This window comes from Helicobacter pylori, assembly GCF_030062585.1.
In the GTDB taxonomy this organism is placed as follows: Bacteria; Campylobacterota; Campylobacteria; order Campylobacterales; family Helicobacteraceae; genus Helicobacter; species Helicobacter pylori_CN.
In genome coordinates, this window is sequence record NZ_CP071935.1 from 1,091,442 (window position 1) to 1,190,434 (window position 98,993).

Annotated in this window: 89 protein-coding genes, 7 tRNA genes and 4 pseudogenes (1 of these 100 only partly in view); 59 read left to right on the plus strand and 41 right to left on the minus strand. The window is 40.3% G+C overall.

All coding sequences use genetic code 11. From position 1 onward, the window contains the following. A protein-coding gene (locus J5F42_RS05215; RefSeq protein ID WP_033588096.1) for a YceI family protein crosses the window boundary here: on the minus strand, positions 1–434 show its 5' portion. 115 nt of this gene lie to the left of the window's left edge; only the first 434 of its 549 coding nucleotides appear in the window; it begins with the start codon at positions 432–434; its stop codon lies beyond the left edge, outside the window. Between the two features lie 123 nt (positions 435–557). Between J5F42_RS05215 and J5F42_RS05220 the strand changes: the two genes are divergently transcribed. The 8 genes from J5F42_RS05220 to trpA all read left to right on the plus strand — a co-directional run bounded on the left by J5F42_RS05220 (position 558) and on the right by trpA (position 9,056). Beyond that, positions 558–1,295 (plus strand): 5'-nucleotidase, lipoprotein e(P4) family, encoded by a 738-nt coding sequence (locus tag J5F42_RS05220; RefSeq protein ID WP_097699706.1) that lies wholly within the window; start codon positions 558–560, stop codon positions 1,293–1,295. 67 nt (positions 1,296–1,362) lie between these two features. Next, the gene (locus J5F42_RS05225; RefSeq protein ID WP_283491189.1) at positions 1,363–2,418 is read left to right on the plus strand and encodes a glycosyltransferase family 9 protein; all 1,056 of its coding nucleotides are present in this window, start codon (positions 1,363–1,365) and stop codon (positions 2,416–2,418) included. Between the two features lie 232 nt (positions 2,419–2,650). Then, positions 2,651–4,153, plus strand: coding sequence for an anthranilate synthase component I (gene trpE, locus J5F42_RS05230; protein WP_283491613.1), 1,503 nt, complete (start codon positions 2,651–2,653; stop codon positions 4,151–4,153). Beyond that, positions 4,150–4,734 carry an aminodeoxychorismate/anthranilate synthase component II gene (locus J5F42_RS05235; protein ID WP_097699709.1) on the plus strand — a complete coding sequence of 195 codons (585 nt, stop codon included), beginning with the start codon at positions 4,150–4,152 and terminating at the stop codon, positions 4,732–4,734. The genes trpE and J5F42_RS05235 overlap by 4 nt, the downstream gene beginning before the upstream one ends. Further along, complete coding sequence (trpD, locus tag J5F42_RS05240; protein ID WP_283491190.1) at positions 4,731–5,738, plus strand: anthranilate phosphoribosyltransferase; 1,008 nt, start codon at positions 4,731–4,733, stop codon at positions 5,736–5,738. The genes J5F42_RS05235 and trpD overlap by 4 nt, the downstream gene beginning before the upstream one ends. Then, complete coding sequence (gene trpCF, locus J5F42_RS05245) at positions 5,731–7,089, plus strand: bifunctional indole-3-glycerol-phosphate synthase TrpC/phosphoribosylanthranilate isomerase TrpF (RefSeq protein ID WP_097699711.1); 1,359 nt, start codon at positions 5,731–5,733, stop codon at positions 7,087–7,089. The genes trpD and trpCF overlap by 8 nt, the downstream gene beginning before the upstream one ends. A gap of 1 nt (position 7,090) precedes the next feature. Further along, complete coding sequence (gene trpB / locus J5F42_RS05250) at positions 7,091–8,266, plus strand: tryptophan synthase subunit beta (protein ID WP_097699712.1); 1,176 nt, start codon at positions 7,091–7,093, stop codon at positions 8,264–8,266. Position 8,267: 1 nt separating this feature from the next. Further along, complete coding sequence (gene trpA / locus J5F42_RS05255) at positions 8,268–9,056, plus strand: tryptophan synthase subunit alpha (protein ID WP_078241092.1); 789 nt, start codon at positions 8,268–8,270, stop codon at positions 9,054–9,056. A 79-nt stretch (positions 9,057–9,135) separates the two neighbouring features. Here trpA and J5F42_RS05260 read toward each other — a convergent pair whose 3' ends face one another. The 23 genes from J5F42_RS05260 to secG form a co-directional block, all read right to left on the minus strand. After that, entirely contained in the window at positions 9,136–9,261 is a 126-nt protein-coding gene (locus J5F42_RS05260; protein WP_260233061.1) for a hypothetical protein, read from the minus strand. Positions 9,262–9,401: 140 nt separating this feature from the next. Beyond that, a complete protein-coding gene (locus tag J5F42_RS05265) occupies positions 9,402–9,686 on the minus strand; it encodes a hypothetical protein (RefSeq protein WP_078241093.1) in 285 nt (94 codons plus the stop codon). 176 nt (positions 9,687–9,862) lie between these two features. After that, positions 9,863–11,242, minus strand: coding sequence for a phosphomannomutase/phosphoglucomutase (locus J5F42_RS05270; RefSeq protein ID WP_078287032.1), 1,380 nt, complete (start codon positions 11,240–11,242; stop codon positions 9,863–9,865). A 1-nt stretch (position 11,243) separates the two neighbouring features. Beyond that, positions 11,244–13,649 carry a DUF7494 domain-containing protein gene (locus J5F42_RS05275; protein WP_097699713.1) on the minus strand — a complete coding sequence of 802 codons (2,406 nt, stop codon included), beginning with the start codon at positions 13,647–13,649 and terminating at the stop codon, positions 11,244–11,246. Beyond that, entirely contained in the window at positions 13,639–15,111 is a 1,473-nt protein-coding gene (gene nuoN / locus J5F42_RS05280; RefSeq protein WP_283491191.1) for an NADH-quinone oxidoreductase subunit NuoN, read from the minus strand. The genes J5F42_RS05275 and nuoN overlap by 11 nt, the downstream gene beginning before the upstream one ends. After that, complete coding sequence (locus J5F42_RS05285; protein ID WP_283491192.1) at positions 15,098–16,636, minus strand: NADH-quinone oxidoreductase subunit M; 1,539 nt, start codon at positions 16,634–16,636, stop codon at positions 15,098–15,100. The genes nuoN and J5F42_RS05285 overlap by 14 nt, the downstream gene beginning before the upstream one ends. A 3-nt stretch (positions 16,637–16,639) precedes the next feature. Then, positions 16,640–18,478: an NADH-quinone oxidoreductase subunit L gene (gene nuoL, locus J5F42_RS05290; protein ID WP_283491193.1), complete on the minus strand. Its 1,839-nt coding sequence runs from the start codon at positions 18,476–18,478 to the stop codon at positions 16,640–16,642. A 2-nt stretch (positions 18,479–18,480) separates the two neighbouring features. Continuing rightward, positions 18,481–18,783, minus strand: a complete 303-nt coding sequence (gene nuoK / locus J5F42_RS05295) for an NADH-quinone oxidoreductase subunit NuoK (RefSeq protein WP_000579759.1) — start codon at positions 18,781–18,783, stop codon at positions 18,481–18,483. Then, the gene (locus tag J5F42_RS05300) at positions 18,780–19,328 is read right to left on the minus strand and encodes an NADH-quinone oxidoreductase subunit J (RefSeq protein WP_000464226.1); all 549 of its coding nucleotides are present in this window, start codon (positions 19,326–19,328) and stop codon (positions 18,780–18,782) included. The genes nuoK and J5F42_RS05300 overlap by 4 nt, the downstream gene beginning before the upstream one ends. Continuing rightward, positions 19,321–19,980 (minus strand): NADH-quinone oxidoreductase subunit NuoI, encoded by a 660-nt coding sequence (nuoI, locus tag J5F42_RS05305; protein ID WP_283491194.1) that lies wholly within the window; start codon positions 19,978–19,980, stop codon positions 19,321–19,323. The genes J5F42_RS05300 and nuoI overlap by 8 nt, the downstream gene beginning before the upstream one ends. Before the next feature lie 10 nt (positions 19,981–19,990). Then, positions 19,991–20,980 (minus strand): NADH-quinone oxidoreductase subunit NuoH, encoded by a 990-nt coding sequence (nuoH, locus tag J5F42_RS05310; protein ID WP_001277309.1) that lies wholly within the window; start codon positions 20,978–20,980, stop codon positions 19,991–19,993. Beyond that, the gene (locus tag J5F42_RS05315) at positions 20,977–23,541 is read right to left on the minus strand and encodes an NADH-quinone oxidoreductase subunit G (RefSeq protein WP_283491195.1); all 2,565 of its coding nucleotides are present in this window, start codon (positions 23,539–23,541) and stop codon (positions 20,977–20,979) included. Before J5F42_RS05315 ends, nuoH begins: the two co-directional genes overlap by 4 nt. Further along, complete coding sequence (locus J5F42_RS05320) at positions 23,538–24,524, minus strand: hypothetical protein (RefSeq protein ID WP_283491614.1); 987 nt, start codon at positions 24,522–24,524, stop codon at positions 23,538–23,540. The genes J5F42_RS05315 and J5F42_RS05320 overlap by 4 nt, the downstream gene beginning before the upstream one ends. A 2-nt stretch (positions 24,525–24,526) precedes the next feature. Then, complete coding sequence (locus J5F42_RS05325) at positions 24,527–24,757, minus strand: NADH-ubiquinone oxidoreductase subunit E family protein (RefSeq protein WP_000819164.1); 231 nt, start codon at positions 24,755–24,757, stop codon at positions 24,527–24,529. Then, positions 24,754–25,983: an NADH dehydrogenase (quinone) subunit D gene (gene nuoD / locus J5F42_RS05330; protein WP_000068229.1), complete on the minus strand. Its 1,230-nt coding sequence runs from the start codon at positions 25,981–25,983 to the stop codon at positions 24,754–24,756. Before nuoD ends, J5F42_RS05325 begins: the two co-directional genes overlap by 4 nt. Before the next feature lies 1 nt (position 25,984). Beyond that, positions 25,985–26,782 carry an NADH-quinone oxidoreductase subunit C gene (locus J5F42_RS05335; RefSeq protein ID WP_029650154.1) on the minus strand — a complete coding sequence of 266 codons (798 nt, stop codon included), beginning with the start codon at positions 26,780–26,782 and terminating at the stop codon, positions 25,985–25,987. Then, on the minus strand, positions 26,782–27,261 hold the full coding sequence (locus J5F42_RS05340; protein WP_001183511.1) for a NuoB/complex I 20 kDa subunit family protein: 480 nt from the start codon (positions 27,259–27,261) through the stop codon (positions 26,782–26,784). The genes J5F42_RS05335 and J5F42_RS05340 overlap by 1 nt, the downstream gene beginning before the upstream one ends. Continuing rightward, positions 27,261–27,662 (minus strand): NAD(P)H-quinone oxidoreductase subunit 3, encoded by a 402-nt coding sequence (locus J5F42_RS05345; RefSeq protein WP_001183537.1) that lies wholly within the window; start codon positions 27,660–27,662, stop codon positions 27,261–27,263. Before J5F42_RS05345 ends, J5F42_RS05340 begins: the two co-directional genes overlap by 1 nt. Before the next feature lie 101 nt (positions 27,663–27,763). Continuing rightward, on the minus strand, positions 27,764–28,453 hold the full coding sequence (locus tag J5F42_RS05350; protein WP_097699719.1) for an SIR2 family NAD-dependent protein deacylase: 690 nt from the start codon (positions 28,451–28,453) through the stop codon (positions 27,764–27,766). Next, on the minus strand, positions 28,450–28,914 hold the full coding sequence (locus J5F42_RS05355) for an RDD family protein (protein WP_097693471.1): 465 nt from the start codon (positions 28,912–28,914) through the stop codon (positions 28,450–28,452). The genes J5F42_RS05350 and J5F42_RS05355 overlap by 4 nt, the downstream gene beginning before the upstream one ends. Then, entirely contained in the window at positions 28,904–29,509 is a 606-nt protein-coding gene (gene pyrE / locus J5F42_RS05360; RefSeq protein ID WP_097699720.1) for an orotate phosphoribosyltransferase, read from the minus strand. The genes J5F42_RS05355 and pyrE overlap by 11 nt, the downstream gene beginning before the upstream one ends. Positions 29,510–29,512: 3 nt before the next feature. Continuing rightward, positions 29,513–30,070: a ribosome recycling factor gene (frr, locus tag J5F42_RS05365; protein ID WP_053576829.1), complete on the minus strand. Its 558-nt coding sequence runs from the start codon at positions 30,068–30,070 to the stop codon at positions 29,513–29,515. Beyond that, positions 30,070–30,663: a preprotein translocase subunit SecG gene (gene secG, locus J5F42_RS05370; protein ID WP_198973088.1), complete on the minus strand. Its 594-nt coding sequence runs from the start codon at positions 30,661–30,663 to the stop codon at positions 30,070–30,072. The genes frr and secG overlap by 1 nt, the downstream gene beginning before the upstream one ends. 122 nt (positions 30,664–30,785) lie before the next feature. On the opposite strand from secG, the gene J5F42_RS05375 reads away from it, so the two are divergent. From J5F42_RS05375 to babA, 12 genes and pseudogenes are all read left to right on the plus strand, one after another. Beyond that, positions 30,786–31,523: a methyltransferase gene (locus J5F42_RS05375; protein ID WP_097699722.1), complete on the plus strand. Its 738-nt coding sequence runs from the start codon at positions 30,786–30,788 to the stop codon at positions 31,521–31,523. Between the two features lie 70 nt (positions 31,524–31,593). Then, entirely contained in the window at positions 31,594–32,574 is a 981-nt protein-coding gene (trpS, locus tag J5F42_RS05380) for a tryptophan--tRNA ligase (protein ID WP_283491196.1), read from the plus strand. Beyond that, a complete protein-coding gene (locus J5F42_RS05385) occupies positions 32,575–34,356 on the plus strand; it encodes an extracellular solute-binding protein (RefSeq protein ID WP_283491197.1) in 1,782 nt (593 codons plus the stop codon). It abuts the gene before it with no gap. Next, the gene (locus tag J5F42_RS05390; RefSeq protein WP_000562613.1) at positions 34,353–35,399 is read left to right on the plus strand and encodes a microcin C ABC transporter permease YejB; all 1,047 of its coding nucleotides are present in this window, start codon (positions 34,353–34,355) and stop codon (positions 35,397–35,399) included. The genes J5F42_RS05385 and J5F42_RS05390 overlap by 4 nt, the downstream gene beginning before the upstream one ends. Positions 35,400–35,407: 8 nt before the next feature. After that, a complete protein-coding gene (locus J5F42_RS05395) occupies positions 35,408–35,998 on the plus strand; it encodes an SH3 domain-containing protein (protein WP_097699725.1) in 591 nt (196 codons plus the stop codon). Positions 35,999–36,005: 7 nt separating this feature from the next. Beyond that, positions 36,006–36,797: a shikimate dehydrogenase gene (locus tag J5F42_RS05400; RefSeq protein WP_097699726.1), complete on the plus strand. Its 792-nt coding sequence runs from the start codon at positions 36,006–36,008 to the stop codon at positions 36,795–36,797. Next, positions 36,797–38,732: pseudogene (locus J5F42_RS05405) on the plus strand (RNB domain-containing ribonuclease). The gene J5F42_RS05400 and the pseudogene J5F42_RS05405 overlap by 1 nt, the downstream one beginning before the upstream one ends. Continuing rightward, positions 38,722–39,744, plus strand: a complete 1,023-nt coding sequence (gene holA / locus J5F42_RS05410) for a DNA polymerase III subunit delta (protein WP_283491198.1) — start codon at positions 38,722–38,724, stop codon at positions 39,742–39,744. Before J5F42_RS05405 ends, holA begins: the two are co-directional and overlap by 11 nt. 154 nt (positions 39,745–39,898) lie before the next feature. Further along, positions 39,899–40,327 carry a 30S ribosomal protein S6 gene (gene rpsF / locus J5F42_RS05415; protein WP_001216749.1) on the plus strand — a complete coding sequence of 143 codons (429 nt, stop codon included), beginning with the start codon at positions 39,899–39,901 and terminating at the stop codon, positions 40,325–40,327. Positions 40,328–40,336: 9 nt separating this feature from the next. Then, positions 40,337–40,882: a single-stranded DNA-binding protein gene (locus tag J5F42_RS05420; protein WP_077808642.1), complete on the plus strand. Its 546-nt coding sequence runs from the start codon at positions 40,337–40,339 to the stop codon at positions 40,880–40,882. A 22-nt stretch (positions 40,883–40,904) separates the two neighbouring features. Continuing rightward, on the plus strand, positions 40,905–41,162 hold the full coding sequence (gene rpsR, locus J5F42_RS05425; protein ID WP_000440196.1) for a 30S ribosomal protein S18: 258 nt from the start codon (positions 40,905–40,907) through the stop codon (positions 41,160–41,162). A 556-nt stretch (positions 41,163–41,718) separates the two neighbouring features. After that, a complete protein-coding gene (babA, locus tag J5F42_RS05430) occupies positions 41,719–43,944 on the plus strand; it encodes a Hop family adhesin BabA (RefSeq protein WP_283491199.1) in 2,226 nt (741 codons plus the stop codon). 764 nt (positions 43,945–44,708) lie between these two features. Here the strand turns inward: babA and J5F42_RS05435 are convergent. Beyond that, positions 44,709–44,939, minus strand: coding sequence for an HP1242/YdcH family protein (locus J5F42_RS05435; RefSeq protein WP_000468328.1), 231 nt, complete (start codon positions 44,937–44,939; stop codon positions 44,709–44,711). A 118-nt stretch (positions 44,940–45,057) separates the two neighbouring features. On the opposite strand from J5F42_RS05435, the gene alaS reads away from it, so the two are divergent. The 4 genes and pseudogenes from alaS to J5F42_RS07910 all read left to right on the plus strand — a co-directional run bounded on the left by alaS (position 45,058) and on the right by J5F42_RS07910 (position 49,166). Continuing rightward, the gene (gene alaS, locus J5F42_RS05440; RefSeq protein ID WP_283491200.1) at positions 45,058–47,601 is read left to right on the plus strand and encodes an alanine--tRNA ligase; all 2,544 of its coding nucleotides are present in this window, start codon (positions 45,058–45,060) and stop codon (positions 47,599–47,601) included. Between the two features lies 1 nt (position 47,602). Next, positions 47,603–48,166, plus strand: a complete 564-nt coding sequence (gene maf / locus J5F42_RS05445; RefSeq protein ID WP_283491201.1) for a septum formation inhibitor Maf — start codon at positions 47,603–47,605, stop codon at positions 48,164–48,166. 125 nt (positions 48,167–48,291) lie between these two features. Then, positions 48,292–48,767: pseudogene (locus tag J5F42_RS05450) on the plus strand (hypothetical protein). Positions 48,768–48,912: 145 nt separating this feature from the next. Further along, positions 48,913–49,166, plus strand: a pseudogene (locus tag J5F42_RS07910) (hypothetical protein). Positions 49,167–49,245: 79 nt separating this feature from the next. Here the strand turns inward: J5F42_RS07910 and J5F42_RS05455 are convergent. The 5 genes and pseudogenes from J5F42_RS05455 to J5F42_RS05475 form a co-directional block, all read right to left on the minus strand. Next, positions 49,246–50,249 (minus strand): annotated as a pseudogene (locus J5F42_RS05455) (formamidase). A 164-nt stretch (positions 50,250–50,413) separates the two neighbouring features. Continuing rightward, on the minus strand, positions 50,414–51,541 hold the full coding sequence (gene carA / locus J5F42_RS05460) for a glutamine-hydrolyzing carbamoyl-phosphate synthase small subunit (RefSeq protein ID WP_283491202.1): 1,128 nt from the start codon (positions 51,539–51,541) through the stop codon (positions 50,414–50,416). Next, complete coding sequence (locus J5F42_RS05465) at positions 51,541–52,092, minus strand: DUF507 family protein (protein ID WP_001237418.1); 552 nt, start codon at positions 52,090–52,092, stop codon at positions 51,541–51,543. The genes carA and J5F42_RS05465 overlap by 1 nt, the downstream gene beginning before the upstream one ends. Positions 52,093–52,170: 78 nt before the next feature. Beyond that, entirely contained in the window at positions 52,171–53,418 is a 1,248-nt protein-coding gene (locus tag J5F42_RS05470; RefSeq protein ID WP_283491203.1) for a glycosyltransferase family protein, read from the minus strand. A gap of 3 nt (positions 53,419–53,421) precedes the next feature. Continuing rightward, positions 53,422–54,318, minus strand: a complete 897-nt coding sequence (locus J5F42_RS05475) for a DMT family transporter (protein WP_078271207.1) — start codon at positions 54,316–54,318, stop codon at positions 53,422–53,424. A 374-nt stretch (positions 54,319–54,692) separates the two neighbouring features. Between J5F42_RS05475 and J5F42_RS05480 the strand changes: the two genes are divergently transcribed. After that, entirely contained in the window at positions 54,693–55,154 is a 462-nt protein-coding gene (locus J5F42_RS05480) for an HP1233 family protein (RefSeq protein WP_000301293.1), read from the plus strand. 94 nt (positions 55,155–55,248) lie between these two features. Here J5F42_RS05480 and folP read toward each other — a convergent pair whose 3' ends face one another. The 6 genes from folP to J5F42_RS05510 all read right to left on the minus strand — a co-directional run bounded on the left by folP (position 55,249) and on the right by J5F42_RS05510 (position 59,717). Beyond that, positions 55,249–56,391, minus strand: a complete 1,143-nt coding sequence (folP, locus tag J5F42_RS05485; protein ID WP_283491204.1) for a dihydropteroate synthase — start codon at positions 56,389–56,391, stop codon at positions 55,249–55,251. Further along, complete coding sequence (locus J5F42_RS05490; RefSeq protein ID WP_283491205.1) at positions 56,388–57,044, minus strand: DNA polymerase III subunit delta'; 657 nt, start codon at positions 57,042–57,044, stop codon at positions 56,388–56,390. The genes folP and J5F42_RS05490 overlap by 4 nt, the downstream gene beginning before the upstream one ends. After that, positions 57,041–57,583, minus strand: a complete 543-nt coding sequence (gene hobA / locus J5F42_RS05495) for a DNA replication regulator HobA (protein WP_079363359.1) — start codon at positions 57,581–57,583, stop codon at positions 57,041–57,043. Before hobA ends, J5F42_RS05490 begins: the two co-directional genes overlap by 4 nt. Continuing rightward, a complete protein-coding gene (locus J5F42_RS05500) occupies positions 57,580–58,797 on the minus strand; it encodes an aspartate kinase (RefSeq protein ID WP_283491206.1) in 1,218 nt (405 codons plus the stop codon). The genes hobA and J5F42_RS05500 overlap by 4 nt, the downstream gene beginning before the upstream one ends. 1 nt (position 58,798) lies before the next feature. Next, a complete protein-coding gene (locus tag J5F42_RS05505) occupies positions 58,799–59,266 on the minus strand; it encodes an RNA pyrophosphohydrolase (RefSeq protein ID WP_000902591.1) in 468 nt (155 codons plus the stop codon). A gap of 160 nt (positions 59,267–59,426) precedes the next feature. Continuing rightward, entirely contained in the window at positions 59,427–59,717 is a 291-nt protein-coding gene (locus tag J5F42_RS05510; RefSeq protein WP_000755904.1) for a c-type cytochrome, read from the minus strand. Positions 59,718–59,812: 95 nt separating this feature from the next. On the opposite strand from J5F42_RS05510, the gene hemW reads away from it, so the two are divergent. Next, positions 59,813–60,850: a radical SAM family heme chaperone HemW gene (gene hemW, locus J5F42_RS05515; protein WP_283491207.1), complete on the plus strand. Its 1,038-nt coding sequence runs from the start codon at positions 59,813–59,815 to the stop codon at positions 60,848–60,850. 58 nt (positions 60,851–60,908) lie between these two features. Here hemW and crcB read toward each other — a convergent pair whose 3' ends face one another. The 3 genes from crcB to J5F42_RS05530 are packed head-to-tail and all read right to left on the minus strand — an operon-like array spanning position 60,909 to position 62,369. Next, positions 60,909–61,301 (minus strand): fluoride efflux transporter CrcB, encoded by a 393-nt coding sequence (gene crcB / locus J5F42_RS05520; RefSeq protein ID WP_097699805.1) that lies wholly within the window; start codon positions 61,299–61,301, stop codon positions 60,909–60,911. Positions 61,302–61,347: 46 nt separating this feature from the next. Beyond that, positions 61,348–62,028 (minus strand): uroporphyrinogen-III synthase, encoded by a 681-nt coding sequence (locus tag J5F42_RS05525; protein ID WP_283491208.1) that lies wholly within the window; start codon positions 62,026–62,028, stop codon positions 61,348–61,350. Between the two features lie 2 nt (positions 62,029–62,030). Then, complete coding sequence (locus J5F42_RS05530; protein WP_000888817.1) at positions 62,031–62,369, minus strand: rhodanese-like domain-containing protein; 339 nt, start codon at positions 62,367–62,369, stop codon at positions 62,031–62,033. A gap of 71 nt (positions 62,370–62,440) precedes the next feature. Here J5F42_RS05530 and J5F42_RS05535 point away from each other — a divergent pair, with 71 nt between their 5' ends. The 15 genes from J5F42_RS05535 (at position 62,441) to J5F42_RS05605 (ending at position 78,034) form a co-directional block, all read left to right on the plus strand. Continuing rightward, positions 62,441–65,281, plus strand: a complete 2,841-nt coding sequence (locus J5F42_RS05535) for an FAD-binding and (Fe-S)-binding domain-containing protein (RefSeq protein WP_283491209.1) — start codon at positions 62,441–62,443, stop codon at positions 65,279–65,281. Between the two features lie 39 nt (positions 65,282–65,320). Further along, positions 65,321–66,025, plus strand: a complete 705-nt coding sequence (locus tag J5F42_RS05540) for a di-trans,poly-cis-decaprenylcistransferase (protein ID WP_097568499.1) — start codon at positions 65,321–65,323, stop codon at positions 66,023–66,025. Continuing rightward, complete coding sequence (locus J5F42_RS05545) at positions 66,019–66,705, plus strand: ABC transporter ATP-binding protein (RefSeq protein WP_097699808.1); 687 nt, start codon at positions 66,019–66,021, stop codon at positions 66,703–66,705. Before J5F42_RS05540 ends, J5F42_RS05545 begins: the two co-directional genes overlap by 7 nt. Before the next feature lie 314 nt (positions 66,706–67,019). Further along, positions 67,020–68,294, plus strand: coding sequence for a phosphoribosylamine--glycine ligase (gene purD / locus J5F42_RS05550; protein WP_283491210.1), 1,275 nt, complete (start codon positions 67,020–67,022; stop codon positions 68,292–68,294). A 48-nt stretch (positions 68,295–68,342) separates the two neighbouring features. Next, complete coding sequence (locus J5F42_RS05555) at positions 68,343–68,822, plus strand: RDD family protein (protein WP_097699195.1); 480 nt, start codon at positions 68,343–68,345, stop codon at positions 68,820–68,822. Between the two features lie 2 nt (positions 68,823–68,824). Then, the gene (locus J5F42_RS05560; protein ID WP_097699194.1) at positions 68,825–71,086 is read left to right on the plus strand and encodes an LPS-assembly protein LptD; all 2,262 of its coding nucleotides are present in this window, start codon (positions 68,825–68,827) and stop codon (positions 71,084–71,086) included. 14 nt (positions 71,087–71,100) lie between these two features. Continuing rightward, complete coding sequence (locus J5F42_RS05565; protein WP_033762741.1) at positions 71,101–71,805, plus strand: phosphoribosyltransferase; 705 nt, start codon at positions 71,101–71,103, stop codon at positions 71,803–71,805. A gap of 2 nt (positions 71,806–71,807) precedes the next feature. After that, entirely contained in the window at positions 71,808–73,874 is a 2,067-nt protein-coding gene (locus J5F42_RS05570) for a polyribonucleotide nucleotidyltransferase (RefSeq protein ID WP_283491211.1), read from the plus strand. A 132-nt stretch (positions 73,875–74,006) separates the two neighbouring features. Then, positions 74,007–74,324, plus strand: coding sequence for a F0F1 ATP synthase subunit C (locus J5F42_RS05575; protein ID WP_000669961.1), 318 nt, complete (start codon positions 74,007–74,009; stop codon positions 74,322–74,324). A gap of 68 nt (positions 74,325–74,392) precedes the next feature. Beyond that, positions 74,393–74,479: transfer RNA gene (locus J5F42_RS05580), tRNA-Leu, on the plus strand. Between the two features lie 54 nt (positions 74,480–74,533). After that, positions 74,534–74,620, plus strand: a tRNA-Leu gene (locus J5F42_RS05585). Positions 74,621–74,934: 314 nt separating this feature from the next. Further along, positions 74,935–75,450, plus strand: a complete 516-nt coding sequence (cysE, locus tag J5F42_RS05590; RefSeq protein WP_078291974.1) for a serine O-acetyltransferase — start codon at positions 74,935–74,937, stop codon at positions 75,448–75,450. Between the two features lie 219 nt (positions 75,451–75,669). After that, entirely contained in the window at positions 75,670–75,849 is a 180-nt protein-coding gene (locus J5F42_RS05595) for an IceA2 protein (RefSeq protein WP_000301839.1), read from the plus strand. 326 nt (positions 75,850–76,175) lie between these two features. Beyond that, entirely contained in the window at positions 76,176–77,165 is a 990-nt protein-coding gene (locus tag J5F42_RS05600) for a DNA adenine methylase (RefSeq protein ID WP_079362200.1), read from the plus strand. A gap of 200 nt (positions 77,166–77,365) precedes the next feature. Then, positions 77,366–78,034, plus strand: a complete 669-nt coding sequence (locus J5F42_RS05605; RefSeq protein ID WP_078265970.1) for an HAD family hydrolase — start codon at positions 77,366–77,368, stop codon at positions 78,032–78,034. Positions 78,035–78,042: 8 nt separating this feature from the next. Here J5F42_RS05605 and J5F42_RS05610 read toward each other — a convergent pair whose 3' ends face one another. Beyond that, positions 78,043–79,779, minus strand: a complete 1,737-nt coding sequence (locus tag J5F42_RS05610; protein ID WP_097699192.1) for an ABC transporter ATP-binding protein/permease — start codon at positions 79,777–79,779, stop codon at positions 78,043–78,045. 190 nt (positions 79,780–79,969) lie between these two features. On the opposite strand from J5F42_RS05610, the gene J5F42_RS05615 reads away from it, so the two are divergent. The 17 genes from J5F42_RS05615 to fusA all read left to right on the plus strand — a co-directional run bounded on the left by J5F42_RS05615 (position 79,970) and on the right by fusA (position 97,070). Further along, positions 79,970–80,045 (plus strand) — tRNA-Thr (locus tag J5F42_RS05615). A 27-nt stretch (positions 80,046–80,072) separates the two neighbouring features. Next, a tRNA-Tyr gene (locus J5F42_RS05620) sits at positions 80,073–80,157 on the plus strand. A gap of 16 nt (positions 80,158–80,173) precedes the next feature. Beyond that, positions 80,174–80,250 (plus strand) — tRNA-Gly (locus J5F42_RS05625). A 30-nt stretch (positions 80,251–80,280) separates the two neighbouring features. Further along, positions 80,281–80,355 (plus strand) — tRNA-Thr (locus J5F42_RS05630). Positions 80,356–80,481: 126 nt separating this feature from the next. After that, positions 80,482–81,681: an elongation factor Tu gene (gene tuf, locus J5F42_RS05635; protein WP_001040574.1), complete on the plus strand. Its 1,200-nt coding sequence runs from the start codon at positions 80,482–80,484 to the stop codon at positions 81,679–81,681. A 56-nt stretch (positions 81,682–81,737) separates the two neighbouring features. After that, complete coding sequence (gene rpmG / locus J5F42_RS05640; protein ID WP_000865159.1) at positions 81,738–81,896, plus strand: 50S ribosomal protein L33; 159 nt, start codon at positions 81,738–81,740, stop codon at positions 81,894–81,896. Between the two features lie 39 nt (positions 81,897–81,935). Further along, a tRNA-Trp gene (locus tag J5F42_RS05645) sits at positions 81,936–82,011 on the plus strand. 140 nt (positions 82,012–82,151) lie between these two features. Then, positions 82,152–82,331 (plus strand): preprotein translocase subunit SecE, encoded by a 180-nt coding sequence (gene secE / locus J5F42_RS05650; RefSeq protein WP_024369106.1) that lies wholly within the window; start codon positions 82,152–82,154, stop codon positions 82,329–82,331. Between the two features lie 29 nt (positions 82,332–82,360). Continuing rightward, positions 82,361–82,888, plus strand: a complete 528-nt coding sequence (nusG, locus tag J5F42_RS05655; protein WP_001846772.1) for a transcription termination/antitermination protein NusG — start codon at positions 82,361–82,363, stop codon at positions 82,886–82,888. A 17-nt stretch (positions 82,889–82,905) separates the two neighbouring features. Continuing rightward, complete coding sequence (gene rplK, locus J5F42_RS05660) at positions 82,906–83,331, plus strand: 50S ribosomal protein L11 (RefSeq protein WP_001085997.1); 426 nt, start codon at positions 82,906–82,908, stop codon at positions 83,329–83,331. Between the two features lie 44 nt (positions 83,332–83,375). Beyond that, positions 83,376–84,080 carry a 50S ribosomal protein L1 gene (gene rplA / locus J5F42_RS05665; protein WP_021176581.1) on the plus strand — a complete coding sequence of 235 codons (705 nt, stop codon included), beginning with the start codon at positions 83,376–83,378 and terminating at the stop codon, positions 84,078–84,080. Positions 84,081–84,188: 108 nt separating this feature from the next. After that, a complete protein-coding gene (rplJ, locus tag J5F42_RS05670) occupies positions 84,189–84,683 on the plus strand; it encodes a 50S ribosomal protein L10 (RefSeq protein ID WP_021175696.1) in 495 nt (164 codons plus the stop codon). A 44-nt stretch (positions 84,684–84,727) separates the two neighbouring features. After that, a complete protein-coding gene (gene rplL, locus J5F42_RS05675; protein WP_001018219.1) occupies positions 84,728–85,105 on the plus strand; it encodes a 50S ribosomal protein L7/L12 in 378 nt (125 codons plus the stop codon). 223 nt (positions 85,106–85,328) lie between these two features. Next, positions 85,329–94,001 carry a DNA-directed RNA polymerase subunit beta/beta' gene (locus J5F42_RS05680; RefSeq protein ID WP_283491212.1) on the plus strand — a complete coding sequence of 2,891 codons (8,673 nt, stop codon included), beginning with the start codon at positions 85,329–85,331 and terminating at the stop codon, positions 93,999–94,001. Positions 94,002–94,089: 88 nt separating this feature from the next. Beyond that, positions 94,090–94,497: a 30S ribosomal protein S12 gene (gene rpsL / locus J5F42_RS05685; protein ID WP_001142321.1), complete on the plus strand. Its 408-nt coding sequence runs from the start codon at positions 94,090–94,092 to the stop codon at positions 94,495–94,497. A gap of 15 nt (positions 94,498–94,512) precedes the next feature. Further along, positions 94,513–94,980, plus strand: coding sequence for a 30S ribosomal protein S7 (gene rpsG, locus J5F42_RS05690; protein WP_001254364.1), 468 nt, complete (start codon positions 94,513–94,515; stop codon positions 94,978–94,980). A gap of 11 nt (positions 94,981–94,991) precedes the next feature. Beyond that, positions 94,992–97,070: an elongation factor G gene (gene fusA, locus J5F42_RS05695; protein WP_000101816.1), complete on the plus strand. Its 2,079-nt coding sequence runs from the start codon at positions 94,992–94,994 to the stop codon at positions 97,068–97,070. 510 nt (positions 97,071–97,580) lie between these two features. Here the strand turns inward: fusA and J5F42_RS05700 are convergent. Beyond that, on the minus strand, positions 97,581–98,570 hold the full coding sequence (locus J5F42_RS05700; RefSeq protein WP_097699841.1) for an aldo/keto reductase: 990 nt from the start codon (positions 98,568–98,570) through the stop codon (positions 97,581–97,583). Positions 98,571–98,786: 216 nt separating this feature from the next. On the opposite strand from J5F42_RS05700, the gene J5F42_RS05705 reads away from it, so the two are divergent. Then, positions 98,787–98,993 (plus strand): hypothetical protein (locus tag J5F42_RS05705; RefSeq protein ID WP_283491213.1); only part of this gene is annotated, 207 nt, incomplete at its 3' end.

The window sequence follows — 98,993 nt, forward strand, 5'->3', positions numbered from 1 at the left end:
AGCACCATGAATTCTTTTTTATTCATGGGGTTTTGTAAGGGGGCTTGGATTTTGGCTTCTAACACGACAGGCTTGGTTACGCCATGAAGGGTCAAATCCCCATGGATTTTACCATCTTCGTATTTTGTCATTTTAAAGCTCCCTTTGGGGTATTTCATGACATCAAAAAACTCTGCTGTTTTTAGGTGGTCATCTCTTTTTTTGTTCCTAGTGTTAATGCTTTTAATATCAATTTTGCCTTCAAAAACATTGAGAGCCTTGGTATTAGGATCGGCATCAATTTTGCCATCAAAACTATCAAACACGCCTCTTGTTTCATTGAATTTGAAGTGCTTGACCTCAAACCACACACTAGAGTTTGCCTTATCAATCGTATAAGGTTTTGCAAACGCCAAACTAACGCCCAAAAGGGTGAACATTAACGCTTTTTTCATTGTTTCCTCACTTCATTTTGAATTAAAAACGCCAACTATACAACAAATTGGTTAATGGTAAAATACTCCTAATCATCTGTTTTAAGGTATAATACAAAAAATCCCCATTAGGTAGGTGTTGTTATGATAAAAAAGACCCTTGCATCAGTTTTATTAGGATTGAGTTTGATGAGTGTTTTAAATGCCAAAGAATGCGTTTCGCCCCTAACAAGAAGCGTTAAGTATCATCAGCAAAGCGCTGAGATCAGAGCCTTGCAATTGCAAAGTTACAAAATGGCGAAAATGGCACTAGACAATAATCTCAAACTCGTTAAAGACAAAAAGCCAGCCGTCATCTTGGATTTAGATGAAACCGTTTTAAACACTTTTGATTATGCGGGCTATTTAGTCAAAAATTGCATTAAATACACCCCAGAAACTTGGGATAAATTTGAAAAAGAAGGCTCTCTTACGCTCATTCCTGGAGCGCTAGACTTTTTAGAATACGCTAATTCTAAGGGCGTTAAGATTTTTTACATTTCTAACCGCACGCAAAAAAATAAGGCATTCACTTTAAAAACGCTCAAAAGTTTTAAACTCCCCCAAGTGAGTGAAGAATCCGTTTTATTGAAAGAAAAAGGCAAGCCTAAAGCCGTTAGGCGAGAATTAGTCGATAAGGATTATGCGATTGTTTTACAGGTGGGCGACACTTTGCATGATTTTGATGCACTTTTTGCTAAAGACGCTAAAAACAGCCAAGAACAACAAGCCAAAGTCTTGCAAAACGCTCAAAAATTCGGCACAGAATGGATCATTTTACCTAATTCTCTCTATGGCACATGGGAAGATGAGCCTATAAAAGCATGGCAGAATAAAAAATAAAATTTATCCATCGCATAAGAACGATTTTTGCTAACATGACAAAAAATTTGATCTCTTAGGCGGAGTCATGGATTTTGTAGGGTTTGAAGATTTAAAATGCAAAGATAAAGAAAACTCTCAAAAAGTTTTTGTGATCCGTAACGACAAGTTAGGCGATTTTATTTTAGCCATACCCGCTTTAATCGCTCTAAAGCAAGCTTTTTTAGAAAAAGGCAAGGAAGTGTATTTGGGCGTGGTTGTGCCTAGCTATACCACCCCAATCGCTTTAGAATTCCCTTTCATTGATGAAGTCATTATAGAAGACAACCATTTGAGCGCCACTCTCAAACGCAAATCCATTGACGCTCTTATCTTTTTATTTTCTAATTTTAAAAACGCCAGACTCGCTTTTAGTTTGAGAAAATTTATTCCTTATATCCTAGCCCCAAAGACCAAAATCTATTCTTGGTTTTATCAAAAGAGCGTGCGTCAAAGCCGATCGCTGTGTTTAAAAACCGAATACGAATACAATTTGGACTTAATCCATGCGTTTTGTAAAGATCACAATCTCCCTAACGCTTCAATTAAAAAAATCGCATGGAAGCTTAAAGACAAATCCAAAGAGCGATCCATCATCGCTTCAAAACTCAACGCTAATGTTGATCTATTGTGGATTGGCGTGCATATGCATAGCGGAGGCAGTTCGCCCGTATTGCCTGCTTCGCATTTCATTGAGCTGATTGATTTTTTACACAAGAATTTGAGTTGTGAGATCATTCTTATTTGCGGGCCAGGCGAGAGGAAAGCCACAGAAGAACTCCTTAAAAAAGTCCCCTTCGCTCGCCTCTATGATACGAGCCATAGTTTAGTGGATTTAGCCAAATTGTGCGCGAATTTAAGCGTCTATATCGGGAACGCTTCAGGCCCTTTGCATGTGAACGCTTTGTTTGACAACCAATCTATCGGGTTTTATCCTAACGAACTCAGCGCTTCTATTGTCAGATGGCGGCCTTTTAATGAGCGTTTTTTAGGCATCACCCCGCCTAATGGCTCAAACGATATGGGTTTGATTGACATCAAAAAAGAAAGCGAGAATATTATTGAATTTATCGCACCCAATCTTTCTTGCACACAAGAAAGATAACGGCAACAAGCACCACACAAGCAACCTTAACAACGCTCAAAAGTTGAATCTGATTAAAGTGGTTTTTCGCATTCCTAATTAAAATTTCTAATTTCCTCATAAATTGAACCTTGAAAAATCCAATTTGAGTTTAAGTTAGATTAGCCCTTGCAGACTCTATAAGGCTATTAATTTATTGCCCATTTATCTATTTCTTGTAGAATACGAGTTTATTTTTAATATAAAGAAATTAATGATCAGTCTCATAGAAAAAGCCCCTTACATTCCCTATCCCCTAGCTCTTTATGAAAAATTAGAGCGCGAGCACACCTTGCTTTTTGAAAGCGCTGAGATTGAGAGCAAAGCGCACACCAAATCCCTATTAATGGCTAAAGCCTGTTTGAAGCTAATTTGCAACCACAATATCGTAACCATCACTAGCCTGACACCTAATGGTGGGGCGTTTTTGCAAAAATTGAGCGCGTTTTTTAAAACGCCTATACAAGACAATGCCCTAACCTTAACCTACACCAAAAATAAAAAAACGCAAGATGAGTTTTTAAAACTCTTTGAGCCTAGCCCCTTTGACGCTTTAAGGGGGCTTTTTAAAAGCGTTAAAACAAAACCCAAGCATCCCTTTACGCTTTTAAGCGCGGGTGTTTTTTCTTTTGAAATGCTCAATTTTTTTGAAGATTTACCCCACTTAAAAGCGCAAGACAACACCGTGCATGACTTTATCTTTTATGTCGCGCAAAATTTGATCATCATAGACCATAAAGAAAAAAGCGCTGAAATTTTGGGGGCGTGTTTTGATGAACGCTTTAAAACAGAGATAGCCCAAGAATTACAGGATTTAAAAGAGTTGGCTAAAAACATCAAAAGCGACTTTGTCCCTAAAAAATCCAAGCAAAGCACGGAAGTTAGCGTTAATTGCGATGATAGCGAGTTTGAAAAAAAGGTGCTATCCTTACAAGAAGAAATCAAAAAGGGCGAGATCTTTCAAGCGGTGTTGTCGCGCAGCTTTTATATGGAGTGCTTGGAGGGTTTGAGCGCGTATTATCATTTAAAACTCTCTAATCCTAGCCCCTATATGTTTTATATCAAAGACAGCGATTTTATCCTTTTTGGGGCAAGCCCTGAGAGCGCTTTAAAATACAACGCCTTAACGAATACGGCTGAGATTTATCCCATTGCTGGCACTCGTTTAAGGGGCAAAGACAAGCAAGGGAATATTGATTACGATTTAGATAGTAAAATGGAATTTGATTTGCAACACGACTATAAAGAAAGGGCTGAACACATCATGCTAGTGGATTTAGCCAGAAACGACATGGCCAGGGTTTCAAAAAAACGCTATTGCGACAAGCTTTTAAAGGTGGATAAATATTCCAATGTCATGCATTTAGTCTCAAGGGTTGTGGGGGAATTGAAAAAAGGGTGCGATAGTTTGCATGCTTACAGGAGCTTTATGAACGCCGGCACGCTTAGCGGTGCGCCTAAAATCTCTGCGATCAGGCTCATTTACCAATTAGAAAAGCAAAGGAGAGGCTCTTATGGGGGGAGCGTGGGGTATTTAAACAGCGAGGGTTCTATGGATTCTTGCATCACTATCCGTTCATGTTTTGTTAAAAACAATAGGGCGCTGATCCAAGCAGGAGCCGGTATCGTGTTAGACAGCGTGCCGCAAAACGAAGCGAATGAAACAAGAGCCAAAGCGCAAGCCCTTATTGATGCGATCAGGAAAACAAGCTTATGAAAATCTTTTTTATAGATAATTTTGATTCTTTCTCTTATAATTTGGTGTATGAATTAGAGTGTTTGGGTTATGAAGTGGCTGTCTATCAAAACGATATTGATCCGAGTTATCTTATGGGTTTAATGAATGAAGAATCAAAAACGCCTTTATTGTTCATTTCACCCGGGCCAGGTAATCCTAGCAGTTCAGGCAATCTTTTAGAAATCATTGCAATGGCTAAAAAGAAATTCCCTATTTTAGGGGTTTGTTTAGGCTTACAGGCTTTAGCGCAAAGCTATGGGGCTAAAATCATAAGGAGCAAAGAAATCGTGCATGGCAAAGCGACCACTATCGCGCTCAAAAAGCATGCCGTTTTTAAAGGTTTAGGGGAAAGCATGGTGGTGGGGCGTTACCATTCTTTAATGGCGAGCGGGTTGCCTAAAAATTTAGAAGTGATCGCCGAACATGACAATATCCCTATGGCTATTGTCAATGAAGAAGATAAAATCTTAGCCTATCAATTCCACCCTGAAAGCATCATGACTTTACAGGGGAGGGCGTTGTTAGAGCAAAGCGTGGGGTTTTTAGAAGGGTTATTATGAAAGAGATTTTAAACGCTCTTTATCATCAAAAAGACTTGAACGATGAAGAAGTCAAAAAGTTATTCACCCTTATTATCCACGAAAAAGTAAGCCCAGCGCAACTTGGGGCCATTTTATGCGCTTTAAAAATCAAGGGCGAGAGCTTTAAGGAGATTAGCGTCGCTGCAACCACGCTTTTAGAGCATGCCCCTAAGCCTTTTAACAGCGGCTTGGATTTAATAGACAATTGCGGCACAGGGGGCGATGGGCTAAAAACGATTAACATCAGCACGATTGCTGCACTCATTGCCAGCTCTATGGGATTATCTATGGCCAAACACGGATCAAGGAGCGTTTCCAGTCATAGCGGGAGCGCGGATTTGTTGGAAAATTTAGGCGTGAATATTGAAATGAATCCCACGCAGTTAGAGAATTGCTTCAAACAAACGCATTTTGGGTTTTTATTCGCGCCCTTATACCATCAAAGTTTTAAAAAATCCGCCCCTTTAAGAAAAGAGCTTTTCACTAAAACGATTTTTAATTGCTTAGGGCCTTTAATCAACCCCTTAAGGCCCAAAATCCAGCTTTTAGGCGTGTATGACAAATCCTTGTGTAAGACCATGGCGCTAGCGTTAAAGGCTTTAGGCGTTAAAAGGGCGATGGTGGTTAATGGAGGGGGGACAGATGAAATCGTGTTGCATGACATTACGCATGCATGTGAATTGAAAAATAATGAAATTTTAGAGTATGACTTGAGCGCTAAAGATTTTGATTTACCCCCCTATGATTTGAAAGAATTACAGATTGAAAACGCAAAAGAAAGCGTTCAAGCGTGTTTAGATATTTTAGAAAATAAAGGCAAAGATTCGCATACGATGGTGGTTGTGGCGAATGTGACGAGTTTGTTGTATTTGAGCCATAGGGCTAAAGATTTAAAAGAGGGCGTGGGCATGACTTTAGAGCATTTAAAAACCAAAGCGCCTTATGCGCATTTGCAAAAAATCATAAGGCTAAGCCATGCCTAGCGTGTTAGAAAACATCCTTAAAGACAAGCTCTTAGAAGTCTCTGATCTCAAAAAAAATCACGCTTTACCGGTAAACATAACCCCAAGCGATAGGGATTTTAAAAAAGCGTTACTAGAAAAAAAGACAAGCTTTATTTTAGAATGTAAAAAAGCATCGCCCTCTAAAGGTTTAATAAGAAAAGATTTTGATCTGTTGGAAATAACCAAGACTTATGAAAAATTTGCCTCTTGTATTTCAGTTTTAGCTGATTCTAAATATTTTTTAGGCTCTTATGAAAACATTAAGATCGTTTCGCAGCATTCCACTAAGCCCATTTTGTGTAAAGATTTTATCATTGATGCTTTTCAGATCAAACTCGCTAGAATGATGGGGGCTAATGCGGTGCTTTTAATGTTAAGCGTATTAGATGATAAAAATTATTTAGAGCTTTTCAATCTCGCCAAATCCTTAAACATGAGCGTGTTAACTGAAGTTTCCAATAAGCAAGAAATCAAACGCTTGCTCAAACTCCAATACGACATTATAGGCATCAATAACAGGGATTTGCACACCCTGACAACCGACATTAACAACACGCTCAAATTGCACTCTCTCTTGCCTAAAGACGCGCTCGTGGTGAGTGAGTCCGGTATTTATTCGCATGCGCAAATCAAAGCCCTAGCCCCTTATGTGAATGGCTTTTTAGTGGGCAGCTCTTTAATGAAAGAAAAGGATTTGAAAAAAGCATGCATTAAATTGATTTTAGGCGAAAATAAAGTGTGCGGGCTTACAAGGATTAAAGACGCTAAAGCCGTTTATAAAAACCATTTTATTTATGGGGGTTTGATTTTTGAAAAATCTTCGCCCAGATACATCAAGCCTAAAAAAGCCCTAAAAATCACAAAAGCGGTTAAAAAATTGGATTTTGTGGGCGTGTTTGTGAAAGACGGGATTAAAAAAATTCAAAAAATCGCTAAAAAGCTTGATTTAAAAGCGGTGCAGCTTTATGGCTATTCGCCTAAAAAAATCGCTCAATTAAAAAAAGTGCTCCCTAAAACTTGCGCGATCTGGCAAGTAGTGAGTGTGGCGGATTCTAAAGATTTAGTGCCTAAAGCTAAAGAGGCCTCTCTAATCTTATACGACACTAAGGGGGATAAAATGGGAGGCAATGGCGTGAGTTTTGATTGGGGTATTTTAGAAAATGTCAAAACGCCTTTCATGTTAGCTGGTGGGCTTAATTTGGATAATATTCAAAACGCCTTGAAAATTAAAGCGTTGGGTTTGGATTTCAATTCCGGTTTAGAAATAAGCCCTGGGATTAAAAATAAGGATAAAATCAAGCGATTAGCCCGAATTTTAAGAGAGTATTAAAATGAATCAAAAAGCGTATTTTGGGGAGTTTGGAGGGAGTTTTGTTTCAGAATTGTTAGTGCCTGCATTAAGAGAGTTAGAACAGGCGTTTGATGCGTGTTTGAAAGATGAAAAATTCCAAAAAGAATATTTCCATCTTTTAAAAGATTTTGTGGGCCGTCCTAGCCCTTTAACCTTGTGTCAAAATATCGTTTCTAATCCTAAAGTCAAGCTTTATCTAAAACGAGAAGATTTAATCCATGGCGGGGCGCACAAGACTAATCAAGCCTTAGGGCAAGCTCTTTTAGCGAAAAAAATGGGGAAGACAAGGATCATTGCTGAAACAGGCGCCGGTCAGCATGGCGTGGCGACGGCTATCGCTTGTGCGTTATTGGACTTAAAATGCGTGATTTTTATGGGAGAAAAAGACATCAAGCGCCAGGAAATGAATGTTTTTAGAATGCGCTTATTAGGGGCTGAAGTGAGAGAAGTCAATTCAGGGAGCGCGACGCTTAAAGACGCCGTGAATGAGGCCTTAAGAGATTGGGCGAGCAGCTATAAGGACACGCATTATTTGCTAGGCACAGCCGCGGGGCCGCACCCTTACCCCACAATGGTTAAAACCTTTCAAAAAATGATAGGCGATGAGGTTAAAAGCCAGATTTTAGAAAAAGAAAACCGCTTGCCTGATTACGTGATCGCATGCGTTGGAGGGGGGTCTAACGCTATAGGGATATTCAGCGCGTTTTTAAACGACAAAGAAGTGAAACTCATAGGCGTAGAGCCGGCGGGTTTAGGGCTAGAAACCAATAAACATGGGGCGACTTTGAATAAGGGGCGTGTGGGGATTTTGCATGGGAATAAAACCTATCTTTTACAAGATGATGAAGGTCAGATTACAGAAAGCCATAGCATTAGCGCCGGGCTTGATTATCCAGGGGTGGGGCCAGAACACAGCTATTTAAAAGAGAGTAAGCGTGCAGTTTATGAAAGCGCAAGCGATGCTGAAGCGCTAGAAGCCTTCAGGTTGTTGTGCCAAAAAGAAGGCATTATCCCGGCGCTAGAAAGCTCACACGCTTTAGCGTATGCCTTAAAACTCGCTCAAAAATGCGAAGAAGAAAGCATTATTGTAGTGAATTTAAGCGGTCGAGGGGATAAGGATTTAAGCACCGTTTATAACGCTTTAAAGGAGGTTTAAAATGAGGTATCAAAACATGTTTGAAACCTTAAAAAAACAAGACAAAATGGCGTTTATCCCGTTTGTAACCTTGGGCGATCCTAACTATGAATTGAGTTTTGAAATCGTTAAAACCCTAATGACTAGCGGGGTGAGCGCTTTAGAATTGGGGTTTGCTTTTTCAGATCCTGTAGCGGATGGCGTTACCATACAAGCGAGCCATTTAAGAGCGTTAAAACACGCTAGCATGGCTAAAAATTTCCAGCTTTTAAAAAAGATTAGAGGCTATAACGATGATATTCCCATAGGGCTTTTAGCGTATGCGAATCTCATTTTTTCTTACGGCGTTGATGGTTTTTACGCTCAAATCAAAGAATGCGGCGTGGATAGCGTTTTAATAGCGGACATGCCCCTAATAGAAAAAGAATTAGTCCTAAAATCCGCTCAAAAGCACCACATTAAACAAATCTTTATCGCCAGCCCTAATGCGAGCGTTAAAGATTTAGAACAAGCCGCTACGCATTCGCAAGGCTATATCTACACTTTAGCCAGGAGTGGGGTTACAGGGGCGAGCCATACTTTAGAAAATGACGCGAGTGCTATTATTAAAACCTTAAAAACCTTTAGCCCTACCCCCACATTACTAGGCTTTGGCATTTCTCAAAAAGAACACATCACAAACGCTAAAGGCATGGGCGCTGATGGCGTGATTTGCGGATCAGCGTTAGTCAAAATCATAGAAGAAAATTTAAACAATGAAGACGCCATGCTAGAAAAAATTAAAGGGTTTATAGGAGAAATGATCTTTTAAGGCTTTTAGGCTTTGTTACGTCAAAAAATTAAAGATTATAGATTAACAATCATCATCAGGTTTTATTGCATGCGCGTTATTATTGGGTGTATTTTTCTAAATCTATGAAAGGCACTGTTCTTGTTGTATTGGGCTTTCCGATTCTAGGCATACCATTCACCAAATGTGTAGCGTAGTCAGGCGTTAGCGTAGGAAATACTGCCATAAGCCTAACAATAATATAAAAGTAACCTTATAGTGTGGTTGATAGCGGCTAAAATCGCAGGTATTTTGATAATAAAAAAGGTTTCATACATACCAAGCCATAAGCTTTTTATAATGCTTTTAAAAAGAACTATTGATTACTCAGTCCTTTTCGTCTTCGGGTTCTATGTCTATTATGTTATTGTCATGGCTGATTGCTTTCAAAGTATTTAAGATTTTATCTGCCTTTTCTTTTGCTTCAAGCACCTGTTTATATCCTTCAGCTGCTTTTTTATATCCTTCAGATTCTTCTTTAGCCACATAGCATAGTGCTTCCAAGATTGGTTGCATTTCAGCTTTTTCACTTGCTTTTGCAAGATCTCCATGTTTGTTTTTCATTTCGTGAGTGAGATGAGAAGCGTTTTTATTTTTGCTATTTGTACCCATAAAAATCCTTTACAATTAATTTAAAACTTTTCATTATAATAAGCTTAGGATTAGCTTAAATAGTGCAAAAAATTTGAGATCTTATGATTTTATGTGTAGTTTTAAAGCGACTTGTTTAATTGATCTAATATTTTTAAGAGTAAGGGATAAGAAATGAGATTATCCCAAGCTCTATTTTAAAGTTTTTCTAATAAATTGAGCAACGCCCTTTTATACTCTAACGCCGTTGTTTCATCCTTGCCCTCAAAGCGGCTGACTAAATAGGGGGTGGTGTTGCTTGCGCGAATAAGCCCAAAACCATGTTCAAAAACCACCCTCACGCCATCAATGCTGATGATTTCTTTGATTGTAGGGAAATGACTTGGCGGGTTTTTAAGCGCTTCTTGTAAGTTATGAATGATTTCAAATTTTTCTTCTTCGCTCACGGCGATTTTTTCTTCAGGCGTGGTGTAGGAATAGGGGAGGTTTTTAATGGTGTTTTCCAAGTCGCTTGGACTTTGTTCAAGCAATAACTCCAAAGCCCTTAAACATGCATAAAGGGCGTCATCATAGCCAAAATAGCGTTCTTTAAAAAAGATATGACCGCTCATTTCAGCCGCAAAATGCGCATGGGTTTCTTTGAGCTTGATTTTTAAATTGCTATGCCCGGTTTTATACATGAGCGTCTTACCAAAAGTATTGATCGTGTTATACATCACTTGAGAGCATTTGACTTCGCCTATCACAAAGGGGGTGATGCCTTGAGCATGCAAGCGTTTAGCGAATAAAATCGCTAATTCATCGCCCGCATAAATATGATGAGAGCTTAGCATCGCAATCCTATCCGCATCGCCATCAAAAGCAAAGCCTATTAAAATAGCGTTTTCTCGCATGTGTTTTTCTAAATCTTTTAAGTTTTTCGCTTCGCTAGGGTCTGGGTGGTGGTTAGGGAAATTCCCATCAGGATCGCTATAAAGGCTGCTAAAATCAATGTTTAAAGCCTTTAAAATCGGCTCTAATCCTAACGCTCCCACGCCATTGCCAAAATCTAGGGCGATTTTGTATTTAAGGTTTTTCAAATGCTTAAAATCCTTGATCAAATAGCGCTGATACGCTTCTAGGGCATTGACTTTCTCTGGTGTTTCTTTTAGGGGTTTTATTTCATGCTTTGCGCTTAAAAGCGTGTCTTTTAAAGCCTGAATGTCCTTGCCATAAAACGGGTTTTGGTTGAGCGTGATTTTAAAGCCGTTGTATTCTTTGGGGTTGTGAGAGCCAGTGATCATGATGGAATTAGGGCATTGAATACCATTGATTTCATTAAAGGCCGCAAAATACGCTACCGGTGTGGGGATTAGCCCTAAATCATACACTTTCAAGCCGCTTGATTGCAGCCCCGCGCTCAAAGCTTCAAACAAAAAACGCCCATGCACCCTTGCGTCATGCCCTACAAACACGCTTTTATCGCATTCTCGCATGATTTTCCCTAACTCCACGCCGATACTAAACGCACTCTTCTCATCTAAAGTGGTGGGGTAAATGCCTCTAATATCGTATTCTCTAAAAATGCTAATGTCCATGTCATGACTCCTTGTTTTTGAATAAATTTAAACCCTGTTCGCATAAATTTTGCCATGCGTTTGTTTGATCTTTTTGTTTTAACTGAACGCATTTTTCTAAACTGGCTTTGGATTTTGCTTTTTGATGGGTTAAATCCAGTAGGCTTGATTGTAAATACAAGGCTTTTTGGTGATCTTCTAAAGAAAGCCTGCGGTTTAAAAGCTTGTCTAGCGTTTCTAACGCTTTTGAATAATCTTTGGTGGTTCTGTAAGCGTTAATTAGGGCAAATTCGCTAAAGGGCGTGTAAGAATAGTCCTTGTAAGCGTCTTGGAGTTTGAGTAAGCTTGTGGCATAAATTTTGACGCTTTTAGGGTCTTTTTCATTCTCTAGCAATTTAAAATAAACCAACGCCATGCGTTTATCGTCTTTGAAATGCTTTTCTAAAAACGCATACAAATTGAGAGCCAATTCTCTTTCATTGTTTTGCATGTAATCTGAAAATAAAACAAAAGCAATGTCATAAAATTCTTTTTTGTTCAAGCTTTGAGCGAGAATCAAAGCGTCTTTAGAGGCCAGAGTGGAATTTTTAAAATCCCCTAAGCGGTAGTAATTGCGCCCCAAACGATAAAGCCATATTAATTTCTCGCTAGGGGTTTTAGCCGCTTTTAAAGCGTTTAGGGCAATAATTTGCGCTTTTTCTTTGAGCGATGCGAAATACAAGCAATCAAAGGCTTGGATTTCTTCTTTGGGGTTAAATTCAAAGGCTGTGATTTGGGATAAGTATTTTAAAGCTTCTTTGCAACGATGATCCTCTAATGGGGTTTTAGCAAGGATATTGAGCGTTTTTTGGATCAAGAGAGAATCTTTAGGCAAATCTTTTTGCATGCCTAAAACTTCAGCATAGCGCTTATTGTCAAACAAGAGTTGGGCTTTCAACTCTAAAGCTTTTTGGGCTTCATTAGAATTAGGGAAATTTTGAATGATTTTATCGTAGTGGGCGATTTTTTCTTGCGTGTTCCCTTCCATGGAAAAAAGGGCTTTTTCATCGCGCGCTCTAACGACAGAAGCCCGCTCCAATTCCGCATGGTCTTGCAAATATTGCAGATTGTAAAGGTGGGCGTTTTTAAAATCCTTGATCCTTGCATACAACGCCCCTAAATCATAGAGCGCTTGCTCTTTAGCTTTCAAGTCATCGTCTTGATTAAGGAGCAAGTGAGCGATCTCAATCGCACTTGCATTCATCTGGTTTTTTTTCAATAACTTGAGCAAGTCTAGGGCTGATTCGCTGTGTTGAGAAATATAATCAGGGTTGGATTGAACCACCTTATCAATGAGGTATTTAGCGTTATTAAAGTTTTGATAGTTTATCTCTGCTTCAGCCCAATTAAGCGCGATTTCACTCGCGCTCTCTTTGTCTTTAGCGTTAGAAAAAGCTTCTTTAAAAAGCATGTTAGCGTTGCTCAAATCAGAGCCTTCAGCCGCTTCAATGGCTAAACGCATTTGGGCTAAAGGAGCGTAGCGGGAATTTTTGTATTCTAAAAGAATGCGTTTGTAATAGCGCATGGCCTGTTTGTAATTGTTGTTTTCATCTAAAGCTTTGGCGACATAGTATAGCGCTTCAGGGATATTAGGATCAGTCGGGTAATTTTTAATCCACTTGGTGCCAATATCTATGAGTAAGGATTTTTTAATGCCTAATTGGCCTAATGCGATAATTTCTAATAAATACAAATCTTTTTTAAAAATCGTTTGAGGGTAATTTTTAAACGCGCGGCTGATCGTGCGTAAGGCGTCAAAATAGGCTTGCGAATCCATTTGTTTTTTAGCCTCTAAATAAGCGTTTAAGTCATAGCCCTTTGTGGTGAGTAGGGGTTTGTTATTCACATCTAATTCTTGAATGATAGGGGTTTGAGCGTCTTTAATGACAATGGGGAAATTCAAGCCTTTTCGAGCGTTGTCTTTTTCGCTCAAAAAAGGGATATTTTGATCATAGCCTATGATTTGCCACATTTTGGCTTTAGGATCGTTTTCCACAAAAAGGGGGATCGCTTTTTTATAATCCCTATCAAAAGAAAAAAGGGTGAGTCTTCGCATCACTTTGGGTTTGATGTGTAAAATGAATTGTTGTTGGCGCATAGAATAGGTGATATTGAAAAAAGCGTTTTCTAAAGGGGTAAAGCCCTCCTTAGGGATAGAGTCTATCACGCATTCTATGGGGCGTTTAGCGTGTATAATGGATAAAGACGCTTCAATCCCGCTTGGCGGTTTTTCATTGGTATAAAAACAAGAAAACGCCTTATTGTGTCGTAAGGTTAAAACCGAAAAATCTTCCCCCCCTTCTTTGCCTTGCGTGAGAGTGAGGCTTAAGGCGTTGAGCGAATGGGAGAGCAAGCCCATTAAAAGAAAGATTTTTGACTTAAGCCACAAACTCTAAAAGCCCTCGCATCATAAACACAGAGAACAAGCACGCTAACGCCATAGCAATAATGACCGCATAAATGGGCATGGTGGCGTTTTGGGTGTAAATATCGTTTTGAGCGTAGCTTTGTAAGGGCTTATTGAAAAACATCGCCACGAGCCAACGGAAATAATAAAACGCAGCCACCGCGCTATTAACTAACATCACCACCGCTAAAAGAATGTGATTGCTCTCTAAAGCGCTTTCAACGGCTAAAAATTTCCCCCAAAACACGCTAAAAGGCGGGATCCCTGCAAGCCCAAAAACAAAAATAGCACCCAAGATCGCCACTAAAGGGTGGGTTTTGATAAGGCCGTTGAATTTGGAATAAGGGTGATCGTAGCGTTCATCCCATGTTTTTTCCCGGCTTTTTAAGAGCCATAAAAGGCCAAAAGCCCCAATGTAAGTGAAGGCGAACATGAACCAATAAACAAACATCGCTTGTTGGCTATCTTCAGTGTGGATAAACACGCATGCTAAAGCGAACCCAGAATGCGAAATGGAGCTGTAAGCGAGCATTCTTTTGACATCTTCTTGCCATAAAGCAATGAAATTAGGGATGGTGATAGTCATAAGGATCAAAACATAAAAAATGTCTTCTACCCAAGCGATGCGAGTGTCTATAAACGCCCCAAAAAGGCGAGTCGCTACCACAAAGCCAGCGATTTTAGGCACAATGGAAATATAGCTCGCAAAGACCGGGTTATTGCCCTCATACACATCAGGCATCCAGGTATGGAAAGGCACTAAAGAAACCTTAAAGCCAATCGCTCCAATCAAAAAAATAGCGCCCATCGCAAAGAGCATGGGGTTTGTGATACCCTCAGTGTGCAAGTATAGGGTAATGACTTCAAGATTCAAGCTCCCTGTAAGCAAGTAAAAAGCCATAGCCCCAATAGCAAAAAACGCACTCGCCATCGCCCCCATAGTGAAATACTTGATCCCTGCTTCCAAGCCGTAGCGTTTATCGCTCAACGCCATTAACACGCAAAGGGGTAAGGACGCTGTCTCTAACCCAATAAGGATTAGCAACAAATGGTTGCTTGAAACCATGAACTGAAAGCCGGCGACAATAAACAAGTATAGGGAATAAAATTCAGCGGTCTGAAATTCGTTGAAGCGTTCTTTTGAAAGGGCTAAGAAGATGAGAAAAAAGGCCGAAATCAAGACAATGCTTTGAGAAACTAATGAGAGAGTATCCAAGCTCAAAAACCCAAAAAAGGCGTTTTCTTGCTGTTCTAACCCTAAAACCACCAAAAAATCCAAAACCAAAAAGAGCATGCATAAAAACACATTCAAATTGCGTGAAAACCTGGAAGTGAAAGCGTTGATTAAGAGCGTGAAAATCCCCCCACACACCAACACCAGCATGGGTAAAACGCTCTCAAAATTAAAGCTATCAAAAGAGATATGGAGACTATCTATTAACATAAGAGACCTCTTTTATCTTAGTATCCAATGAACCTAAAAAAGGGAGCGAGCGGATTTCTATCATCTCTAAAAGCTGTTTAGAGCCTTGCTCAATCGGTTTTAAAAGGATTTTAGGATAAATCCCTAAAATTAAGATCAAAGCTAAAATCACGCTCAAAACCCCTACCTCACGAGCGTTCAAATCTTCAAACACGCTGATTTGATTGTTCCCGGCTTTCAAATTACCAAAGAAGACATCTTTATATGAAGTGAGCATGTAAATTGCTGATAGAATGATGCTTGTCCCGGCAATGATAGCCAAAAGAGGGTAAGTGGCAAAAAAGCCTAACAAGCTTAAAAACTCTCCCACAAAACCAATGCTTAAAGGCATGCCCACATTCGCCATTAAAACGATCATAAAAAAGGCTGCAAAAACAGGAGCGCTTTTAGCGATCGATCCAAAGCGAGCGATTTCTAAACTGCTGGTGCGTTCTTCCAAGATACCAGCGAGCAAAAATAATCCCATGACGATAACACCATGTGCAAACATCATAAACACCGCCCCTGAAACCCCCTCAACATTGAAAGAAAAAACCCCAAGCACCACGACTCCCATGTGCGAGAACGAGCTATAAGCGATGAGGGTTTTTAAATCTTTTTGAGCGTAGGCTAGAAAACCTCCATAAATGATCATGCATAGCGCCACAATGGCTATAGGGGTTAAATAGATTTCTGAAAGCTCAGGAAAAAGCGGGAGCAAGAAGCGTAATAAGGCGTAAGTCCCCATTTTAGAAAGCAAGGCCGAAAGCATGACAGAGCCTAAAGTAGGGGCGTTAGAATACGCATAAGGCAACCATGTGTGTAAGGGAAAGAGCGGGATTTTAACCGCAATCCCTATTAAAAAAGCCACAAAGAGCCAGGTTTTAATCTCGCTAGAAAAGTTCAATTGATACCAATCTAAAATATCAAAACTCATCATGCCGTAATTGCTAGCGTAGTAATACCCAATGTATAAAATGCCTAAGAGCATGCATAATGACGCTAAAAAGGTGTAGAGGAAAAACTTCATGCCAGAATAGATTTTGTTATTACGGCCAAAACGACCGATGAGGTATAAAACCGGCAAGAGCGAGATTTCCCAAAAAGCGTAGAAAAAGATCACATTAAGAGAAGAAAACACGCCCATTAAGATCCCTTCTAGCAATAAAAGACAAATCGCAAAGTCTTTACGACGCTCTTTGACATAAATCACGGACAATAACACCACAATAGCGTTTAAAAGCAACAAAAAGAGCGCGATGCCATCAACGCCCACATGGTAATTCACGCCAATTTGATAAGCTAATTCTTTCATTTCTTCAAACTGCATGCCTGCTGTTTGAATATCAAACCCATGCCATAACAACAAGATTAATAACAACTCAATCAAAGCGATGACGATCGCATACGCCCTGCTCGCTTGATCGCTCATAAAGAACGCTAATAGCGCGCTCAGCATGGGGAAAAAGATCACCACGCTTAAAAGATGCGCATGTAAAAACTGCATTTCTTATCTCCCAAAAAAAGCTACAAACGCTAATAAGATTAAAACCCCGGCCACCATGAAGCGCAGCATGGAGGTTAAATTCCCATCTTGACTGATTCTAAACACGCGTCCTATAACAAAAACGCTTCTTCCTATGGTATCCACTATCGCATCAATGATCCTTAATTCCACGACCTGGTGCAAGAATGAAGCGATGGCGCTAAAAACTTTTGCAATCCCTTGATAAAGTTGCGGGATATAGTATTGGTTGAGCAAGAGCTTGTATAAAAAGCCCCCCTCTTTTTTGGAAGTGATACCATTTTTATATTTAAATATGGCATAGGCGATGCTCAATAATACCACTATGGTGGTGATACTGATTAAAAGAGCGAGCGGGACTAGATACTCTCCAACGCTAGGGATCACTTGAGAAACAAAATGAAAAAACGGCTCTTCAAAAAACCCGGCAATGACCGCTAAAACCCCTAAGGGTAGCATGCTTAAAAGCATGAAATTTTTGGCTTCATGGGGGTGGTTGATTTCGTGCTGTTTGGGTGCAAAAAACACCAGCATGATGAGCCTGAAGCTATAAAAAGCGGTAAAGATCGCCCCAATTAGAAGAACAAACCATAAAATGTGGTGGTGCATCCCAAAAGCCACTTCTAAAATTTTGTCTTTAGAAAAGTATCCTGCGAAAGGGTAGATCCCACACAAAGCCACTGATCCTATAATCATAAAGATAGCTGTAACCCTCATGGGTTTGTATAAAGCGCCCATTTTGGTAATATCCAAATTGTCTTCCATCGCATGCATGACATTCCCTGATCCTAAGAAAAGGAGGGATTTGAAAAACGCATGCGTGAAGAGGTGGAAAAGCGCGATCGCATAAGCCCCAAGACCGGCCGCTACAAACATATAACCCAATTGAGAAAGCGTGGAATAAGCCACGATGCGTTTTAAATCCTTATTGACTAAGGCCATGCTCGCCCCAAAAAGGGCCACAAACGCCCCTAAGCATGCGATGAAATAGCCCACTTCAAACACCGCGCTATACAAAGGGTTGGCTCTAATGACCAAATATACCCCAGCGGTTACCATTGTCGCTGCATGGATGAGAGCGGATACAGGGGTAGGACCTTCCATAGCGTTGGCTAACCATGTGTGCATAGGGAATTGCGCGCTCTTGCCCATAGCGCCAATGAAAAGAAACACGCTGATGTAAAAGAGCATGGAATAATCGGCGTTATTGAGCATGCTAAAGACTTCTTTATACTGGAGGGTGCCAAAATTCCAAAAGATCAAAATAATCCCCATGAGCATGCCTAAATCCGTGATCCGATTCATCACAAAGGCTTCAATGGAAGCGTCATTCGCGCTTGTTTTATGATACCAAAAGCCAATGAGCAAGTAAGAGCATAGCCCCACCCCTTCCCAGCCAATGAAAAGCCCTAAAAAATTATCGCTCAATACCAAAATCAGCATGGAAAACACAAAGCCGCTAAGGTAGGAAAAATAGCGGTTAAACCCTGTATCATGCTCCATATAGCCTATAGAATATACATGCACTAAGAAAGAAACTAAAGTGACCACGACAATCATGACCGCATTGATATTATCCAGCATGAGAGAAAAGCCCACTTTAAAATTCCCCACCACGATCCAGTCAAATAAATATTTTTCATAGCTTTGATGATGCCATGCTTGAACGAAAAGAACCACCGCACCAATGAAAGAAACCAGCACGCACAAAGAATTGAAAACGCCCACATGCAACGCTTTAGCTTTAGCCCCAAACAGCCCCGCATAAAGTGCACCGATTAAAGGCAAAAACAACACCACTGACAGCAAAGAAGAATATTGCATGCTCAACCTTTCATAGCGTTTAAAGAATCAATATCTAAGCTCTTGTATTTTTTAAACCACAAAATCACCAAGCCCAAACCAATAGCCACCTCACTAGCGGCAATAGCGATAATAAAGAGTGCGAACATCTGTCCGTCTAAATTGTGTGTGTATTTAGAGATCGCTACAAAACCGATATTGATCGCATTGAGCATGATTTCTGTAGAAAAAAAGAGTAACAGAATGTTTTTGCGTTTCAGCATGCCCGCTAAACCAATGCAAAAGAGCAACCCTGAAACAATCAAATAGTGGTTTAACCCTATCATAGAGATTCCTTTATAAATTGCGTGTGATTTTTCCCATGGATTTTTTGAATCCCTGTAGCGATGCCTCCAACCATAGCGACTAAAAGCATTAAAGCCGCCGCTTCAAAGGGAATGAGGTAATTGGTGAAAAGCACATAACCAATCGCTTTAATGTTAGGGATTTGTGCATCAATAGCGTTGGAATTGACTTGCTTAGAAAGGTTTTCGCCAATGCTAGGAGCGCTTAAAATCAAGGTGAGCAATAGCGCCACGCCAAATGAAAGAACGCACAAGATTTTAGGGCTTTGCTTGCGTTCAACCACTTCTGCAGCGGAGTTGAAAAACATCATGCCAAACGCATACATCACAATGACCGCGCCCACATACACCGTGATTTGCACCACGCCCAAAAACTCAGCGTCTAGTAAAAAGAAAAAAGCAGAGATAAAAACCATGCTGCTAGCGAGAGCGGTAATAGCATAAAGGATATTCGTGGTGGTGATCACCACTAACGCCATGCTTAAAGTAAGGATCGCAAAGAAATAAAAGGCAATGGTTTCAAACATTTTCATCTCCCTTATTACTTTCTGGGCTTGGAGACTCTTCTTTGGATTCTTCTTTTGAAGGCTCTTGGACATAATCTAAAGGGGTGGCTTGCATGCGTTCGTTATAATTAGGGCTTACCGCACCAAAACCTAAAAATTCGGCATGCGAGCAGTTTTTAGCGTCTTGTTCGCTCGTTAGAAACTCGCTTTTAGAACCGTATTGGGAGCGTTGGGTGCTGGCGTTTTCAAACCGATTCCCCATAACAATCGCCAATTCTGGGCAAACTTCCGCGCACAACCCGCAATAAATGCAACGCCCCAAATTGATCGTGTAAGAATCGATCTTTTTGCGGTTGTCTTCGCCCTTATGCGTGATGATCCTTATGCAATTGCTCGTGCAAATCTTTTCGCACAGCCCACAACCTATACACCTTTCAGAGCCTGAGTCTAAAAGCCGTTGCAAATGATGCACCGCGCGATAGCGTGGGCTTAAAGGGAGTTGCTCCATAGGGTAATGGATGGTTACGCTTGGGCTAAAAAATTCCTTGATCGTAAGCCCTAACCCTTTGAATAGATCCAAACCCAAGCTCGTTTTAATGGTGTCTTTAAATTGCTCGGTCGCGCTATGGACTTCGGATCGTTTAGGAAGTTGCTTGTATTCTTGTTTGGCCATAAAACCTCCTTTAAATTAAAATGATAATGCCCGTTAGCACAATATTCAATAACGCTAAAGGCAGCATGATTTTCCAGCACATGTTCATCAATTGATCGGGCCTTACATGCGGATAAGTCGCTCTAACCCACATGGATAAAAAGACAAAAAAGCCCGCTTTAATCAAAATCGCTATGCCCCCAGGGATAAAGCCCCATGCGTTAAACCCGCCAAAAAACACAATAGAAATCACAAAAGAAAAAGCGAACAAATGCGCGTATTCCGCTAAAAAGAACATGCCCCATTTCAAGCCGCTGTATTCGGTGCAATACCCCGCCACGATCTCGGCTTCATGCTCTAACAAGTCAAAGGGGGTTCGATTCAATTCAGCGTAGCTTGCGATCAAAAACAAAACAAACGCTAGAGGCTGCTTAAACACAAGCCAGTCTAAAAACCCACCGCTTTGGTAATGATTGATTTCCACTAAAGAGAGCGATCCTACCACCATTAGGGGGGCTAGAATGGTTAAGGTGCTGACCACTTCAAAGCTGAGCAGTTGGATTGTCGCTCTTGCGGAGCCAATTAAAGAGTATTTGTTATTGGAGGCAAGCCCGGCTAAAATAGGCGCATAAATCCCTGCCGAACCCACAGCTAAGAAAAACAAAAAGCCAATGTTGATGTCAGAAATAAGGGGCTTGATCTCATAGCCAAACAGAGTGAAATTAGGGAAAAAGGGGATAGGTGCCATGGATACAAACGCGCTCACCATCGCAATAATGGGCGCTAGCGTGAAAATGAATTTGTTCGCGCCTTGGGGGATAATGTCTTCTTTAGTGAAAAGCTTAATGCCGTCTGCTGCGACTTGCAAAAGCCCAAAAGGCCCCACATAACAAGGCCCTAAACGGCGTTGGAAATAGGCTAACACTTTCCTTTCAATATAAGTGGCAAAGCCTCCTAAAGCCGAAAAAACAGCGACTAAAATCAAAATTTTAATCAAGGTTTCAATGATATAAGCGCTCATGCTTGCTCCTTTAAATCCACGCTATCAAACACGCCCTCTCTAAAAAAGCCAGAATGGTTTTTCAAAAGAGAAGGCGAGATGACAAACACTTCCTGATCCAAGCTTTCATCAAGATACAAAACGCCTGTTAATTCCTCTTCTTCTTTAAATAAAGTGATGTTTTGCCCCACTTCTTTATCCAATTTTTTTAAGAAAGCTTTAGACACGTAGACACCGGCCTTTAATTGCAAATTCTCGCTTTTATTAGTAGCGTTATTGAATTGCGTTTCTGGGTATTTTAAATACGCGTTGAAAGCGATTTTTTCTTTTAAAGGCTTGATGGGCTCGCATTCTATGGTTTCGCATTCTTTAGCGCTGTTTTCAAAATGGCTTGTTCCTAGCAGATAGCCTCTGTGATTGACTCTGTCGTTAGTGAAATAGTTGGTTAAATGATCAAATTCTATGGCTTTAAAGCCCGCTTCTGTAGGGAGTTTGTGGGTGCATTCTGTGAGATTTTCTTCCACAAAGCCAAAGCCTTGCACAATATCGCTCAAATCATAGCCTTCAAATCTCAAAGCCGGTTTTAAGGGCAACACACGCCCTTCAACATTAGTGATCGTGCCTTCTAGTTGGTTGAGACTGGGCAAAATGAAATCCACTTTGCTGAGAGCGTCTTTCCCAAAAACCCTATCGTCGCTATTGATAGTGAAATCCCCTTGAGCGCGAATGCCTACGATTTTTTCATGTTCAAAAATTTCTTCGCTCAATTGACAAATAGAAGCGATGCCTAAAGCGTTCGCGCTTGGAGGGATAAGAATGAGTTTAATAGCGCTTTTTTGGGCTAACAAACGCAGCATTTTAGCGATGTTATGGGCTTGTTTATGGCTATAAATTTCTTCGCCAACCACCAGCAAGGTGTTATTTGATTTTTGTAAAAGAGCGAGAATTTTTTCATAAGTTTCTAAATTGATGCCCGCTTCTTCAAGCAACAAATAAGTGGTTTTGGTAGGGACTTCAATTTTTTCTTCTTTAACCTCTGTCTTGTTTTCTGTTTGATTTTCTTCTTTTGGGGCAGTCGCTTCTGTTTTACTCTCTTCTTTGTTTTCTTTTGGAGCAACTGCCTCTTCTTTGTTTTCTTCTTTGTTTTCTCCAATACTGCACCCTTGTTCGGCTTGTTCTAAAGCTTTTTTTCGCTCTTCTTCTAAGGCTTTAAGAGCCGCTTCATCTACAATGCTTTGTTTGGAATCTTCTAAGCTTTTTAGAGCCGCGCTTTCAATGTTAAGCATTTTTAAAAGCATGCCTAAAAGGATTTCTTCAGCCCCCACTTCATGGGTGATGCAAAAAGAGCTTCGGCACAAATTCGCTAACGCGTTATCCTTAATAGGGTGCATAGCGATCAAAGAAGCTTTATTGAGTTTGAGGGCGTTATTAATAGCATAGCGCACCAAAGGGTTTTCTGTTTTGATAGAAGAGCCAATCGTAATGACCAAATTGGAAGTTTTAATCTCTTCAACGCTAGGGCGTTTAATTTCGCCCAATACCTTTAAGAATTGCTGGAAATGGTACGCATCTTGATTGTAGATTTTAAAATCAAGCTCTTTCCTCAAACGCTCTATTAAAAACGCCTCTTCATTCGTAATATCCCCACCTATTCGCACCGCTTCGCATTCTTTGAGGGCGTTTTGCGCTTCTTTAAGATTGGTGCTGCCTTTAGGGCTAGAGCTCACGTCAAAAGCAAACCGGCCTGCCCCACAAATAGGGTTATGGTAAAAATCATTAAGTACCCTAAAAATCTTAGATTCTTCGCCTAGAGTATCAAAATGGCGCACATCATAAGAAATCAAACACCCGGCTGAGCAATGCGAACAAGTGGAATGGATCTTTTTTAATTCCCATGCGTTAGCCGTGTAAGCGAAATCTTTATAGCTCAAAGCGCCCACAGGGCATACCGCAATGCATTCCCCGCAATCATAGCAAGGCACGCTGCCCACAAAAGAAATAATGCCTTTTTGCTTACGACTCCACACACTAAAAGCGTCTTTGGACATGCTGTCTTTAAATTTATCCGGAGCATGCAAGTCGGCTTTAGTGGCTTTAAGGTTATTTTCGCCCACATTGTCCTTACAAGTGGTTACGCACCTTTCGCACATGATGCACAAATTAGGATCATACAAGGCTTTTGCCCATGAATCTAGCGCTTTAAAATCATCAGCCACCGCATAAGGTTGGTGCTCCACGCCGGTTAAATGCGTCATGTCTTGCAATTCGCACTCCCCGCTCTTATCGCACACGCCACATTCTAGGGGATGGTTGACATCATAAGTTTGCATGATGCTTTTTCTTTCGTCCATGAGCGTGGGGGTGTTAGTGAGAATGGTGGCGTTATTTTTGGCTTTCGTGTTGCAACTATAAACCCGTTTGCCATCCATTTCAACCATGCACATTTTGCATGCGACTGTGGGCGAGCAACCGCTTAAATAGCAAATGGTAGGGATGTAGATCCCAGCACTCCTAGCAGCCTCTAAAACGCTTTGTCCCTCTTGGCATTCAATCGTTTTGCCATTGATATTCATTGTGATCATGAAATTCCTTGAGAGTGGGATAAAATAGGGATATAAGGGTAGGTGTTAAAAAACGCCCCTTCTAAAATCGCAATCAAGCCCTTCAAATGGGGGCTTTCTTCTAACTCGCATTCTAGCGTTTGATTGGAGATTTGAAACTTTGCTTTAGAATGCTTAATCTTGTTAGCGATCTTAAATTGTTTGGAAAAAGATAATTTGGGGGTTTCAAGGCTCTTGTAAGAAACATAGACAAACGAGCCGTTAGCCTCACCCATTCGCTCTAAAAGCTCTAAATCTTTTAATTGAAGCTCTGATTCAAAAGGCAAAATACTCTCTTCTAGGGCTGTTTCTAGCAGCCATTCTTGATCTTTAAAATCATAAAAAGCGGTCGTTGCGCTTGAATCGTTGCAAGGGATATGCAAAATTTCTAGGTAGTTTTGCAACCCGCTTAAAAGGGTGTATAAAAAAGCGTTGTCAGCATGCTTAGCGATTTCTCTGTTTAAAACAAGCGCCCTTTTTTTTGTTTTAACAATAAGCGTGATAAGTTCTTGTAATTCTTCTTCACTCATGTTCGCTTCAGAGCTTAAATACCCCACATCAACCTTTTCTAAAACATGCCCTTTTAATTGGGAAGTTTTTTCCAAAATGCCCCTTAAAATCAAGGCTAAAATCGCCGCTTCCGTGTGGATTTCATACGATGCAAAAAGGCAATTTTCTTGCAAGTCTCTTGTATCTTGTAAGGGTCTTAACAGGGCGTAGGGGCGTTTTGATTGGTTAATGCTTTCTAAAATCCATCGTTCATTTTCATTCAAACAAGCGTTTGAAAACCCCCCAAACAAAACGCACAAATCGCTTTTTTTTAAAAGGTTTAAGCTATCTTTGGTCATCTTGTAATTGATTTCAAATCCTTTTTGAAGAGATAATTTTTCTAAATAATAGGCTTCTTTCAAACTAATTGAAGAGCTTGCGATTAAGGGAGAATTTAAGGGGTTAAAGCCGCTCAAAATCAAGCCTTTTTTCTCACGACAATCGTCCAATCCGCTTGATTGAAACGCAAAGAATTGAGAAGCTCATGCCCTTTAGATTGGATAAATTCAGCGCTCTTAGGGATATTAGAAAAATCCCCCACTTCAAACATGAAAATAGCGACTTCATTAGGTTGCATTTCTTTTTCAATCAATTCCTCTAAGCGTTCAAAAATATCTGCTTTTAAGGGGCGTAAATCAAAGCGTTTCATCTATCCACCTCGCCAAACACCGCATTGGTTGATCCAATCACGGTTACTGCATCCGCTAAATATTGCCCCACTAAAATATCGCTTAAAGCCCCAATGTGATAAAAGCTAGGGGCTCTGATTTTTAATCTATGGGGATATGGCTCGCCCTCTGAATGGATAAAAAACCCTAATTCCCCTTTAGGGCTTTCTGTGGGGGCATACACTTCCCCAACAGGCGGGCGCATGCCTTGAGCCACTAAAACAAAATGCTGCATCAAGGCGTAGTTTTGCGTCATTATATCTTCTTTAGGGGCGGAAATGTAATGCGGGTTTTGGGCCATGATGGGTGTATCGGTTTTAGCATACATGGGGATGAGTTGCTCAATGATGCGAATGCTTTCATCAATTTCTAGCATATACAAGCAATACCGATCATAGCTATCGCCATAATTGCCCACCGGCACATCAAAATCAAGCTCTTTATAAAGCTCATAAGGCTCTTCTTTTCTAATATCATAAGCGATCCCAGTCCCTCTTAGCATGATACCGCTCATGCCCCAGCTTTGCGCCATTTTGGGCGTTACAACGCCCACATTTTCCAAACGCATCCGCCAAATGCGATTCTTGTCCAATAAGCCTTGAATGAGTTTTTTGCATTCCCTCATTTCGCCTAAAAACTTTTTTAAGCCCTCTAACCAATTCGGGGGTAAATCTAAAGGCACGCCCCCAATCCTTATAGCGTTATGCGTGAGCCTAGCCCCACAATAATCCTCCATCAAATCCAAGCCGTATTCCCTCGTTTTAAACGCATACAAAAACACGCTCATCGCCCCCACATCTAAAGCATGCACGCTGATAAAAAAGATGTGTGAAATCATGCGGTTAAGCTCTAGTAAAATCGTGCGGATCACTTGCGCTCGGCGCGGGATTTCTAAATTGAGCAAAGTCTCTACCGCATAAGCGTAAGCGTAATTATTGCTGGTAGAAGAAGTGTAGTCCAATCTGTCGGTAGTGGGCATGTATTCGTTATAGGTCATGTTTTCGCCTAATTTTTCACAGCCTCTATGCAAGTAGCCAATTTCAGGGGTAGCCTTAATGATTTTTTCGCCCTCTAATTCCAAAATCAAGCGCAATTGCCCATGACTACTGGGGTGTTGAGGGCCAAAGTTTAAAATCATTTGGTTGTCGTCATGTTCAAAAATGATGTTTTCAAACTGAGGGTTGAGTTTCGTGAAATTTTGAGCCATTTTATAGCCTCTTTTTTAAGATAGTGGGGGCGATTTTGTGCAAATCTTTGACAAAAGGGATTTTCTTAAACGCATGCTTTTCTTCTGTTTCTTTTAATTCCTCGCCCTTGCCCTGCTCATAGCCGATTTTGGCGAAATTAAAAGTGTCTTTTTCATCCACCCTCGCGCTGTCTCGTTGCTCTTTACCCACCACTTCTCGGTATTCTTTGCCAAAAATTTTATCCACTTCATACCATTGAGCGAATTCATCGCCTTTGAGCGGGTAAGAGCGCAATAAGGGGTGGCCTACCCAATCATGCGGCATGATAAGGCGCTTCAAATAGGGGTGTTTGTCAAACACAATGCCAAGCATGTCATACGCTTCCCTTTCGCTCCAATTAGCCGATCGATATAAAAAACTCAAAGAATCCACGCTCTCATTAGGCAATAAAACGCATTTCACGCGTACCCTACGGCGGTTCTTACAACTATCGCTAAAACCCACAAATTGATAAAACAATTCAAAATGCCCTTTTTTAGCGCACAAATCTATCGCGCTCATTTCGCTCAAACACTCATAACCCAAATGCCTTAAAGTCGTAGCGACAGAAAAAATATCGTCTTTTTTGATCCAAAACACCGCCGTGTTAGTTTCTATATATTTGTCTAAAACCTCATGCTTGTAAGAAAGGTGGTTATAAATGACCTCATAAGCGCTGCCCTCTAAATATTTTTTAGGGGTGGGTTCTATGATTTTATAGGGGTCATGCTGGCGCGATTGTTTTTGCACATCTTCATAGGGGGATTGTTTTCTTACCATCACACTAACCTTTTAGGAGCATCTTGTTTGATCGCTTTAGAGCGTCTGATTTTATCTTGTAAAACCATAAGAGCGTATTGTAAAGTCTCTGGGCGCGGCGCGCAACCGGGCAAATAAATATCCACAGGAACAACCCTGTCCGCTCCTTGAACGGTCGCATAAGTGTTGAACATCCCGCCCGTGTTAGCGCAACTCCCCATAGAAATCACCCATTTAGGTTCAGGCATTTGATCATAGAGCCTACGCATAAACTCGGCATGTTTTTTAGTGAGCGTGCCGGCGATGATCATCACATCCGATTGCCTAGGGCTCGCTCTAAAAATCGTGCCAAACCGGTCAAAATCAAACCTTGAACCCCCTGTCGCCATCATCTCAATCGCGCAACACGCCAAGCCATAAGTTAAGGGCCAGAGCGAATTAGAACGCCCCCAATTCAATAATTTATCCAAAGTGCTTAGAACAACCGGTGCTTGTTGCATTATTTCACCTCTAATTTCTGCCAGCTCAAAGCATTTCGCTTTAAAGCGTAAATAAAACCAATGGTTAAAAAGAAGACAAAGCCTAGCATTTCAATGAGCCCAAACAAGCCTAATTTTTTAAAATCAATCGCCCAAGGGAACATGAAAACGATTTCTACATCAAATAAGATAAAAAGCATGGCCATGATATAGAAATGGTGCGACACCCTATTAGGCTGTTTGAGAGCCACAGGCCCGCATTCATAAGGAGCGAGCTTGAGCTTTTCGCCCTTTTTTTGAGCCATTTTACGGCTTAAAAACCTTTGAATCCTTAAGGTTAAGTTAAACACCCAAAAGGTGAATACCAACAAAACAAAAACGCCAAAATAGGGGTGATTCAATGCTTCTGTGGCTTGTTGCATCAGACTCTCAAACTCCTTTAATTACTAGCAAATGATGAAGCCAATTAAACCATGTTTTTGCTAATCGTTAGCTGAAAAAATAAAAATTATTTCAACATCTCTTAAGAGGCCATTTCTATGAGTTTGGGCATTAAATCTTGCATGGCATGCACCGCACTATCACTAATGCATTGGACATTCTGGGGTAAATGGGCGTTTTTAGCCTTAGGGTCAATGTAATAAATGAGGGCGTCTTTATGCGCATGCGTGTAGAGGCTAGCGGCCGGATAGACTTGCAAAGAAGTGCCAATGATGATTAAAAGATGCGCTTGTTTGACTAAAGAAATCGCTTCTTTAAGCAAAGGCACCTCTTCGCCAAACCACACAATATTGGGGCGTAATTGTGCTTTATCTTGGGCCAAGTCGCCTAAATTCAAGTCCTTTTCCCACCTATAAACCAAATTAGGATCTTTTTCGCTGCGAACGCTCAATAATTCCCCATGCAAGTGCAAAATGCGAGAAGAACCCGCCCTTTCATGCAAATCATCTACATTTTGGGTGATGATATTAACTTGATAGTGTTTTTCCAATTCCGCTAAAGCCTTATGGGCCTTGTTAGGATAGACTTCAAAAAGCTGTCGGCGTCTTTGGTTGTAAAAATCCAACACCTTTTGCGGGTTCTTTTTCCAACCATAAGGCGAGGCAACTTCCATGATGTCATGCCCTTCCCACAAGCCATCAGCGTCTCTAAAGGTTTTAATCCCGCTTTCTGCTGAAATGCCAGCCCCGCTTAAAATCACTAAATTTTTCATGTTTCCTCCTTGATGAGTTCAATATGAGTGCCGCTGAGTTTGTCATGCAAAAAAAACTTAAAAATAAAAGGCGCAACAAACCCTATGAGTAACCCCATGCTCAACACCCACAAAACAAAGCGCCACAACGCTAAAAAAAAGCCCACTTCTTCACCATTATTTTTGACTAATTTAAACTGAGCGTAACGCATGCCAGGGCTTTGGGATTTAAAAGCGATAAAAAAGCTGTGCGTTAGGGCGTAAAAAAGCAGGCATAAAAAAATCGCGCTCTGGTTTTCCCTAAAATCCTTCGCGCTCCCTAAAATCACATAAGTCATTATATAAAGCATGGGGGTATAAATCATAAAAATATCGGTGATAAAGGCTTTTAAGCGTAAAGAGAGATACAGCCCTTTCAAAGGGCTTTCTAACGCTTGCTTTTTTTCTGGGGTTTTATTTTTTTTGGTTTTTTTAGTTGCCACGACTTCCTGGCTTTATAGCAGTGCTAGTAGCGCATAGAGGGCAAGAGCTAGGCTTGTGCATGTCAAAAACAAAATCTTCTAAAGCAAAAAGGGGCAAATGGCCAGGCAAACACGCACCCTCTTGGGCTTTTAAATGAGAATGAATGCGCTTGCAAATGCCCCGATTAGCTAAAGCACCAAAAGCCACGATTTGAGCGCCCTTTTCTTCTAAAACTTTAGCGCATTCCATGGCGGATTTTCCCGTAGTGATGATGTCCTCACACACTAAAATTTTTTCGTTTTTTTTGACTTCAAAACCACGCCTTAATGTCATGATATTATCCACCCTTTCAGTGAAGATAAAACGCACGCCCAAAGCCCTTGCAAGCTCATACCCAGCCAAGATCCCCCCAATCGCAGGCGAGCAAACGCATTCAATATTCAAATGGGCTTCTTGGATTTGTTTGGCTAATTCTAGTGCTAATTGTTCGGCCAGTTTGGGATCTTCTAAGACTTTAGCGGATTGCAAATAATAATTGGAATGAAACCCGCTGCTGAGCAAGAAATGCCCCTCTAATAGCGCTTGAGCGTTTTGATAACATGCCTTAATATCCATGGTTTAGACCTTTAAGATCGCGTCTTCTTTGTTTTTCACGCTTTCATCAATTTTTTTAATGGCTTCATCGGTGATTTTTTGGATCTGTTCTTGGGCTTTTTTGCTTTCATCTTCGCTGATTTCTTTGTCTTTTTCTAATTTTTTCACCTGGTTGTTGGCGTCTTGGCGGATATTCCTCACAGCCACTTTAGCCTTTTCGCCCATCGCTTTGGCGTCTTTTGCGATGAGTTTTCTTTGCTCACTTGTCATGGGCGGGAAAAAAAGCTTGATCGTTTCGCCGTCGTTATTAGGATTGACGCCGATATTGGCTTCTTGAATGGATCTTTCAATTTCTTTGAGCAGGTTTTTTTCCCATGGGTTGATTTGAAGGGTGGTCGCATCCAAGCTCATCACGGAGCCGACTTGGTTTAAAGCCGTGGGCGTGCCGTAATAATCCACTTTGATGTGATCTAAAATATTGACTGAAACTTTCGCACTCCTTAGAGTGGAAAAATCCCTGCTTAAAGCTTGAACGCTTTTTTGCATCAAATCTTTGGTTTCATTATAAATGGCTTGTAGCATTATTTTTCATCCTTTTTTTGGTTTGTATGGGCGTTGGTTTGTGTCGCATGCGTTTTAGGCTTTTGGTGGGTGGTTGGGGGCGTTTTGGCGTTCTCTTTGGTTTTTTCAACACCCTTTATGCCATTTTCTTTGGCGTCATTTTTTTCGTTCTCTTCATTCTTTTTGGGGCTTTCAACAAAAGGCGTTTTGGCTGGCTCTTTAGGAAGCTCTTTAGGCGTTTGTTGTGGCATTAAAGGATTAGTTGGGGCTTGCTCTAAAGGGTTGAGCGTTGGGTTTAATGTGGGATTAAGCGTAGGGTTGAGCGTGCCGGTGGCAGGGACTAAGGGCGAAAGCTTAGTTTTAGTTTCATCTAAAACGCTCTTGCCGTATTCTTTGTTGTAAAAATAGCCCAAAGCGATGGTGTTGATGACAAACAATAAGCCTAAAAACATGGTCATTTTCGCCATAAAGCTTGCGGGTCCTTTAGCGCCAAATAAAGAATCGTTGCTCCCGCTATAAGCCCCTAAGCCGATGCTAGAACTTTTTTGCAACAAAACCACCACCACAATCAATACCGCTAAAACAATTTGTAAGCCTAACAGAGCACTTGTCATAAACACTGATTCCTTAAATCCCTAAAATTTAGAAAAAATTACGCTTAATCTTATCTAAAATTTGCTAAGAATACACTAAAATTTAGTTTTAATTTTAAGAATGGCGCATTAAGGCGGTGGTGTTGGACTCTTTTCATTCATTTAATCAGCATGCATTCAATCAGCATGCATTCAATCGGCATGCCAAAACTTACCACCTCTTTGCCCATATCCAGCAGCAAATCGCTATTTGTCTTGTCCAATTTTTAAAACAAAAACATTACGATAAAGTTTTGGATCTCGGATCAGGGAGTGGGGCTGTTTTTAACGCTTTAGAGCAACAAAATATTGTGATTGAAAATTTTATCGCTTTGGATAATTCCATGAACATGCTCAAATTACACCCCACGCATTCTCTTAACATTCAAAAAATCTCTTTAGAACATGCGGATTTTGAAGAACATGTTTTTCACGCTTACGATCTGATTGTGTCTTCTTCTTCTTTACAATGGGCAAGGGATTTAAAAAGCGTTTTAGAAAAAATCGCTCTTTCTAGTAAGGAGGTGGCTTTAGCTATCCATACGGATTTTAGTTTGCATGAAGTGCATGAGTTTTTAGGCACGCCTTCGCCTTTAAGGGATCTCAAAACGCTCAAATCCTTGATTAAAAACGCCTTTAAACATTTTCAAATAGAATTAGAAAACAAGCGCTTCGCCCTTTATTTCAACCGCAAACAAGATTGCTTGAATTACCTTAAAAAATGCGGTCTTTTAGGGGGTTCAACGCTGAATTTCAAGCAAAAAAAACATTTTTTCCAAAACATGGCGTTTGAAAAATTGAGCTATGAAGTGTTACTCTTTTCTGGGATCAGGCGCTCTTAAAAACCAAGATAAATTAAAATATTAAAATTAGGTGGTTACAATAACACTAACTAAACCAACGAGAAACAACATGCACAAAAAACGAGTCTTTTCAGGCATCCAACCTACCGGGCAAATCCACTTGGGCAACTATTTAGGAGCGATCAAGCATTGGGTAGAATTGCAAGATGAGTATGAAAACCTTTTTTGTATCGTCAATTCGCATGCGATCACTCTACCCATAGAGCCTGCATTTTTAAAATCCCAAACCTATGAGTTAGTCAAATTGCTTTTAGCTTGCGGGATTAGCCCTAAGCAATCGGGGTTATTCATTCAAAGTGAAGTGGATGAGCACCCGGCTTTAGCATGGCTATTAAATTGCCAGGTGTCTATGGGAGAAATGCAAAGAATGACGCAATTCAAAGACAAGTCTTTAAAAAACCCTAAAAGCGTGAATGTGGGGCTTTTCAATTACCCTATTTTGATGGCGTCAGATATTTTGTTATACCAAAGCGATTTAGTGCCAGTGGGCGAAGATCAAAAACAGCATTTAGAGCTCACGCGAAACATCGCAGAAAAATTTAACAGGGATTTTGGGAACTGCTTTAAAGTGCCAGAGCCTTTGATCGCTAAAGTGGGGGCAAGGGTTATGGGGCTAGACGATCCAAAAGTGAAGATGAGTAAATCGCATCAAGGGGCTAATCATGCGATTTTTCTTTTAGATGAGCCGGACATTATTGTAAGGAAAATCAAAAAAGCGGCCACTGATTCTATGGGCGTTATTGCATTTGATGAAAAAAGAGAGGGCGTTTTTAACCTTTTAAATATTTACATGCTTTTAAGCGATGAAAACCCAGAAAAGATAGAGGAGCGTTTCAAAAATAAGGGCTATGGGGATTTTAAGAAGGAATTGGCTGAAGTAATGATCCAGGCTTTAAAACCCATCCAAGAAAAATACAAAGAAATCAGCGACGATGAAGTGAAAGCCGTTTTAAATGGCGGCGTAGAAAAAGCCAGGCCTTTAGCGCAAATGACTTACCAAAAGGCTAAAGAATTGATGGGGTTGGTTTAGATGAAAATTTTAAGTTTATGGTTAGGGGTGTTTTGTTTCCTTAAAGCTACGCCTTATTTATACTTGGGCGAAGAGCCTAAATATAAGGAGAATTTCACACATTTTGAATACGCTAACCCTAACGCCAGAAAAGGCGGTGTCTTAAGAAATGACGCCATAGGGACTTTTGATAGCCTTAACCCTTTTGTGCTCAAAGGCACTAAAGCCGAAGGTTTGGATCTGATTTATGACACTTTAATGGTGCAAAGTTTAGACGAACCTTTTGCCGAATACCCTTTGATCGCTAAAGACGCAGAAGTGGCTAAAGACAATAGCTATGTGATTTTTACGATAGATAAAAGAGCGAGATTTAGCAATAACGCTCCCATTTTAGCGAGCGATGTGAAGTTTAGTTTTGATACGATCATGAAATCAGGATCGCCTATTTATAGGCAGTATTACCAAGATGTTAAAAAGGCGGTTATCTTAGACAAACACCATGTTAAATTCATTTTCAAAACCACTGAAAATAAAGAGTTGCCTCTCATTTTAGGGCAGTTGCAGATCTTTTCCAAAAAAGCGTTTCAAAAGGATTATTTTGAAAAAAACCCTTTACTCATTCCTGTTTCTAGCGGCCCTTATGTGATCGCTTCCTTTGATGTGGGCAAGAAAATCACCTACCAAAAAAACCCTAATTATTGGGCGAGGAATTTGCCTAGCAGGAAGGGGCAATTCAATTTTGATGAGATCAAATTTGAGTATTACAAAGATGAAACCGTCGCCTTACAGGCTTTTTTGAGCGGGGCGTATGATTGGCGCCTTGAAAGCACGGCTAAGGTTTGGGCTAGGGGCTATGTGGGGAAAGCTATGGATAATAAAAAAATCACTAAATACCTCATAGCCCACAAAATGCCAAGCGGCATGCAAGGGTTTTTCTTCAACACGCGCCGAGAAATTTTCAAGGATAAAAGGGTGCGTGAAGCCTTATTTTATGCGTTTGATTTTGAATGGGCGAATAAAAATTTGTTTTTTTCGCAATACAAGCGCACCACCAGTTTTTTCAGTAACTCTATCTATGCGTCCCCTCCACTCCCAAGCCCTGAAGAAAAAGCCCTGCTAGCCCCTTATGAAAAGAGTTTAGATGAAAGGGTTTTTAAAGAGCCTTATATCGTGCCTAGAACCGATGGACCTGATGTTTTGGGCTATAGTTTGAGGGAAAATTTAAAATACGCTCAAAAGCTTTTAGAGAGCGCGGGCTTTTCTTACAAAAACATGCGTTTAGTGGATAAGAATAACAAGCCTTTCAGTTTCACTTTGCTTTTAAACAGCCCGGCATTTGAAAGACTGGCCCTAGCTTTTGCTAAAAACTTAAGGGTGTTAGGGATTGAAATGAAAATCCAAAGAGTGGATTTAAGCCAGTATGTCAATCGGGTCAAAAGCTATGATTTTGACATGATTGTAGGAGTGATTGGCCAATCGTCTTTCCCGGGTAATGAGCAACGCTTTTATTTTGGTTCTTTGAGCGCGAAAGAAAAAGGCACAAGGAATTATGCGGGAATCTCTAGTAAAGCGGTAGATGATTTGATTGAAAAAATCATTAACGCTAAAGATTACAAGGAGCAATTAGCCGCCATTCAAGCGATGGATAGGGTGTTGTTGTGGGGGTTTTATGTGATACCGCATTTTTATTTGCCTAATTACAGGATCGCAGCGTATAATTACATTGGCATGCCTGAAGTCAGCCCTAGCTATGGATTTTCGCCGTATTTGTGGTGGATAAAAAAAGAAAGGGGTCCTAAATGATTGCTTACATCCTTAAACGCTTGCTTTTAATTATCCCTACTTTATTAGCTATCATGACTATCAATTTCTTTTTGATCCAATCGGCTCCTGGAGGCCCTATAGAGCAGATGATGGCTAAAATCAATAACACGCAGTCCAAAGAGATTCAAGGCGTTGTTAAAGAGCGTTCGTATAGGGCGTCTCAAGGGTTGGAGAGCGATTTGTTAGAAAATTTAAAAAAACTCTATGGTTTTGACAAGCCCATAGGGGAGCGCTACCTTCTTATGCTCAAAAAATATCTGCAATTTGATTTTGGGGAGAGTTTTTATCGCCAGATTAAAGTGATAGATTTGATTAAGGAAAAATTGCCGGTATCCATTTCGTTAGGGTTTTTTAGCACGCTTTTGATTTATCTTATTTCCATCCCTTTGGGGATTTTCAAGGCCAAACGCAATAACGAGCCTTTAGATGTGCTAAGCAGCGTGGTGATCATTGTCGCTAACGCTATCCCGGCCTTTTTGTTTGCGGTGGTGTTGATCGTGTTTTTTGCTGGAGGGAATTATTGGCATTGGTTCCCTTTAAAAGGGCTAGTGAGCGATAATTTTGAAAGTTTGAGCGCGTTAGGTAAAATCAAAGATTATTTATGGCATATCACCTTACCCGTTCTTTGCATTTCTTTAGGGGGTTTTGCAAGCCTTACGCTTTTAGTGAAAAACTCTTTTTTAGATGAAATGGGCAAACTTTATGTGGTGAGCGCTAAGGCTAAGGGCTGTTCAGTGGGGCGTATTTTTTATGCGCATGTGTTCCGCAATGCGATTTTATTAGTGGTAGCGGGTTTCCCGCAAGCTTTTTTGGGCATGTTTTTTAGCTCAAGCTTACTCATAGAGATTGTTTTCAGTTTAGACGGGTTAGGGCTTTTAGGGTATGAAAGCATTGTGAGTAGGGATTATCCTGTCGTGTTTGGTTCGCTTTATATTTTCACGCTTTTAGGTTTGGTAGCGAGTTTGATAAGCGATTTGCTCTGCGTGGTGATTGACCCTAGGATTGATTTTGAAAAGCGTTGAGAGTAGGAATGAAAACTGAGATGAAATCTTCTTTAAAACTTTTTATGCGGCCTTTTTTGGTGGTTTTAGCGTTCATGTTGTTGTATGCTTTAGCGCATGCTGTGCTTGGTTTTTATGCGAAAAAAGACAGCGCTCCAATAAGCCCAAATGCAGAAAAAACCGAGATGGAGCGTCAAAACCGCGCGCTTTCGCCCAAACAAGAAGAAGCCAACGCAACCACAACCGCCACAGAACAAAACCCCACCAAAGACCCTCCTTTGTCTTTAGACACAGCCACGCAAAAACAAGAGATTAAACAAGAAACTAAACAAGAGCAAGAAAAAGAAAATGAGCCTAAACAAAACAGCGTCTCACCCACTCAAAACAATCAAAAAGCCCCCACAGCCCCTATAATTGGAAAAAAACCTTTAGAGTATAAAGTCGCAGTCAGTGGCGTGAATGTGCGCGCTTTTCCCAGCACAAAAGGCAAAATCTTGGGATTGCTTTTAAAAAATAAAAGCGTGAAGGTTTTAGAAATCCAAAACGATTGGGCTGAAATTGAATTTTCTAACAAAACAAAGGGCTATGTGTTTTTAAAACTTTTAAAAAAGGCCGAATGAAAGAATAATGAAATTAAAAACTTTTGGGGTTTTTGGAAATCCCATTAAGCATTCCAAATCGCCCTTAATCCATAACGCTTGTTTTTTAACTTTTCAAAAAGAATTAGGGTTTTTAGGGCATTACCACCCCATATTACTCCCTTTAGAAAGCCACATCAAAAACGAGTTTTTAACTTTGGGATTGAGTGGGGCTAATGTAACCTTACCCTTTAAAGAAAAAGCGTTTCAGGTTTGCGACAAAATCAAAGGTATCGTGCTTGAATGCGGAGCAGTCAATACGCTTGTTTTAGAAAATGATGAGCTTGTGGGTTACAATACCGACGCTTTAGGGTTTTATCTTTCTTTAAAACACCAAAACTATCAAAACGCTTTGATTTTAGGCTCTGGGGGGAGCGCTAAGGCTTTAGCGTGCGAATTGAAAAAACAAGGCTTGAAAGTGAGCGTGTTAAACCGCTCTTCTAGGGGATTGGATTTTTTCCAACGCTTGGGCTGTGATTGTTTCATGGAGCCTCCTAAAAGCGCTTTTGATTTGATCATTAACGCCACTTCAGCGAGTTTGAATCACGAATTGCCTTTGAATAAAGAGGTTTTGAAGGGGTATTTTAAAGAGAGCAAACTCGCTTATGATTTAGCGTATGGGTTTTTAACGCCCTTTTTATCTCTGGCTAAAGAGTTAGAAACCCCTTTTCAAGACGGGAAAGACATGCTCATCTATCAAGCTGCTTTAAGTTTTGAAAGATTCAGCAATTCTCAAATCCCTTATTCAAAGGCGTTTGAAGTCATGCGAAGCGTTTTTTGATGCAAGGGTTTTTAAGAAGCCTGTTTTTTGGGGTTAAAAAGATCCCTAAGCGATTCGCTCCCCTAGTAGAAAAGGGCGTTTTAAAAGAAGCGCTTCAATCAAATAAGGATCGCTATTTTTTAAAAGAAGGCTTTGATATAGGCAAAATTGAGCGGGCAGAAAATAAGGCGTTTTTCATTTCTTTAGCGAAAAATTACCCTAAAGACCCTTTAATCAAAAACTTACCCTCATCTTTTAAAACAGACGCTTTGATTTTATGCCAAATAGAATATTCTAAAAAACGCCCCATAGCCTTTTTTAAAGCCGCTCTTTTAAATGCAGATCACACGATGATAGCTTACCTGGCTAAAGAAAAAAACCAGATTGTGGCTATCCCTTTTAAAGAGCCTTTTAAAAAACCTATTTCTTTAAAGCACAGCCAAAGATCCTTATTAGCATTGCCCAGGCATTGCGTGGTGAAGATCGATCTTAAAAAGCGTGAAATCAGCAAAATTTTAGGGGCTTTAGAAGACCCTTTAATAGATGAAAACCTTTCTTTAAGCCTTTTTGACAGGGTGAAGGATTTTTCAAAAGATTGTTTGAATTTAGCCCAACATTACGCGCAACTTAAAGCGAGCGATTTTAAAGACAGGATCGATTATTCTCACATCCCTTTCATCACCATTGACCCCAAAGACGCTAAAGATTTTGACGATGCGATTTTTTATGACCAAGAAAAAAGGGTTTTGTTTGTGGCGGTTGCTGATGTGAGCGAATTTGTGCCGAAACATTCCAGTTTGGATAAAGAAGCTAGGATTAGGGGCTTTAGCGTGTATTTCCCTAACAGCGTCTATCCCATGCTGCCTTTGAGTTTGTCTCAAGGGGCATGCTCATTAAAAGCGTTTGAAAAACGCCTGGCTTTAGTGTATGAAATCCCTTTAGATAATTTGAAAAACGCCCGATTATCTCAAGGCGTTATTGAAGTTAAGGCTAATTGCGTTTATGAAGAAATCAATCATTTTTTAAATACCCAACAAAGCTCGTTGGATAAAGATTTGCAACAAAGCCTTTTGGGGTTTTTAGAGGTGGCTTTAAAGTTAAAAAAGGAGCGTTTAAAAAAAGGGTTTAATTTCAATTCGTTTGAAAACAAGCTGTATTTGAATAAAGAAGGGCGTATAGAAAAAATTGAAACGCAAAAAGAAAGCGATGCGCACACCCTTATAGAAGAAGCCATGCTCTTAGCCAACCAATCTAGCGCGAGGTTATTGGATGAGCATTTTCACAATAAGGGGATATACCGCACCCATAAAGAGCCAAGTTTGGAGCAGCAAAAACGCCTTTACGCTAAGCTTTTTGATTATGAGATTGTGCGTCCTAAAAACATGGGCTTTTTTCCTTTTTTAGAGCATGCTTTAAAGATAGCCAAAGAAAAGAGTATAGAAAGAGAAGTTTCACGCTTGATTATTAAGTCTCAAAATTTAGCCCTTTATAGCCCCATGCAAGAAAGCCATTTTGGTTTGGGGTTTGCCAGCTATACGCATTTCACTTCGCCCATTAGACGATACAGCGATCTAGCCTTACACAGGCTTTTAAAAGAATTATTATTCCATCAAGCTAAAGGCTGCTCGTATTTGTTAGAAGAAACGCCTGAATTATGCGCTGAGTTGAACGCTTTACAAAAAAAGACCGCTTTGATTGAAAGGGATTTTGTCAAACGCAAATTCGCTCGCTTGGCTTTAGAATTTTTAGAAAAAGAATTTTTGGGCGTGGTTTTAGAGGTTAAAGATTGGGTAGTGGTGGGGTTAAAAGAATTTATAGGGCTTAAAGTTTTAGTCAAAACGAACAAGGTTTTTAAACCCTTAGAAAAGGTGCGCGTTACAATCACGCATGCGGATTTGATTTTAGGGCAAGTTAGAGGCGAAATCATAGACAAGGATTAAAGAGTATGTATCGTAAAGATTTGGACCATTATTTAAAACAGCGCCTCCCTAAAGCGGTGTTTTTGTATGGGGAGTTTGATTTTTTCATCCATTATTATATTCAAACGATTAGCACGCTTTTTAAGCTCAGTAACCCTGACACAGAAACTTCGCTTTTTTATGCGAGCGATTATGAAAAAAATCAGATTGCGACCCTTTTAGAGCAGGATTCTTTATTTGGAGGGAGCAGTTTAGTCATTTTAAAACTGGATTTTGCACTGCATAAGAAATTTAAGGAAAATGATATCAATCTTTTTTTAAAGGCTTTAGAGCGGCCTAGCCATAACAGGCTTATCATAGGGCTTTATAATGCTAAAAGCGACACCACCAAATACAAATACAGCAGCGATACTATCGTTAAATTTTTCCAAAAAAGCCCCTTGAAAGATGAAGCGATCTGCACGCGCTTTTTTACCCCTAAAACTTGGGAGAGTTTGAAATTCTTACAAGAAAGGGCTAATCTTTTACATTTAGACATCAGCAGCCATCTTTTAAACGCTCTTTTTGAAACCAATAACGAAGATTTAAGCATTTCGTTTAATGATTTAGACAAGTTGGCGGTTCTAAAGGCACCCATCGCTTTAGAAGACATTCAAGAATTAAGCTCCAATGCGGGGGATATGGATTTGCAAAAGCTCATTTTAGGGCTTTTTTTGAAAAAAAGCGTTCTTGATATTTATGATTATTTGTTAAAAGAGGGCAAAAAGGATGCGGATATTTTAAGGGGGTTAGAGCGCTATTTTTACCAGCTTTTTTTATTTTTCGCCCACATTAAAACAACCGGTTTAATGGACGCTAAAGAGGTTTTAGGCTATGTTCCTCCTAAAGAGATTGCTGAAAATTACGCTAAAAACGCCTTGCGTTTGAAAGAAGCCGGCTATAAGAGGGTTTTTGAAATTTTTAGGTTATGGCACATTCAAAGCATGCAAGGGCAAAAGGAATTGGGCTTTTTGTATTTGACCTCCATTCAAAAAATCATTAACCCTTAAAAAATGTTGAAAGGTGTTTTAGTTTTGGGTTTTAATGATTCAATAAAACTAAATTTAATCCAAAAACAAGCGAAAGCAAGGTATAATTGAAAGTTTTTTTAGACCTTGCTCTTTTTTAGTAAAAAAAAGGGCTATACAACCACAAGGAGAATGGATGAGGCATTATGAAACGATGTTTATTCTCAAACCTACTTTAGTAGAAGAAGAGATTAAATCCAAAATTGAGTTTTATAGAGAAGTGATCACTAAGCACCATGGCGTGATTGAAACGAGCCTGGATATGGGCATGCGTAATTTGGCTTATGAAATCAAAAAGCACAAAAGAGGCTATTATTATGTGGCGTATTTCAAAGCAGAGCCGTCAATGATTTTAGAGCTTGAACGATTGTATCGCATCAATGAAGATGTGTTGCGTTTCATTGTGATCAAATACGAAAGCAAGAAAGAAGTAGAAGCGTGGCATGCGTTAGTGGATAGGGCTAATAAAAAGCCATCGCACGCTAAAGAAAAACACGAAAAAACCGAACACACGCATTCTCACCATGTAGAGGAAGCAGAAAGCGTAGGATCTCATAGCGAATAAGGGCTTATCATGTTTAATAAAGTGATTATGGTAGGGCGTTTGACTAGGAATGTGGAGTTGAAATATTTGCCTAGCGGCTCGGCTGCGGCTACAATAGGTTTAGCCACAAGCAGGCGTTTTAAAAAGCAAGACGGCACGCTAGGCGAAGAAGTGTGCTTTATAGATGCGCGTTTGTTCGGGCGAACGGCTGAAATCGCTAACCAGTATTTGAGCAAGGGTTCAAGCGTTTTGATAGAAGGGCGTTTGACTTATGAGAGTTGGATGGATCAAACGGGTAAAAAAAATTCCCGCCACACTATCACAGCGGACTCGTTGCAATTTATGGATAAAAAGTCAGACAATCCCCAAGCAAACGCCATGCAAGATAGCATGATGCATGAGAATTTCAACAACGCTTATCCCGCTAATCATAACGCTCCTAGCCAAGATCCTTTTAACCAAGCCCAAAGCTATCCACAAAACGCTTACGCTAAAGAGAATTTACAAGCACAGCCGTCCAAGTATCAAAACAGCGTGCCTGAAATCAATATTGATGAAGAAGAAATCCCCTTTTAAGGGTTAAAATTAAGGAGACATTATGGAAAGAAAACGCTATTCAAAACGCTATTGCAAATACACTGAAGCTAAAATCAGCTTTATTGACTATAAAGATTTAGACATGCTCAAGCACACGCTATCAGAGCGCTATAAAATCATGCCAAGGAGATTGACAGGCAATAGCAAAAAGTGGCAAGAAAGGGTGGAAGTAGCGATCAAAAGAGCCCGCCACATGGCTTTAATCCCCTACATTGTGGACAGGAAAAAAGTCGTGGATAGCCCTTTTAAACAGCACTAAATTTTTAGGGCTAATAGGGGGCATGCCCTTTTTAATCTTATTTAATCTTATTTAATCTTATTTAATCTTATTTAATCTTATTTAATCTTATTTAATCTTGGCTTGGCTTTTATGGAGCGTTAGCGGTAAAAACGATTAAAATCCCCCTTAAAACCACCCAAGCAGAAATCCCAAATATCTCTAGTGTTTGGGTGCTTCATGACAAAATGAAAAAGCTTGATTTTAGCGGTGGTTTCTTGAGCGTTATTAGAAATCTAGTGGGAATGCTATTTTAAAATACCCCCTTGAAGAGTTTTACAACCAAGTCTAAAACGATCCCACCAAGCAATCAAACCCCCATTTTTACCGCTATCTTGATTAAACCTAATTTTAAAACCTTTCTAATCATTTAAAATAGCTCAAAAATACCCCAAAAACCCTTTTTTTTTTTTTTGAAACAACAAAACGCCAAATTAGCACAAAAATCTTATCAATCCATGCTATATTAACGAAATCTTGTGATAAGATCTTATTCTTTAAGAGACTTACCTAACCATTTTAATTTCAAGGAGAAAACATGAAAAAACACATCCTTTCATTAACTTTAGGTTCGCTTTTAGTTTCCACTTTGAGCGCTGAAGACGACGGCTTTTACACAAGCGTAGGCTATCAAATCGGTGAAGCCGCTCAAATGGTATCAAACACCAAAGGCATCCAACAGCTTTCAGATAATTATGAAAACTTGAGCAAGCTTTTAACCAGATACAGCACCCTAAACAACTTCATCCAATTGGCCTCTGACCCGAGCGCGATCAACGCGGCGCGTGAAAACCTGGGCGCGAGCGCGAAGAACTTGATCGGCGATACCAAAACTTCCCCGGCCTATCAAGCCGTGCTTTTAGCGATCAATGCAGCGGTAGGGTTTTGGAATGTCTTAGGCTATGCCACGCAATGCGGGGGTAATGGTAATCAAAAAAGCGCCTCTTCAACCACCATATTCAACAACGAGCCAGGGTATCGATCCACTTCCATCACTTGTAGTTATAACAATCTGGAAATTGGAAGAGAGGGCGTTATGAGTATTGATAACATGAAAAAGCTTAACGAAGCCTATCAAATCCTCCAAGCGGCTTTAAAGAAAGGCTTACCCGCGCTCAAAAACAACAACGGGACGCTTAGCGAAGTAAAATATACTTACACATGCTCAGGGGAAGGGAATAATAACTGCTCGAAAGAAGCCACAGGTGTAGATAACCAAGACGGCGGAACCAAGACTGAAACCCAAACCATAGACGGCAAAACCGTAACCACCACGATCAGTTCAAAAGTCGTTGATTCGGTAGCACCAGGTAATACATCAGGTGTCTCCTACACCGAAATCACCAACAAATTAGATGGTGTGCCTGATAGCGCTCAAGCGCTCTTAGCGCAAGCGAGCACGCTCATTAACACCATCAACGACGCATGCCCATGGTTTAGTGTAACTAATAAGAATGGTGGCCCACAGATGAACCCGACTTCAGGGGGTTTGTGCACTTTTAAAGATGAAATCAGCGCGATCCAAAAGATGATCACAGACGCGCAAGAGCTTGTCAATCAAACGAGCGTCATTAATAGCCATGAACAAACCACTCAAGTGGGAGGCAATGGAGGCAAGCCATTCAACCCTTTCACGGACGCAAGCTTTGCGCAAGGCATGCTCGCTAACGCTAGCGCACAAGTCAAAATGCTTAATTTATCCCATCAAGTGGGGCAAGCCATTAACCCTGACAATCTTACCGGGAATTTTAAAAAATTTGTTACAGGCTTTTTAGCCACATGCAACAACCCATCAACAGCTGGTACTGGTGGCACACAAGGTTCAGCTCCTGGCACAGTTACCACTCAAACTTTCGCTTCTGGTTGCGCGTATGTGGAACAAACCATAACGAATTTAACCAACAGCATCGCGCACTTTGGCACTCAAGAGCAGCAAATACAGCAAGCCGAAAACATCGCTGACACTCTAGTGCATTTCAAATCTAGATACAGCGAATTAGGCAACACTTATAACAGCATCACCACCGCACTCTCTAATATCCCTAACGCGCAAAGCTTGCAAAATGTGGTGAGCAAAAAGAACAACCCCTATAGCCCGCAAGGCATAGAAACCAATTATTACTTGAATCAAAACTCTTATAACCAAATCCAAACCATCAACCAAGAGCTAGGGCGTAACCCCTTTAGGAAATTGGGCATCGTCAGCTCTCAAACCAACAATGGTGCCATGAATGGGATCGGTATCCAGGTGGGCTATAAGCAATTCTTTGGCCAAAAAAGAAGGTGGGGCGCAAGATACTACGGCTTTTTTGATTACAACCATGCGTTTATTAAATCCAGCTTTTTCAACTCGGCTTCTGATGTGTGGACTTATGGTTTTGGAGCGGACGCTCTCTATAACTTCATCAACGATAAAGCCACTAACTTTTTAGGCAAAAACAACAAGCTTTCTGTGGGGCTTTTTGGAGGCATTGCGTTAGCGGGCACTTCATGGCTTAATTCTGAATACGTGAATTTAGCCACCGTGAATAACGTCTATAACGCTAAAATGAATGTGGCGAATTTCCAATTCTTATTCAACATGGGAGTGAGGATGAATTTAGCTAGGCCTAAGAAAAAAGGTAGCGATCATGCGGCTCAGCATGGGATTGAGTTAGGGCTTAAAATCCCCACCATCAACACGAACTATTATTCCTTTATGGGGGCTGAACTCAAATACCGCAGGCTTTATAGCGTGTATTTGAATTATGTGTTCGCTTACTAGAAGCTAAAACCCCTTTATGGAACTCTCTCTTTTAAGGGGTTTCTTTTGAAGCCTTTCTTTTTTTTTTGGAGGGGTTTAATTTTTTTGAAGCCTTTGTTTTTGGAGGGGTTTATTTTTTTTTGAAGCCTTTTTTTTAAATTCTCTTTTTTTAAACTCTTTCTTTTTTGAACTCTCTTTTTGTTTTGAACCCTTTCTTTTTTTAACCCTCTTTTTTTGGGGGGGTTTTTTTTGAACTCTTTTTGTTTTTTAAACTCCCTTTTTAGGGGAGAACCCTTTGTTTTAAACTCTTTGTTTTTGAAACCTTTTTTTGAACTCCTTTTTTTGAACTCTCTTTTTTAAACCCTTTCTTTTTTAAAATTCTCTTTTTTGGGGATTTTGATGAAAAATCCTTTTTAGCGTTTTTAGTCAGTGGAAAGCTTGACGCTAAGTTAAGCGATAATCTCTTAAAAAAGCGCTTTTTTAGGTGGGTTTAGTGGGGTTAAAAGGGAGAGAATAATCTCAAAGCGCTTTCTATATTCTCAAGAAAATAAAATAAAACTTTAAGAAAATGAGTTTTATAATAAAATGAGAGCTAGAACGATAAAACAAAGTTTCAAAACCCATTTTTTAAAAATATTAAAGATAATAAAGATCATGGTGGGAATAAAGCTGAAAGTAACCTAACGCTTTAACCTAAAATCAAAGCGTTAAATCCAACCAAGCAACAAAGCAAAGACACCCTTTTAAAAAGCGTTTTAGCGTGTTTTCACAAAAATGACTAAACCTTAAACATGATCGGATTTTTGCTTTTCTCTATATTCTATAATCATGCTGTGGATTTCATCTTTTAATTTTAATTTTTGTTTTTTCATGTGGCTGACTTCAGCGTCGCTAGCGTTTTGTTGCTCAGCGGTCTTGATGTCATCATCAAGCTGGTTGTGTTTCTCAAAAATCTTATCAAAATGCGGATTATTCGCTTTTAACACGCTGATTTCGTCTCTAAATTCATGGAACATGGTTTTCTCCTTTATTTTGGATGTTTAAAGTATAATAAACTATCTTTTTAAAAAAACAACTTAAAAGAGCTATAAAATAGCTTTAAAGCGCGCGATAAAACGACAAAAAGGAATACCCATGGACATTCGCAACGAATTTTTACAATTTTTTCAAAATAAAGGGCATGAGATTTATCCCAGCATGCCTTTAGTGCCTAATGACGCCACCTTGCTTTTTACCAATGCCGGCATGGTGCAATTTAAAGATATTTTTACCGGTATAGTGCCACGCCCTAGCATCCCTAGAGCGACAAGCTCGCAATTGTGCATGCGCGCAGGCGGCAAGCATAACGATTTAGAAAATGTCGGCTATACCGCAAGGCACCACACGCTTTTTGAAATGCTAGGGAATTTTTCTTTTGGGGATTATTTCAAAGAAGAAGCGATCTTGTTTGCGTGGGAATTTGTAACCAAAAATTTAGGGTTTAAGCCTAAAGATTTATACATCAGCGTGCATGAAAAAGACGATGAAGCCGTTAAACTATGGGAAAAGTTTGTGCCTGTTGATAGGATTAAAAAAATGGGCGATAAAGATAATTTCTGGCAAATGGGCGATAGCGGGCCTTGCGGGCCTTGCAGTGAAATCTACATTGATCAAGGTGAAAAACACTTTAAGGGGAGCGAGGATTATTTTGGGGGCGAGGGCGATAGGTTTTTAGAAATTTGGAATTTGGTGTTCATGCAATACGAACGCTCTAATGATGGCGTTTTATCCCCCTTGCCAAAGCCTAGCATTGATACAGGCATGGGGTTAGAAAGGGTGCAAGCGCTATTAGAACACAAGCTCAATAATTTTGATTCTTCATTATTTGTGCCCTTAATGGAAGAAATCAGCGAGCTTACAAGCCTGGATTATGCGAGCGAGTTTCAGCCAAGCTTTAGGGTAGTGGCCGATCACGCAAGAGCGGTAGCGTTTTTGCTCGCTCAAGGGGTGCATTTCAATAAAGAAGGCCGTGGCTATGTTTTAAGGCGCATTTTAAGGCGAGCCTTAAGGCATGGGTATTTAATGGGCTTAAAAGAAGCGTTTTTATACAAAGTCGTGGGCGTGGTGTGCGAGCAATTTGCTAACACGCATGCGTATTTGAAAGAGTCTAAAGAAATAGTGATGAAAGAATGCTTTGAAGAAGAAGAGCGCTTTTTAGAGACTTTGGAATCTGGCATGGAATTGTTTAACTTGTCTTTAAAGCATTTGAATGAAAATAAAATCTTTGATGGCAAGATCGCTTTCAAGCTTTATGACACTTTTGGTTTCCCTTTGGATTTAACAAACGACATGCTAAGAAGTCATGGGGCGTGCGTGGATATGCAAGGCTTTGAAAATTGCATGCAAGAGCAAGTGAAGCGCTCTAAAGCCTCATGGAAAGGCAAACAAAATAACGCCGATTTTAGCACTATTTTAAACGCTTATGCACCCAATACATTTGTAGGGTATGAAACGACAGAATGTCTTGCTAAAGCTTTAGGGTTTTTTGATAGCGATTTTAAAGAAATAACAGAAGCAAATCCTAACCAAGAAGTCTGGGTGTTGCTAGAAAAAACCCCTTTTTACGCAGAAGGTGGGGGGGCTATAGGCGATAGGGGCACGCTTTTAAAAGATAATGAAGAAGCGGCTTTGGTGCTAGATACAAAAAACTTTTTTGGGCTTAATTTTTCACTCCTTGAAATCAAAAAAGCGCTAAAAAAAGGCGATCAAGTGATCGCGCAAGTGAGCGATGAGCGTTTAGAAATCGCCAAACACCATAGCGCGACGCATTTATTGCAGAGCGCTTTAAGAGAAGTTTTAGGCTCGCATGTGAGTCAAGCGGGGAGTTTAGTGGAATCCAAACGATTGCGCTTTGATTTCTCGCATGCTAAAGCACTCAATGATGAAGAGCTAGAAAAAGTAGAAGATCTAGTCAACGCTCAAATTTTCAAGCACCTAAAAAGCCAGGTGGAGCATATGCCTTTAAATCAGGCTAAAAGTAGGGGGGCGTTAGCGTTATTTAGCGAAAAATACGCTGAAAATGTGCGCGTGGTGAGCTTTAAAGAAGCGTCCATTGAATTGTGTGGGGGCATTCATGTGGAAAATACCGGGCTTATTGGGGGGTTTAGAATCCTTAAAGAAAGCGGGGTGAGTAGTGGGGTCAGACGCATTGAAGCGGTGTGCGGGAAGGCTTTTTACCAACTGGCTAAAGAAGAAAATAAAGAGCTTAAAAACGCTAAGATTTTATTAAAAAATAACGATGTCATAGCCGGTATCAACAAGCTTAAAGAGAGCGTGAAAAACAGCCAAAAAGCTCCTGTTCCTATGGATTTACCGGTTGAAAAAATCCATGGCGTGAGTTTGGTGGTGGGCGTAGTGGAAAATGGCGACATTAAAGAAATGATTGACCGATTGAAAAATAAGCATGAAAAATTGCTCGCTATGGTGTTTAAAAAAGAAAATGAGCGCATAACTCTCGCATGCGGGGTGAAAAACGCCCCCATAAAAGCGAACGCATGGGCTAATGAAGTGGCGCAAATTTTAGGGGGCAAAGGGGGCGGGAGAGACGATTTTGCGAGCGCTGGGGGTAAGGATATTGAAAATTTGCAAGCCGCGCTCAATCTAGCGAAAAATACCGCTCTTAAAGCTTTAGAGGGATAGCATGGAGTTGGTTTTAGGCTCTCAATCCAGCGCTAGGGCGAATCTTTTAAAAGAGCATAAGATTAAATTCACACAAAAAGCGTTGGACTTTGATGAAGAAAGCCTAAAAACCACAGACCCTAGAGAGTTTGTCTATTTGGCGTGCAAGGGGAAATTAGAAAAAGCTAAAAAATTACTCACAAACCATTGCGCTATCGTGGTTGCTGATAGCGTGGTGAGCGTGGGTTGTCACATGCAACGAAAAGCTCAAAACAAGCGAGAAGCCCTTGAATTTTTAAAACGCCAAAATGGTCATGAAATAGAGGTTTTAACCTGCTCGGCATTGATTTCTCCTAAATTAGAATGGTTGGATCTATCGGTTTTTAGAGCGCGTTTAAAGGCGTTTGATCCTAGCGAGATAGAAAAATATTTAGAGAGCGGATTGTGGCAAGGAAGCGCGGGCTGTGTGCGTTTAGAGGATTTTCATAAGCCTTATATTAAAAGCTCAAGCGAGAATTTGAGCGTGGGTTTGGGGCTGAATGTGGAAGGCTTGTTAGGGGCGCTACAATTAGGGGCTAAACTTTAAATATTATAAACGCTATCATTTTATTTTAAAACACTCAATAATACTACTTTTTAGCCAACCCCCCTTGACAAACAAAAAAAAAAAAACGATACACTCCAGCATTTGATGTTTAAAGGGTTTGTCGCATGGCGCATTTTATTTTTTCTGTTGCGGTGGTGCTTTTATGGTTGGTTGCGTGGGGCATATATCTCTTTTCTGGGAAGAGCTTAAAAAGAGAGATGGAAGAGATAGAAAATTCTGATCCCAATCAAAACAATCCTTTCATTACTGCTGCTATGGGTATTGGAGGAGCGGCTATCAGTATTTTTTTCCCAGATACCAAACCAATCGTTGATGGCGTCAAGCCGTTGGCTGAGAAAGGTTTGCAAGAGGCATTCAGAAAAGACAAGCTCACAGAGGGGCAAAAATTTTTAATCTCTGGCTTAAGATTCTTGTCGTTATTTTTCATTGTTGTTGCAGCAGTGATAGGCTTGTGTCTTATTTGGAGTTTCAATGGGTGGTCTTTTTGGAAAGTAATGGGTTATTTTCTTCTTTATGTGTTTTTTGCTCCGCTTCAATATTTCCAAATATAGTCATTGGTGGTATATTAGATGACCGATAATTGGTTCATGATGAAAAGCAATGTTTTTAGGCTTATCCCTAAAAGATAAGCGTTAAAAACACTCTATCTAACTGATAAACCCCCTTGACAAACAAAAAAAACGATATACTCTAGCATTTGATGTTTAAGGAGTTGTCATGGGGTCTTGGTCTCGTATTCTTTTATCAATCTTGGTGGTGGTTTTGGGATTAGCGCTTACTACCATGCTCATAAATTGGCATGTTTAGCGGGAATGATCTATTATGGCTATGGCATTATTATGGATTTTAGCACTCTATCATCTACAATGTGGTGGTCTTTATCAAAAATAACATGGTTTTGTGTGGGTTATATCGCTTTATGGGGGCTTACGCTTATTATGGGTTTTTTACATGTTCTACAATAGAAGACTATTCGTAAAAATTGATTGAAAAAAATTAAAATAGGGGAGAAACTAGAACCTTTTAAGGTAGGTTCTAGCAAAATACAAGGTTAGGGATTATTTCCCGAAACGCCCACCGGTGGTAGGGTAGCCATAAACAGAGCCATCTTTGATTTTCATGTGATCTTCCCAAGGCAATTTGTATTTACCAGCGGCTAAGTCTTTGATGTAGGTTAAGCCTGCGTCATGTTCTCCGCCCGGTTTAGCCACATACCCTCTATGGCCTAGGTTGTAAATGTTGTTTTCTAAGCCCCAGCTTAAACGAGCGTTGTCAGCCATTTTAGGATAGATTTCCCCAGTTACAATCTCCCAAGGGTTGCGGTGCCCTTGAACAAGAGTCGTGCCATCAAAGTTACAGATTTGCCCCTCGCCAAAGTAGTAAAAGACATTATCATAGCCGGCTAAATTCACGCTCACGGTATACATCAAATTGTGCCACGCGTTGGAGCGGTTGGTCAAAATCCACTGATCATTGACTTGAGTGCTATAGCCTGAAATGCGGATATACACATTGCACCCTTTATAGGCCGCTTCTCTAGCGAGCTCTGGAATCATGCCGTCATGGCAAATGCACACGGCTAATTTTGATCCGCCCGGACCCTCGCACACAGGCATTCCTAAATCCCCAGGATACCATGGCTCAATGGGATTCCATGGGAATAGCTTGCGGTATTTTAAAACGATTTTACCTTGCGGATCAATGATAATGGCGGTGTTGTAGGGTTTTTGTTGGAATCAGGATTGCGTTCCATGATTGAAAAAACACCATAAACTTTCGCCTCTTTACACGCCTTAGCGTATAGCTCTGTCTCTTTACCCGGGACGTCTAATAAAAACTCTTCGCTAAGCCACTTAGCGGTATTCAAACCTTGCGTGCTGTATTCGGGGAAAATGATAAGCTCCACTCCCGGATACCCCGCTTTAGTCACATGCAAGGTTCTAATAATGCTTTCAATGTTGTGATCAATGTCCTTACGGCTGTTGACAATTGGCACAGGAAACTGAATGGCTGCCACTAAAAACCCTTCAATAGGTTTGCCCATACTACCGATACTTCCCATAATAACTCTTTCTAAAAGTTTTGTCGCAATAACAATAAATAATTATTGCGAGAGAATGCTATTGCAAGAGAACTAATTTAGAGTAAATGCGAGATTTTTTTGATAAAAAGATTTAAATCTATTTTTAAAGCGCTTTTCAACCTTTATAAGGTGTTTAAAAACCCCTAAAAGCTCTCCAACAATCCCACAAATTCCTTAAAAATATAGTGGCTCTCTTTGGGACCGGGGCTGCTTTCTGGGTGGTGCTGGACAGAGATGATGGGAGCGTTTTTATAACGCACGCCCTCAATGGTGTTGTCAAAAAGATTGCGGTGCGTGATAACAGCGATTTCTTCAATTGCTTCAGGGACGCAATAGTTGTGGTTTTGCGCGGTGATTTCCACGGCGTTTGTTTCTAGGTTTTTAACGGGGTGGTTGCTCCCATGATGGCCAAATTTGAGCTTGTAAGTAGGGTAGCCTTGCGCGATAGAGAGCAATTGATGCCCTAAGCAAATGCCAAACATGGGGATTTTAGCGTTAATGAGTTGCTTGATTTCTCCAATTTCTTGCTGCAAGCTCAAAGGATCGCCTGGCCCGTTAGAGAGGAAAATCCCGCTAATTTCTTTTTTTTCATAGGCTTTAATCAGCTCGCTAGCTTTAGTGTGGTGCGGGTAAATAAGGGCTTTTAACCCCACATTTTGAAGCTCGTTTAAGATATTGCCCTTAGCCCCAAAGTCTAGCACGGCGATAATTTTATGAGAGGTCTTTTCATCAAAAGGCTTGTAATCTAGGGTTTTGAAATCAAAAGTAGCGCGTTGGTGGGTTGTTATTTTTGGCGTAGAAACGCTAGACACTAGGGGGGAATGAGAAATTCTAGGGGCGTTTTTTAAAATTTCTTCAAGCTTGTTTTTGTCATGCTCTATCGTGGAAGCGACCATCATCAAGCACCCATGATGGCGTAAGGTTTTAATCAAACTCCTGGTATCAACGCCACAAATCCCTAAAACGCCACGCTCTTTCAAATAAAGGCTCAAGCTAAAATCCGCCCTTGAGTTAGAAAAAAATTCGTTGTAATGGCGCACTAAAACCCCTGCACATGAAAAAAAGGATTCATCATCTTTAGGATTAGCGCCCACAACCCCAATTTCAGGCATGCTAAAAACCACGAATTGCCCCTTATAGCTAGGGTCGCTAATGACTTCTTGATAACCGCTCATAGAAGTGTTAAAAACAAGTTCGCCCGCTTGCGTGCCACTAGCCCCAAAACTTTGCGCTTGCAAAAAAAGCCCGTTTTCTAAATAGAGGGAGACCATTATAAAAAGCCCTTGCGTCTTAATTCTTCTTCATAGAGCCTTTCAAACACCAACTCGTATTCATCGCTCCCTACGGGCAGTTTGCGTTTGTAATGCTTGATTTTTTCATGCACTTCATTTTCAATGCTTTCATACGCTTTAGAATAAGTGTCAATGGATTTGTAAATCAAGTTTCTTATCAAATTCTCTGACACGCTAAACATGATCAAATCTTCATCTAAGATTTTATTCAAAATCTGGTGCGACAAATCGTTGCACCTTTCTTCCCAAAACAAATGAAAGCCCTCTTTTTGAGCGATCTGTCTTTTAATCATCCAAAAAAGCTGCCTTTCATCCATCCGCATGAATTCTATCTCATCGGTGTTTTCTTCTAAAAGCTCTCTGGCTTGCTCATCTATGGCGTTTTCTTTTTTAACGCTTTTTTCCAAAATCCCTTCTATCAATTCACACAATAATTCCCTAGGGGCTTTTAATTCTAATAATTTTGAATGGATAAAGTCGTTGGCAATCTTATGGCTTATATGGTTTATATGGGTTAGTTTGAGTCTCATGATTTTTCTCGCGTATTTTATTTATTTTTAGAGTGTATTTTATCGTTTTTTAGATAAAACGCTTTTTAAAGAATGGATTTAATGGCGCACCAAACTATAGGATTGTAGAATTTTATCAGCGTAGATGATTGTAATATCAGGGCGTTTTTTAGAAATCTTAGTGTTGATCAGTCTTAATCTCCCCCCTTCTTTAATGCCATAAAATTGAAGCCTTAAAGCGAGTTGTTTATCGTTAGTGCGGATTTGATGGATGCCCCTTAATTGCAAGGCTGTAGCGACTTCTTTGGCTAAGAAATGCCGGTTTAATAATTTTTCATTAGCGCCAGAAATTTTACTCCCCCATAAAAAAAGCGTTTCAGTGAGCATTAAAAGATACAAACTAAAAACGCGCAAATAATACTGCCCCCTAAATTCCTTTAAACGCACCCTAAGGCTATTCAAAACGCTTTTAATAAACAAGGGCAAACCGATTAACGCTAAGGGGGCGAAAGTTCTTAAATCTATCTCTTGGCGCATGCTCAAAAGCAAAGGGAAAAGCCAACCGCTCGCGCTCATAAAGGCTAGTAACGATGGCTTTTTATTAAAAAGGGCTTTATAGAGCGTATAAGGGTAGTAGAGAAACAATAAGGGCGAGTATAAGAGCATGAGTTCTAAGCATGTGTCTATAAAATACCCGCTAGGCAAGCCCTTATTGAAGCTCCCGCTAAAAAGAGCGGTATTCACAATTAAAACCACCAAAATAAAGATCGCGCTCTTAAAATAGCGTCTCCTTAAAGCGTAGGCAAAAACCCCTAGTAAAAGCGGGATGAACGCGCCGTCTAAAAACGCGCAAGCGCTAAGGGTTAAATAAGGGATTTTTTGGGTTTTGATATACAAATAGCTAACCAAAAGCCCAAGGCTTAACACCAGCACGCTTTTAGCCAGTAAAATCGCAAAGAGATTCACCCCAGGCAATAAAGCGTAAGTCAATACCACGTAAAGGGCGTCTTTAGGCTTTTTTAAAATGTTTCGCCCTATCAAATAAAATAAAAACATGTTGATGACGTGAGCGATCAAAAAAGGCAACCTCAAAGCCAAATCGTTTTGGCCTAAAATGGCGGTGCTTTTTTGAGCGATTTGAACAAACCATGCGCTGCTATAAAAAAAATCCTTCGCTTCATTGTAGCTGATAGAAATTTCTTCACTCATCAACAGCCCCAAAGCCAGGACTAAAAAAACCATGATAATAAAGACTAAATCGCTTAAATCAAAGCTTCTTGTTTTTTTCTCTGGATAAATAAAATAGCTAAAGTATAACAGAGCGCTTTGTAAGGGGCTTAGTTGCATGGCTTAAATTTTTTTTAATTCTTTTAAAAGAGCGGGCAAGGCAATGAGTAAGCCTGAACATAAAATCAAAGCCACCCCTAAAGAGCTTTTAAGATCCAAAAATGTATCGCCTAAATACAGCCCAAACAACAGCCCCCAAACAATGCGGGTATATTCAATGGGGGCGATGATCCCAGCAGGAGCGTTCATGTAAGCATAGGTTAAGAAATACTGCCCTAAAGTCCCACTAACCCCTATTAAAGAAATCCACAAAATGTCTTCTTTTCTAGGGATATGAATGCCTGTGGATAAAAAAGGAATATCAATAAACATGCCTATTAATCCAAGAAGGCTCATGCCAAAGGCGAACGCTAAAATCACGGCTTGCTTGTCGTAATATTCCCTCAAATCCCTTAAAGTGATATACGCTAAAGACACAAAGATCCCGCTCAATATTCCCATAATGATTTCAACTGGTCCTACATTTTCCACGCTAGGATCTGAAATCAGCACCACCCCCACTAGCCCGATGCATGCAGAAATTAACGCGCTTCTTTTGAGCTTTTCTTTCAAAAGCAAAGGGGAAAGAAGCACCGTATAAATCGGTGCGCATTGCGAGAAAGCCGTCGCTGTGGCGAGCGAAATTTTTTCAATATTATAAAAAAACGCCAGCATGGCTAAGCCCCCCACAACGACCCTAAAAGCGAGCTTTTTAAAACCGCCCTGTTTGTAACTCTTCAAGCGGTAGGGTTTGAAAGGATAAATAAATAAGAGCAAAAGCGTCATGGTAATGGAGCGGTAAAACACGTTTTCCATAGGGGAAAAATAATCCGCTGTGATTTTAACAAACGCGCTCATGATCCCAAAGCATAAATTCGCCAAGAGTATCATTGAAACGCCAAATAAAATGGTATTACGCATGCCTTTTACCCATTAGATTAAAGATTTTAGGGTAGTTTAACCTAAAATCTCTAATTAAGGATTAAAGTTTTTAAGCTCTAAAAACATAAAAGTTGCATTGATTGGTAAAATCATGCTATAACAATGTTCTAGGAGTTTTACCTTTTGTTTTGTCTAGAATCATTCTAGAAGCTTCAGCATTTCAAACTCCTTATAGAAATATGAAAACACAAAAACACGAATCCTTTTTGAAAATAAACTCCTAGACCCTTTTTAAAGGGTTTGAATGCCACTATTAGAAAAACTTTTAATCCATCGCCTTTTAAATTTTTTAGCCTCACTATGGAATGAATTTTGCTTAACATTAGCGTAAAATCCAATTTTAGGAAATTCACATGGCTGTTTCTTCTATCAATCAGTTTGATTCTAACCTCTATGGGCTTTTAAACGCTAAAAGCGCTCCTAAAGAAGACCTAGCTCCTATTGAAAGCGCAGAAAAAATAGAGCGAGAAAAAAAGGACGCTCCAACAGAAAACCTCCCCTTTAACCCTGACAAGCGAGAGACTTACGGCTTTTTGGTTTTAGAATTGATGAGCGATAGAGAGTATGAGGCTTTTTTAAGGGCTACGGCCGGAATGGATGAGAGCCAGAAACGCTTGGCCGCCCAGTCGCTTTATAGCTTGACGGATTTTTATAACGGGAAATTCTCTAAAGAAGTGGAAAACGCTCCCAAGCAACCGGTGAATGGCTTGCACAAAAAAGCCTTTCAAACCTTTAACGCCACCAACCATAACGATTTTTTGCAACGCTACCAAAACGCTTACAACAACCCTTCGTCTATGGATGTGGTTCTTTAAAGATTAGGGTTAAATGGAGAACTGATCATCAAAAACGCTTTTGAGCGTTTTTTATCACCAACGTTTTTGATTAAAACAAAACCAAAAATTGGGTTCAATCCGCTTCTTCCAAACTCTTAAACACCTTGATGAGATCGATATGTTCATCAATATCATGCGCTCTTAAAATACTCGCCCCATTTTGCAGCGCCATTAAATGCAAGCTCAAAGTGCCAGCGAGCCGGTTTTGAACTTCACGCCCGGTGATAAGCCCGATCGTGTTTTTACGACTCGCTCCCACCAATAGGGGTTTTTTGAACTTAAGAAAATGGCTTAAATGCTTGATTAAGGCTAAATTATGCTCTTTTAATTTAGCGAATCCAAACCCAATATCTAAAATAATATCTTGAAGCGCATATTTTTCTAAAACCTCTAGTTTTTCCTTAAAGAAGCGATCCATTTCATCAAATAAATTGTGGTAAAAAACATTTTCTTGCATGTCTTTGGGGGTTTTTTGAGCGTGCATTAAAACGCAAGTGGGCTTGTAATCTCTTGCGACTTCTAGCATTTCAATGCTATTAAAACCGCTCACGTCATTAAGGATGGAAAAATAATGCTCCAAAGCCATTTGGGCCGTTGTGGCATGGTAGGTGTCTATGCTGAATTTAGCGCATTGGTAGAGTTTTTGGGATTTGATTTCTAATAAAATTTCTTTTAAGCGATCTTGCTCTGTTTTTGGATCAATGATTTCACTCTCTGGCCTTGAACTGGCCGCGCCTATATCAATGAGCGTGATACCCTTTTCTAGCCATTGATAGATTTCTTCAAGCGCTTTTTTGCTACTAAAACGGCTCTTTTCATAGAAACTATCCGGCGTGAGATTCAAGATTGCCATGATCTGAGAAGCGTTAGGCTTAGGGGCTTTGAGGTGGCTTTTTAATTCTTGCGCTAAATGTTTAAGCCCAAAGGGTTGGGAATGGCACTTAACAATAAGGCGTTCTAATTGGCTAGCGCTCGCAATCAACACCCCATCATAAAAAGGCTCTTTAGCCAAAATACAATCTCTTGGCGTGGCAAAATCGCCCCCAACGCTTATGGCCTCTTGCTTTAAAATGAGCGTTGCGCTTAAGGGCAGATGTTGGATTTCAAAAACAAAGCTGACACCTTTTTTATGCATATGGGTTTGAGCGGATTTTTCTGATCCGGTTTTTAAAAGGGCGTTTTTGAGCGCATCAGGGTTAAGGCGTTTTACAATCATGGCGTTTTCTTTTTAGATAAAAGGCTTAAAAGTAGGGGCAAAAGATTGTAGCTGAGCTTGTAATAAGAGCTGTTAGCCTTGATCGCTAAATCAAAGGCTTGCAATTCTTGCTCGTTTAAGGGGATCTTATGCCTGTTAACGCTCTCTAACAGGCTTTCAATCCTTTCCCTCTGATTTTCTCTGGAATCAAAATTTTCTTTGTCTAAATTTTTTAAAAACGCATAAACATCTTTCAAATCCAGCCTGGATAAATCCAAATCTAAAGGTTTTAGAGGGATTTTTTGGCGTTTGTCTTCTTTGATTAGGCGGGATTTAATGGTGGCTAACACATGGTTTGGGCTTTTAGCGAACATGATAAAACAAACATTATTTGGGGGTTCTTCTAAGATTTTTAAAAGCGCGTTTTGAGCTTCTACGCCATAGCTGGGCGCGGCGATTAAAAAGGCGTTTAATTCGCTGTGTTTTAGGTTGGCTTTGGATAGGACTTCTTTGGCATGCTCTATTTTAAAATCCTTGTTAAAAGTTTTGATCACCTTTTTGTCTTTTTCAATGATCTCGGTGTAGAATTTAATGTGGTGTTCAAAAAGGCTTGCAGTCTCTTCTAGGCTCTCTTCAAGATTGTCTGTATAAATAAGGCGGTTGGAGTTTTTCACAAAGTAACCTTATTGTATAGCGCGCTAAAAAGCGCGTTTTCAAAGAGTTTGAAGAGTTGCAATAATTTATAATCCAGCAAACTATCATGCTCTTTTAAAAGCAAGCAATCTTCTTTAAGCTCTTCAAAAAGCCATAAAAAACTAGGGATTTTACTCAGTAGTAAGGTTTTCAAGCCTTCATTTTCAACCCTCCCAACATGCCAAAACATGGGGTTTTGATAAGTCAGCTCTATGGTGGCTAGAGAAAGATTCGCATCGTTTTTGGGGTAGAAAGAAGAAGCGTTAAAATCAATGACGGACAATAAGGGGCGCTCTTTTAAATCTTTAGGGTTTAAGTTAGAAAGAATGTAGTTTAAAAACCAGCGCCTAGAAGAATCCGCGCTCACCAACAGCGATCCGCCATTAAGCACATGCGAAATGGTTTGCGCGATGAGTTTGGCATAGCTTGATCGCTCTAATTCCAGCCACCCGCTTTGTTGGGCGATAAACTCCCCTTGATCGCGCACAAATTCCTTGATCCAGTCGTAGAAATTTTTCATTGATCTAATTGATACACCGCATGCAAAGTTCTAACCGCTAATTCAGCGTATTTAATGTCAATCAAAACCGAAATTTTAATCTCGCTTGTAGAAATCATCATGATATTGATATTGTCTTTGGCTAGGGCTTTAAAAGCGATGCTCGCTACCCCAGAATGCGACTTCATGCCCACGCCCACTATGGAAACTTTAGCGATATTTTCATCATAATCAATGGAATCCATTTGCGCTAAAAAAGGCTTTAAGGCTTGCTTGGTTTCTTCTATTTGGGTTTTAACGATCGTAAAATCCAAATCGGTTTTGCCGTCTCTGCCGATCGTTTGGACGATCATATCCACATTAATGCGATATTCCGCTAAAGCGCCAAAGATTTCAGCGGCAATGCCTGGCCGATCTTCTACGCCCTCCATGCTCACACGAGCCTGATTCTTATCCAATGCGATCCCACTCACTATAGGGGTTTCCATGCGTTCTCCTTTAAACTCTTTTTCAGCCACAATGAGCGTGCCTTCGCTATGGTTAAACGAATTGCGAGTCACTAATTTCACGCTGAGTTTTTTAGCTAATTCTACCGAGCGGTTTAATAAAACTTTAGCCCCCATAGAAGCCAGTTCAAGCATTTCATCATAGCTGATTTGCGTGATTTTTTGAGCCTTTTCTTCAATGCGCGGATCAGTGGTATAAACGCCATCCACATCCGTATAAATTTCGCACAAATGCGCTTTTAAAGCCCCGGCCAAAGCGACCGCGCTCAAATCGCTCCCCCCACGCCCTAAAGTCGTTGTTTCGCCTTGAATATCAGCGCCTTGAAACCCAGCGATCACTACAATGTAGTTTTTTTCTAAAAGCTCTGCGATGCGTTTAGTGTCAATGGATTGGATCACGGCGTTTTGAAAGTGCGAGCTGGTTAAAATGCCCGCTTCTTTCCCGCTCAAGGAAATGGCCCTATGCCCGTATCTTTCTAACGCCATGCTCAAAGCCGCGCTTGAAATCCATTCCCCAGCACTCACAATCCTGTCCATTTCTCGCTTGTTAGGGTTATGGCTAAAATTCTTGCCAAATTCTAAAAGCCGATCGGTTTCGCCGCTCATCGCTGAAACCACCACCACGACTTGATGCCCTAATTTAACGCTTTCTAAAACCCTTTGAGCGACATTGTGGATCCTTTCTATGCTGCCCATGCTCGTGCCGCCGTATTTTTGAACGATTAACACCCTATAAATACCCCTCTCTTTTGAAATAAGCGATGACTTGGCGGTACACTTGGCGTTTGAAGGGAACGATTTTTTTAAGCAAATCCTTAAGATGGATGAATTGATAAGCCCTAAATTCTGGCGTGTGTTTGTTCAAATCAATGTTGTTAGCATGCTTTAGGCGCACTAAAAAATAGCGTTGTTTTTGCCCGTCAAACGCATAGAATTTATGCTCCATATTGCTTGGGAAATCATAGGCGATCCATCTGGGGTATTGCGCCAAAATCTCTATTTCATTCGTGCCAATTTCTTCTAATAATTCTCTATAAAGCGCTTCTAAAGGGGTTTCTCCCTCATCAATGCCCCCTTGGGGGAACTGCCACGCCCCTTCAATGTCTATGCGCTCAGCGATAAAAACTTCACATGTATTAGGGTAGTCTGGCGACATGATAATGGCCGCAACGTTAGGACGATATTTTTTATGTAGCATAGGTCTTTATTTTAGCTCTTTCTTGTTTGATTAAGATGGTATTATAGTGTATGCTGGCTTTAAGTAGGGTTAAGAATGCCATTAAAATCAAAAATTAAGAAAAAAGGGTTTGAAACCCATTTTAATAGCGCCCAAATAACGCTATTAAAACTGGGAGGGTTTATTTGAGAGTGGGGATGTATTTGGCTAAAGCTTTGATGTCTTCATCGCTTAATTTTTTAGCTTGCGCGCTCATGACAGGATTCTTGTTAGCACCGCTTTTAAAATCCATAAGATCTTTTTCAATTTCTGCTTCACTCATCATGTTAACGATTTTGCTTTTGCCTAAAGCTTTCTTTTCAAACTTAACCCCATGGCAAGCGGCACAACCTTTTACAAGAGCTTTAACATCGGTTGCCATTAAGGTGTTTGCGAACGCCAAAACGCCTAAAGCCATAATAACCTTTTTCATCGTTTGTCTCCTTGATTACCAAAATAATCCTAAAATGATACAATTACAAGTTTAAGTTTTGCTTAAAAAATGAAGTGAAAATGGGAGAAATAAATATGATTTTATACATTCATATCCCCTTTTGTGAAAATAAATGCGGTTATTGCGCTTTCAATTCTTATGAAAACAAGCATGGGTTAAAAGAAGAATACACTCAAGCGCTATGCCTGGATTTAAGGCATGCCTTAAGCCAAACTGACGAACCAATTGAAAGTATTTTTATTGGCGGCGGCACGCCTAACACTTTGAGCGTGAAGGCTTTTGAAAGGGTTTTTGAAAGCATTCATCAACATGCAAGCTTGAGTTTGGATTGTGAGATCACCACTGAAGCTAACCCTGAACTCATTTCTAAAGCTTGGTGTCAAGGCTTAAAAGATTTAGGGATCAACCGCTTGAGTTTAGGGGTGCAAAGTTTTAGGGAGGATAAATTGTTGTTTTTAGAGCGCCAGCATTCCAAAAATATCGCCCCCGTGATAGAAACTATTTTAAAAAGCGGGATTGAAAATATCAGTATTGATTTGATTTATAACACCCCATTAGACAATGAAAACTCTTTAAAAGAAGAACTAAAACTCGCCAAAGAACTCCCTATCAACCACTTGAGCGCTTATGCTTTGAGCGTTGAAAAAAACACGAATTTAGAAAAAAACGCCAAAAAACCCTCAAGCGTGGATTTTGACAATGTGGTGAGAGAGGTTTTAGAGGGCTTTTCTTTCAAGCAATACGAAGTGTCTAATTACGCTAGAAATTATCAAGTCAAACACAACTTGGCTTACTGGGGGGCTAAAGATTATTTAGGGTGTGGGGCTGGGGCTGTGGGCTGCGTGGCGAATGAGCGCTTTTTTGCGAAAAAACTCATAGAAAACTACATTAAAGACCCCCTAAAACGCCAAGTTGAGACGCTTAATAAACAAGACAAGCGCTTAGAAAAATTGTTTTTGGGCTTGAGGTGCGTGCTGGGGGTTGAGCTTAGTTTCTTAGATAAAAATAAAGTAAAGTTTTTGATTGAAGAAAATAAGGCTTTCATTAAAAATAACCGATTGGTAGCGAGCGATTTTTTCATGGCCGATGAAATGGCTTTGTGGCTGTTGTGATTGTAGGCTCTGCTTCAATGGAGCATTATAATAATTAAAAAATGCTAGAAAGCGTTTTTTAATTAACGCCTACAAAATTTTTAGCCAAAAACCACCCGATAGCCACCCCAATAAGCCCTAAAAGGTTAGTGCCTAAGACATAAGAAATGGCTTCAAGGTATTGGGATTTTTGCAAGAGTTTTAAAGTGTCTAGCCCATAAGAAGAAAAGGTCGTAAAACCCCCTAAAACCCCAGTAACAAAGAAAATCCCAAAATCATCGCCAAAAACTTTTTTGGCGGCCAAATGCCCCATAAAGCCGATGACAAAACACCCTATGAGATTCACGCTAAAAGTCCCTAAAGGGAAACTTTCAAACATTAAAAATTTACTAGGCACCACTTTGCCCACAAAATACCTTAGCGAACTCCCTATAGCCCCCCCTAAAGCGGCCCATAAAAAGACAAAATTCATGCATCATCCTTTAAAAATCAATAGAGAGCATTATAATAAGATGTTTTTAACATTCCTTAATCCTCAAACTTAAAGCCAGTTCTAAGCACGCTTCTAAGGAGGGCTTTTGGGCAATATAGCTTGGAATGCCTTGTTCTTGTAAATAAAGAGCGGTCGTGTTGCCAATGCTTATAGCGGTGTAATTTTCTAAAAATTCAAAATAGTGTAAAAAGGCTTTTGCGTGGCTTATAGCGGTAAAAATAAGAACGCTCTTTTCTTTGGGTTTTAAGGCGTTTTGTTCGTTTAAAGTCAAATGTTTGAGCTTGTTTTCATAAACAACGGCTTGTTGGAAATTGATGCCATGCTCTAAAAGAATGGTGTCTAAAGAAGAGGCAATTTCTTTTGCCCTAAGATACAAAACGCTTTTTTTTTCCAATAAAGGAAGGATTTCTTTGGCGAACTCCTTGCCATGGGCTTTTTCCCCTATAAAGGCGGTTTTAAAATGGTGATCTTGTAGAGTTTTGGCGGTGGGTTCGCTCAAAGCGTAGGCAGGAATGTTTTGTAACATTTTGAGTTTGGGGCTGTCTTTTAGGGTTTCTAGCAAGGAAAACACCGCATTTTTAGAAGTGAAAATCAGGGCGTTAAAAGGGGTTAAATCTAATTCTAAAGGATAGTAGCACAATTCATTTAAGATGAGAGTCTTATAAGGGGCGATTCTTTGAGAATGCACCCATACAATCTCCCTCATGCTTAGTTTTTTTTGCCACTCAAAGAAGTGTCATCATAGACCATTCTAAAGCCGTATTTTTCAAAATCATAGACATTGCCCTCTAAATAATAGGGCGTATAGCCTAATTCGTGCATGCTTTTAGCCGCATCTAAAGCCCTGCGACCAGCCCTGCAATGGAGCAACACTTTTTGATCTTTGTGCTTAGATAAAAAATCAGCGAGCTTTTCTTGGTCATTGACGCTAATGAGCGTAGCGTTAGGCAAATGCAATTCCTCATATTCGTCCAACTCGCGCACATCTACGACAATAAAATCATTGAAATTGACTTCTTCTAAACTGATCGCATAATCTTCAAGCATGTTTATCCTTAATTTTTAAAGTAAGGTTATGTTACAATGATTTGATAAATAGGAATGTTTAAGGAGTGCGTGTGGAAGAAAATTATCATGCTTTTTTTACCGAAGCGAGCGGGTTTTTAAACGAGCGGATCTTTAAGGATTATTTACGCCGTTTGGCTTATGGCATTGATGCGTCATGTTATCGTTATATCCCTAAAATAGTCGCTTGGGTGAAAAATGAAGAAGAAATTCAAAAGCTTTGCGTTTTAGCCAAAAAGCATGGCGTTACATTGACTTTTAGAGCGGCTGGAAGCTCCTTATCAGGGCAGGCGAGCTGTGATGGGGTGCTAGTGGTGGTGGCGCATTTTTTCAAAGACGCTCACATTTTAAATAACGCTACAAGCATTCAGCTCTCATGCGGAGTCATAGGAAGCCATGCGAACGCTTTATTAAAACCTTACCATAAAAAAATAGGCCCAGATCCCGCTACGATAAACACCGCTATGATAGGGGGGATTGTCGCTAATAACGCTAGCGGGATGTGTTGCGGGGTGGAGCAAAACAGCTACAAAACCCTAAAATCCTTAAGAGTGATTTTAGCTGATGGCACTCTTTTAGACACGGCCAATCAAGAGAGCGTTGAGAGTTTCAAAAACGCGCGCAAGGATTTGATTGAAGGGGTTTTAAACTTAAGAAAAGAAATCTTAAAAGATAAAGAATTGCATGCTCTCATTAAGAAAAAATACGAGATCAAAAACACCACCGGCTACAGCTTAAACGCTCTCATTGATTTTGAAGACCCTATTGAGATTATCAGCCATTTATTCATAGGCTCTGAGGGGACTTTAGGCTTTATTTCAAGCGTGGGATTAGAATGCGTGAAAGACTACGCTTATAAAACTTGCGCGTTATTGTTTTATGAAAATTTAGAGCGATGCGCCAAAGCCGCTCAAATTTTAGCCGCTTTAAAAGCCAAACAACCTGAAATGATTTCTTCAGCAGAGCTTATGGATTATGCGTCCTTAAAAAGCGTGAAAAATTTAGAGGGCATGCCTAGCGTGGTTTTAGAAATCAAAGAGCCTAACGCATGCTTACTCATTCAAAGCGAAAGCGATGATCCTTTGATTTTAGAAAACAACATGCAAACGATTTTAAACGCCTTGAGTGCGATACCGGTCGTTTTAGATTCTCAAATCAGTAGTGATCCTGATATTTATCAATCGTGGTGGAAGATCAGAAAAGGCATTTTCCCTATCGCAGCGTCAAAAAGAAAAAGCCAAAGCTCTGTGATCATTGAAGATGTGTGCTTCAGTCAAGAGGATTTTGTAGAGGGGGCAAAAGCGATTGAAGGGCTTTTAAAAAAACATGGTTTTAAGGATAATGGCATTATTTTTGGGCATGCCTTAAGCGGGAATTTGCACTTTGTCGTTACGCCGATTTTAGAAAATGAAGCTGAAAGAAAAGCGTTTGAAAATTTAGTTTCTGAGATGTTTTTAATGGTGAGCGAAAGCTCTGGCTCCATTAAAGCCGAACATGGCACAGGCAGGATGGTAGCCCCCTTTGTGGAAATGGAGTGGGGAGAAAAAGCCTATAAGATCCACAAACAAATCAAAGAATTGTTTGATCCTAACGGCATTTTAAACCCTGATGTGATCATCACAAACGATAAAGAAATCCACACTAAAAATTTAAAGAGCATTCACCCTATTGAAGAGCATTTGGACATGTGCATGGAATGCGGGTTTTGTGAAAGGGTTTGCCCTAGCAAAGATTTATCTTTAACGCCACGACAACGCATCGTTATCCACAGAGAGATAGAGCGCTTAAAAGAAAGGGTAAGTCATGGTCATCATAAAGATCAAGTTTTATTAAATGAGCTTTTAAAAGAGTCTGAATATTTAGCACACGCCACTTGCGCGGTGTGCCATATGTGCTCTATGCTATGCCCTTTAGGAATTGATACCGGAAAGATCGCCCTAAATTATTATCAAAAAAACCCTAAAGGCGAAAAGATCGCTTCAAAGATCCTTAATAACATGCAAACAACCACAAGCGTGGCTCGTTTTTCTTTAAAAAGCGCTCGCTTAGTTCAAAACCTCATAGGCTCTCACAACTTAGTGAGCCTGACCAAAGGGATTAAAAAATTCATCAAGCCCTTCCCTAAAGCCTTTCATTACATGCCCAAAAACAATGCTTATCCTTTAGAAAATAAAACGCATAAGAGCGAAGAAAAAGTCATTTATTTCAGCACTTGCATCAACCGCTCGTTCGCTCCATCAACCAAAATGGCGGATAAAAGATGCATTCAAGAAGTGTTTGAATCCTTATGCCAAAAAGCCAAAGTTTCGGTAATGTATCCTAATGGATTGAACGCGCTTTGTTGCGGGAAAGCCTTTATTAATTACACCGACTTAACCAAACAAAACAATGAGAAAAACCATGCGATTTTTTTACAATTAAGCGATAACGGCAAGATACCGATCGTTTTAGACCATAGCGCATGTTCGACGCATTTTTTCAAGCAAATGAAAGCTTATAAGGATTTGAAAGTCTATGATTTGAGCGTCTATATTGAAGAAGTTCTAAGCCCAAAATTAAAATTCAATCCCATTAACGAAGACATAGGGTTATACACGATGTGCGCTTTAAAGTTAGAGAATAAAGAAGAGTTGTTATTCAATTTGGCTAAAAAATGCACTTTGGGCGAGATTGTCATCCATAAAGAGACGGGTTGTTGCGGCTTTGCGGGGAATAAGGGCTTTTTCACCCCTGAACTAAACGAGAGCGCTTTAAACGGCTTTCAAGAATTTTATCAATCCTATGATCTTAAAAGAGGTTTTTCCACTTCTAGCACTTGTGAAATCGGTTTGAGTGAAAAAACCCAATTTGCTTGGCAGCATATCGCTTATTTAGTGGATGCTTGTACGCTTTAATGGTGTATAATTAGGGACTTTCTTTAAAGGGTAAAGGCATTGGATAACGCTCTCAAACATCTTGCCATTATTATGGATGGTAATGGCAGGTGGGCTAAATTAAAGAATAAAGCTAGGGCTTATGGGCATAAAAAGGGTGTAAAAACCCTTAAAGACATTACGATCTGGTGCGCTAACCATAAGTTAGAATGCTTGACTTTATACGCTTTTTCTACGGAAAATTGGAAACGCCCCAAAAGTGAAGTGGATTTTTTAATGAAAATGCTTAAAAAATACCTTAAAGATGAGCGATCCACTTACTTGGATAATAACATACGCTTTAGGGCGATAGGGGATTTAGAGGGCTTTTCTAAAGAATTACGAGATACGATTTTACGGCTTGAAAACGATACCAGGCATTTTAAGGATTTTACGCAAGTTTTAGCCCTTAATTACGGATCTAAAAACGAACTTTCAAGGGCGTTTAAAAGCTTGCTAGAAAACCCACCTAACCATATCAATAATATAGAAAGCTTAGAAAATGAAATCTCTCATCGTTTAGACACGCATGATTTGCCGGAAGTGGATTTGTTGTTACGGACAGGAGGGGAAATGCGCTTGTCTAATTTTTTATTGTGGCAGTCCAGCTATGCGGAATTGTTTTTCACGCCGATTTTATGGCCTGATTTCACCCCTAAAGATTTAGAAAATATCATTAGCGATTTTTACAAAAGAGTGCGCAAATTCGGGGAATTAAAATGCTAGTAGAAATAGAGAATTTGACTAAAACTTATGGGAGTTTAAAAGCGTTAGACAATATCAGTTTGAAACTACCCAAACAGCAATTTATAGGGCTTTTAGGCCCTAATGGGGCGGGTAAAACCACTCTGTTAAAAATTTTAGCCGGATTGAATTTGAACTATCAGGGGGAAGTGAAAATTTTAAATCAAAAGATCGGCATAGAGACTAAAAAAAGCGTGGCGTTTTTAAGCGATGGCGATTTTTTAGATCCTAAATTAACGCCTTTAAAAGCGATCGCTTTTTACAAGGATTTTTTCAGCGATTTTGATTCATCAAAAGCCCTAGATTTACTCAAACGCTTCAGCGTGCCTTTAAAAAGAGAGTTCAAAGCCCTTTCAAAAGGCATGAGGGAAAAATTGCAACTGATTTTAACCCTATCACGAAACGCTTCTTTGTATCTTTTTGATGAGCCGGTGGCTGGGATTGACCCTATTGCAAGAGAAGAGATTTTTGAGTTAATCGCTAAGGAGTTTAGTCAAAACGCAAGCTTATTAGTCTCTACGCATTTGGTGGTGGATGTGGAAAAGTATTTAGACAGCGCGATTTTTTTAAAAGAAGCCAAAGTAGTGGCTTTTGGGGGTGTGGGAGAATTGAAAAAAGGGTATAGCAGTTTGGAGGTAGCGTATAAAGAAAGGTTGAAATAAATCAGTCAGTTTCTCTTAAAACGCCTAAACACCAATCAAAACTATCACGGATCGCTGGAATATTTTTGCATGGAATTTCTTTAAAATTTAAGTATAATTGTAAGCATCGCCTGGGTGATTTGCGTTTCTTATTTGATGGCAAGTTCGTTGAAAAAATAAGTTAGGCTAAGGTAGTGGTTTTTGTGTGATGGCATTTTTTTAAATCTGCCCCTAAGAAGATCCTCCTAGCCTTAATAGTGTAGGTTTGTTGAACTTATGCGCATGTAAAAGTAGCGGTCATCTGGGTTTAAAAACAACCACATTTTAGGGAAGACATGAAAGATAACAATAACTATAATGTTTTAATTGTGGGGAATAAGGGGCGAGAGTATGCTTTGGCTCAAAGGCTTCAGCAAGATGAGCGAGTGAATGCTTTGTATTTTTGTTTGGGTAATGGTGGCACTCAAGATTTAGGCGAAAATCTGGAATGCGAACATTACGAGCATATCGTGGAATTAGCCCTGAAAAAACAGATCCATTTAGCCATCATTTCAGAAGAAGAGCTTTTGGTTTTAGGGCTTACAGAGATGCTAGAAAAAGCGGGTATTTTGGTGTTTGGGGCTTCTAAAGAAGCGGCTAAGTTAGAGGCTTCTAAAAGCTATATGAAAGCTTTTGTTAAAGAATGCGGTATCAAAAGCGCGTCTTATTTTGAAACAAACGACTTAAAAGAAGCTTTGAGTTACATTCAAAACGCTTCCTTCCCCTTAGTGATTAAGGCGTTGAATAAAAACACAAGCATTGTCCATCAACAAGAAGAAGCGTTAAAAATCCTTGAAGACGCTTTCAAACAGAGCAATGAGTCTGTGATCATAGAGCCTTTTTTAGAGGGGTTTGAGCTTTCAGTTACAGCGCTCATAGCCAATGATGATTTTATCTTGTTGCCCTTTTGCCAAAACTACAAACGCTTATTAGAGGGGGATAATGGGGTCAATACGGGGGGTATGGGGGCCATCGCTCCTGCAAACTTTTTCTCTAATGAATTAGAAGAGAAAATAAAAAATCATATCTTTAAACCCACTTTAGAGAAACTTCAAGCTGATAACACGCCTTTTAAAGGGGTTTTACTCGCTGAAATTGTGGTCATAGAAGAAAAGGGCGTTTTAGAGCCGTATTTATTGGATTTTAGCGTGCGTTTTAAAGACATTGAATGCCAGACGATTTTACCCCTTTTAGAAAGCTCGCTTTTAGATTTGTGTTTGGCTACAGCCAAGGGGGAATTGCATTCTCTTGAATTGGTGTTTTCTAAAGAATTTGTGATGAGTGTGGCGCTTGTTTCTAGGAATTACCCCACTAGCTCTTCGCCCAAACAAACCCTTTATATTGATCCGGTTGATGAAAAAAAGGGTCATTTGATTTTAGGGGAGGTGGAGCAGGATAATGGCGTGTTTGAAAGCAGTGGGGGGAGGGTGATCTTTGCCATTGGCAGAGGAAAATCCTTATTAGAAGCCAGAAACCATGCTTATGAAATCGCTCAAAAGGTGCATTTTGAAGGCATGTTTTATCGCAAGGATATTGGTTTTAAGGTGTTAGATTTGAAAGAATATTCTTAAAGGTTAAAGTTTAAGACAAACCAAAGAGTTTGTCTTGTTTGTTTTTGAATGCGCTCTCCAAATTTAGAAAAAGAAGAAACTGAAATCATAGAAACACTCCTTATGCGTGAAAAAATGCGTTTATGCCCCTTGTATTGGCGCATCTTAGCGTTTTTAATTGATGGTTTGTTGGTAGCGTTTTTATTGAGCGATCTTTTAGACGCATGCGATTTCTTGCATTCTTTATATTGGCTAGCTAACCCCATTTATCACAGCGCGTTTGTTGCGGTGGGTTTTATCGTCTTGTATGGCATTTATGAAATCTTTTTTGTGTGTTTGTGCAAGATGAGTTTGGCTAAACTGGTTTTTAGGATTAAAATTATTGATATTTATTTAGCGGATTGCCCCAGTAGGGCTATTTTATTGAAGCGTTTAGGGTTAAAGATCGTGGTTTTTCTATGCCCCTTTTTATGGTTTGTGGTGTTTAAAAACCCCTATCATAGGGCGTGGCATGAAGAAAAAAGCAAAAGTCTTTTGGTGTTGTTTTAATCATGATTTATTGGTTGTATTTGGCGGTCTTTTTTTTGTTGAGCGCATTAGAGGCTAAAGAAATCGCTATGCAACGATTTGACAAACAAAACCATAAGATTTTTGAAATCCTTGCGGATAAAGTGAGCGCTAAGGACAATGTGATAACCGCATCAGGGAATGCGATCTTATTGAATTATGATGTGTATATTCTAGCGGACAAGGTGCGTTATGATACCAAGACTAAAGAAGCGTTATTAGAGGGCAATATCAAGGTTTATAGGGGCGAGGGCTTGCTCGTTAAAACCGATTATGTGAAATTGAGCTTGAATGAAAAATATGAAATCATTTTCCCCTTTTATGTCCAAGACAGCGTGAGCGGGATTTGGGTGAGCGCGGATATCGCTAGCGGGAAGGATCAAAAATATAAGGTTAAAAACATGAGCGCTTCAGGGTGCAGCATTGATAACCCCATTTGGCATGTCAATGCGACTTCAGGCTCATTCAACATGCAAAAATCGCATTTGTCTATGTGGAATCCTAAGATCTATGTCGGTGATATTCCTGTATTGTATTTGCCCTATATTTTCATGTCCACTAGCAATAAAAGAACTACCGGGTTTTTATACCCTGAGTTTGGCACTTCCAACTTAGACGGCTTTATTTATTTGCAACCCTTTTATTTAGCCCCCAAAAACTCATGGGATATGACCTTTACCCCACAAATCCGCTATAAAAGGGGTTTTGGCTTGAATTTTGAAGCGCGCTACATCAACTCTAAAAACGACAGGTTTTTATTCAATGCACGCTATTTTAGGAATTACACTCAATATGTCAAACGCTATGATTTGAGGAATCAAAATATCTACGGATTTGAATTTTTAAGCTCTAGCAGGGACACTCTACAAAAATACTTTCATCTTAAGTCTAATATTGACAACGGGCATTACATTGACTTTTTATACATGAACGATTTGGACTATGTGCGTTTTGAAAAGGTTAATAAGCGTATCACGGACGCCACGCACATGTCTAGGGCGAATTACTACTTGCAAACAGAAAATCATTATTACGGCTTGAATATCAAGTATTTTTTAAACCTGAATAAAATCAACAATAACCGCACTTTCCAATCTGTCCCTAATTTGCAATATCATAAATATTTAAATTCTTTGTATTTTAAAAATTTGTTGTATTCGGTGGATTATCAGTTTAGAAACACCGCAAGAGAGATCGGCTATGGCTATGTGCAAAACGCTTTGAATGTGCCGGTGGGCTTGCAATTTTCTTTGTTTAAAAAGTATTTATCTTTAGGGCTTTGGAACGATCTCCAACTGTCTAATGTGGCTTTAATGCAATCTAAAAATTCTTTCGTGCCTACGATCCCTAATGAATCAAGGGAATTTGGGAATTTTGTGTCTTCAAATTTTTCCATGTATGTCAATACGGATTTAGCCAGAGAATACAACAAGCTTTTCCACACGATCCAACTAGAAGCGATTTTCAACATCCCTTATTACACCTTTAAAAACGGCTTGTTTTCTCAAAATATGTATGCTTTAAGCGCGCAAGCTTTAAACAGCTACACTTCGCCTTTATTGAGAGATTATGATTATCAAGGGCGTTTGTATGACTCGGTGTGGAATCCTAGCAGTATTTTACCTATCAATGCGAGCAATAAGACGGTGGATTTAACCCTAACGCAATACCTTTATGGCTTAGGGGGGCAAGAGTTGTTGTATTTTAAAATATCGCAACTCATCAATCTTGACGATAAAGTTTCGCCCTTTAGAATGCCACTAGAGAGCAAGATCGGGTTTTCGCCCTTAACGGGATTGAACATCTTTGGGAATGTCTTTTATTCGTTTTATCAAAACCGCTTAGAAGAAATCTCTGTGAACGCCAATTACCAACGCAAGTTTTTAAGCTTTAACCTCTCTTATTTTTTAAGAAACAATTTTAGCAGTGGGATTAATAGTATTGTAGAAAATCCTGCGGATTATTTAAAGGCGGGTTTTAGCAACGACTTTGGTTACTTTTCCATGAGCGCGGATGTGGGTTATGATATTAGAAACAATGTGGTTCTAAGTTGGAATGTGGGGATTTATAAAAAAATCCGTTGTTTTGGGATTGGCTTTCAATTCGTCAACCAAAGACGCCCTATCCTCACCGGCGATCCCAACCAACCTATAAGAGTGTTTGAAAATAACTATGTTAAGCTAGAATTAGACTTTTCACCGATCACTAAAACCAATGTAACTTACCGCTCTTTACAGCGTAAGTAAGAAAAGGAACAGATTTGAATACGGACTTTAGCCATATCACCGATATAGAGAGCATGCGTTTTATCAATGAAGAAGACGCTTTAAACAAATTGATTAATGAAATCCACACGCGCCACATTGATTTAAAAGATTCCATCATGCTCGCTTTGAGTTTTAACGCCTTGTATTTGGCTCACGCTTTAGCGCAAAAATTTGGGGCGACTTATGATATACTTTTTTTAGAACCTATCCTAGCCCCTTTAAACTCAAAATGCGAGATCGCTTTAGTGAGTGAAAGCATGGATATAGTGATGAATGAAAGCTTGATTAATTCCTTTGACATCACTTTAGATTATGTTTATGGGGAAGCCAAGCGAGCTTATGAAGAAGACATTTTGTCCCACATCTATCAGTATCGCAAAGGCAATGCGATCAAAAGCTTAAAAGATAAAAATATTTTTATCGTAGATAGGGGGATTGAAACCGGGTTTAGAGCAGGGTTAGGCGTGCAAACTTGCTTGAAAAAAGAATGCCAAGACATTTACATTTTAACCCCCATTCTCGCGCAAAATGTCGCTCAAGGCTTAGAAAGTTTGTGCGATGGGGTGATTAGCGTGTACCGCCCTGAATGTTTTGTCTCTGTGGAGCATCATTATAAAGAACTCAAGCGATTAAGCAATGAAGAAATTGAAAAATACTTGGGCGCTAACAACGCGCCTAATTTAAAAAAGGAACATTAAATATGGATTTTATCACCATCAACTCTAGTAACAAAACCGAAGAATTCGCTCTCAAACAAGTGGCCAAACAAGCCACCAGCTCTCTAATGTATCGCTTAGGAAAAACCATCATTTTAGCGAGCGTGTGTATAGAAAGAGAGCCTGTGAGTGGAGATTTTCTGCCTTTAGTGGTGCAGTTTTTAGAAAAATCTTATGCAGCCGGTAAAATCCCGGGCGGTTTTGTCAAAAGAGAAGGCAGGGCGCAAGATTTTGAAATCTTAACCTCTAGGCTCATAGACAGGACTTTACGCCCTTTATTCCCTAAAGATTACCGCTACCCTACCCAAATCACTTTAATGGTTTTAAGCCATGATATTGAAAACGACTTGCAAGTCTCTGCTTTAAACGCCGCTTCAGCCGCTCTCTTTTTGGCCCATATCGCTCCTATTAAAAGCGTGAGCGCTTGCAGGATCGCTAGGGTGGATAACAAATTTATCATTAACCCTAACACAAGCCTTTTGAATCAATCCAGTTTGGATCTGTTTGTGTCTGGCACAAAAGAGAGTTTGAACATGATAGAAATGCGCTCTTTAGGGCAACAATTAAACGCTTTAGAAGAGCCTTTAATGCTAAAAGCTTTAGAATTGGCTCAAAAAAGTTTGAAAGAAACTTGCACGCTTTATGAAGAGGTTTTCACGCCTCACCAAAACGAGCTGCTTTTTAAAGAAAGCCAAGGAATAATTTTTAATGAAAGGCTGTTAGATTTATTAAAAAATCAGTATTTTGATGAAATCATTAAAGGCATTGAAAGTTCTGCTTTGAGCGAGCGAGAAAATGTTTTCAATGAAATTGCTAAAAAAATCAGTGAAGCCCACTCAGAATTCAGTTTAGAAGAAATTGAATGGTCTTTAGAAAAAGTGAAAAAAACTGAGATCAGACGCATGATTATTCAAGATAAAATCCGCCCGGATAAGCGCGCGTTAGAAGAAGTGCGGCCCATTTTGATAGAGAGCGATTTGCTCCCTATGGCGCACAGCTCCATTTTATTCACTAGGGGGCAAACGCAGAGCTTAGTGGTAGGGGTTTTAGGCACGGATAATGACGCTCAAACCCATGAGAGTTTGGAGCATAAAACCCCTATCAAAGAGCGCTTCATGTTTCATTACAATTTCCCTCCTTTTTGCGTGGGCGAAGCGAGTTCTATTGGCGCGACTTCAAGGCGTGAATTAGGGCATGGGAATTTGGCTAAAAGGGCCTTAGAAACGAGCATTAAAAATAAAGAGCAGGTGATACGATTGGTTTCTGAGATTTTAGAAAGCAATGGTTCAAGCTCAATGGCGAGCGTGTGTGCGGGGTCTTTAGCCCTTTATGCAAGCGGTGTGGAAATTTATGATTTAGTCGCTGGGGTGGCTATGGGCATGGTGAGCGAAGGGCAAGATCACGCTATTTTAAGCGATATTAGCGGCTTAGAAGACGCAGAAGGCGATATGGATTTTAAGATTGCCGGGAATTTAGAAGGCATTACGGCTATGCAAATGGATACCAAAATGAGCGGTATTAGATTAGAGGTTTTATACCAAGCCTTACTCCAAGCTAAAGAAGCACGGAAACATATTTTAAAAATCATGCATGAAGCGAAAGAAAAGATTGTGATCAATTTTTCCCATTTGCCCACGACTGAAATTTTTAATGTCGTGCCCGATAAAATTGTAGAAATTATCGGTCAAGGGGGGCGTGTGATTAAAGAGATAGTGGAAAAATTTGAGGTTAAAATTGATTTGAATAAACCGAGCGGTGAAGTGAAAATCATGGGGAATAAAGAGCGTGTTTTAAAGACTAAGGAATTTATTTTGAACTATTTGCATTCTTTAGATCAAGAATTGGAGCAATACGCTATTGATGAGGTGCTAGAAGCTCAAGTGAAACGAATCGTGGATTTTGGGGCGTTTTTAAGCTTGCCTAAGGGGGGTGAAGGCTTGTTGAGAAAACAACACATGGACAGGTGTCAAGTGGCTTTAAAAGAAGGCGATAGCATCAGGTGTAGGGTGATTAGTTTCAATAAGGGTAAAATCGCTTTGGATTTAGCTTAAAATTTTAAAAAGCGTTTTTTAAAAGCGTTTTTAAGCTAGTTTATATTAGAATAAATCCTTGCTTGTATTTTTGAAAGTAGAGGAACGATTCGAAATGAAAATCAAGCCCAATTTTTGAAACGGAGTGCGAAAATGAAATTTTTAGCGTTATTTTTTCTGGCTTTAGCGGGCGTTGCTTTCGCTCATGATGGTGGAATGGGTGGGATGGATATGATTAAATCTTATTCTATCTTAGGGGCGATGATCGGTTTAGGGATTGCCGCTTTTGGTGGGGCGATCGGTATGGGGAATGCGGCCGCAGCGACCATTACAGGCACAGCGAGAAACCCAGGAGTGGGCGGTAAATTGCTCACAACCATGTTTGTGGCCATGGCGATGATTGAAGCGCAAGTGATTTATACTCTAGTGTTTGCTATTATCGCTATTTATAGTAACCCATTCTTAAGTTAAGGGTTTTGATAGGCTAAATTATTGCTTAAAAAGCATGATTTAGCTATAATATCTGTTTTAAATTTTTAGCACTGGTGGTGGAATTGGTAGACACGCCATCTTGAGGGGGTGGTGGGAGCAATCTCGTGCGAGTTCGAGTCTCGCCCAGTGCACCATTAAGTTTTTTTAAGGAATAAGTGGGTATAATCTCACTCTTTGCTCTATGATACGCCGAAGTGGTGGAATTGGTAGACACGCTAGACTCAAAATCTGGTGGGAGCAATCTCGTGTCGGTTCGAGTCCGACCTTCGGCACCATTAATAGTAATCTTTTTCAATCTGCTTTTTATCTTTTTCGTTTAAAATTTTTTCGTTTAAAATAGTTTTATCCCAAATAAATGCCAAATCAATGTGGATTAGCGGGTTTTTAAGCCTTTTTAAAGGATTGTTTAAGCGAATTTGAAGGGATTAAAAGAGAGAACGTTTTACTCTATTAATTTTTTACTCCATTTAAAGGAGCGTGAGTTTGGGTATAATAGCATGAAAAATTTGTATCAAGTTTTATTGGAATAGATGAGAAAAATCTGCTTAAGTCATGTTGATCCAGATATATTTTAACCGGAGACTCTGTCATGCTAGATCTGTCTTATAGCCTGGAGCGTGTCTTGCAAGAAGACCCGGCAGCTAGGAATAAGTGGGAGGTTCTCTTGCTTTATCCGGGCATTCATGCGCTGCTTTGTTACCGCCTAGCGCATGCGTTGCACAAGCGGAGGTTTTACTTCATCGCTCGTACGCTTTCTCAGTTAGCACGCTTTATCACTGGGATAGAAATCCACCCGGGCGCTAAGATTGGGAGAGGGCTTTTTATCGATCATGGCATGGGTGTGGTGATTGGCGAGACCACAGAGATTGGAGATGATGTTACCATTTATCATGGCGTAACTCTAGGGGGTACGGGCAAGTTCAAGGGCAAGCGCCACCCTACTTTAGGCAATCGTGTGGTAGTGGGGGCAGGGGCTAAGGTCTTGGGCGCGATTTATGTGGGCGATGATGTGAAGATTGGGGCTAATGCGGTGGTGCTTTCAGATTTACCCACGGGTTCTACGGCTGTAGGTGCTAAAGCCAAAACCATCACAAAGGATCGTTAATTCTAGACAAGCGGTTGGAGTTTGCGCCATGTGGGTTATTTTGAGGTAAATTGATCAATGAGACTGATTTTATGAGAGTTAAGCGAGTTTGTTTTTAAGTTATTCTTTAGGGATTTTGCGATCAAATACTTAGGTTATGTTTATCTGTTAGTTAGACTATAGACTAGATTGGTAGTTTGGCGTTGGATATATCACAATTTATATTTTAGGAGGTTTATAATGGCGGTTGTAATTAAAGTCGTTAATGGCAAAATACAGGAATATGAGAATGGTAACTATAAGAGAACTTATGGTAGTAACGCTGTTAATGTGCAAGTTTCAGGTGGTGTAGTGGCTGTAACCACATCAAAGGGTAAAGTGGAAGAATATAAGAATGGTAGTTATAAAAGAACCTACTAGAAAATAGGGCAATAGCGGCAAAAGCTTTGATGCATTCAGCTAGTAGGGGGTGTCGCTGTTTTTCTAGTGGTGTTTTAATGAGCAGTTGCGATAGAAAAAGTCTTTGTTTATAATAGGGGGTTGTTTCGTTGTTTTAATGAAGCGATTGGTAGGGCGTGCGGTATTAAAAAACGATCATTGTTTCACATAGGATTGATTGGTTGGTTTTAGGATTATTTTAATCGTGGGGGTTAAGACTTATTCATAATCAAGTTATGTTACAATACATAAAATTTAACTTTAATAATAGCCATACCATTTTCAAAGAAGCATACAAACACAGATCAATGAACTACATCGGCTCTAAATACAAGCTCATTCCCTTTATTAAGGAAAATATCCATGCGGTTGCGGGCAACGATCTCTCTGGCGCGATTTTTTGTGATTTATTCGCTGGGACGGGCATTGTGGGGCGTGCGTTTAAAAAAGCTGTTAATAAGATCATCTCTAATGATTTGGAATATTATAGCTTTGTTTTGAATCAAAATTATATCGGCAACATTCAAGAAATCCCCAATAAAGAAGAGCTTATTGATAGGCTCAATAGCGTTGCTTCAAAAAAAGGTTTTATCTATTCGCATTATTCTTTGGGGGGGAGTTCAAGGCAGTATTTTAGCGAAACAAACGCTCAAAAAATTGATGCGATGCGTCTAAAAATTGAAGAGCTTAAGCTTTCTCAAAACATTGATAACCATTCGTATTACTTTTTGCTCGCATCGTTATTAGAGAGCGCGGACAAGGTGGCTAACACCGCTTCAGTTTATGGGGCTTTTTTAAAACGCCTTAAAAAAAGCGCTCAAAAAGAACTCATCTTAAAAGGCGCTCATTTTGATGTGAGTTTAAACGCTAATGAAGTGTATCAGCAAGACGCTAGCGAGTTGATCGGAAAGATTTCAGGGGATATTTTGTATTTAGACCCTCCTTACAATGCGAGACAATACGGGGCGAATTACCATTTATTGAACACGATTGCTGCTTATACGCCCTTTGCTCCAAAAGGCAAAACCGGATTGCCCAGTTACCAGAAATCCTCTTTTTGCTCTCGTTCTCAAATCTTAAACGCTTTTGAAGACTTGATCAAAAAAGCGCGATTCAAATATATTTTTTTAAGCTATAACAATGAAGGGCTTATGAGCGAAACAGAGATTAAAAATATCTTAAAAAAATACGGCGCTTACTCCTTAATGACCAAAACCTACATGCGTTTTAAAGCGGATAACAAACGCACCCATAAAGCCGCACACACCAAAGAATGTTTGCATATTCTTATCAAATAAGAATCAAAACAACCCAACCTTTAAGAACGAGCTTTAAGTTAAAAAATCTAAAGAGCGTTAGAGTTTTAAATGAGGCTTTAGCAGGCGGTATTTGATTAAAACCAATCCAAGATACTCCAATAATGATAAAAATAATCGCTTAAATACCGCTTGAATAAGGTAAAATGAAACCAAAATAAGCCTATAAAAAAGGGGAAATCATGGCGTTTGAAGTGGTTTTATGGGATTTTGATGGCGTGATTTTTGACAGCATGCATTTAAAATATGAAGGGTTTAAGGCGTTGTTTCAAAAGCATGGCAACGATAGTAAAGAGGGTTTGAAACAATTTGAAGTTTATCATTATCAAAGTGGGGGGATTTCAAGGAATGAAAAAATCCAATACTTTTATAATGAGATTTTAAAAACCCCTATCGCTCAAGAAGAAATAGAGGAATTAGCCCTAGAGTTTGGCGCTATCATAGAGCAAAAGCTTTTTGATAGGGGGCATTTGAACAGCGAAGTGATGGCGTTTATTGATAAACACTATCAAAATTATATTTTCCATATCGCTTCAGCGGCTTTGCATAGCGAATTGCAAGTGTTGTGCGAGTTTTTAGGGATCATTAAGTATTTTAAGAGCGTTGAAGGGAGTCCGCCTAATAAACCCAAGATCATCGCCAATATCATTCAAAAATACGCTTATAACCCAAGCCGCATGCTAATGATAGGCGATAGCGTCAATGACTATGAAAGTGCTCAAGCTAATAAAGTGGCGTTTTTGGGTTACAACAGCAAGGTTTTGAAAAATTTAGTGGGGCAAGATGGCTATCAAGGGAAGTATTTGGAGGGCTTTAAAGGGTTTGATTTACAAAACTTTATAAAAGAGTAAAGCCAGCTTTAGCCGAGATTGTCTTTGTGTTGGCTCATGTCAATGATGACTTCACAGCGTTCAATCGTGCTTAAGCGGTGGGCGATAACGATTAGGGTTTTATTTTTGGCGATTTGATAGATTTCATCCATGATTTTCCTCTCGGTTTCATTGTCTAGGGCTGAAGTGGCTTCATCTAAAACCAAAATTTCAGGGTTATCGTATAAGGCTCTTGCGATGCCTATGCGCTGTTTTTGACCGCCGCTAAGCTTAGCGCCCCCTTCGCCCACTTGGGTTTTAAGGCCCTCATGCTCGCATAAAAAATCATAGATATGAGCCATTTTACACACCTTAATCAAGCGTTTTTCATCTATAGCGCTCCCAAAAGCGATATTATCCCCCACAGTGCCATCAAAAAGGTAAATATTTTGGGGGATATAGCCTATTTTTTTACGCCATGATCGTATATTTTCTTTGGTTAAAAGGGTGTTGTCAATAAAAATTTCCCCACTTTTAGGGTAGGTAAGCCCCATAATAATATCCGCTAGCGTGGATTTCCCGCACCCGCTATGGCCTATAAGAGCGATTTTTTGACCTTTTTGAATGGTGAGGTTGAAATTTTTTAAAACCGGGTGTTTTGACTTATAAGCGAACGAGATGTTTTGGAGAGTGATTTTTTTATTAAAATCTAAAGGGACTAAATCCTCTTCAATAATGGTCTTAGAAAGGCTTTTAAAAACAACATTGGTCGCAAGCTGGTTGTAAGCGATTTCATTATAATAGCTGATCACTCCAGTTACAGAAGGGAGTATGCGATAAAGCGCTAGGGCATACATAGAAATGGTAGGGAGCACCATTCTAGCTTCGCCGTATTTGAATAAGATGTAAGCGACCGCTAAAATCAACAAACTAAAGCCCACGGTTTCTATTGAATACCTGGGGACCACTTGCAAAGTGGAGTAAATGATCTCAGTGTCATGGGCCTTACGGCTATTTTCTCCAAAAAGCTTGTGGGCTTCTTCGTGGTTGTCTTTGAGTTTAGTGATCTTGAAATTGCTGAAAAATTTTGAAAAGACTTTAAGCGTTTGCGCTTTGGATTTGGCGGCCATCTCACCCTTTTTTTTGATAAGGACGGTGACTTTTTTGACGATAAAAAAAATTTGTAAGGCGAGGATCGTGGTAAAAACGAGCGTTATTTTCCAATTGGTCAATATGAGCGTGGAATAGAAAAAAACGATCACGGTTATTTCGGTCAATAAACTCAAAAAAGCGTTAAAGCTCATAAACATGCCCTCCGCTTTATTGTTGATAATGTCTCTTAAAGAATCCAGGTTGTGGTTGAGGTGCGATAAATAGTTGTTTTTGATGTGTTGCAAGAAGAGTTGTTGTTTGATTTGATAAGCTTTTTTATTGGAAAAACGCCCTCTTAAATAGGTAAAAAACACCCCATAAAACATCCTAAACAAATAAATCCCCACCAAACAGAAACTAAAGAAATACATGAGACGAACGGGAGATGAAAAATGGAAAAAATCATAGACCATTTTCCAGTCTTTATCGTCTAAAGCCCTGCTAGGATCGGAAGCGAGAGTGATAAAAGGCATCAGGAGGGTTAGGGACATCACTTCCACAAAAGAAGAAAAAACAGCCATCAACACAAGCAGGAAAAAAATCATTTTTTCCTTGAAAGTGATGAGCATGTAGATTTGCTTTAAAGAACGCAAAAAATATTTTAAAGTAGGAATTTTATGTTTTTTTTTCGCCATAATTTAAGTGTCCATAAATTCTTTTATATGCAATAAGTTTGAGCTGTGTTAAGCCAAATTGAGCTAGATTATAGCTAAAATTTTAACCATGCTCTGCGCCATACGAATAATTTAGCTTTCTGTCATCATTTCTTGACAAATTAAGTATAAAACTGCTATAATCCCAAGTCTTTGATTATTTAATTTAGTCGCTGGCTTAGCTCAGTTGGTAGAGCAGCTGCCTTGTAAGCAGCAGGTCGGGGGTTCAAGTCCCTTAGCCAGCTCCAGTTAAAATGTTATTTTGCAAAGTTTTTGGTGAGATACTCAAGTGGCCAACGAGGGCAGACTGTAAATCTGCTGACTATGTCTTCCGTGGTTCGAATCCACGTCTCACCACCATGTTTGTTTTATAGATGCGGGAATAGCTCAGTTGGCTAGAGCATCAGCCTTCCAAGCTGAGGGTCGCGGGTTCGAGTCCCGTTTCCCGCTCCATTTTTAGGATAACATTTTAGTTTTTGAGACGCCTATATAGCTCAGAGGCAGAGCACTTCCTTGGTAAGGAAGAGGTCGGCGGTTCAATTCCGCTTATAGGCTCCAGTTTATAATCTCTTGAATGGCGATAAGACAAAAATGTCTTAAATTTTGTGGTAGCATTTAGGAATACTTAGGATTTTGTTTAGTATAATTCTAAAATCCATTTCAAAAAATTAAGGAGAAATACAAATGGCAAAAGAAAAGTTTAATAGAACTAAGCCGCATGTTAATATTGGAACCATTGGGCATGTAGACCATGGTAAAACGACTTTGAGTGCAGCGATTTCAGCGGTGCTTTCTTTGAAAGGTCTTGCAGAAATGAAAGACTATGATAATATTGATAACGCCCCTGAAGAAAAAGAAAGAGGGATCACTATCGCTACTTCTCACATTGAATATGAGACTGAAAACAGACACTATGCACATGTGGATTGCCCAGGACACGCTGACTATGTAAAAAACATGATCACCGGTGCGGCGCAAATGGACGGAGCGATTTTGGTTGTTTCTGCAGCTGATGGTCCTATGCCTCAAACTAGAGAACATATCTTATTGTCTCGTCAAGTAGGCGTGCCTCACATCGTTGTTTTCTTAAACAAACAAGACATGGTAGATGACCAAGAATTGTTAGAGCTTGTAGAAATGGAAGTACGCGAATTGTTGAGTGCGTATGAATTCCCTGGCGATGACACTCCTATCATAGCGGGTTCAGCTTTAAGAGCTTTAGAAGAAGCAAAGGCTGGCAATGTGGGTGAATGGGGTGAAAAAGTGCTTAAGCTCATGGCTGAAGTGGATGCCTATATCCCTACTCCAGAAAGAGACACTGAAAAAACTTTCTTGATGCCGGTTGAAGATGTGTTCTCTATTGCGGGTAGAGGGACTGTAGTTACAGGTAGGATTGAAAGAGGCGTGGTGAAAGTAGGCGATGAAGTGGAAATCGTTGGTATCAGACCTACACAAAAAACGACTGTAACCGGTGTAGAAATGTTTAGGAAAGAGTTGGAAAAAGGTGAAGCCGGCGATAATGTGGGCGTGCTTTTGAGAGGAACTAAAAAAGAAGAAGTAGAACGCGGTATGGTTCTGTGTAAGCCAGGTTCTATCACTCCGCACAAGAAATTTGAGGGAGAAATTTATGTCCTTTCTAAAGAAGAAGGCGGGAGACACACTCCATTCTTTACCAACTATCGCCCGCAGTTCTATGTGCGTACGACTGATGTGACTGGCTCTATCACCCTTCCTGAAGGCGTCGAGATGGTTATGCCTGGCGATAATGTGAAAATCACCGTGGAGTTGATTAGCCCTGTTGCGTTAGAGTTAGGAACCAAATTTGCGATTCGTGAAGGCGGGAGAACCGTTGGCGCTGGTGTTGTGAGCAATATTATTGAATAATCTTACTCATATGGAAGTGAAAAAGTTACCATAAAGGTCGCTAATAAAGGGTTATCATGAAAGTTAAAATAGGGTTGAAGTGTTCTGATTGTGAAGACATCAATTACAGCACCACTAAGAACGCCAAGACTAACACTGAAAAACTGGAGCTTAAAAAGTTCTGCCCAAGGGAAAATAAGCACACTCTTCATAAAGAAATCAAATTGAAGAGTTAGCTCTTTCTTTTGCGTTGCAATTTAAAGGGAGGGGAGGTTAGGTCAGTAGCTCCAATGGTAGAGCGTCGGTCTCCAAAACCGGTTGTTGGGGGTTCGAGTCCCTCCTGGCCTGCCATCTACTAATTTATTCTATCAAATTTTTGTTTCAATTGGGTTGTTTTTTAAGTTTTTTAATTTTAGTTTAAGCTATTTTGGATAAAATTGAAAATTCTTTTAATTAAATGTATTAAGTTTAAGTGAGGGCAACAAGAGACTATGGATAAATGGCTCATGCAATACAGATTGGCTAGAGAAGAGCTTTCTAAAGTGATATTTCCCATTAAAGAGCAGATACGCAACGCGCTTATTTCTGTTTTAGTGGTGGTGAGTGCTGTCACGCTGTTTTTAGCTTTGTTAGATTTTTCTCTAGGGGCTTTTATCTCTAGTGTTCTATAGGTTGGTGGCTTTAAATAAGGAGAATAATGATGGATTGGTATGCTATACAAACTTATTCAGGGAGCGAGCAGTCCGTTAAGAAAGCGATTGAGAATCTAGCGAACGATCATAATATAAGAGATAGGATACAAGAGATCATTGTGCCTACTGAAGATATCATAGAGGTTTCTAAAAAAAGCAAGACGAAAGTAACGGAACGAAGCCTTTATCCTGGATATGTTTTTATTAAGGTGGATTTAGATACGGTTTTGTGGCATAAGATACAATCTTTGCCAAGAGTGAGCCGTTTTATTGGAGAAAATAAAAAGCCAACCCCATTGAGTGAAGCGGATATTGGGCATATTTTAGAAAAAATGAATAACCGAGCAGCCCCTAAACCCAAAATCTTTTTTGAGCAAGGCGAAGTGGTGCGCGTGGTGGAAGGCCCTTTTGCGAACTTTACCGCTACGGTGGAAGAGTATGATGTGGAACACCGCAAGCTCAAGCTCAATGTTTCTATTTTTGGTAGGAACACTCCAATAGAGATTTTGCATTCGCAAGTGGAAAAAATTATATAACTTTTTAAGGAGAAAACATGGCTAAAAAAGTAGTCGGAGAAATCAAACTTCAAATCCCTGCCGGTAAGGCAAACCCTTCACCTCCTGTAGGGCCAGCGTTGGGTCAAAGAGGGGTTAATATCATGGAATTTTGTAAGGCTTTTAACGAGAGAACTAAAGACATGGGGAGTTTTAATATCCCGGTCATTATCACGGTTTATCAAGATAAGAGTTTCACCTTTATCACTAAAAAGCCTCCGGTAACCGATTTGATCAAAAAAGCTTCTGGGGTTGAAAAAGGTTCTGACAACCCGCTCAAAAATAAGATTGCAAAGCTCACCCACAAGCAAGTGGAAGAGATCGCGCAATTGAAAATGGAAGATTTAAACACAAGCACCATGGAAGCGGCCAAAAAAATCGTTATGGGCAGTGCTAGGAGCATGGGCGTAGAAGTTGTGGATTGATTGGGTTTTGTTGGAATTGAAAGAAATTTTTAAGGATTAGAATCGTGGCAAAAAAAGTATTTAAAAGATTGGAAAAACTTTTTTCTAAAATTCAAAACGATAAAGCGTATGGCGTAGAGCAAGGCGTAGAGGTGGTTAAATCTCTCGCTTCAGCCAAATTTGATGAAACCGTGGAAGTAGCGTTAAGGCTAGGGGTTGATCCAAGGCATGCGGATCAAATGGTGCGCGGTGCGGTGGTGCTTCCTCATGGAACAGGGAAAAAAGTAAGAGTGGCTGTTTTTGCAAAAGACATTAAACAAGATGAAGCCAAGAACGCTGGGGCTGATGTCGTTGGCGGAGACGATTTGGCTGAAGAAATCAAAAATGGTCGCATTGATTTTGACATGGTGATTGCAACGCCTGATATGATGGCGGTTGTCGGTAAAGTGGGTAGGATTTTAGGCCCTAAGGGTTTGATGCCAAACCCTAAAACCGGAACCGTTACGATGGATATTGCTAAAGCGGTTACTAACGCTAAAAGTGGTCAAGTGAATTTCAGGGTGGATAAAAAGGGCAATGTTCATGCCCCTATTGGTAAGGCGAGTTTTCCTGAAGAAAAAATCAAAGAAAACATGCTTGAGTTGGTTAAAACGATCAACCGCCTAAAACCCAGTGGTGCGAAAGGCAAGTATATTAGAAACGCCGCTCTTTCGCTCACCATGTCGCCTTCAGTGAGTTTGGACGCACAGGAATTGATGGATATTAAATAGCGTTAGGAGTTTTTAATCTTAGGCTGAAGATCGTAAGAGCTAAAAAGCTTAAAATTTCTTTTTTAAAAAGATAATCTTGCAGAGGTCTAGTCTAGAAAGGAGGAAAAGATGCAAAAACAACATCAAAGGCAACATAAAGTAGAGCTAGTCGCTAACTTAAAATCGCAATTTGCAGATGCCAGAGCCCTTTTAATTTGCGATTATAAGGGTCTTAGCGTGAAAAAGTTGGAAGCTTTAAGGAATAAGGCTCGCAATCAAGGCATTAAAGTGCAAGTGATTAAGAACACTCTCGCTCATATTGCCATGAAAGAGGCCGGCTATTCTGATTTGGATTTGAAAGAAACCAATGTGTTTTTGTGGGGCGGTGATCAAATCGCTCTCTCTAAACTCGTGTTTGATTTCCAAAAAGAGCATAAAGATCACTTTGTGTTGAAAGCGGGCTTGTTTGATAAAGAAAGCGTTAGCGTAGCTCATGTGGAAGCGGTTTCAAAACTCCCAAGCAAAGAAGAGCTTATGGGAATGTTGCTTTCTGTTTGGACGGCTCCGGCGCGTTATTTTGTGACCGGTTTAGACAATTTGCGTAAAGCGAAAGAAGAAAACTAAGAGCCTATGATGGCTTTAATTAAAAAAATTTGAAGGATTGGATTATGGCAATTTCAAAAGAAGAAGTGTTAGAGTATATTGGTTCATTGAGCGTTTTAGAGCTTGCTGAATTGGTTAAAATGTTTGAGGAAAAATTTGGCGTGAGTGCGACTCCAACGGTCGTGGCGGGTGCGGCTGTAGCTGGCGGTGCAGCGGCTGAAAGCGAAGAAAAAACCGAATTTAATGTGATTTTGGCTGATAGCGGTGCTGAAAAAATCAAGGTGATTAAAGTGGTTCGCGAAATCACTGGACTTGGCCTGAAAGAAGCTAAAGACGCTACCGAAAAAACCCCTCATGTGCTTAAAGAGGGCGTGAATAAAGAAGAAGCTGAAACCATCAAGAAGAAACTTGAAGAAGTAGGCGCTAAGGTTGAAGTCAAGTAAGACTTAAAAACAGAAAGGCCTTTGCGCCTTTCTCTGCTCTAGTGTGGCAGATGATTTTGCTCCATGATTTTGTTTGTGAGCGTGTGGCCTAAAGTGGTTAGTATTGCAGGTGGGTTTGGTGTTTTTATCATGGTTATGGTTATGAAGTTTTAAAATCCTTTTGCAATGCTTACTTGAATTAATGCATTAAATAACTCAAAATTTTTGATCAAAGGCTTGAAATATGTCAAAAAAAATTCCCCTAAAAAACCGCTTGAGAGCTGATTTTACAAAAACCCCGACAGATTTAGAAGTTCCTAATTTATTATTATTACAACGAGACAGCTATGATTCTTTCTTGTATTCCAAAGATGGCAAAGAGAGCGGGATTGAAAAGGTTTTTAAATCCATTTTCCCTATCCAAGATGAGCATAACCGCATCACTTTAGAATACGCAGGTTGCGAATTTGGCAAGTCTAAATACACTGTTAGAGAAGCGATGGAGAGGGGCATTACCTACTCTATCCCGCTTAAAATTAAAGTGCACTTGATTTTGTGGGAAAAAAACACCAAAAGTGGCGAAAAGAACGGCATCAAGGATATTAAAGAACAAAGCATTTTCATTCGTGAGATCCCTTTGATGACAGAACGCACTTCATTTATTATCAATGGGGTGGAGCGCGTGGTGGTCAATCAGCTCCACAGAAGCCCCGGTGTGATTTTCAAAGAAGAAGAATCTAGCACTTCTTTAAACAAGCTCATTTACACAGGGCAAATCATCCCTGATAGGGGTTCGTGGCTGTATTTTGAATACGATTCTAAAGATGTTTTATACGCTCGTATCAATAAACGCCGTAAAGTGCCTGTTACCATTTTATTTAGGGCGATGGATTATCAAAAACAAGACATCATTAAAATGTTCTACCCGCTTGTGAAAGTGCGTTATGAAAACGATAAATATTTGATCCCGTTTGCTTCATTAGACGCCAATCAAAGAATGGAATTTGACTTGAAAGATCCTCAAGGCAAGATCATTCTTTTAGCGGGTAAAAAACTCACTTCAAGAAAGATTAAAGAGCTTAAAGAAAACCATTTAGAATGGGTGGAATACCCTATGGATATTTTAATCAATCGTCATTTAGCTGAGCCTGTTATGGTAGGGAAAGAAGTCTTATTGGACATGCTCACTCAGCTAGATAAAAACAAATTAGAAAAAATCCACGATTTAGGCGTGCAAGAATTTGTGATCATCAACGATCTAGCGTTAGGGCATGACGCTTCCATTATCCATTCTTTTTTGGCCGATTATGAGTCTTTGAAATTGCTCAAGCAAACGGAAAAAATTGATGATGAAAACGCTCTAGCGGCGATTCGTATCCATAAGGTTATGAAGCCAGGCGATCCTGTTACGACTGAAGTGGCTAAGCAATTTGTCAAAAAACTTTTCTTTGATCCTGAACGCTATGATTTGACCATGGTGGGGCGCATGAAAATGAATCACAAGTTAGGCTTGCATGTGCCTGATTACATTACGACTTTAACGCATGAAGATATTATCACCACCGTTAAATACCTCATGAAGATCAAAAACAATCAGGGCAAGATTGATGACAGGGACCACTTGGGCAATCGTAGGATCAGAGCGGTAGGGGAATTATTGGCTAATGAATTGCATTCAGGCTTAGTGAAAATGCAAAAGACCATTAAAGACAAGCTCACCACCATGAGCGGGGCTTTTGATTCGCTCATGCCCCATGACTTGGTCAATTCTAAAATGATCACCAGCACTATCATGGAATTTTTCATGGGTGGCCAGCTCTCGCAATTTATGGATCAAACTAACCCTTTGAGTGAAGTTACGCACAAACGCCGCCTTTCAGCGCTCGGTGAAGGGGGGTTAGTCAAAGACAGGGTGGGGTTTGAAGCCAGGGATGTGCACCCCACGCATTATGGCCGAATTTGCCCCATTGAAACCCCAGAAGGTCAAAATATCGGTTTGATCAACACCCTTTCCACTTTCACAAGAGTGAATGATTTAGGCTTTATTGAAGCCCCTTATAAAAAGGTTGTGGATGGCAAAGTGGTGGGCGAGATGATTTATTTGACCGCTATTCAAGAAGACAGCCACATCATCGCTCCCGCAAGCACCCCCATTGATGAAGAGGGTAATATTTTAGGCGATTTGATTGAAACGCGCGTGGAAGGCGAGATCGTTTTAAACGAAAAAAGCAAAGTTACCTTAATGGATTTAAGCTCTAGCATGCTAGTAGGGGTCGCCGCATCGCTCATTCCTTTCTTAGAGCATGATGACGCCAACCGCGCTTTAATGGGGACTAACATGCAGCGCCAAGCCGTGCCATTATTAAGAAGCGACGCTCCCATTGTAGGCACAGGGATTGAAAAAATTATCGCTAGAGATTCTTGGGGAGCGATCAAGGCTAATCGTGCAGGCGTTGTAGAAAAAATTGATTCTAAAAACATTTATATTTTAGGCGAAGGTAAAGAAGAAGCCTATATTGATGCGTATTCTTTGCAAAAAAACTTGCGCACCAACCAAAACACCAGTTTCAATCAAGTCCCTATCGTTAAAGTGGGCGATAAAGTGGAAGCCGGGCAAATCATCGCTGATGGCCCTAGCATGGACAGAGGCGAGTTAGCGTTAGGGAAAAATGTGCGCGTGGCGTTCATGCCTTGGAATGGCTACAATTTTGAAGACGCGATCGTGGTGAGTGAGCGCATCACTAAAGACGATATTTTCACTTCCACCCACATTTATGAAAAAGAAGTGGACGCTAGGGAGCTTAAGCATGGCGTGGAAGAATTTACCGCTGATATTCCTGATGTGAAAGAAGAAGCGCTCGCTCATCTTGATGAAAGCGGGATCGTTAAAGTCGGCACTTACGTGAGCGCTGGCATGATTTTAGTGGGCAAAACTTCTCCTAAAGGCGAGATTAAAAGCACGCCTGAAGAACGGCTCTTAAGGGCTATTTTTGGGGATAAAGCCGGGCATGTGGTCAATAAGAGTTTGTATTGTCCCCCCAGTTTGGAAGGCACGGTGATTGATGTGAAAGTCTTCACTAAAAAAGGCTATGAGAAGGATGCGCGGGTTTTGAGCGCGTATGAAGAAGAAAAAGCCAAGCTTGATATGGAGCATTTTGACCGCTTGACCATGCTCAATAGAGAAGAATTGTTGCGCGTTAGTTCGCTCCTTTCTCAAGCGGTTTTAGAAGAGCCTTTCAGCCATAATGGTAAGGATTATAAAGAAGGCGATCAAATCCCTAAAGAAGAAATCGCTTCAATCAACCGCTTCACTTTGGCTAGTTTGGTCAAAAAGTATTCTAAAGAAGTGCAAAACCACTATGAAATCACTAAAAACAATTTCTTAGAGCAAAAGAAGGTTTTGGGTGAAGAACATGAAGAAAAGCTTTCTATTTTAGAAAAAGACGATATTTTGCCTAATGGCGTGATCAAAAAAGTCAAGCTCTATATCGCTACAAAACGAAAGCTTAAGGTGGGCGATAAAATGGCAGGAAGGCATGGGAATAAAGGGATTGTGTCTAATATCGTGCCGGTTGCGGATATGCCTTATACCGCTGATGGCGAGCCTGTAGATATTGTCTTAAACCCTTTGGGCGTGCCAAGCCGCATGAATATTGGGCAGATTTTAGAAATGCATTTAGGCTTAGTGGGGAAAGAGTTTGGGAAACAAATCGCTAGCATGCTAGAGGATAAAACCAGAGATTTTGCCAAAGAATTGCGCGCTAAAATGCTAGAAATCGCTAACGCTATCAATGAAAAAGACCCCTTGACAATCCATGTTCTTGAGAATTGCTCTGATGAAGAGCTTTTGGAATACGCTAAAGATTGGAGCAAGGGCGTTAAGATGGCTATCCCTGTGTTTGAAGGCATCTCGCAAGAAAAATTTTATAAGCTGTTTGAATTAGCCAAGATCGCTATGGATGGCAAAATGGATCTGTATGATGGGCGCACAGGCGAGAAAATGAGGGAGCGCGTGAATGTGGGCTATATGTATATGATCAAACTCCACCACTTAGTGGATGAAAAAGTCCATGCCAGAAGCACAGGCCCTTATAGCTTAGTAACGCACCAACCCGTGGGGGGTAAAGCGCTCTTTGGGGGTCAAAGGTTTGGGGAAATGGAAGTGTGGGCGTTAGAAGCTTATGGCGCAGCACACACTCTCAAAGAAATGCTTACCATTAAATCCGATGATATTAGAGGCAGAGAGAACGCTTATAGGGCTATCGCTAAAGGTGAGCAAGTGGGCGAGAGTGAAATCCCTGAGACTTTCTATGTCTTGACTAAAGAATTGCAATCGCTCGCTTTGGATATTAATATTTTTGGGGACGATGTGGATGAGGATGGAGCGCCTAAGCCCATTATCATTAAAGAAGATGACAGGCCTAAAGACTTTAGCTCTTTCCAGCTCACTCTAGCCAGCCCTGAAAAAATCCATTCTTGGAGCTATGGGGAAGTTAAAAAGCCAGAAACGATCAATTATCGCACCTTAAAACCTGAACGAGACGGCTTGTTTTGCATGAAAATCTTTGGCCCTACTAAAGATTATGAATGCTTGTGCGGTAAATACAAAAAGCCTCGCTTCAAAGACATTGGCACATGCGAAAAATGCGGCGTGGCGATCACGCATTCCAAAGTCAGGCGTTTTAGAATGGGGCATATTGAATTGGCCACTCCTGTAGCGCATATCTGGTATGTCAATTCCTTGCCTAGCCGTATCGGCACGCTTTTAGGTGTTAAGATGAAAGATTTAGAGCGCGTGCTGTATTATGAAGCTTATATCGTTAAAGAACCAGGCGAAGCCGCTTATGACAATGAAGGCACTAAGCTTGTGATGAAATACGATATTTTGAATGAAGAGCAGTATCAAAATATCTCACGAAGATACGAAGACAGGGGCTTTGTGGCGCAAATGGGCGGCGAAGCGATCAAGGATTTGTTAGAAGAAATTGATTTGATCACCTTATTGCAGAGTTTGAAAGAAGAAGTGAAAGACACCAATTCGGATGCGAAAAAGAAAAAACTCATTAAGCGTTTGAAAGTGGTAGAAAGCTTTTTAAATTCTGGTAACAGGCCTGAATGGATGATGCTCACGGTTTTACCGGTATTGCCGCCGGATTTAAGGCCTTTAGTCGCGCTAGATGGCGGGAAATTTGCGGTCAGCGATGTGAATGAATTGTATCGTCGTGTCATCAATCGTAACCAACGCTTGAAACGCTTAATGGAGCTTGGGGCGCCAGAAATCATTGTGCGCAATGAAAAAAGGATGTTGCAAGAAGCCGTGGATGTGCTTTTTGATAACGGCCGCAGCACCAATGCGGTTAAAGGGGCTAACAAACGCCCTTTAAAATCGCTCAGCGAGATCATTAAAGGCAAGCAAGGGCGTTTCAGACAAAACCTTTTAGGTAAGCGCGTGGATTTTTCAGGCAGAAGCGTGATTGTGGTTGGGCCTAATCTCAAAATGGATGAATGCGGGTTGCCTAAAAACATGGCGTTAGAACTATTCAAACCGCATTTGTTATCCAAGCTTGAAGAGAGGGGCTATGCCACCACGCTCAAACAAGCTAAACGCATGATTGAGCAAAAAAGCAATGAAGTGTGGGAGTGCTTGCAAGAAATCACAGAGGGGTATCCGGTGCTACTCAACCGCGCTCCTACCTTACACAAGCAATCCATTCAAGCGTTCCATCCAAAGCTGATTGATGGCAAAGCGATCCAATTGCACCCGTTAGTGTGCTCAGCGTTTAACGCCGATTTTGACGGGGATCAAATGGCGGTGCATGTGCCTTTAAGCCAGGAAGCGATCGCTGAATGCAAGGTGCTGATGTTAAGCTCTATGAATATCCTTCTGCCCGCTAGCGGTAAAGCCGTAGCCATTCCTAGCCAGGATATGGTTTTAGGGCTTTATTATCTTTCTTTAGAAAAGAGCGGGGTCAAGGGCGAACATAAGCTTTTTTCTAGCGTGAATGAAATCATCACCGCTATTGACACGAAAGAATTAGACATCCACGCAAAGATTAGGGTTTTAGATCAAGGGAATATTATCGCTACGAGCGCGGGGCGCATGATCATTAAGTCTATTTTGCCTGATTTTATCCCTACGGATTTGTGGAACAGACCCATGAAGAAAAAAGATATTGGCGTGCTTGTGGATTATGTGCATAAAGTCGGCGGTATTGGCATTACCGCAACCTTTTTGGATAATTTAAAAACGCTTGGCTTTAGGTATGCGACTAAGGCTGGTATTTCTATCTCTATGGAAGATATTATCACGCCAAAAGACAAGCAAAAAATGGTGGAAAAAGCCAAAGTAGAGGTTAAAAAAATCCAGCAACAATACGATCAAGGGCTGCTCACTGACCAAGAGCGTTACAATAAGATCATTGACACTTGGACTGAAGTCAATGACAAAATGAGTAAAGAAATGATGAGCGCTATCGCGCAAGATAAAGAGGGCTTTAACTCTATTTATATGATGGCAGATAGCGGCGCAAGGGGGAGTGCGGCGCAAATCCGTCAGCTTTCAGCGATGAGGGGTCTTATGACAAAGCCGGACGGCAGTATCATTGAAACGCCCATTATTTCTAACTTTAAAGAGGGGTTGAATGTCTTAGAATACTTTAACTCCACTCATGGCGCTAGAAAGGGCTTAGCGGATACAGCGCTAAAAACCGCCAATGCAGGGTATTTGACAAGAAAGCTTATTGATGTTTCGCAAAATGTCAAGGTGGTGTCTGATGATTGCGGCACGCATGAAGGGATTGAAATCACGGATATTGCGGTGGGGAGTGAGCTGATTGAACCTTTAGAAGAGCGTATTTTTGGGCGCGTTTTATTAGAAGATGTGATCGATCCCATTACGAATGAAATCTTGCTTTATGCGGACACTTTGATTGATGAAGAGGGCGCTAAAAAGGTGGTTGAAGCCGGGATTAAATCCATTACGATCCGCACCCCAGTAACTTGTAAAGCGCCCAAGGGCGTGTGCGCGAAATGCTATGGCTTGAATTTGGGCGAAGGCAAGATGAGCTATCCAGGTGAAGCGGTGGGCGTGGTAGCCGCGCAATCTATTGGGGAGCCTGGAACGCAGCTCACTTTAAGGACTTTCCATGTGGGCGGGACAGCGAGCAGGAGTCAGGATGAGCACGAAATCGTGGCGAGCAAAGAAGGTTTTGTGCGTTTTTATAATCTTAGGACTTACACGAACAAAGAGGGTAAAAACATTATCGCTAACCGCCGTAACGCTTCTATTTTAGTGGTAGAGCCTAAGATTAAAGCGCCTTTTGATGGGGAATTACGCATTGAAACGGTCTATGAAGAAGTCGTTGTGAGCGTGAAAAATGGCGAGCAAGAAGATAAGTTCGTTTTAAGAAGAAGCGATATTGTCAAGCCAAGCGAATTAGCCGGCGTTGGCGGTAAGATTGAGGGGAAAGTGTATTTGCCTTATGCTAGTGGGCATAAGGTGCATAAGGGGGGGAGTATCGCTGATATTATCCAAGAGGGCTGGAATGTGCCTAATCGCATCCCTTATGCGAGCGAATTGCTAGTCAAGGATAATGACCCTATCGCGCAAGATGTGTATGCCAAAGAAAAAGGCGTGATCAAATACTATGTTTTAGAGGCTAACCATTTGGAGCGCACCCATGGAGTCAAAAAGGGCGATACTGTGAGTGAAAAAGGCTTGTTTGCGGTGGTAGCTGACGATAATGGTAGGGAAGCCGCTCGCCATTATATCGCTAGGGGTTCTGAGATCTTGATTGATGATAATAGTGAAGTGGGCGCTAATAGCGTGATCTCTAAACCCACGACTAACACTTTCAAAACGATCGCCACATGGGATCCTTACAACACCCCTATCATTGCGGACTTTAAGGGTAAGGTGAGTTTTGTGGATATTATCGCAGGGGTTACGGTCGCTGAAAAAGAAGACGAAAATACCGGTATCACAAGCTTAGTGGTGAATGATTACATTCCAAGCGGGTACAAACCAAGCTTGTTTTTAGAGGGGGCTAATGGCGAAGAAGTGCGTTATTTCCTAGAGCCAAAAACTTCTATCGCCATTAGCGATGGCTCTAGTGTGGAGCAGGCTGAAGTGTTAGCGAAAATCCCTAAAGCGACCGTTAAATCTAGGGATATTACTGGGGGTCTCCCAAGGGTTTCTGAACTCTTTGAAGCGAGAAAACCCAAGCCTAAAGATGTGGCGATCCTTTCTGAAGTGGATGGGATTGTGAGTTTTGGCAAACCCATTCGCAATAAAGAACACATCATCGTAACTTCCAAAGATGGTCGTCTTACAGATTATTTTGTGGATAAAGGCAAGCAAATTTTAGTGCATGCTGATGAATTTGTGCATGCAGGAGAGGCGATGACGGATGGAGTGGTTTCAAGCCATGATATTTTAAGGATCAGCGGCGAAAAAGAGCTTTATAAATACATTGTGAGCGAGGTCCAGCAAGTGTATCGCAGGCAAGGGGTAAGCATTGCAGACAAACACATTGAAATCATTGTGTCTCAAATGTTAAGGCAAGTGCGCATCTTAGATAGCGGGGATAGCAAGTTTATTGAAGGGGATTTGGTCAGTAAAAAACTGTTCAAAGAAGAAAACGCTCGTGTGATCGCTTTAAAAGGCGAGCCGGCGATTGCTGAACCGGTGCTTTTAGGGATCACTAGAGCGGCTATTGGGAGCGATAGCATCATTTCAGCGGCCTCTTTCCAAGAAACGACTAAAGTTTTAACAGAAGCCAGTATTGCGATGAAAAAAGACTTTTTAGAAGATTTGAAAGAGAATGTGGTGTTGGGGAGGATGATCCCTGTGGGAACTGGCATGTATAAGAATAAAAAAATCGTGTTAAGAGCGCTTGAGGATAACTCTAAATTTTGATATAAAAAATCGGTTAAGATTTTTAAAAGAAAAATTAGGGTAAAATGGGGGAACTTTTAGTTTTAAATTTTTAGAATAAGGAAGAATAGTGCCTACTATCAATCAGTTGATTAGAAAAGAAAGGAAAAAGGTGGTTAAAAAAACCAAATCACCTGCATTAGTGGAATGCCCTCAAAGGAGAGGGGTTTGTACTAGGGTTTATACGACTACCCCTAAAAAGCCTAACTCGGCTTTAAGAAAGGTCGCTAAGGTCCGTTTGACCAGTAAATTTGAAGTGATCAGTTATATCCCTGGTGAAGGGCATAACTTGCAAGAACACTCCATTGTGTTAGTGCGTGGGGGTAGGGTTAAGGATTTACCCGGTGTGAAATACCATATCGTTCGTGGCGCTTTAGACACTGCAGGGGTCAATAAAAGAACGGTTTCACGCTCTAAATATGGGACTAAAAAAGCTAAAGCGACCGACAAGAAAGCAACCGACAACAAGAAAAAATAAGAGGAAAACAAAAACATGAGAAGAAGAAAAGCACCCGTTAGGGAGGTTTTGGGCGATCCTGTTTATGGGAATAAAGTGGTTACTAAGTTTATCAATAAGATGATGTATGACGGCAAGAAAAGCGTGGCGGAAAAAATCATCTATAAAGCTTTTAATAAGATTGAAGAAAAAAGCGGTGAAAAAGGGATTGAAGTGTTTGAAAAAGCCCTAGAAAGAGTGCGTCCTTTAGTGGAAGTGCGTAGCAGAAGAGTGGGCGGGGCTACCTATCAAGTGCCGGTAGAAGTGAGGGCGAGTCGCCAACAGTCGCTATCTATTCGTTGGATTTTAGAAGCGACCAGAAAACGCAATGAAAGGATGATGGTGGATAGATTGGCTAACGAGCTTATGGATGCGGCTAACGATAAGGGTGCGGCTTTTAAGAAAAAAGAAGATGTGCATAAAATGGCAGAGGCGAATAAAGCGTTCGCGCACTATCGCTGGTAATTGGAGTTAGAATGGCTAGAAAAACCCCATTAAATAGGATCAGAAATATCGGTATCGCCGCTCACATTGATGCCGGGAAAACCACCACTTCTGAAAGGATTTTATTCTATACAGGCGTGAGTCATAAGATTGGCGAAGTGCATGACGGTGCGGCTACAATGGACTGGATGGAGCAAGAAAAAGAAAGAGGGATCACTATCACTTCTGCAGCAACGACTTGCTTTTGGAAGGATCACCAAATCAATTTGATTGACACTCCAGGGCATGTGGATTTCACTATTGAAGTGGAACGATCCATGCGCGTGCTGGATGGTGCGGTTTCGGTGTTTTGCTCGGTGGGGGGCGTGCAACCTCAAAGCGAGACCGTGTGGCGTCAAGCGAATAAATACGGCGTGCCTAGGATTGTTTTTGTCAATAAAATGGATAGGATTGGGGCGAATTTCTATAATGTAGAAAACCAGATTAAGCTTCGCTTGAAAGCCAATCCTGTGCCTATTAATATCCCTATTGGGGCTGAAGACACTTTCATTGGCGTGATTGATTTAGTCCAAATGAAAGCGATCGTTTGGAATAATGAAACCATGGGAGCCAAATACGATGTGGAAGAAATCCCTAGCGATTTGTTAGAAAAGGCTAAAGAATACCGAGAAAAGCTTGTAGAAGCCGTAGCTGAGCAAGATGAAGCCTTAATGGAAAAGTATTTGGGCGGTGAGGAATTAAGCGTTGAAGAAATCAAAAAGGGCATTAAAACAGGTTGTTTGAACATGAGCCTTGTCCCCATGCTTTGTGGTTCTTCTTTTAAAAATAAAGGCGTGCAGACTTTGTTGGATGCGGTGATTGACTACTTGCCAGCGCCTACGGAGGTTGTGGATATTAAGGGGATTGATCCAAAAACTGAAGAAGAGGTTTTTGTGAAATCCAGCGATGATGGCGAGTTTGCCGGTTTGGCGTTTAAAATCATGACGGATCCTTTTGTGGGGCAATTGACTTTTGTGCGCGTGTATCGTGGCAAGCTAGAGTCCGGTAGTTATGTGTATAACTCCACCAAAGACAAAAAAGAGCGCGTGGGGAGACTCCTTAAAATGCACTCTAATAAGAGAGAAGACATTAAAGAAGTTTATGCGGGCGAGATTTGCGCGTTCGTGGGCTTAAAAGACACGCTGACTGGGGACACGCTTTGCGATGAAAAGAATGCTGTCGTTTTAGAAAGGATGGAATTTCCTGAGCCGGTCATTCACATCGCTGTGGAGCCTAAGACGAAAGCAGACCAGGAAAAAATGGGCGTAGCGTTAGGCAAGCTTGCTGAAGAGGATCCAAGCTTTAGGGTGATGACTCAAGAAGAAACCGGGCAAACTCTCATTGGCGGTATGGGTGAATTGCACCTAGAAATCATTGTGGATAGATTGAAGAGAGAATTTAAGGTGGAAGCTGAAATCGGTCAGCCGCAAGTCGCCTTTAGAGAGACTATCCGCTCAAGCGTGAGCAAAGAGCATAAATACGCTAAGCAAAGCGGTGGTCGTGGGCAATACGGGCATGTGTTTATCAAGCTTGAGCCTAAAGAGCCTGGCAGTGGGTATGAATTTGTGAATGAAATTTCTGGGGGCGTGATCCCTAAAGAATATATCCCTGCGGTGGATAAGGGTATCCAAGAAGCGATGCAAAATGGCGTTTTGGCAGGCTATCCGGTGGTGGATTTTAAAGTTACCCTTTATGATGGGAGCTACCATGATGTGGATTCTTCGGAAATGGCGTTTAAAATCGCTGGATCTATGGCGTTTAAAGAAGCGAGTCGTGCGGCTAACCCAGTTTTACTAGAGCCTATGATGAAAGTGGAAGTGGAAGTCCCTGAAGAATACATGGGCGATGTGATTGGCGATTTGAATAGAAGAAGAGGGCAAATCAATTCTATGGACGATAGATTAGGCTTGAAAATCGTGAACGCTTTCGTGCCGTTAGTGGAAATGTTTGGTTATTCCACAGATTTACGATCAGCTACCCAAGGGCGTGGGACTTACTCTATGGAGTTTGACCATTATGGCGAAGTGCCTAGCAATATCGCTAAGGAAATTGTAGAAAAGCGTAAGGGTTGATTTGATTATAACGCTCTCTTGTGAGAGGGCGTTGTTGTAAGCACTATCTAAATTCTTTCTCTTTTGAATTAAAAAGACTTTTTGAGTGTTTTTATCTCTTTTTATCTCTCTAATTACCTTTTTTGCTATAAGATTATTTTTTGGCTCTATTCTTGTCAAATAGGGGTAACTAAAACTTTTTAATTTTTAAAAAATGGGTTTTTGGTTACTTTGTTTTATAGTAAAATTTATTTTCTTAAGTTTATTTAAAACTCATTTTTTAAGAGATAGAGGGTACATTTTGAAATAACTCTTACACTATAAGATCGCCTTACAATAAATTCCGCTTGACTAACGACAAGCTCTTTTGTATTCAATCTTAAAAAACGCTTTTTGGTATTTTTCAAATTTTTATAATCAATTTTTTATTAAAACAAAGCCTTGTTAAAATGCCTTAAAAAGTTTGTTAAGAGGATAAAAACACGCTGACTCTTTTAAAAGAGCCAATGCAATTATAAATACCCAATACTTTTATTGATTCACCATTTTATTGATTCTTTCAGGGTAGCGGGCCCCTTCTATTTTGATTGCAGTCAATTCTTTTTGGAAAATCTCCAATTCTTTTTGACTCCAAGAAACCTGCAAAGCCCCTATATTTTCTATGAGCCTGGATTCTTTGGTGGTGCCAAAGAGAGGGACAATGATTTTTTGCGTGTGCAAAATCCATGAGAGAGCCAGTTGGGCTGGTGTAACGCCTTTAGCGTGTGCATGATCTTGGATTAATTCCACCAAGATGTAATTTTTGGCTAGATTTTCTTGATTAAACCTAGGACAAACGCTTCTAAAATCCTCACTAGTGAAAGTGGCATTTTTTTCAAATTTCGCGCCTAAAAACCCCTTACCCAAAGGCGAAAAAGCGACAAAGCCAATTTTTTCTTTTTCTAAAAAACCTAAAATCTCTTTTTCAGGTTCGTGCCACCACAAGGAATATTCGCTCTGCAACGCGCTTAAAGGGCAAATTTGATGGGCTTTTTGGATGCTAGATAACCCTGCCTCACTCATCCCCCAAGCTTTAATTTTTCCTTCTTTAATAAGAGCTTGCATAACTTCTGCCACTTCTTCTATGGGCGTGTTAGTATCCATGCGGTGTTGGTAGTATAAATCAATGCATTCTACTTTTAAGCGTTTCAAACTCCCTTCAATGGCGCTCTTAATGCGGTTAGGACTGGAGTCTAAAAACATGGTTGCGTATTTGTCATTAGGATCTGCGTAGTAAATCCCAAACTTGCTCGCTACCACAACCTTGTCTTTAAAAGGCTTGATCGCTTCGCCTAAAAGCTTTTCATTATCTTCCCCATAAGCCTCTGCAGTGTCAAAAAAGTTAATACCCAATTCCAAAGCCTTATGGATAAGTTTAACCATCTGCTTTTTATCATGGACTTCCCCATACCCATAAGTCATGCCCATGCACCCTAGAGCTAATGCGCCCACTTTTAAAGGGCCTAAATGACGCTGTTGCATACAAACTCCTTGATTTCATATTGTTTTTTAGTATAACCGCAATCTTAATTTTTGTCAAACTTTCTAAAACCAAAGATAATTTATCAAGTTTTTTGTATTATAGTTTTTTTAAGGCAGCAAAACCACCAAACCAATCAAAAATTTGATTGGTTTCTATTCATTTACTTTTGAGAAATATAATTCTCTCGCTTTTAAGATCATCACAAGGAGTTTCGTATGAAAAAGCAAATCTTGACAGGTGTTTTGTTATCAGTTTTGGCAGTGAGTTCTGCATACGCTCACAAAGATAAAAAAGACGCCAAAAAACCTAAATTTGGCACAGAATTAGTCGTGGCTCAAAACGACAAAAAAGACGCCAAAAAACCTAAATTTGGCACAGAATTAGTCGTGGCTCAAAACGACAAAAAAGACGCCAAAAAACCT

What these genes read in the sequence shown, in the direction of transcription:
- pyrE (WP_097699720.1), bottom strand. Translation starts at nt 29,509, where the DNA reads ATGGATATTAAGGCATGTTATCAAAACGCTCAAGCGCTATTAGAGGGG.
- nuoN (WP_283491191.1), bottom strand. Translation starts at nt 15,111, where the DNA reads ATGTTAATAGATAGTCTCCATATCTCTTTTGATAGCTTTAATTTTGAG.
- J5F42_RS05475 (WP_078271207.1), bottom strand. Translation starts at nt 54,318, where the DNA reads ATGCGTAATACCATTTTATTTGGCGTTTCAATGATACTCTTGGCGAAT.
- hemW (WP_283491207.1), top strand. Translation starts at nt 59,813, where the DNA reads ATGATTTTATACATTCATATCCCCTTTTGTGAAAATAAATGCGGTTAT.
- rplJ (WP_021175696.1), top strand. Translation starts at nt 84,189, where the DNA reads ATGCAAAAACAACATCAAAGGCAACATAAAGTAGAGCTAGTCGCTAAC.
- maf (WP_283491201.1), top strand. Translation starts at nt 47,603, where the DNA reads ATGGAGTTGGTTTTAGGCTCTCAATCCAGCGCTAGGGCGAATCTTTTA.
- trpB (WP_097699712.1), top strand. Translation starts at nt 7,091, where the DNA reads ATGAATCAAAAAGCGTATTTTGGGGAGTTTGGAGGGAGTTTTGTTTCA.
- rplL (WP_001018219.1), top strand. Translation starts at nt 84,728, where the DNA reads ATGGCAATTTCAAAAGAAGAAGTGTTAGAGTATATTGGTTCATTGAGC.
- J5F42_RS05575 (WP_000669961.1), top strand. Translation starts at nt 74,007, where the DNA reads ATGAAATTTTTAGCGTTATTTTTTCTGGCTTTAGCGGGCGTTGCTTTC.
- nuoH (WP_001277309.1), bottom strand. Translation starts at nt 20,980, where the DNA reads ATGAGCGCTTATATCATTGAAACCTTGATTAAAATTTTGATTTTAGTC.
- J5F42_RS05435 (WP_000468328.1), bottom strand. Translation starts at nt 44,939, where the DNA reads ATGTTCCATGAATTTAGAGACGAAATCAGCGTGTTAAAAGCGAATAAT.
- fusA (WP_000101816.1), top strand. Translation starts at nt 94,992, where the DNA reads ATGGCTAGAAAAACCCCATTAAATAGGATCAGAAATATCGGTATCGCC.
- nuoD (WP_000068229.1), bottom strand. Translation starts at nt 25,983, where the DNA reads ATGGCTCAAAATTTCACGAAACTCAACCCTCAGTTTGAAAACATCATT.
- J5F42_RS05315 (WP_283491195.1), bottom strand. Translation starts at nt 23,541, where the DNA reads ATGATCACAATGAATATCAATGGCAAAACGATTGAATGCCAAGAGGGA.
- trpE (WP_283491613.1), top strand. Translation starts at nt 2,651, where the DNA reads ATGATCAGTCTCATAGAAAAAGCCCCTTACATTCCCTATCCCCTAGCT.
- trpA (WP_078241092.1), top strand. Translation starts at nt 8,268, where the DNA reads ATGAGGTATCAAAACATGTTTGAAACCTTAAAAAAACAAGACAAAATG.
- J5F42_RS05220 (WP_097699706.1), top strand. Translation starts at nt 558, where the DNA reads ATGATAAAAAAGACCCTTGCATCAGTTTTATTAGGATTGAGTTTGATG.
- babA (WP_283491199.1), top strand. Translation starts at nt 41,719, where the DNA reads ATGAAAAAACACATCCTTTCATTAACTTTAGGTTCGCTTTTAGTTTCC.
- J5F42_RS05225 (WP_283491189.1), top strand. Translation starts at nt 1,363, where the DNA reads ATGGATTTTGTAGGGTTTGAAGATTTAAAATGCAAAGATAAAGAAAAC.
- trpS (WP_283491196.1), top strand. Translation starts at nt 31,594, where the DNA reads ATGCACAAAAAACGAGTCTTTTCAGGCATCCAACCTACCGGGCAAATC.
- rpsG (WP_001254364.1), top strand. Translation starts at nt 94,513, where the DNA reads ATGAGAAGAAGAAAAGCACCCGTTAGGGAGGTTTTGGGCGATCCTGTT.
- nuoL (WP_283491193.1), bottom strand. Translation starts at nt 18,478, where the DNA reads ATGCAATATTCTTCTTTGCTGTCAGTGGTGTTGTTTTTGCCTTTAATC.
- crcB (WP_097699805.1), bottom strand. Translation starts at nt 61,301, where the DNA reads ATGAATTTTGTCTTTTTATGGGCCGCTTTAGGGGGGGCTATAGGGAGT.
- J5F42_RS05335 (WP_029650154.1), bottom strand. Translation starts at nt 26,782, where the DNA reads ATGGTAAGAAAACAATCCCCCTATGAAGATGTGCAAAAACAATCGCGC.
- J5F42_RS05235 (WP_097699709.1), top strand. Translation starts at nt 4,150, where the DNA reads ATGAAAATCTTTTTTATAGATAATTTTGATTCTTTCTCTTATAATTTG.
- rplK (WP_001085997.1), top strand. Translation starts at nt 82,906, where the DNA reads ATGGCTAAAAAAGTAGTCGGAGAAATCAAACTTCAAATCCCTGCCGGT.
- J5F42_RS05570 (WP_283491211.1), top strand. Translation starts at nt 71,808, where the DNA reads ATGGATTTTATCACCATCAACTCTAGTAACAAAACCGAAGAATTCGCT.
- J5F42_RS05300 (WP_000464226.1), bottom strand. Translation starts at nt 19,328, where the DNA reads ATGTTTGAAACCATTGCCTTTTATTTCTTTGCGATCCTTACTTTAAGC.
- trpCF (WP_097699711.1), top strand. Translation starts at nt 5,731, where the DNA reads ATGCCTAGCGTGTTAGAAAACATCCTTAAAGACAAGCTCTTAGAAGTC.
- trpD (WP_283491190.1), top strand. Translation starts at nt 4,731, where the DNA reads ATGAAAGAGATTTTAAACGCTCTTTATCATCAAAAAGACTTGAACGAT.
- J5F42_RS05350 (WP_097699719.1), bottom strand. Translation starts at nt 28,453, where the DNA reads ATGAAAAATTTAGTGATTTTAAGCGGGGCTGGCATTTCAGCAGAAAGC.
- J5F42_RS05480 (WP_000301293.1), top strand. Translation starts at nt 54,693, where the DNA reads ATGGCTGTTTCTTCTATCAATCAGTTTGATTCTAACCTCTATGGGCTT.
- J5F42_RS05595 (WP_000301839.1), top strand. Translation starts at nt 75,670, where the DNA reads ATGGCGGTTGTAATTAAAGTCGTTAATGGCAAAATACAGGAATATGAG.
- J5F42_RS05325 (WP_000819164.1), bottom strand. Translation starts at nt 24,757, where the DNA reads ATGAAACGCTTTGATTTACGCCCCTTAAAAGCAGATATTTTTGAACGC.
- folP (WP_283491204.1), bottom strand. Translation starts at nt 56,391, where the DNA reads ATGATTGTAAAACGCCTTAACCCTGATGCGCTCAAAAACGCCCTTTTA.
- nuoI (WP_283491194.1), bottom strand. Translation starts at nt 19,980, where the DNA reads ATGGCCAAACAAGAATACAAGCAACTTCCTAAACGATCCGAAGTCCAT.
- J5F42_RS05385 (WP_283491197.1), top strand. Translation starts at nt 32,575, where the DNA reads ATGAAAATTTTAAGTTTATGGTTAGGGGTGTTTTGTTTCCTTAAAGCT.
- frr (WP_053576829.1), bottom strand. Translation starts at nt 30,070, where the DNA reads ATGCTACAAGCCATTTATAATGAAACCAAAGATTTGATGCAAAAAAGC.
- tuf (WP_001040574.1), top strand. Translation starts at nt 80,482, where the DNA reads ATGGCAAAAGAAAAGTTTAATAGAACTAAGCCGCATGTTAATATTGGA.
- J5F42_RS05285 (WP_283491192.1), bottom strand. Translation starts at nt 16,636, where the DNA reads ATGCAGTTTTTACATGCGCATCTTTTAAGCGTGGTGATCTTTTTCCCC.
- secE (WP_024369106.1), top strand. Translation starts at nt 82,152, where the DNA reads ATGGATAAATGGCTCATGCAATACAGATTGGCTAGAGAAGAGCTTTCT.
- J5F42_RS05260 (WP_260233061.1), bottom strand. Translation starts at nt 9,261, where the DNA reads ATGGCAGTATTTCCTACGCTAACGCCTGACTACGCTACACATTTGGTG.
- J5F42_RS05340 (WP_001183511.1), bottom strand. Translation starts at nt 27,261, where the DNA reads ATGCAACAAGCACCGGTTGTTCTAAGCACTTTGGATAAATTATTGAAT.
- cysE (WP_078291974.1), top strand. Translation starts at nt 74,935, where the DNA reads ATGCTAGATCTGTCTTATAGCCTGGAGCGTGTCTTGCAAGAAGACCCG.
- J5F42_RS05395 (WP_097699725.1), top strand. Translation starts at nt 35,408, where the DNA reads ATGAAAACTGAGATGAAATCTTCTTTAAAACTTTTTATGCGGCCTTTT.
- J5F42_RS05270 (WP_078287032.1), bottom strand. Translation starts at nt 11,242, where the DNA reads ATGGACATTAGCATTTTTAGAGAATACGATATTAGAGGCATTTACCCC.
- J5F42_RS05265 (WP_078241093.1), bottom strand. Translation starts at nt 9,686, where the DNA reads ATGGGTACAAATAGCAAAAATAAAAACGCTTCTCATCTCACTCACGAA.
- carA (WP_283491202.1), bottom strand. Translation starts at nt 51,541, where the DNA reads ATGGTCTCCCTCTATTTAGAAAACGGGCTTTTTTTGCAAGCGCAAAGT.
- J5F42_RS05525 (WP_283491208.1), bottom strand. Translation starts at nt 62,028, where the DNA reads ATGAGGGAGATTGTATGGGTGCATTCTCAAAGAATCGCCCCTTATAAG.
- J5F42_RS05700 (WP_097699841.1), bottom strand. Translation starts at nt 98,570, where the DNA reads ATGCAACAGCGTCATTTAGGCCCTTTAAAAGTGGGCGCATTAGCTCTA.
- nusG (WP_001846772.1), top strand. Translation starts at nt 82,361, where the DNA reads ATGGATTGGTATGCTATACAAACTTATTCAGGGAGCGAGCAGTCCGTT.
- alaS (WP_283491200.1), top strand. Translation starts at nt 45,058, where the DNA reads ATGGACATTCGCAACGAATTTTTACAATTTTTTCAAAATAAAGGGCAT.
- J5F42_RS05465 (WP_001237418.1), bottom strand. Translation starts at nt 52,092, where the DNA reads ATGAGACTCAAACTAACCCATATAAACCATATAAGCCATAAGATTGCC.
- J5F42_RS05545 (WP_097699808.1), top strand. Translation starts at nt 66,019, where the DNA reads ATGCTAGTAGAAATAGAGAATTTGACTAAAACTTATGGGAGTTTAAAA.
- J5F42_RS05400 (WP_097699726.1), top strand. Translation starts at nt 36,006, where the DNA reads ATGAAATTAAAAACTTTTGGGGTTTTTGGAAATCCCATTAAGCATTCC.
- J5F42_RS05510 (WP_000755904.1), bottom strand. Translation starts at nt 59,717, where the DNA reads ATGAAAAAGGTTATTATGGCTTTAGGCGTTTTGGCGTTCGCAAACACC.
- J5F42_RS05680 (WP_283491212.1), top strand. Translation starts at nt 85,329, where the DNA reads ATGTCAAAAAAAATTCCCCTAAAAAACCGCTTGAGAGCTGATTTTACA.
- secG (WP_198973088.1), bottom strand. Translation starts at nt 30,663, where the DNA reads ATGACAAGTGCTCTGTTAGGCTTACAAATTGTTTTAGCGGTATTGATT.
- J5F42_RS05345 (WP_001183537.1), bottom strand. Translation starts at nt 27,662, where the DNA reads ATGCAACAAGCCACAGAAGCATTGAATCACCCCTATTTTGGCGTTTTT.
- purD (WP_283491210.1), top strand. Translation starts at nt 67,020, where the DNA reads ATGAAAGATAACAATAACTATAATGTTTTAATTGTGGGGAATAAGGGG.
- rpmG (WP_000865159.1), top strand. Translation starts at nt 81,738, where the DNA reads ATGAAAGTTAAAATAGGGTTGAAGTGTTCTGATTGTGAAGACATCAAT.
- J5F42_RS05420 (WP_077808642.1), top strand. Translation starts at nt 40,337, where the DNA reads ATGTTTAATAAAGTGATTATGGTAGGGCGTTTGACTAGGAATGTGGAG.
- J5F42_RS05600 (WP_079362200.1), top strand. Translation starts at nt 76,176, where the DNA reads ATGAACTACATCGGCTCTAAATACAAGCTCATTCCCTTTATTAAGGAA.
- J5F42_RS05610 (WP_097699192.1), bottom strand. Translation starts at nt 79,779, where the DNA reads ATGGCGAAAAAAAAACATAAAATTCCTACTTTAAAATATTTTTTGCGT.
- nuoK (WP_000579759.1), bottom strand. Translation starts at nt 18,783, where the DNA reads ATGATAGGGTTAAACCACTATTTGATTGTTTCAGGGTTGCTCTTTTGC.
- J5F42_RS05390 (WP_000562613.1), top strand. Translation starts at nt 34,353, where the DNA reads ATGATTGCTTACATCCTTAAACGCTTGCTTTTAATTATCCCTACTTTA.
- rpsF (WP_001216749.1), top strand. Translation starts at nt 39,899, where the DNA reads ATGAGGCATTATGAAACGATGTTTATTCTCAAACCTACTTTAGTAGAA.
- J5F42_RS05605 (WP_078265970.1), top strand. Translation starts at nt 77,366, where the DNA reads ATGGCGTTTGAAGTGGTTTTATGGGATTTTGATGGCGTGATTTTTGAC.
- J5F42_RS05505 (WP_000902591.1), bottom strand. Translation starts at nt 59,266, where the DNA reads ATGCTACATAAAAAATATCGTCCTAACGTTGCGGCCATTATCATGTCG.
- rpsR (WP_000440196.1), top strand. Translation starts at nt 40,905, where the DNA reads ATGGAAAGAAAACGCTATTCAAAACGCTATTGCAAATACACTGAAGCT.
- J5F42_RS05560 (WP_097699194.1), top strand. Translation starts at nt 68,825, where the DNA reads ATGATTTATTGGTTGTATTTGGCGGTCTTTTTTTTGTTGAGCGCATTA.
- hobA (WP_079363359.1), bottom strand. Translation starts at nt 57,583, where the DNA reads ATGAAAAATTTCTACGACTGGATCAAGGAATTTGTGCGCGATCAAGGG.
- holA (WP_283491198.1), top strand. Translation starts at nt 38,722, where the DNA reads ATGTATCGTAAAGATTTGGACCATTATTTAAAACAGCGCCTCCCTAAA.
- J5F42_RS05530 (WP_000888817.1), bottom strand. Translation starts at nt 62,369, where the DNA reads ATGCTTGAAGATTATGCGATCAGTTTAGAAGAAGTCAATTTCAATGAT.
- J5F42_RS05470 (WP_283491203.1), bottom strand. Translation starts at nt 53,418, where the DNA reads ATGCAACTAAGCCCCTTACAAAGCGCTCTGTTATACTTTAGCTATTTT.
- J5F42_RS05555 (WP_097699195.1), top strand. Translation starts at nt 68,343, where the DNA reads ATGCGCTCTCCAAATTTAGAAAAAGAAGAAACTGAAATCATAGAAACA.